We start from the raw sequence: 114444 nt of genomic DNA on the forward strand, positions 1-114444 counted from the left end.
TCCCAGCGTGCCAGTGCAAAGGCACGTGAGTGCAGATTAGGCATCTGCAGAAAGTCGGACAACAGAAAATATCCATCAAAACGCATGAACGGACTTGCATTGATGGCCAGCGTGCTGACCCATGTCGTAGTGGCCAGCAAAAAGGCCATGGACTTGGGGGCTCCTTCAGGTAACCAGACCCACGCCAGCAAGGCCCATGCGGCAATCATCAGCTCCGTTGCGATGCCAGCACCCGCGACCTTGAGGCGCTGATCACGCCGGGTCAATTTCCAGACCTCGTTGGTATCGGTGTACGCCACCGGCCAAAGCACCAGAAAGGCAACACCCATGGTCGGAACGCGGCATCCAAATCGCTTGGCCATCAAGCCATGCCCCAGTTCATGAAGCACCTTGACAAACCCTAGCGTCAATCCATAGGCCAGCAGCCCTTGCCAGGTCAGCGAATCAACCAGGGTGGCCGTGAACGTTCCCCAGGAGCGTGAAATGCCCCAGACCCCAGCAAACAGAGCCAGCAAGCTGACCCAGCCAAAGGTTCGGCTGAATAGAAACTCCAGCGAGGGCGCCCATCGTGTCAGCCAGCGATCAGGCCTGATCAGCGGGACCCGAAAAAAGAGGTAGTTATGAAGAAGCCATTGCATCCAGCTTGAGCGTCTGCCCTGCCACCGCTCAGCCATCGCATCGGCGCTATTGGGAGGAGGCTCCAACAGATCATTTCTCTGCGCAAACTGCAAGAGCGCATTCACGTCTTCCTCATGGAGCGTCAATGTCGTTTGAGCACAGACATCTTGCACAATCGCGTCAGCGACGCCCAGATGCCAACGCTTGAACACCTCAAAGCTGGCCCAGTCCAGCTGAAAGAAAAGGTTGCGTACGGGATCATGCAGGGTCCAGCTGGGCTGACCATCGGGCAGCACAGGACCGGGAAGCAAATCCAGCTCTTCACGCAAAGCAGGCCATGCGGTACTCATGTCGACTTACCAGGCAATGAACTGGCGCAGGACGGCCCAGGGCTTGCGCAGAACCCAGTAGGCCAAAGGCACCCAATCGCCTTGCAGCTTGGCGGTACCTTTGAGGCCTATACGAGCCTCCTCCTTGGCGAGCGACATGGACGCACGCACTCGATAGGCGTAGCTGCCATCTGGCCTGGCATTGGCGTCATACGCCATATACCGTAGCTTGCCCTCCAGCCCGGCCATGGGATTCGCTGCCAGATACAGCCTCACTGTGGCGCCCTGGGCCAATGGAATGGCATCGCCGATGGGAACCCAGGCCTCGATTTCCACTTCATCAGGCCGGGCAATACGCATCACCCGCTCGCCCGTCTGTACAGGTTTGCCAAGCCATTCGGTGGGCGAGTCAAACAAAACCATGCCATCTTCAGGTGCCAGTACCCGGCTGCGATCACGTTGGTCACTCAGATATTGCACCTCGGCACGCTTCTCTCCTATGCGCCCGACTAGCGCTGCAAGCTGTGCCTTGGAGCGAACGTCGCCCAAGGCCAGTTGGGCAGATTGTCGATATTCGGCTTCAGCGGTCAGCAGAGCTTGCCGGGCAACTTCCAATCGGCTGCTGATCTGCGCCTCATCCAGTCCAAACAAGCGCTCGCCTTTACGTACCATTTGATTGGGCTGGACATGGATCTGATCGATGACGCCATCCAAGGGTGCTCTCAACACCACAGGCTGGGCCGCTACCAGTTCACCCGGAGCAAGAACGCTCATATGCACAGGGACAGCACCAATCGCAACAAGCCCGCCAATGATCCAGACAGGCTTTCTCTGCCACCAGCTCCTGGCCGCAGTTATTGATACCGCAGGCTTTCGCCAGAACCTGGATTGGCTTGCCTGCAATGCAGAGTACGCATGGAACCAGATATGACACCATTCGGCGAGCAGCGGAAAACGCTGCTCTTCAATAGGCTGCGCCCCTGAAAGCAACAGCCCGCCGCAACAAACAGGTGTCTGGGCATCCTGCACAAGAGGCACCCATATCGCATAGGCGCCCAGCCATTCGTGCCAGGAACTGGCCAGCTCGGGAGGAAGCTGGGCCGGTTCAATGCGCCGCACCTGAACGGATGGCTGCGCCTGGAGAAACTGACCAACCCCGTGCAGCCACTGCGCATAAGGAGTGTTCCTGTCGGTCTCGACCACGCCGGACAGCGCCGTCACACCCTCCTTGTCCAGCCACAAGCATGCTTGACGGTAAGGCACGAGCAAACGGCTGTCGTTGACCAGCAAAAAGTGCAGTTCGGCGCTGCTGCGTGCAGCCCTGGCTCGATGCCCAAGCTCGAGCAGCAGCATTGCCGGGTTTGCGTTCTGAGGAGAAACGGCTGCATTCATCGCACAACCGCCTCATGGGCTGCACCCATCAATCCTTTAGCCATGGACATACATGGACATCCTTTTCCCCACCTGCTGATTCGCTGCATTTGCCATCTTCTCACTCAGCCCAGCCCGCCCTGCGGGTGCGCTGGACGTCGCCCTTGCATCGCCGATGACCACTTTGACAGTCCGCACCGACTCGTGCCCCTTTCCATCGCTGACCTTGATCTGCAGAACAAGCGTTGTGCTGAGGTCCTTGGGTGCGTTGATGGTTAGCTGACCGCTATGACGATCCAGGCGCACCCATCCGGGAAGCTCCTGCTTACCGGAGAAGCTGAACTGGAGCGACTCGATATCCCACGGGCTCTCCGACGCCAGGAGGACGGGCTTCAGATCCAGAGTGCTGCCTCCACTCGCGACCGAGAACTGCTCAGGTGCCGGATCAAATCCAGAGCGATTGGGTTCTGCTGGTGCGAAAAGCGACGCCCACATCCAGTCATTGACGCCTGCAATTGGCTGCGGAAGGCCATATTCAGACCAGCTATCTTGACGAGGCATCCCTGTGTCTCGAGATACGGAGCCGAGCATCATCGACGCAGGATGCAGAAAATCAGCATTCGGTTCTGGTACCTCGGAAGGTTGAAATGGAGCGAGACCAAGTCCATCAGAGGAATTACTCACAGCAAAGGCAAATGGAGCATGCACGGCAGGAGGTACCAGCGGTTCAACAACGCCGCTGAGTGAAGTTACCGAAGATGCATTGCCCGGCACGTCCCTTTGCTGAACCCAGAGGCTGAATGCCCCGAGACCAGGTAGTTGGAGGGAGTTCCCGCGGCCTTCAAGCCAGGAAACACCATTGTCCAAGGAGTACTGCCAGCTTCCTCCCGTTTCCAGACCAGAAATGAAGACCAAGCCCGTTGGCGAGACTTGCCGCCCATTCACCAGCGTGGCTTGATCCAGAGTAATTTCTGGCGCAACCGGATCAAGGGTATCGATGGCATAAGAGTTGGATATTGTGGTGCCGATGCCGCTGTTGCCTGCCGCATCCATATAGCCGGTGTTGTTCAGCGTGATCACATTGCTGACATCGGTGATGCTGGCTGTCGGCTTCAGGGTCGCCGTCCAGGTGACGCCGTCGCTGCTGCTGAGGTTGCTCAGACTGCCGTTCGCCACAGTGAAGTCACCAATATCCAGCCCCGTCACCGCTTCGCTGAAGGTAATGATGACCGTGGAACTCTCGCCCACCGCCAGCGCCGCGTCGTTCACCACAATGTTGGCTGTCGGGCGCTGGGTGTCGATGGCGTAGTTGTTCGAATCGGCGGTGCCGCTGCCGGCATTGCCGGCAGCGTCAGTCACCCCGGAATTGTCCAGGGTGATCAGGTTGCTGGCGTCAGTGATGTTGCTGGTCGGCGTGAACGTCGCCGTCCAGGTGATACCGCCGTCGCTGCTGCTGACGTTGCTCAGCGTGCCGTTGGCCACCGTCAGGTCGGCGTTGGTGAAGCCGGTGACCGCTTCACTAAAGGTGATAGTCACCAGCGAGGTTTCACCGATCCGGAGGTTGTTGTCGGCCACCACGATGGTCGCGGTCGGGCGCAGCGTATCGATGGCGTAGTTGTTCGAATCGGTGGTGCCGCTGCCAGCATTGCCGGCAGCGTCAGTCACCCCGGAATTGTCCAGGGTGATCAGGTTGCTGGCGTCACTGGTGTTGGCGGTCGGCGTGAAGGTCGCCGTCCAGGTGATACCGCCGTCACTGCTGCTGACGTTGCTCAGCGTGCCGTTAGCCACCGTCAGGTCGGCATTGGTGAAGCCGTTCACCGCTTCGCTGAAGGTGATGGTGACGGTGCTGGTCTCGCCGACTGCCAGGGCGGTATCCGCGACCGTGATGGTGGCAGTCGGGCGCAGGGTGTCGATGGCATAGCCGTTGGACACCGTGCTGCCCACTCCGGCATTGCCTGCCTTGTCTGTCACTCCTGCATTGTGCAGCGTGATCAGGTTGACCGTGCTCTCCAGGTTGGCCGTGGGCGTGAAGGTCGCAGTCCAGGTGACGCCGCCATCGCTGCTGCTGACGTTGCTCAGCGTGCCGTTGGCCACCGTCAGGTCGGCATTGGTGAAGCCGTTCACCGCTTCGCTGAAGGTGATGGTGACCAGGGTGCTCTCTCCGGCTTGCAGTGCTGCATCCGCTACGACGATGGTGGCCGTCGGTCGCAGGGTGTCGATGGCGTAGTTGTTCGAGTCGCTGGTTCCCACTCCCGCATTACCCGCCTTGTCTGTCACTCCGGTGTTGTTCAGTGTGATCCGGTTGACCGTGCTCTCCAGGTTGGCCGCGGGTGTGAAGGTCGCAGTCCAGGTGACGCCGCCATCGCTGCTGCTGACGTTGCTCAGCGTGCCGTTGGCCACCGTCAGGTCGGCATTGGTGAAGCCGTTCACCGCTTCGCTGAAGGTGATGGTGACCAGGGTGCTCTCTCCGGCTTGCAGTGCTGCATCCGCTATGACGATGGTGGCCGTAGGTCGCAGGGTGTCGATGGCAAAGTTGTTCGAGTCGGTTGTGCCGCTTCCCGTGTTACCCACCAGATCGGTGTAGCTGGCGTTGTTCAGGCCGATCATATTCGTGGCGTCGGTGATGCCGGCAGTCGGCGTCAGCGTCGCCGTCCAGGTCAAGCCGCCGTCGCTGGACATCAGATTGCTCAGACTGCCATTGGCAACTGTGAAGTCACCAACATCCAGCCCCGTCACCGCTTCGCTGAAGGTGATAGTGACCAAGGTGCTCTCTCCCGCTTGCAGTGCTGCATCCGCTACGACGATGGTGGCCGTCGGTCGCAGGGTGTCGACGGCGTAGTTGTTCGAGTCGGTGGTGCCCACTCCCGCATTGCCCGCCTTGTCTGTCACTCCAGCGTTGCTCAGCGTGATCCGGTTGACCGTGCTCTCCAGGTTGGCCGTGGGCGTGAAGGTGGCAGTCCAGGTGATACCGCCGTCGCTGCTCGTGACCGGGCTCAAGGTGCCGCCGCTGACGCTCAGGTCGGTATTGGTAAAGTCGTTCACCGCTTCACTGAAGGTGATGGTGACCGTGGTGGTCTCTCCGGCTTGCAGCGCTGCATCCGCTACGACGATGGTGGCCGTCGGTCGCAGGGTGTCGACGGCGTAGTTGTTGGAAATCGCGATACCGACCCCGGCATTGCCCGCATTGTCGGAAACCAGCGCGGTATCGAACACGATCAGGTTGGTCGGATCGGTAATCGCCGCAGTGGGCGTCAGGGTCGCGGTCCAGGTCTTACCGCCGTCACTGCTTGCCAGGTTGGACAGCACCCCGTTGGCGACGCTGAGGTCAGCCAGGCTGAAACCGCTTACCACCTCACTGAAGGCGATGGTCACCATCGTGGCCTGGCCGACGCCCAGATTGGGATTGGCCACGGTAATAGTCGCAGTCGGGCGCAGGGTATCGATCGAGTAGTTGTTGGACGTAGTGGTACCGGCACCGGTGTTGCCTGCAGCGCTCTCCACACCGCTGTTGCTGAGCGTGATGACGTTGGTGGAGTCGGCGATGTTTACCGACGGTGTGAAGGTCGCGATCCAAGTGACGCCACCGTCGCTGCTGCTTACGGCGCTCAGGGTACCGTTGCTCACCACCAGATCGGCATTGGTGAACCCACTGACCGCCTCGCTGAAGGTGATGGTCACCAGCGAAGTGGCGCCGACATTCAGTGCCGGGTTGGCCACCACGATGGTCGCCGTCGGGCGCACCGTGTCGATGGTGAAGTTCGCCGAGTTGGTCACGCTGACGCCGGCGTTGCCGGCTAGGTCGGTATAGCCGGTGTTGTTCAGGACGATGACGTTGCTGGTGTCGCGAACGTTGAGATTCGGGGTGTAGGTCGCCGTCCATGTGATCCCGCCATCGCTGGAACTGAGCGTGCCGAGCGTGCCGTTGGGCACGCTCAGGTCGGTGTTGTCGAGACCGGTCACCGCCTCGCTGAAAGTGATGGTCACGGTGGTGCTCTCGCCAGCCGACAACGTTGGATCGTTTATCACGATGGTCGCTGTAGGCCGGATGCTGTCCACTGCATAGGCATTCGAGTCGGTGGTGCCGGAACCCGCGTTACCTGCAATGTCTGTCACGCCGGTGTTATCCAGGCTGACATGGTTGTTGCCCGCGTCCACGCCCACCGCCGGCGTCAGGGTGGCAGTCCAGGTGATGTTGTCGCTGGTGGTCAGGTTGCTCAGGGTACCGTTGCCGGCCGTCAGGTCGGCCAGGCTGAAACCGGTCACCGCCTCGCTGAAGATGATGGTCACCTGCGAACTGCCGCCAATACCCAGTTGGTCTTTGGCCACCACGATGGTCGCGGTCGGCCGCTGGGTATCGATCACGTAGTTGTTGGAGGTGGTGAGACCCGTGCCGGTGTTGCCCGACGAGGCCGCGTTGACACCACTGTTGTCCAGGGTGATCAGGTTGGCCGCGTTGCTGATGTTGCCGGCCGGGGTGAAGGTGACGGTCCAGGTGACACCGCCGTCGGCGCTGCTCACCGCGCTCAGGGTGCCTCCCACCACCGTCAGGTCGGCGTTGGTAAAACCGCTCACCGCCTGGCTGAAGGTGATGGTCACCTGGGAGGTGTCGCCGATCTTCAGCGCCGGATTGGCCACCACGATGGTCGCGGTGGGGCGCACGGTGTCGATGCTGTAGTTGACCGAACTGGTGGTACCCGCGCCACTGTTGCCGGCGATGTCGAAGATCCCGGTATTGGCCAGGGTGATGACGTTGGTCCCACTGCTGATGTTGGCGTTCGGGGTGAAGGTCGCGGTCCAGGTGATGCCTCCGTCGCTGCTGCTCAGGTTGCTCAGGGTGCCGTTGCCGGCATTCAGATCGCCCAGGGTAAAGCCAGTCACCGCTTCGCTGAAGGTGATGGTCACCTGCGAGGTCTCGCCGGCGCGCAGGGTCGGGTCCGACACTACGATGACGGCCGTCGGGCGCTGGGTGTCGATCGCGTAGTTGCTCGACACGCTGGTGCCAGTCCCGGCGTTGCCAGCGGTGTCGGTGTAGCCAGTATTGCCCAGGGTGATGACGTTGCTGGCGCTGGTGATGTTCCCGGCCGGAGTGAAGGTGGCGGTCCAGGTGACACCACCGTCGCTGCTGCTCACCGCGCTCAGGGTACCGTTGCTCACCGTCAGGTCGCTGTTGGAGAAACTGGTCACCGCCTCGCTGAAGGTGATGGTCACCTGCGCGGTCTGGCCGATGATCAATGAGCTCTTGTCGATGGCCACGGTGGCGGTGGGTCGCACGCCATCGATGCCATAGTTGTTGGACGTGGTGGTGCCGCTACCGGCGTTGCCCGCCCCGTCGAGCACACCCGTGTTGTCGAGAATGACGTGGTTGCTGGCGCTGTTGATGCCCGCCGTCGGGGTGAAGGTGGCGGTCCAGGTGACGCCGCCGTCGCTGCTGCTCACCGCGCTCAGGGTACCGTTGCTCACCGTCAGGTCATCATTGGTAAAGTCGCTCACCGCTTCGCTGAAGGTGATGGTCACCAGCGACATCTGGCCGATGCCCATGTTCGGTTTGGCGAACACGATGGTCGCGGTCGGCCGCTGGGTGTCGACCGAGTAGGTGTTGGAGTTGGTGGTGCCGGTGCCGGCGTTGCCCACCAGGTCGTTGACCTCGAAGTTGCTCAGGGTGACGACATTGCCGCTGTGGGTGACGCCATTGGTCGGGGTCAGGGTCGCGGTCCAGGTGATGTTGTCGCTGGTGCTCAAGTTGCTCAGGGTGCCGTTGGTCGCCCACATGTCGGCCAGGCCGAAATTGGTCACCGCCTCGCTGAAGGTGATGGTTACCAGGCTGCTGCCACCGATATTCAACGAGTTGTTGCTGACCACGATCGTTGCGGTCGGCCGTTGGGTATCGACGGCGTAGAGGCTGGACAGGGCCACGCCGGCGCCTGTGTTGCCCGAGGCATCTGTGTAGAGGCTGTTGTCCAGAGAGACATAGTTGCCGTTGCTGGTATTGCCGGCGTCCGGCGTCAGGGTCGCGGTCCAGTGGATGTTGTCGCTGGTGCTCAGGTTGCTCAGGGTACCGTAGCGGGCCGTCAGGTCCGCCAGGCTGAAACCAGTCACCGCCTCGCTGAAGGTGATGGTCACCGTGGCGGTCTCACCCGCCGTCAGGCTGCTGTCGCTGAGCGAGATGCTGGCGGACGGCCGCACGCCATCGACCACCAGGGCCTTGTTGGCCCCCAGGGAACCGGCGGCGCCGGGGGCGGCCAAGGTGAGGATGGCATCCTGGCTGGCAGCGCCCTTGATAGTGCCGCCGTTGAGGGTCAGCGCCGTGGTGGCGGCATAGTCGAGATCGGCCGCAACGTCACCCGCCTGCACCGTGTAGCTGAAGGTCAGGGTATTGCTGCCCGAACCGGAAACGTAGTTGAGGGGCCGGTCGGTGGCACCGGTCTCCAGCAGCAGCTGGGGGGTACCAGTGACGCTGACATTGGCGTCGAAGGTCACCGTGATGGTGATGACGTCGCCGATGCCGTACTGGCCATTGCCGTTGCTGGAGGTCACACCGGTCACCCGCGGGAAGATGGGTGCCGTGAGGGTGACGTCGTTGCCGTTGCCGCCGATGTAGCTGGTGGTCAGCGCGGTGCCGTTGCCAGTGGCGGCCATGATGCCGCCCTCGGCAAGACCGCTGAAGGTGCCGGTCACGCCATCGGCGAGGTCATTGCTGATGATGGTGTAGGCGTCGCCTTCCGCCGACGCATAGCCGTGGGTGACGGCCAGGTTGGCGGCGCTCATGTCCACCGTACCGTTCACCACGACCTGGTCGTAGCCGGAGCCCGCGGTCAGGCCATTGATCTGCAGCGCCAGGGTGCTCCCGGCGGCCATGGAGAGGGGGCCATTGATGGTGAGGATGCCCGCCGCGTTACCGCCCGGGGCAAGCGTACCGCCGCTCAGCACCGTCACTGCGCCCAGGGCACCAGTACCGGCCAGGGTGCCGCCGTTGGACACGGTGGTGGCGCTGGCCGTGCTGCCGTTGACCGCCAGGGTGCCGGCGGAGACGGTGGTCGCGCCGGTGTGGGTCTCGGCACCGGTCAGCGTCAGGGTCGCGCTGCCGCTCTTGGTCAGTGTGCCGCCACCGGAAACCACACCGGACAGGGTGGTCGCCGCATCAGCCTGGATAGTCGCCCCACCCGACATAATCACGTTGTTGTCGATAGTGGTAGCGCCGCCAACGGCCAGCGTACCGCCGGCAAGGACCAGGTCGCCGCCACCGAGGTTGGCGTCGGACGCCACGCTCAAGGTGCCAGCGACCAGCGTGGTCGTGCCGGTGTAGGTGTTGTTGCCCGCCAGCACCACGTCGGTATGGTTGCCGCCGACCGAGTAGGCATTCACCGTCAGGTTGCGCGCGCCGCCGCTTTCGCTGATGACGCCGCTGAAGGTGATGTCGTCATCGCCCGTAGCCGGGGAACCGGTGCGCAGCGTGGCGTCGCCGAGCAGCACGATGTCGTTGCTGAAGGTACGGCCGCTGCCGGCCACGCCGAGCGTGGCACCAGCGGTCAGGTTGATCGTGCCGCTGCCCAGGGTGCTGTTGCCGATCGCGGCCACCAGGCCGGTACCGCCGCTTGAGGACAGGGTGAGATTGCCGCTCAGGCCGCTGGCGTTGCTCAGGTAGATCTGACTATCGCCAGCGTTGAGGTTGAACGCCCCACTGCCGCTCGTCAGGCCGCCAAGGCTGATCACCACGCCAGTGCCGCTGCCAGTGGCGTCGAGAGTGACCGTGCTGAGCACCTGAGTCGTGCGGTTGAGGGTGAAGGTGCTGTTGGAATTGACCGCCAGCGTACCGCCGGCGAGCTTGAGGATACCGCCGCCGATCTGGTCGGCCGAGGTGACCACCGTCGTGCCGTTGATCTGGCCGAAGGTCCAGTTGCTGGCGCTGTTGCCAATGTTGATCAGGTTGAGCGTGCCACTGCCGCTCTTGAAGAAGTCGCCGCTGCCGGTAATCAGGCCCGACAGCGTGGCTTCGATGCCGAAGCCGAGCTCGATTGCGCCCGAGCGACTGGTGATGTCGAACGCGTTGTCGATGGTCTGGCCGTTGCTGGTCACCGAGAAGGTGCCGCCATAGACGCTCACCAGACCGCTGCCGAGGTTGCTGTCGCTGCCGACGGCCAGGATGCCCTCACCGAGAACTGTAGTGCCCGTGTGCTGGCTGGTACCGCTCAGCGCCAGGGTGCCGAATATACCGGTCTTGCTCAGCGTGCCGCCGCCGGAGAACACACCCGAGGCGGTCCAGTCGACGTCGGCGTGGAGCGAGCCACCACCGGCACCGAAGACCATGTTGTTGTCGACCGTGACACCGCCAGTGGTGACATCGAAGGTGCCGCCGTTGAACTGCAGCTCACCGCTGCCGAGCGCATCGTCGGTGCCGACCGCCAGGGTGCCGCCATCAATGGCGATAGCCCCCGAGAAGCCGGCTTCGTTGCCGGTGCTGGCCAACGTCAGCGTGCCGGCGCCTGTCTTGGTCAGTGAGCCGCTGCCGGCCAGCGTGCTGGCGATCGTGGCGGTGTCGGTAAAACCGTTGCTGATGGTGAAACCACCACCCAGGGTAATGGTGCTGCCACCGATAGTAAGTCCATTGGCACCATCCAGATCGAGTGTGTCGCCCGCGCCTCCGGTGACGCCGCTGCCGAGGGTGATGGTGCTGTTATCAGCCAGTACCACTCGAATCGTGTCCGCGCCGCCCTGGGCCGCACCGCGAGCCAACGCTTCACGCAGGCTGAAGCCGTCCGCCGCGTCGCCGCCGGCGTCGTCGTTGCTCTGGTCGACGTAGATGGTGTTGCAGGTGAGCGTCACGTCGCTGTTGACTGTGCCGCCCAGGCTGTCGGTGAGCGCGAAACGGATGTTCGCGTCGCCGTAGGGCGTGGCGTTGTTGTAGCTGATATGGCGTACCACGTCCTGCACCAGCGCGGTGGACGCCGGAAAGCTGCTGCCGGTGAAGGTGATGGTCAGCACGCCGCCGGCGTAGTTGTAGGTCGCGAAGGTGAGACCGGCGAACTGCAGGTCGCCGCTGAAGGCGTTGCCACTGACACTGAAGTTGGCGTTGCTGAGGTCGAAACCGAACAGGTCGTTGGCGCTCGGGTCGGCGCTTCCGCCGGTATAGCGCTGCACCACCAGGCTGGCGCCGCTCCAGTTCGCCAAGTCGTCTTCGGCGTCGCTGACTACAGCGTTGCCGCCGGCGTCGAGCACCACCGTGGTGCCGGCGGTATAGGGCGTGCTGTCGCCGTCAAGACCAGTCACCACCGGCATGCTGTTGATCGGCGCTGTGAGGGTGAAGTCGTTGCCGTCGCCAGCGGCGTAGTTGGCGGTCAGCTGGATACTGTTGCCACCGGCAGTCAGGGTGCCGCCTTCGGCGAGGCCGCTGAAGCTACCGGTGACGGCATCCGCGAGATTGTTGGAAATGATGGTGTAGACGTCGCCGAGGCCGGGCGTGTAGCCATGGGTGGCGGAAAGGGTGGCGCCGGCAACGATCACCGCGCCATTCACCACTACTTGGTCGTACTGGGTGCCAGCTGTGGTGCCGTTGATCTCGACAGCCAGGACGCTGCCCGCGTTCATCTGCAGATTGCCGTTGATCGTCAGACTGCCCGCGCCGGCATTACCCGGGGAGAGCAAGCCACTGCTCTGCACCGTCACATTGCCGCCCAGGATACCGGTACCGGCCAGCGTGCCCCCGGCGGCCACTGTGGTGGCACTGGCAGTGCTGCCAGCTACGGACAGGGTGCCGGCGGACACAGTGGTCGTGCCGGCGTAGTTGTTGCTGCCCGAGAGTGTCAGTGCACCGCTGCCAGTCTTGGTCAGGGCGCCAGTACCGCCGATCGCGCTGCTCAGGCTGACGGCCAGGCCGGAGCCCACTGAGATGCTGCCGGCGCTCGCGCCCAACGAGATCGCATTGTCGATGGTTCCGGCGCTGGTGACCGACAGTGTGCCATCGTTCAGTTGCAGGGTTCCGCTGCCCAGATTGGCGTCGCCGGCGATCGAAACGGTGCCGCCGCTCAATACCTGCATCCCCCAACTCTGTCCGCTGTTGGTGCCGGACAACGTGAAGGTGCCGCCGCCATCCAGCGTCAGGGTGCCGGAACCGGTGATCGCGCCCGAGAAGGTGCTGCTGGTGCCGTTGATGCCGATCGTCAGCGCGGAGGTGCCGAGGGCCACCGTACCGGCACCGGACAAGGCGTCGATGGTCTCGTCGGCCGTGAGGGTCAGGGTCGCGCCGGACGCCACCGCCACCGACGTGTTGTCGTCCAGCGCGCCGCCGACGCGGTTGAGCGTCAGCCCGCCCGCCGGCACGTTGGTGGCGCCGGTGTAACTGTTGTTGCCGGTCAGCGTCAGCGTGCCGCTACCAGCCTTGGTGAGGCCGAACAGACCCGAGATAGCACCGGCGTAGGTGGTACTGGTGTTGTCGCCTCCGGTAGTCAGACCGGCGTTGAGTACCACGCTGCCTGTGCCAGCCAGGGAGCCGATGGTCTCGTCGCTGGAGAGGGTCAGCGTAGTGCCGGCCGATTGCGTCACGGCACTGTTGTTGCCGATCGCCGAACCGCCGCTGAGGTTCAGGCCGCCGGCGGACAAGCTGACGGCACCGCTGTGGGTATTACTGCCGCTAAGGGTCAGGGTGGAGGCACCGGATTTGGTCAGGGTGCCGCTGCCGCTGAGAACGCCGCTCAGGGCGGCATTGGCGCTGTTGTTGATGGTCGATGCCGCAGCAACGGCGATTGCGTTATCGATGGTAGTGGAGCCGGTGACGGCCAGAGTGCCGCCGCTCAACGTGACCTGACCGGACCCCAAGTGGTCGTCGTTGGCGATCGATAGCGTGCCGCCGGTGATGGTGGTGCCGCCTGTATGGCCTGCCTCGTTGCCGGTATTGGATAACGTCAGCGTGCCGCTGTCGGTCTTGTTCAGACTGAACGGCCCGCTCAGGGCGCCGGAGAGGGTCAGGGTGCTGCCAGAGGCAGCACTGATATCGGTACCGCCAGCGAGGGTGACGTTGCCACTCAAGGTGGAGGAGCCGGAAACGAGGTGAATGGCACCGTAATTGACGGAGGACACCGTCGTGCCGCTGCCACTTACCACGAAGCTCTCGGCGACGCTCAGGGCACCGTCGATACGCACCGTTGCGCCATTGCTGACAGTAGTCCCGCCCGCAGTGGTACCCAGTGCATTGGCATGGCTGACGAGCAGTGTGCCGCCCGTGACGTTAGTGGCACCGGTGTAGGTGTTGTTGCCGCTGAGCTGCAGGATCGACGGAGACGTCTTGGTCAGGCTGCCGCCGCCGGAAATCACGCCAGAGAAATTGGCGGTGTTGGCACCGCTGCCACCGGCAACGCTGATGGTGCCGCCGCCCGTACCCAAGGTAATGGCGTTGGTGAAGGTGGTGGACGCTCCCACCCCCGTCACGGTCATGGCCAGGGTGCCGCCGTCCAGGGTCAGGCTACCGCTCGACAGGCGCGAGCCGGTGTCGGTAGTGAGCGTTCCGCCCGTGACCGACACGGCCCCGGACCAACCGGCATTATTGCTGGTGGAGCCGAGTGTCAGGGTGCCAGCGCCGGACTTGGCCAGCGCGCCGGTCCCTGCGATGGTGCTGTTGACGGTTGCCGTGTCGCCGCTCCCATTCACAAAGCTCAGCGTAGTGCCGCCACCCAAGGTAATGGTGCTGCCATTGATGACCAGCCCCGAGGCCGAATCGGTGTTGAGGGTCAGGCTTTCGTTGATGGCCAGGTTTCCGGCCAGCGATACGGTATTGCTGAAAAAATTGGTGCCGAAAACAAGCGTCTGGCTACCCGTGGCGTCTTGAGCGGCAATCGCCACTGCCTCGCTGATGCTCACCCCGTTAGCCGCGTTGATCGTGGCGGTGTCGATGAGGTTGGTGATGTAGATGGTGTCGCTGGTGACCGTGGTATCAGCCGTGGCACTGGAGGTGCCGTCGCTCAGGGTGAAACGCACCGTAGCATCGCCGGCCGGGGTGTCGCTGCGGTAGGTGATTCGATGTGCCACGTCATTGACCAGTGCGGTGGTGGCTATTGCGCTGCTGCTGTTGAAGGTGACGGTCAGTACACCGCCAGTGTTGGTGTAGGTGGCGAATGTGTTGCCATTGAACTGCAGGTTGTTACCGCTGACAGTGAACAGCGCACCCGAGGTATTGAAGCCGAAGTCATCGCCGGGAACCGCGCCGCTGGGACGTTGCAGGGTCAGGCTCGCGCCGGCCCAGTTGCCATTGCCTCCGTTAAGTGCGCCGAATTCAGCATCCGCCAGCGTGGCGTTGCCGCCGGCGTCCAGCGTCACGCTACTGCCAACGCCAGCCCAGGCGACACTGTCGCCATTGACGTTGCCGAGGGTCGGCGCGGTATTGGCGGGAGAAGTCGTGAAGCTGAGGAAGTCCATGTTGGCTGGACTCCCCTCATTTACATCCGGCCCCAGAATTACATCGAGGAAACGGATCGTAAAGGACGTGATGTTCAGCAGGTTGGCAGGGATGACGATGGTCTGACCGGTCTGATTCGCGATCAGGACGCTGGTGACCTTGGCGGCCTCGTTGCCAGTGGGATAGATCTCGAACTGATAATCGCTGGCGTCGAGTGCCTGGACGGAGATGCTATCCAGATTGAACGGGCCGCCGCTGCTGCTGATGGTGAACTCGACGGGAGGCGTGTTGAAGGCATTCGAGTCCACATTGAGATAGATGCTAGTGGCAGTGGCCGCGAGATTTCCAGCGACCTGGTTATCCGAGTAGCTCCACTCGTCAGCATTATTGGCCAGCCAGGTCGAATTGAGTGAAACCGTGGCCAGCAGGCCGTCATAGCCGGGCGCCGCGTCCTGCCAGAGCGAAGCGGTCTCCAGGCTTCCCACCTGCGCCTCAAGCGACCAGTCCCCACCCTTGCTCAGGGCGCCGGTCGCATCACTGGAAGCCGCCACATCGGCTGCCGTGAGGCTGGCGATCTGCTGGATCAGGGTCTGGCCGGAACCCTTGGCCACATCGCAGCCGTAGATCAAGATATCGCCGTCCGCCTTCAGCGAATCACCGATGGCGGCCAGATCGTCCGCACGCTGCTGGACGCTGCCCGTGTCCAGCACCGACGTGCCGAGCAGCACCTGCCCTTCCGAGCCATGGCTGATGATATGGATGGCATCGATGCCACTGCGGCCGTCCAGGTAATCGGCAATCTGCTGCAGCCCATCCTTGTTCGCATCCAGCACGACGACTTCAGTGCCTGGTTTCAGGCCGCTGATGAGCTGCTCGTAATCCTTGATATTGCTGTCAACGAAGACCACTTCCTGGCGCTGTGTAGTCGCCGGCGAAGCCTCGGTCGCTCTGTGCGCTTCCGCGGTCAGCGCATGTCGCAGCGCAGTTGCCGTGTCCACCATATGCTCTGCGGCCGCAGTCGCCGCAGCATCTGTAGCCGCATGCGCCACATCCACCGCCGCAGCGCCGTCAAACATAAAGCGCTGCTCCAGTGCCAGCGGGCGCACGGCAGAGGCCGGCTGCAGGCGCTGGGCGGCATCGGTCTTCACTGCCTGCGCCGTCATGGCCTGTGTCAGACGGCTCCAGAATGAGCGAGATTTGCGGGTCATCAAAGTGTCCTTCCTGTATGAAGGTGGCATGGCGCTTGCCTGCCTTGCAGGTTCAGGCCGCCGGCTTGCCCTCTTCCCGGGAGCTGTCGGTCTCTTGCTATCGGACTATAAAAATATGAGCTTTTGGCGCCTTTCATATATAGACTTCAGCATTAAAGTAATCTGAAACCTTTGAATGGCATGCGCAATATGCTCTTGTATTTGAATGTCTAGGGCTTGCCAGTCTGGGGTGGTGCCAGCAGCACCTGCCCGCTCATTCCGGCGATCAGCTCGGTAAACTTTCCGTGAATGGCCGCATTGACTTTCACCGACTGGCTCACCGGGTCCACGCGCGCAGCCAGGCGCTGCACCTTGGCGGGATAGGTTTTGCCGGTCTCGTCAATGCGCACCTGGAATTCCGAGCCCGAATGCAGCCAGCTGAGCCAGCGCGAAGGCACCAGAAACTCCAGCTCCAGCGCGGAGTCGTCCAGAATGTCCAGCAGCGCCTGGCCCGGCTGCGCATATTGCTGCTCGCGGATCTTCTGCTCGGCCACGCGACCCGCATAGGGCGCGGTGATCTGGCATTTGCTCAGCAAGCTGCGGTTGGCGGCGACCTCGGCCCTGGCCTTGTTCCATTCGGCCTGAGAGACATCCAGCTCCACCTTGCCGACAGAGTTCAGCTCGGCCAGGCGCTGGTTGGCCTTCCAGGTCTTCTCGGTGGCATCCACCCCTGCCTGTGCCTTGTTCAACTGGGCTTGCGGCAGGCTGCAGTCAAACTGCACCAGCAACTGTCCCTGACGAAATGCGCCCCCCTCCACCACGGGCAGACGCTGTACCTTGGCACCGATCTCTGCTGCCAGAGTGGTGTAGCGGCGCGGTGAAAGCTGGGCACGGATCTCACGCTGGTCCAGCACACTGGGCAAGGGTGCCTGAGTCTTGGGAAGGCTCTGGACTGCCGAGCCGTGCTGGGCGTGGGCGGTGAGCGACAGGCACAACGCCAGACCCAGAATCAAGGGAGACATGCAAAACTTCATTGGAATTGGCCCGCGTCCCAGCTTTGCAGCGATTTGCCAACAGCCTGCGTGAGTTCGGGCAAGGGCATGCTGTCCGAGCCTTCGATCACGGGCTCCATGCCCAAGGTGGCTTGCAGGCGGGAGCTGGCGGCCTGCATATTGGATTGGGCCTGATACCGGCGCAGCACGGAAAGAATGGTCGTGGTCTGCTGGGAGACGCGCTCAAGCGCATTGAGCTTGTCGGCCTGCACCTGATTGTTCACATGCTCGGACAGGCGCTGGTCCACCGAGGCAATGGTCCGTGCTCTTTCATACTGGCGCACGGCGTTCGCAAATTGCAAACGCGCTACATGCAGCTGTGTCAATACCGCCATCTGGGTAGCCAGACGACGCTGATCGGCCAGTTGGACACCAGCATCGGCCAGCTGACGCTGTGCAGGCAGTGACAGCAGCCCCAGCAGATTGAAAGAGAGCTGCAGGCCCGCATCCTGCCAGCGGTCGTTGATCAGATAGCTGTCGCTGCTCTTGTTGATGCCGTAGTTGAAGGAAAGGCCGGGGAACATGCGCAGCATGACGCGCTTGGTCTCTTCGTTGGCGATACGGGCGTTGTAGAGGCTCTCGCGCAGATCCGGGTTCAGCAGCAGGGCCCGGTCCTCCAGCTTGTCCACCGGCTGCTCCAGCCAGCGCTGGGCATTCGAGGCCGCAGGCTCGATCACGCGCAGCGGCTGGTTCAGCTCTGCGGGCGAGACCCCCATCAAGGATGCCAGCTCGATGCGCGAGGAAGACAGCTCCTGCTGAATGGCCTCCAGCAGTCGGATGTTCTCCAGCAACTGGCGCTGATAGCGCAGCGGCTCCATGGGGGAGCGCAGTTTTTCCGCCTCGACCTTGCGCGAGTCTTCCAGGGCCTTGTCTGCATCCCGGCCTGCGGTATGCAGCGAAGACTCCAGGGCCTGGGAAGCAGCCACACGCCAGTAAGCGATACGTACATCCTGGATCAGCGTGTGTATGGCCTTGCGGCGACGCTCAGCCGCAATTTGGGCGCGATCCGCATGCTGACGAGCGGCGTAATAGCTTTGACCGAAGTCCAGCAGGCTCCATGAGAAGCTCAGCGAAGCCAAGGTCGACTCACGATCCGACGAGATATAGGGATGAGCCAGGGAAGGCGCGCCCGTGACCGAGTCCGTGCTGCGGCTGATCAGGTCCATGTCGCGGTAACGGTAGCCGGCCGAGGCCACCAGCTTGGGCAGCATGTCGAACTTGGCAACATTGGCCGTGCCCTGGGCCACTGCCTCTTCCATGCCACGCAGGCGCTGGGCTGCGTTGTATTTGATGGCTCTCGCAATGGCCTCTTCAAGACTCACCGCACCAGTCAGCGGAGCAACGTCCTTGCCGAGGCTTTGCCGATCGGCCTGGACCTGCGACTGAATTTCTTCTGTCGAGAGCGCCTGACTGCTCAGGTTGGCACAGCCAGTGAGCCAGATGGCAGAGCCCAACAAGGCCGTGAGCCGGACACGGCCACGAAAATTTGTCTCGGACCGGCAGTGAGCAATGGCGTTCATATTCGCAAGGGGATGGTGGCAAAGACGGTTTGACAAGAAGACTGGCCCAGATGGAATCTATGCACCAAACCTCAAAAAGTATGCAAAAGTCTTAATTGTCAAAAAATGTGTTCGCGATATTACTGATCAAAGGTGACAACCGCAATCACTGAAATCAGGTATCTCTTCTGCCAGAAGCACCATGCAGCCGCACTCATTTTTTGCCCCAATTGGTGCATTGAGTCCTTGGTGGAGACTGGTCAAGCGAGTCGGTTGTGGTGCAGTGTGTAGCTGCCTGAGGCTGCTTCCAAAGCCGCTTCCGGTTGGAGACAGCAAGGCGCTCATTCGGGTTTTCTCAGAGCCGACGGCGCATAGCTGCTATTGGAGATTTCAGCCCTGAGCTGTGAATTTCAGATCAACACCGTTCGCAAGCGCGCTTGCCAGGCATTCCGAGGCATTGGAAGACGCACAACAACGCCCACCAGGCACATCAAACTGCTCCAGCAAAGCCAGGCAGTTCAATCGCGGCAGCGACATCGTCAAGCTTGAGGGGTCTGGACGCCCAATGGAAATCGACCGCAACATCATGGGCGTGACGATTGCAATCGATGGCGCGGAAATGCCTCATGAGGGGTGCTGAAAACCCCGGCAGTCAATCCTGATCGCTGCCTTGCCTCAGGTCGTCCGCGACCGACGCGACAAAGCTGACGCAGAGCGTCAACACCATGAGCGCAAAACTGACAAGCAGCCACTTCATAGCGTCCTCGTGCAATTGATATTCGCAAACAGTATGCTCGCATTGATTGACAGCACTACATAGATGTTTACGCTAGGGCCAAGCACAAACCAAGCTCAAACCAAGCACCCGTCACCCGAGGCTCCATATGGGCTCAGGCCCTTTGCAAAGGAGTCACGAGAAGAGCCAAGGCCTGCTCGATGCAGGCGAACGAAGCCAGCTAAGCCAGCCGTCTGCAGGACGAGATCGGTTGCCAGACACCCAAACGATGCGACCGCCCATGTAGCGACACCTGCCGACTAGTGAAGCGAGAACACCGCCGCGGCATCAATCTCAAGTGGCCTGGAAAGCAAATACCCTTGAGCGCAATCCACTCCAAGCCTTTGCAGCATATCCAGCTCTTCCGCCCGTTCAACGCCCTCTGCAATCACCAGGCTTCCTATTTCATGCGCGAAGCTGATGAGGCCTCTGGCCAGTGCACGCCGTTTCTCATCTGTATCGATAGAGTGAGTAAGACTCATATCCAGCTTGATGACCTCGGGCTCGAGATTGAGGATATGCCGCATGCTGGAATAGCCTGCACCAGCATCGTCAACCGCCAGTTTCGCGCCCCGGCGACGGTAAGGCTCCAGCCCAATGGCAAGAGCCTTGTAATCCTTGACCGCAGCATGTTCTGTAATCTCCAGGACCAGACGTGAGAGATCATCAATGCCATCAAGTAGTTGATGGAATTTGCTGCTAAGCAGCAATTGTGGCGAGCAGTTGACACTTACGCTGCTGTTGGCGGGCAGCCGCTCCAGCGCTGGCAGCACCTTGGAAACAGCGCACAACTCCAGGTCAATGCCCAAACCGGCCTTGTCTGCCACATCGAACCAATAATCCGGCGCATGCCTGGGCTCGACATCAAAACGCGAAAGGCTTTCAAAGCCGCAGATGGCCTTGTCACGCAAACTGCAGATCGGCTGGAAAACCATCCTCGGATCACCGTGCGCCAACGCGGATCGGACCTCACCGACCAACCGTGCCTTGACCTGCTCCTCGGCAGCCTGCTCTTCGATACGGTCTGCCAGAATCTCTGCAAATGCGCGCAGCAATTGCATGTCGCGCTCCCCTAGTGTTGGGTTCGGGAGATAGCTGAAGCAGCAAAGCGTCCCATACACATGCCCATCCGTGAGACGGACGGGAACACTCAAATGAGACCCAATTGGAATTGCATGTGTTGCAGAAATGTGCTGAGCAGCCGGCACACAACTTGTGTCCGGAATGCATTCGGGCAGCTCGCCATGAACAACCTTCAGGCAGTATCCCTCCTGCATGGGAATGCTCTGGCCTTGATGGAGCGGCCCGCCCGAAACACTGTCCAAATGCTTGAGCACCCGTTCGGCCGCACCGAAGTGTGAGACAAAGGCGATATCCATTCCCAGATGCTTGCGAACCGCACGCAGTATGCGATCCACTCCTTCTGCGCACACACCTGATCTCATCAAATGATTGAGATGGCGATTCCCGTCAACCTCCAGATCGTTCATCTGCATGCCCCCTCTTACATACAGTCGACTCACACGGCTTTTGTCAATATTTAATCTGGAAAAGCATGCAATGTGAAGCGATGATCATCGATATCCAGCAAGTGTCTCAGCAGCTGCCGTGGCGAAAATGTCAATCAATCCACCAGTTTCGCCATCCACCTGGATTCCAGCTGCTGCTCCAGGAATGTTTCCGCGGTGAGTTTTTCTGTATGACGGCTTCGTGGCATATGTCGCCACCTGTTGTCCGCTTTGAAGCCTCCCCCGAATCCTCGCTCCACTCAAAAGTAGAGAGCCCACCCCAGGGAGGTCTACGCATGAAGAAATCCAGAGTTAGTGAAGCGCAGATCTGCTACTTGCCCAGGGCAGTCCATTCTTGCGAATCGGTCTGCATTTGCTGCATGTTCATCAGAACCAATATTCAAGCATGCCTGCTTAACGCCGGGGTAGTCTTGCCCGTACCAAGGACACGATGCGATTGCACCGCTCCCCATCGAAATTGAAGGCGTCGCTGAGCGCCATATCCAGATCCTGTGAAAGCCCTTCGCGAAGCATGCTTCGTGCACGGAAGAAGCGCGTGCGCACCGTGGCCTCTGGAATTTCCAGTATCTGCGACACCTCTTGCGCACTCATCTCTTCGACGCCGCGCAACATGAAAACCCTGCGGAAGTCATCGGGCAGCAGGTCAATGCGCGCCTCCATGATTCGACGCAACTCCGAACGCATGACGGTTCGATCGGGGCCGCGGTCCATATCGTCTTGCTGCCAACTGGTATCCATCTGCTGGGTCGATGCCATCGCGGACTCCAGCGGCACGATCTTCAACTGACGACGTCTGATCTGTCCAAGTGCTTCGTTGACGACAATGCGTACCAGCCATGTCGACAACTTGGCATCCGCCCTGAAATTCCCCAATGCCTGCCAAGCCTGCAAATAGGCCTGCTGCACGACATCTTCAGCATCCGTGTCACTTTTCAATATGGCTCGTGCGGTGCGGAACAACAAGCGATTGTGGCGTCGCATGATGGCCTCGAAAGCCACCTCATCGCCAGCTGCGGCTCTGAAAGCGAGCTCCAGATCCGAAGCATCAGCAACCGCAGGGCTGTGGTTCGAAGGTTGAGTGTGCGGCATGTACGCCTCCTTTGACCATTGGATGGTGTATCCGCGTCCAGCGTTCCCGTGTCGATCTGATTCTCGGCCCTGCTGCCAACAGGGGCGGAACGTGGTGACGCTCTGATCCATCCAATGGATGAGTGCTTGCCCTGGCCACCGGATTTCCGGTCTCCCAAAGCTGGCCTCGTCACCCACGAAGGAGTGCATCATGTCGTTTTTGCATATCGCTCATCCACAGGAGGCGCGCCGCCTCTTTCTTGGCCAATCCGGGCTGATGCTTTCAGGTGCCGCTGTTGCGCTACTAGCCGGCCGTGAAGCGCTGGCCGCCAAAACCGGCGATGGAAAAGCCCAGGACACTCAAATCCTGAACACCGCCCTGAGTGCAGAGCTGGAGGCCATCGCTGCTTATCAGTTGGGAGCCGAAAGCAAACTGCTACAACACTCGGTGCTGGATCTGGCCCTGACCTTCCAGGGCCATCACAAAGCGCATGCTGAACTACTTGCCAAGACGGTTGAAAAACTGGGTGGCAAGCCGGTAGTCCCCAAGACTGCTTACAACTTCCCAGCAAATCAGCTGAAATCACAGGAGGATGTGCTGCGCTTTGCGGCACGACTGGAGCAAGGGGCCGTCAGTGCTTATCTGGGAGCCGTTCCCTTGTTCGGCAATCGAGAGCTATCCAAGGCTGCGGCCAGCATTCTGGGTGATGAAGCCATGCACTGGGCAGTACTGCGCCAGGCAGTGGGCGAAGCACCGGTCCCCACGGCATTCGTATCATGAACACCGAACGGTGGCTGCTGCTTGGCATGCTGTCGTTCGCTGCGACAGTGCATGCAGCACCTGACAAACTTCCTGGCGAGCAGATATACGCTCGCTGTGCGGCCTGCCATGCGCTGGCATACGACCGAGCGGGACCGCATCATTGCGGCCTGTTGGGACGGCGTGCTGGCACGGTTCCCGGCTTTGCTTACTCGGATGCGATGAAGAATTCCGGCTTTATCTGGGACGAAAAAACACTCGATCGTTTCCTGACCCAGCCCATGAAGGTGCTACCAGGCACGACAATGACGTACGCTGGAATCCCTGACCCCAAGGAGCGTAGCGACTTGATTGCCTACCTCAAGCAAGCTAACGATTCACGAGAGTGTCATTCACTTCGAGCACTCCCGCATTGAACGCATATACCCTAGCTGCGCGTCGCAATCGGCCTGAAGCAGTTCACCAAGAAAATGCTCAGGCTGACTGCCTCAGGCGGTGGATTCAATGGGCCGATGCAATACCATGCCTCGCCTCCGGCGCGAGGAGTCGGCCCAACCGGAATACGCATCGAGGCAGGATGTGGATGACAGATCGCCGGCTGCATGTATTTGGGTCTAGCAGTCACAGCCGAAGGCATCGCTCACCTGGAATCCATCACCCTGCCCATCTTCCAAAGCGGACTTTTCTCATTCCGGGAGCCAATATGCCCGACGAGAATTCCCCGACGCTCTGTTTGCAGCGTTTGAGCTGCCACACAGGGCTCAGGCCGCTTCAAGGCTGGCGCCTTGACGGGAACACAGCCCCATCCTCCAAGCAGCAACTATCCGCATCCACCCTAAAAATACCCCCTAGTAGTCGTGATTCCAACGCAATCCAGGCGATCCGTCATTCATCAGGCGAATTCACTGGACTCGCCATCCCGGCAGCTGTACCGTCTTCTTTAGGTTCAGAAACTTGATTGAAGGCCGCCTTCCCCATGAGCAAATCCAAAGAGTCCACAGTCCATCGCATCGTGGATGCAAAGCAGTGGGAGCTCAATCGCGAAAAAGAGCGCATCACCTATCCTGCCAACCACGCCGGCCCGATTCAAATGGACTGGCGCAAGCGTGAGAACTACTCGGCCACCGACCTGAACTACCGGGGAAGAAGCAAAACCCCATAACAGCAGCTCGGTCTCCGATCTCCTGACGAACCCCGCCACTGTTGAACTGAGCGGGGTTCTGCTTTTTCGACAAGCACACGGCGACCAGCGCCAGCACCGCTGGCCCGCCAGAAGACAAGGCCTGGCTCCACCATCACCTAAACTGACCGATCTGCTGAGCCGCTGCCTCTCCAGCGAAAAGCAGGTTCGCCACTCCGACGGACAAAGCCTCTGGTGAAGCACAAAACCTGGCTGCAGAGGCCACTCAGCCTCGCAAGAGTCGTTTCTGCTGATTGATAACCCGACACAGGAATCGATACGGAGCGCTACCCGAACCGTAGGCCGACAGAGCAAGGGCCGCCCGTGTCCATGAACGCTCAGGAGAGCAAACCGCAATTCCTTGGAGCGATGAATGCTCCCACCATGGGAATAAAACATAAAAGCCGCTACAGCTTTACCAGCTGTAGCGGCTTATGTATTCTGGTGGGTCCTGCGAGATTCGAACTCGCGACCAACGGATTAAAAGCGGCGTGCTCGCTGTTTGCGAATTCCTGTGACGCTATGAAGACCAAGGCGCAAGGCCTGCACTCAGCGCATGGTTTACCGCCCATGTTGGCAAAATCTCCCGCACAAAAAAAGAGCCCCCTCGCACCTGATTTGGGTGTCGAGGGGGCTTTTTTGCGTTTGTTCAGCGCGGCCAAGATTCGGTGATCATTCTCGCATCATTTGCGTGGCCATCAGCTTGTCTTGCCATCCACTGATATTCCGCAGTGCACGCGCCGAGTAGCTCTCCTGCAGTTGAGGCGTACTCATCGACGGCGGCGCGGGAAGCGGCTGCGATACGGGCTGGCACGCCGGCGAGTTGCTTGCGCAGGCCGTCAGCAGCAGCGGCAGCAGCACCAGCATCAGCCTGCAAGCGCCCTGCCCGCTCCTGGGCAGATTTGATTGCTTCATCCTTGGTTTTCTCCATGCGTGAATAGGAAGCCAAAGCGGACGCGCCAGCACGCATCTTCTGCTCTGCATGCTCTTTTTTCAGGAGCGATATGCTAGCCTCTGCGCGCTGGGCATTGACCCACCAGCCGGCAGCAAAGGACAGCACCAGAAGCACGGCCACCACCAGGGTCTTGGCGCGGCCCGTCATCGAACATACTCCAGCGCCTGCTGATAGAGGCCGGGCCAGGTCTGGGAGTGCGGCTTGCCGGGGCGCCAGGTGCGCAGGTAGTATGACCAGGCATCGTTTGCTTTTCCAAGGGCCGGCAGTGGCCTGGGGTCGCTCAGCAGCAGCAGCCTGGCAAACCCTGCGCCGAGCACATCATCATGCTCAAGCCGGTTGTAGACAGCCACTGGCGTAGCATCCACTTCGCGGGCCGCGCACAGAGCGCGGGCCTTGGCCTGAGTCACCTCATGGTTCAGCACACCCTTTACTCCACCGCCTTGCTCAAACTGCCAGAAGCTGCGCGCCGGGCCGCCGATCTGGCGCCGATAGATGAACCGGCTTTCTTGCAGACCGATGGCCAGCAGCTCGACCAGCGCCTCTTGGGTGTTTTTCACTCCGATCAGGCTCAAGGCCGGCAGGATAGCGGTTTTGGTGATGTCGTCCAAGGTCATGCTGCACCCCCATCCTTCGGTGGCAGCCCCAGGCGCTTGCGTACCCACTCATTGAGCAGCGGCCCTAGGGCGAACTGATCCCATGCCCTGAATACCCAGTCGGCTGCCGTCATCGAGAACATGCCGACAACAAAGCCGCCGAGCCCCTCAGACAGGCCTGTCGCCTGAACAAAGTCAGGCGTCCCATAGTTGCTGGCCGCGATACCCAAGACCAGCATTGCCCCCTTACGAGGCCACGTTCCTTGCATCCACATAAGCGCTCCTGCGCTGCCGAGAATGCCAGGCACCTTTGGCAGCAGTTGGTCAGTCCAGTTGTTGTCCATATCCCTCTCTCATGGAAAAATCACACCGTCATTCCAGCCGGTGAATGCCATTGCAGGCGTAACACCAGACGGAAGCGTTGCGGTAAGAGTTCCGCGCTCAACCAACACTCCGCTCAGAGCTGCAACCTTTGAAAGATCCCATTCGGCATAGGGCGATACCGTCACGCCTTGAAGGAATGTGTATTCACGAGTTGCGCTTCCGCGAAGAGCGCCGATTACTACGGTGGATACACCTTCTGTAGGTGCTATGAGTTGGCCACCAAGAATCTTCAGACGTGATGGATTCGGAACTGTGGCTTCATTCAACGCGCAGTCGAGAAGATCGATAGACGTGATGTCGGGCCGCAAACAGCGCAAAGCAAGATTTCTGACCGCTGAGCAGTTGATGCTGAGAAATGCCCTGCTGGCGGGAGTAGAGGCAAACGCTGGATAACCTTGAACTCCCGAAGAGGTATTCGCCCGCATCGAAGCATCTACATCATTGATATTGACGCGCATCTCTCCCCGAGCATTCGTGATGAAGTTCATCCAGTCCAGCTTCAGACTGAAACGCCATCCTTCCGAGCTCTCAATGTTGGAGACAGACACAAGGTTAGGTGCCCGCACTTGATCGCCGTTTTGACGGATCTTGATTGCGACAGGAGTAATCTCCCCACCCGCCGCCGTCGACCCAGCCACACGCTGAAGGTTGCTGACAATCGAATCAGGAGGTTGGATTGCGGTGCTCGCCCCAATAGGTGAGGTCGCGCAATCAATCACAGGGAACGTCCCAAAGGAATTGCCCATGGATATCTCGAAGCCATCGACAATCCACGCTCCATCAAAATGGCCGCCATAGTCATCCCGAGTCGAAATCGCAGGGCACCCATAAAGCGTGGTGTTTGTGACCTTCACCACGCCACCGCCCCAGCCGATCTTCACCCCAATATCGTGCAGCGCGCATTCTTCAACGAAGATGTTGTGCCCTGAGCTGTGAGCATCCACTCTATTCAGGATGCAATCCTCAAAGTACAAGCCGTTCACATTGTTAGAGCCAATGGCGCCCCACCCGGTCAGGGCCTCCATGTTGTCCACATATATATCTGCCCCGCCATAGATAGCAAGACAATACGATCCGGTACTGGTGGTGACTGGCCTCCCGGTTGTCATGTACCCGTCAATCGTCACATCGGAAACGTCCAGAAGGCAGACTATTTCGCTCACGTTGTTGTATTGAGCGCCATCACCATCAAACAGCAAATCGAAGTTTTTGATGTGCGTGTTGCAACGCTCAATTTGGAACACTCTCTGGTTATTCCATGCACCCTCAACCAATCCAACATTGGAAATGGTGAGAGGTGTTTTTGACGTCTTTCTATAGCTGACAGTGATTGCAGATGCAAATGCTGAGCAGTTAGAGCTCAATGGGTGAGATACCTTGCTGGCACGATTTACCTTGAAAGCCTGCGTGTAATTCTGAGTTCCCGTCTTTGCGCGATCTGGGACTTGCAGGCCGCATTCAAGCTTTGCATACCCATGACCGTCGAATAATCCCCTTGTAGGAAATATTGCACCGCGTACCAGGTTTGATGCTAGAACAGGGCCAGTCACAGTTACCAGAGGGCAGTCCGGATCGCTGAATATAAATATGGTATTGAAACTATCAAAGCTCGGCGATGCTTCAACACCACCAAGGATTACCATCCGAGCGCTGAAAAAATCAACACTGGTGTATACGGGGATTCTTGCATTAGCCTGGATGCAAAATTTTGAAATTCCTGCGTAGCTGACAGGTACTCGCTTCAAATTCGCCAAAGCATGGGCTTTTCTTATTGCCTCCGTATCATCTCCAACGCCGTCCCAATTGCCGCCATAAATAAATGGACTGATAACTCCATTAGACAGAACTTCAGTAACGCTTCGAACTACTGCATCGGGAGCTTGCCGGAAATTTACGATCTCACCGCCATGCTCTGAAAACAAATCAAGTCGTAATTGTTGTGAAGAATCAGATGTCGGTAATGCTGTTATAGGCTGACCCATAGAGTCGAAGCTCAGCATTTTGTTCGCACGATTTAATGCAGGAGGTAGCTCTCTGGATTGCTCTGGGAATGGAAAGCGTAGCGCTGTTCCCAGCCTTGAAGAAACACTCTGCAAAACAAGCCATATGCGATCAAAATCACGATCAAGAACCGCTTCTTTCAAGTCGCCGTTAGTCTGGTAATCGGTGTCTCGGGCCAGCACCATCTGGCGAAAAAGCAGCACATCTGCGCCGGACGCAGGTGCTACAGCGAATGTGACTTGTCCGCCCTGTAGGGAGCCAACACCGGAAATCGTGTAGTCGGCTCCGTTTGCCTTGAGCACTCCATCCACAAAAACGGCAAGGTCGGTCGCGATCAGGATCTGGAACTGATAGGCAAAAACGGTGGTGACACCGTTGCCTGTGTATTCATTGAATGGGGTCTGGGATTCGACCGGCATTTAGGGGCCTCTCTGCGTGAGAGCGGCCCCACTGGCTGAAGCCGCTCAGGGCTCGAGCGCTGCTTCAAATACGCCCGTTGATGGGCGCCAATCGTCGTTTTGGTGCGGGTCTGCATTCCCGAACGATTTGCCAATGCGTACAGGCGTTGCCGTGATAGCGCCTGCTTCGGCATCGATCAGGTCATCAGGTTGCTGCTTCACAGCAGGGTTCCAGTCCTTCATTTCGTCCCATGCGTCGCCGTCGATCACCGAGATATGGGCCCAGAGCATGCCGCTGGTCAGCAGCGGCTCCATGGCTTCCAGAATGCGGGCGTTCTTGTTGGCCACGCTCTGCTCTTCCACGATGCCGCAACGCAGCCGCCTCTGCTTGAGGGCCATGCGCAAGAAGCTGGGCGCGAAGCCGCCGATGCCGTTTGTCTCTACCGTTACCTGATGGATGCGGTATTGCTCAATCAGGTCGCACAGCTGCATGACCTGGCCGCCGGTGATGCGCCGGCCATCCTCGCTGGTGGTGGCAATCTCGCCTTCGAGCTTTGCTGATCGGTGCCAGTAGTGCCGGCCCGCCGCGTCCTGCAGGTTGAACGCGAAGCCAGAGGTGTCGCTGTTGGTCTTGCCGCTACTGGGGTCCCAGCGCGCAGAGCAGGACACGATCTGCACCGCGCCCAGCCACATGGTCAGCACACGGTTCTGCATGACAAAGCGCGGCTCGCAGTCGTAGCCCTGCATCTTGGCTGGGTCTAAGCGCACCTCATGCACAGGCCGGCTATGCAGCTGGTACTGGCTGTCCCATTCGTTGATGGTGCGGGTCTTCTTGCGGCGCTTCTCCAACTCTTCACCGTCGAAGCGCTCTGGCCACGCCACACCCGCATAGCAGTCGACCAGGCCGCCAGGTGCTGCAGCGAACACCATCCGCTGGCCTTGCATCTGGTAATCCCGGCCAGCCACCAGCAGGCGGCACTGCTTGCCGATTCCAGAAAACACGTACTCCGGCACGAAGGGCAGATCATAGGCTGCGCGTTTGGCGTCCTCGATCCGATGCTCATGGCCAAACATGGGGATGGTCAAGCAGCTGGCGCCCATTGATTCAATCTCGTCGTAAAGGCTGTCGTGAGTGTGCGGGGTGCCGATGTACAGCTGCCGGCCACCGGGGACCAAGATGTGCACCTGCTCGCCAAGGCGATAGCGCATCTTCTCTCTCGCCTCGGGAGTCTGGATGTTCCGGGGGACTTCAACGTCATCGTTCTGGCACTCGTCCGCGCGCGCGCTGGTCACATTGGAAAGAATGCCCCGGGCCGACATGCTGGCGTTCCGTGGGTCCGTCGCGCCCTCCACCCACCATTCGCGCACACCGCCGTCGCGGAACATGCCCCGGGTCAAAGGATGATTGCGCAGCACGTTCTGCGTGTCGCGGCTGGTTTTCTCCGCCGTGCCGTCAGCCTCCGACTGGTGCAGGATGCGATAAGCCGGGTCGCGGTAATAGCGCCAAGCGTTGTACACGGCCAGGATGGTGGACTTTGAAAAGCCACGGTGCGCGCGCAGCACCCCCAGCGTCCACCCCTCTTGCAGCCAGTGACACACGCGCATGTGCACGGGCGGCACATCCCAGCCGCGATGCCGACCCCACATCACGTAGAAGGCCGGGAAGCTGATTTCACGGCTTGCCATGGACGCGCTTGTCGAACTGTTCTTTCTTGGCGGACTGCTGGGCCCGGTTCATCAGCTTGGCCGCTTCTGCCTCGGCCGCTGCGATCTCCGCATCCAGCGAGTCCTCGCCGGCGGTCACGGCCGCCGGGTCTTCCGGGCTCTCCGGGTTCGCGGTGCGCTGGCGAATCTGGCCCACCAGGCCGACGATGCGCTGCGCACAGGCCAAGGTGGCCACCGCATTTTTCTTCACCCAGTACAGGTCGCCGCGCGTCTGCTTGTCCATGGCCGAAACAGCCACGCCCGCGCCTGGCCATGCCTCCGGATCGCTTTCCTCAAGGAACCGGTCCACCAGCTCTTCACTGCGCTTTTGCAGCGCCTCGAATTGATCCTGCCGCATCATCGACCTCCAATAGCTTCAAAGTTTGGTGCGCGCGAAGGCGCCGTTTCTCCAGGCTCCCACCAGAATCCCTGCTCCCAGTCCTTGTAGGCCTTCTGCCGGATTCGGCCCATGTAGCCCGGGCTCAGGTTCTCCTGCACATCCTGCATGAAAGCGTGATCCATTGCAGCACGGGCGTACCAAAGATTCACATAAGGCAGATGGGATCTGGCAAAGCGCAGCGCCTCAGCGCCGGCGTGCGTTTCCTTGTCGGCCGCCCATTCGTCGTAGTTCCCTTTGGTCAGCTCGACCAATTCCGACAGGCTGCCGAAGGATGGGCCCAGCAGCGCCCGGCCGGTGGTGTCCAATGGACTGCGGTCTTCCGTGGTGTCACCCAGAAGGATGTCGCCCACAAAGCCAAGGCCGCCGCCCTGCGCCGCCGCGCGTGTCCAGAACTTCGGCTTGGTCATATCCACCGGGTCCTTGCCGGCAATGATCTGCTTGGTCTGGAATGCGATGGCGCCCAGGGCAACGCTGGTCAGAGCCATGCCCGATGCATAGGCCAGACGGTTGGCTGCCAACGGTGCGCCATCCAGGCCGCGATCGCCTTCCAGCATGCGGCGCCAGTGCCGGGTGATCATGGCGATGGGGAAGCTCTTGAACTGCATCACCAGCCGGGCCAGCTCACCCAGGCCCGTGCCCGTCTGCTTGCCGCCCCAGGTCTGAATCGCCTTGGTGGCTAGATCAGGGTTCATCACCGCATATTCGCTCTCATCGGTGATGAAGCCCAGAATTTTGCCCGTCACCTCATTGGCACGCGGGTTGCCGCCAGCAGCGATTGCTTCGGGCGTCAGCATCTTGGCGCCACGGTAGTCGGTCAGCTGCGCCTGGTTGACCACATCCCAGTCGGCCTCGGTGATCCCCTTGCGCCCCAGGTGCGAGCGATCCCATTCGGTCAGGTCAGCCCAGCGCGTTTCTGACAGTCGGCCCAGCCCTTGCATCATGGTCATGCTGAAGCCTCGGCGCAGGGTGTCCGTCCACCAGTTCATGAACGACAGCTTCATGGTGCTGTTTGCCAGCGCGCCGCTCCAGTTGTGGCGGATGTTCTCGCCGGCGAAGCGGTTCAGGTCGCTCATCATGGACTCGGCGATCATCCCGTGAGTATTGGCAAACTCCTTGGCCTCAGCCGATCCGGCCCGCGCTGTATTGCGCAGCAGGTCCCAGTACGGCAGCTTGTTGTAGCCGGTGGTCGTGATGATGGTTCCCAGGTCGGTAATGCTGGAGATCACCGCCCCGGCCAGCTTGCCCGCCGTCTGGATATTGCGAATGTCCTGGCTCACCTGTGCCAGCCGAGCACTCTCCGGCGAACCCGTCACACCGGTGACGATGTCCCAATAGGCCTGAGGGAAGTTGCCTGCCACGCGCTTGAGGCCACCGTCTGCCAACTTGGCTAAGTCGTTCTGCAGCTTGAACTGGGCGTTCGGATTGGGCCCGTACCGCTCCACCAGCCCGATATCGCGGGCCATGCCGCCCACATGCCCGCGCATGGCGTCGTACATGGTGCCCATGCCGAACTGCTCGTTGTAGGTCAGATAGGCCTGACCGTCTGCGAAGTGGATCTGTCGAGAGTCCGCCCGGCGGTTAGCGCGCGCTCCGCTTCCCTGAAACTGGCCGGGCACCAACTTGTTGAGGCCATCTGTGGAGATTGTCCCCCAGGCCGCGCGCAGGAAATCCAGCACCTCGCCATCGTTCATTCGGCTGCCATCGGCGCGTAGGTAGCGGCTGCGGTCCAGCAGGGGCAAGGTCTTTCCGGCCCAGTCGTCCATTCCGGCGGCGCGCACTCGGGCCGAGTCATGGGCCTGGGGCATGTAGCCATAGTCCAGCCGCCCCACATCACCTCCGGCGGCGTTGAAGCGCTGGCGCAAGTTCTCGATTGTGGTCAGCCATGCCTTTGCACCGGCCTGGGCCAGCTTGTTGCCTGTGTTGCCCTGGCCCTTGGCAAAGATCTCGGCAATCAGGTCGCTGGTCATCTGCGGGTTCTGAGCGTCGAAGAGGAACATCAGCGCCCGCCGGCCCAGGCTGGCATCTTGCCGGCTGGCCGTGGCCTCCACCAAATCCATGAGCTGGGACATGGCCTGGCGCTTGATGCCATCCGCATACAGGTTGGTGTTGTTGATGTCCTCCACCAGGGCATTGCTGCGGCCAGAGCTCAGGTTGGTCTGCAGGTCCTTTACACGCTGCTCTGTGGCGGCAGTGGCCACTATCTGACGCTGGGCGTTCTGCAGCTTGCGCCGGGCCTCGGCTTGCATCTCCTGCATGGCCAGTTGCGAGCCTTCCAGGACCTGCTGATCGTAGGGCTTGGCCATCCAGCCCTGAGGATCGTCACGGGCCAGCCTGCGCATGGCGGCAGACAGCCGATCCTCAATGCCTTGAATTTCCGATGGGGTCAGCTTCCGGCCGGCGGCCTGGGAAACTGCCGCGATACACTGCGGCTTCATAGCCATATGGAAACCTTTCTCTGGACCATCAAATTCCTGGGCGCGCTTGCGGCCCTGGTGTCTGTCGTACCCCTGGCCATTTGGGCCATGAGCGGTAGCTGGCGGCACGCCCTATTCGCGCTCAAGCAGTACCTGCTCATCATGGGCGGCTTTGTGGTGGTGGGCGTGGGCCTTGGCGTGCTGAGCATCATTGCGTCCTGATCGCACATTCAGCCGCCACCTGCAGCAGCGGCACATCCTGCAGCTCGTCGGCCATCTCCTGACGCAAGCGGGCCATCAGCTGGGATAGCGGCTCTGGCGCATCCATCCCCTCCAGCCTGATCGGCATGTCCGGTGCCAAGGCTTCAATGTCGGCCGCCCTGGCCTCCAGCCCTGCAACCTCGTTTTCTGCCTGCATGCCGCCGGCTGCCGGCTCTTGCCGGCCTGGTTCCGCTGGCTCAGCCCGGGCCGGTGCTGCTTCGGCGCGTGCGGCCGGGGCTGCTGCCTGCTCTGGTGCACGCGCAGCACGGCCAGCGCCGCCCTGCTCTGCCACCATGCCTGCAGCTTCTGCAATCGGGTTGCGGGCCGTGGGCGGCGCATCGATGGAGGCGCGGTCAGCTCGGATCACATTGAGCTGGCGGTCGAGCACGTTCAGAGCGTCAAAGGACTGCTGGGCCGCCGCGTTCTGGTCCAGGGCGCCCTCGATGCGCGCAATGCGAGCCGAGTACTCGTCGCGCAGGTCATTCAACTGGCGCTGCGCCTGAGCCTTGGCCTTCTTGAAGCTGATACCTTCGGCCTTCTGAAGGTCGCGGGCCAGCACGTTGACCGCCGGCAGGGATGTATCAGGCACCTGGGCGCGCAGACTATCCAGCTCCAAGCGCATCTCGCGCACGGCCCCAGGGTCTGCCCGACCTGCTGCATCGGCCAGCAACTCGATGCGCTGGCTCTCCATGCGGGCAATCATGTCGTCCATCACCCTAGTGCTGCGCAGTACTTCGACTGGCAGTAGGTCCGTCACGCTGGCGCGCGCGCCCAGACTCAGCTGGTCTGCGGCCCGGGCCATGGCATTCAAGTGTGCATTCGCCGCTTCGATGTCGCCGGCCCGGCCCAGGTTCCAGCTGTCTACCGCCTCTCGGATCTGCAGCACCCGGGCAGCGTCCACCACATCATCAGAGACTCGGCCCATGCCCTGCACCGCCTCGGCAACCTGCGTGCGTGCGGAAGGTGGTGCTTCACCGGCGCGGGCCGCCTCGGCTACTGCTGCACCTCGCACCCTGGCGCTGCGCATGGCCATAGCACCAAAGCCCAGCGGCAGCAACGTGGATAGGGTCAGGCCCACAGGGTCGAATGGATCGTACTGGTCGGCCAGCTTCGAATAATCGGCGCGCTGCAGGATCTCGCGCACTGCCGCCTGCTGCCCGATGTAGGCCACCGGGCCGCCGCCCAGAGCCAAGCCCACGGTCTGGCCAACCGTCTTTCCGGCCACCGGCAGCGCAAATGTGGCTGCCTGCACTGCCGCCGTCACGCCGCCCACCGCCGTGCGGGTGCCAACGTCCACGCCTTCCATGGCCAGGCGGTCGGACTGGGTGAAGCCCTCTTCAGCACCGGAGATGACAGCGCCTGCCACCGGGTTGCCAGTAACCAGCATTGCGCCCACGGCCTTGCCGCCAACCCGAAACAGCTCTGAGACAGCAACCTCTGCTGCATGGGTAGTCAGCGGATCCGGCAGCATCGATCGCCCAGCATCACGAACCACGCGACCGGCGGGGGACATATAGTCCGGTCCTTGCTCGAGCAGCTTGCGAGTGGCGTCCTGGGACTGGCGGCGCTCATCATCTGACTGGGTGGAGAACATGCCACCGGCACTGCCCTCGGTGGTGGCCAGCACTTGGCCGAAGGCTCCAAGGACATCAGCAGTGGAGGCAATGTTTTCACCAATGACGCCCACGCCAAGGCTCACGGGCGCGGTTTTGATGGCACCCCAGAGGCTGAAGCGTGGCGCCTGCCTGGGTGCCTGCCCAGGACGCTGGGACAAATCCGTCGCCTGGATATTGAAGTCTTCCTGGTATGCATCGAGAAGCGCCATTACTTGACCTCCACAAACACGGGCTGGCCGCGGCTATTGGTAACCAGGCCACCGCCGGCCTGTACGGTGTAGCGGCCATTGCCGCTGGTGATCAGCGCGGCCTTCGGCAGGTTCTTGACGAAATCGTCAGCCGACATGGGTGTCTGACCCACATAAACCTGACCGTCAGGCAGCTGCCCAGCCACCGCGCCGCTGTTCATCTGCTGCAGCTTCTTCTCGAACTCGTTCGCCGGCACACCATAGGGCAGCACGAACTTGCGGCCGTTGCGCTCTGCGACGCCACCAGTCGCAAGGGCTACCGCCCCCCTTATGGACATCTTCTGTCCATCCTGGGCCTCTTTCCCGTAGTAGGCCAAGATTGATGCCTCAATCAAAGTTTCCCGAGCTGGCCCTGAAACGGCATTGCCGATTTCAGCAGCAATCTGTGCTCGGACACCATCAATAGCTCTTGTGTCGTTCTTCACAGATTTGTCGGTTAGAGCTTGAGCGCCTCTCAGAATGATCTCGCTCGTGTATCGACCCTGCGTAGTCATGCTCCCGGCCATGCCAAGAGAGATGCCGAGCGCCTGATCCTTGGGCGCCATCTGGCGGCCGAGCGCCGAGGCCATGGCCGGGCCCACGGTGCTGGCCAGTTGTGCCAGCGCAGAAGACTTCTGCTCCACCGGCAATGCTTGAATCATCTTGGCGGCCTGCTCGGCTTCTGTCCTGAGCAGCGGCGAAACGGTCTGGCCGACAACACCGCTCACAATGCGCGCCTGCTCGGATCGCTGGGCCAGGCCTTGCAGCATCGTCGCCATGCTGCTGGTGTCCAGTGGGGCGATGGATGGGAGCACGCCGCGCTCCTGGGCGGCCAGAAGCGGGTCTTCACGGTAGTCTTTAACCGACTGCTGGTAGACCGAATCCATGCGGTTCACTTGCTTTTCAATGTCGGGGCTGGTGCCGGTCTGGTTCAGCTTCGCCCGGGTCTGCTGCAGGATCTGCTGCTGCACGGCCAGAGGTTGCGTTCCAAACGCGCTCATTTCAGGCGCCTGGCGCACCAATTCGGGTACAGCCTTGGCGAATGGTGTGCCGGCCACGGTCTGGGATAGCTGGGCAACATAGTCATGGCTGAGCGCCTTGCCGGTCATGACCAGCCCCTGGGCGGCTGTATAGGCAGCCTGCGCTCGGTCCAGCTGTGCCCGTGCCTGCGCTTCTGCCCGTGCTCGAGCGGCTTCCGCGCGCTGGATGTTGCTGGTCTTGAAGCCTTCAATCTGGGTGGTGAGCTGCAGCCGGCGCTCTGGGGTCAGGTCGGAAAACTCTTCACCGCTCAGCGCCTTGCTCACCTGGTCCAGGCTGCCATTGTTGTTGCGTGCGTCTTGCACCATCGTGGCAGCCTTGTTAAACCTGGTGGCCTCCCGCCAGTTCTGCTGCATGCGGCCGAGTTGCTGGGCATCCAGTCCGCTGAATGGTCCTTGCTGCTCGAAGGCTGTGGCCACCATGTTGTTGGCCTCCTGCGGATTTCGCAGATACATGCGGCCGGCGGTTTCCAGTGTCTGGTCCAGGCCGGCGCGCACGTCAGCCTGGTCACGCTCCATCACCGCCCTGCCAACACCACGGCCAAGATGTGACGCTCGGCTGTCCAGCCTGGCCTGAACCTGACCTCGCAGCGCCTCGGGCACATTGCCCATCACGCCGCTGATCAGGTCAGCGGACTGCTGCTGCCACCGCTGGGCGGCCTGGTCCTTGGCGATCTGGCCGCCCTTGATGCCCACGCCCATGGCATCGCTGGCTTCATCTAGCGAGGACATAGCCCGCTGCATGATCGTGTCGGCATTGGCCCTGTCTGCGGCCTCCTGCAACTGCTTGCGCTCACGCATCTGCTGCTGGTCAATTCGCTGCAGGTCCTGGCCGAAGCCGGCCACGGCCTGCCCGATGGCCTCGCCATTGGCCCCTGGCACCACCTCCGGTGCACGCTGCGGCCGTGCCGCCAGCTGACCAAACTCTTCCCCTGCTGGTATGCGTGCCATATGTCAGTCCCCCATGCCGCGTGTGCCGTTGAAATAGAACTGGCTGGCCGCGTCATTGCCGGGCAGCGTGACTTGCTGCGTGCCCTTCCAGCCCGTGTACGCCTGACCGCCTGCAGAAAGCAGAGAGCCGGCAAGAGAGTTGCCGGCCGACTTGGCGTAGCCCTTGGCCTGTTGGGCCAGTGAATCAGATTCGCGGCCCCCGCTGAGGATGGTCATCTGTGCATCCTGCTCAGCAGCACGGGCAATCTCACGGGTGTTGATCAGGCTGAACTCGTCCAGCGCTGTGTTGTTGCCGGCGATGGCCGCCCGCGCCGCGCCCACTTCGCGCCGGCCCTGGCGCCGGATCAGGTCAGCCTGCTGGTCGGCTGTGGCTGCGGTGTAGCCGGCCTGCTGGCCAGCGGCTACAGCCGCATCCGATCGCGCCTGATACTGGCTGATTCCGCTGAAGAGAGTACCGGCTGCACCAGCAACCGTGCCCCAGCCCCCTACCGCCGCAGCAGCACTGGATGCAGTGCTCGCTGCGGTCGCCAAAAATTCAAGTCCTGTGCACATGCTTTAAGCCTCCAGAATCACGCCGCAGCGCTTCATGCCAAGCCGCTCGAGCAGCTGGACGGTTTGATCGGTATGGACGCCGGTGGTCACGCCCTGCTGTATCAGCTTGGCGCCCAGGTCGCGGGCCCACTGGTGGTACTTGCGGGCTAGGCGTGCCGCTGCCGTGCCGCCGCGGTGCTCAGGCGCCAGGAACAGCGCCAGATCCGTGGTCATCAAGTCATCGCTGGCCCAGTGCTGGAAGGCTGTTGCCACCATGCCGCCGACCACCTCGCCTGCTTCTGTCTCCGTCACCCAGACAAAGCCCATGGGGGACTGGACCAGCGCGGCCAGCGTATGCCCCAGGCGCACAGGGGAAAAGGTGATACTGCTGAAACGCGGGCTCTCCGAGTGCATGAGCTCGCCCAGATTGATAAGGGCCGGCAGGTCATCGAGGGTTGCTTGTCGAATGCCCATGGTCACCCCGCGTTGATGGTGATGCCGCGAATCACGGCCAAGAGGAAGAACGGGTATGGCTGATCCTGCTTGATGGTGAGCAGTGACTCCTTGTCCCAGCCGCTCGCGGAAACCTCTTTAAGGCCTGTGAATGCCGGGACTGGACGGTCCAAGACCTGCGTGTCGAGCTTTCGGTAAGGTAGATCTTCTTCGGGGTTGTCGCCCGCCTGCACGGTGCCGCCCACGCTTGCCAGCAACCTGAGCTGAATGCTGTGCATGCTGGTGGCCTGCCCCTGGGCTGTGCCAGTGCCCGTTCCTACCTCTGGCGCTTCGAGTTGAATCGTCCCTGTGTATGGCAGCCCTACTGATACCTTGTTGGCGTTCCTGGTCAGTGTGATCGCGCCGCCCGATACCATCAGGTCTCGCTGCACGATGTCATCAGCCAGGACTGATACCGTCTTCCCTTCAAGGTGGGCGAGGCCTGTCCATGTGGCTTTGGCAACAGGGTCGGTCAGCACGGCACGGCAATCATGCGGCCCCAGCACTTGATCGTTGTCCACCCAGGCGCCGCCCCAATCCAGGCGCTCGATGTAGCGGACGGTGTTGCCGTTGATCTCTCGGCGCACTACAGCATAGGTTCGGTCTTCCGCACCCACAGGCACCGTGGCGATGCTTTCAATGAAGCCATCCGTGTGCAAAGGCGTGCACGCATAGACGTTCTGCTCGCTCGAGTAGGTCATAGCCAGCGCTGATCCGTCTTCGAGAATCAGGAAAAGAATCGACTCCGGCACCTTTTGGTAGGTCATGCCAACGATACCGGTCCGGAAAAGCTGCTCGCTAAAGATGCTGGCCTCGCTCGAGTCAAAGCCGCCGGCTGTCAGCGGGAACATGCGGCGCAGAACGCGTGCACCACCTTGCATGTACAGAACCTCAGTACCGATCTGTACGGGCCGCACCGGCGCGCTACCCCAGCGCGTGATCATTGGCAGCTGCATGTTTGTCTGAGTGATCGGCTTTTCCACGCCGCCCTTGCCTTCAAACTCAGCGTCTGCAGTCAGCACCAGCAGGGACGCGCCGCTGTGCAGGAACAGGATAGGGTTACGTTCGTTGCTGCTGACAGTCTTGTAAACAGCCGAGTCATCATTGGTGCCCGGCGTGAAGTTGAAGTACAGGCCGGACATGCTGCCCCAGAGGGACTGTGGATAGCGTGCAGTGTTGGCGAACCACAGGCGCTGCTCGTGGAATGTGCAGGTCGCCGGGTAGCCGTCGAACTGGTTCCAGATTGAACCGCGCAGAATCCAGGCATCTGCGGGCACAGCCAGATCGTTGGTAAGCACGGTCATGATGATGGACTGCGCCACGGTGGGGCTGTCCACACTGATGATCTTCACCGAGCCGCCGCTGAGCTCAACCCACTTCCCCACATCCTCAGCGCGCCAGCCGTCCGCGCCCAGCGTCAACGCCACCTGGGAGCCTATGGGCAGATCCTTTGCTCCAGTCGCTGGCGTGATGGTGGTTTGTGGCGTGCCCTCCAGGATCCAAGTGTTGGCAGCCGCAGACGATGCCGAGAAGGCCACATCGACCGTGGCCGTCGCGCTGGTGCTGCTGCCTACCGCCGTGATGGTTGCCGTTCCGCCGGCCCAGGTAATGGTGCGGCCCACATCGGATGCCAGGAAGAACGCACCGCCAGCTGTCATCGTCCTGCCTGCCCCGACTGTCGGGTCGCTGATGGTCATGGTCACGGCTGCTCGGTGGCCAATTTCGCCCAGGGCTCCGGGGTTGAAAGGCAAATCACCCAGCGTCCAGCGATTGTCTGAGTACCGAAGCAGGCGCTTTGGCACAAACGATGGGTGGCAGATGATCATGGTGTCCATGCTCTGCGCCACATCGATCTGCGAAAGCTGGTCCTCTGTGTATGGCGTGCTGACTACATAAGGACTACCACCATCCTGCACGAGAACATCACCCTTCCACACCCTCAGGTACAGATGCCCGAACTCGAGCATGTAGGAGCTGTCACGGGTAAAGATGAATGGGATCAGCCGGACGGCCTGGGCTTGGTTGCCTGCCCCACCCAGAAAGGCCAGAGGCGGTCGAATCGTCGCGCCACCATGGCGCACAACAATCATGTTGTCGCCCACCTTCATGCTGCTGTTGAACTTGTCGATGTCGGCCCGGCCCCGCAAACGTGGGCTGAGCACTCCGGCCGTGAAGTTCGTGGTGATGAGTTGCAGGCGCGGCATTAGAGTCGTGCCTCCAGAAAGGGGCTATTGCTGGAGAACTCTTCGGGAGGGTTCTCTTGCCCGTCCACCGACTTGGCACGCTTCCAGGCCACTTCGAATTCCTGAGCCTTCAGCTGAGCCAAGCTAGTGCTCTTGGTAATCGGGTAAGCCAGATCCTTGACCATGCGCTTGATCATGATGTCTGTCAGGTTTGCATCCCAAGCGCTTTCAGGCAGGTCAGCCAGATACCGGACATCCAGGACGGTGGCATTGGCCAGTATCTTCCGGTCTTCATATTCGAAGTCCACCTGGCACCGGTTCACGCTCACATCCAGCAAGCGCAGGAAATCACCCGGAACGGCGAACTGCTGGTTCCACCCGAAGGCAGGAGCCTGTGCCAGCGGGGCCAGCTGCACCCGGCGCACAAGGCAGTTCCAGGGATGGGCGCGCAGGACATCTCGGCGGGCCTGGGGGTATATGTTGGCGCAGCGGCGTGCGCGGTCTGTGTTCTCTGTCAATGACGCAATGGCCGAGTCCCCAAGCAGGAGCAGCGCATTCGTGCAGATTTCGATGTTGGTGGCCATTGCATCCTCTCAAAGCAAAACGGGGGCACACGGCCCCCGCTGTTTTCACATCGAACCAGGGCCCGGCCCGTGGTCAGTCGTACGTGATGTGGTCAATCTCCAGGCGGAACTGAGCGTTCGCCGTGGGGGCGGCACCTGCCAAGGTGGCATAGACCTCGACGTCCTGCACAGCGACGTACTCGACGCCAGCGGCCACCAGGGCGCCGTTGTTCAGGTCAACGCGGCCAGCAGCAGCCACATCTACCGCCGATGCAATGCCGGCTGCATTGATCACAGCCTTGGTTGCAAAGTCGCGGATGCCCACGCTCAGCGTCACACCGGCACCCATCGCAGCCATGGAGCCCTTGGACGAAGCCAGGAAGCGTGCCCCCTTCTGAATGCGGATGCCGCTGGCAATGGTGTCGTTCTGCGCCCAGGCTGCAACTGCAGGGCTGGTGATGATGAGCGTGCGCTTCTTGCCCACCGAGTTGGACAGAGCCTTGCTGTTCGCAGCGATCAGCGCGGCCTGACGGGAATTGATTTCAGCCATGGTCTGGTTCTCCTATTCGTTCAGGCCGATCACTGGAAGGCGATCTCGACCACCTTCTTTTCGTCTTCACGGCCTGCACCGTAAGACGCGCCCAGGGACACCTGCCAGGCATCCTTCTTGTCGCCTCGGCGGGTGACGTTGCCTTCCATGTAGCCTTCACCCCAGTGAACGCCGGAATTGCACCATGCGACGGCGTAATAGACGCCGCCGGTCAACTCGAGGTTGTTGTAGGGGATCCAGTTGAAGCCCATCCAGCGGCGGGATACATCGCCTTCCTGCAGCATCTTCACGGCCAAGAAGTCGGCGGATGTGAGCGTGGTGTCGCTCAGGATGTCCTCGAGCATCTCGTCGTTGTAGGTGATGTTGAGCACTTCACCGTTGTGGTTGTCCGCTTCGTTGCGGCGGAAGATCTTTCGCGCCTGGATCAGCTTGGCCTTGGTGAAGCCAGCGCCACCAGCAGCAATCTTTTGGTTGGTCGGCAGAACGATGCTAGAGCCGTCCTTGAGCAGCTGGGTACCGCGCAGAGCGCGATAGATGATGTCGTCCAGGCGGCGATTGCGCTTGGCCGTCAGGTTCTGCATGTAGTTGCCGCCGGTGACCGGGTTCACGAGCATCTTTGGAATGTCGTTGCGGTCCAGTGGCAGAGCTTCATAGAAGTCGGCCATGTTCACGACGCGGGCGGTGTGATCGGCCACCGACCAGTTGGTGTCACCGTGGCGCACAGTGTTCTCTTCGAGCAGAGAGCCGTCGTCGCCCAGCTTGTTGATAGTGAACGCTTCGCCTTCGATGGTGCCGCGCGAAGCAGCTGCAACGGACAGGCGGGAATCTTTTTGTGCGACTTCATGACGGATCGTGCGATCCCACTGAGTCACGAACCACTGAGGAATGGTGGGCATTTGGATACTCCAGTTGAATGAACGTGTCAGCCATTCAGGGTGTCCAGTTGCCTGGGCCTGCAATACGGCAGATCGGCCGGCTTGCTTGCCTTCTGCTCGGGCTGTTGCAGGGTGTCCGCTTGCCACGGCGGGCCTGTGTTGGCCCGGAGTGTCAAGCGGCGTTCAGTCTCAAATCCCGAACGATTAGGCGCTCTGCTGCTCGAAGAACTGGCGAACTTGGGCGCTCACAGCGGCATGCTGGGGGTGCTTGCGGTCGCGGTATGCCTCGGAGGCCATGAGGCTATCCACGTTGGTTGCAGCCGATGCGGTGCCCGTGCGGGGCGGGCGATCCTCGCGCATCTCCTTACCCAGCGCGGCCATGATCTTGATGAAGGCTGGGTTCGTTCCCAGGCCTGCCTGCACGGCTTCTTCGGCCAGGCCGGCGGGCAAACCATGCATCGCGCGCTGTGCGGCGTTCACTCCAGCGGTGTATTCGGTTTCGGTCCCCCACACTTGCTGCAGAGCAGAACGAGCCTGGTCAGCTGTCTTCTGGGCCGCACCGTTGAGCATTTCCGGCACCAGAGAGAAGTACTCTCCCATGACGAATTGATACTGCTCGACCGACAGTCCGGCCTTGTGTGCTCGCTCACGAAAGGCAGCGGACATGGTTTCGTCCATGGCCACATCCTTGTATTGCTCGGGGACGTCGAAGGTGTATTCGCTGGCATTGGCCGGCACGGCGGGAGGCTGACCCAGCTTCTGAGACAGCGCGCCATAGGCTTCGCCCAGCTTCTTGGCGCTGGCGGCCATGTCGATCTGACCATCAGCGCCATTGACGCGATGCTTCTCGGGCAGCCAGGCCATGTCGTCGGCGCCACCAGCAGCAGGCGCTGCGGCACTCGGGGCCGGTGCAGGTGCACCAGCAGACGCGCTCAACAGGGATTCGGCTGCGGCCGGGGCTGGTGCTGCGCCAGATGCAGGTGCGGGGGCGGCGGTGGTGGTGGTTGCGGCTTCAGACATAGTGCTCTCCTTCAAGTGATAAAGCCCGCTGTGCGCGGGCTGGGGTTGGTGGTTGCTTACGTTTCGTCGCCAGGACTGTCATCAATGCCGGCCACGCGGTTGACTCGAGTCACGATGTACTCGACGACCTCGCGCCGTGCGGCATCGCGGTAGGTCTGCAGCACGGCGTCGATGCCGCCCTCGCAGTGCACCTTCGCGCTGGCGGCGAAGCGCTTGTAGAGGTCTTCGAAGATCGCCTGGCCACGCCGGTCTTTCTCGAAGATGTCGTGGTACAGACCATCCAGCCGCTGTCGTTCGTCATCCTGGCTCATGCGCGTTCTTCCCATTCAAGTTCATAGAGCATCTGTGCCGCGTCGTTCACGTTGAGGCCTCCGTCCAGGATGCTGAACTTGAGGCCATACGTGCCAGCAGGCAGGCCGCGCTCACTCTGAGATTCACCAGCGTTCGTGGCATTGACGTTTGAAGAGGCGGCGCGGACCAGCATTCGGTCTGTTTCAGATCCGCCAGTGAACGTCCCGCCTGTCTCGAAAGTCGCCTTTGGAACGTAGAACGCTCCGTCATACATCGGGCGTTCAGACATGCGATTCACGCCGAATAGCGGCTGAGTAGTCCACGAGCCAGCGAATGAAACGCCGGTTAAGACCAGCATGCGGACTGCGCCTTGCGTGAGCGTCAGCTTCTGATTCCAGAGGATGAAATCGACAGGGCTTGTGAAGCGCGCATAGAAGGGAGTCGCGCCGCCCTGAGCCACAACAGTCTCCACATAAGAGCGGAACATGCGGCCGGCAAAGAATCCGGTCTGCCCAGGGTCAACGCGGATACGGGCAGCTGGGCCGCTACCGTCTGTGGCGTAGTCAGGAGCACCGAGCTCCCAGCCATTGGGGCCAAGTCGTGCGTTTGTCATGCTGCCCTCGCTACTCGTTGTGCCATTGCCCCCTGCATCTCGGCTTGGCCTTGGGCGGCCATGGCCTGCTGCTGGGCTTGGGCCTGGGCTTCCTGCCGCTGCTGGCGCATCTGCATCACCATGCGAGCATCGCGGATGAGGGTTTGCTTGATGCCGCGCAACTGGGCCTTCTCGCGCGCCGCCTCTTCCCAGTCGTAGACATCGAGGATGGATGGGTCTTGCAGCGCCTGCGCCTTGTTGGCTAGGTCTGCCTCGTAAACGTCCATGGCGCTGACGTCTTCCAACTTCTGGGCACGGGCCAAGGGCGACAGGTAGCGCACGGTGAAAGATCGGTTCAGCAAAGACTGGGGGGGCTGGCCCACTAGGGCGAAGCGGCTACGGATGTTGGCGCGCCACACGATGCCGAATGCACGCTCGATGAGAGGCTGCAGGAACTCGGCCTGGAAGCGGCCGAACATGGGGCCCATCATCTGGCGCAGGGTCTGCACGCGCACTTGCCATTCGTAGGCTGTCTTGGCCTGCCCTTCGACGGGCGGCAGCTGGTCGGCCATCAGGATCTTGCGCACCGTGGCCTGCATGCCTTCAACGGCGATGGCCCCAGCGTCTGGGTTTGCACCAGTTATCAGAGGCTTCACGCTCTCCACGCTGTTGGCCACGATGATCTTGCGCGGGCCCATCTTGATGTTGCGCGGGTTCAGGACGCCATCGTCTTCGGCGATCAGCATGGGGGCCTGGGTGGACTCCATGCCCATCAGCACCCACTTGAACACCTCGTTCAGGGTCTTGATGGTGGGCAGTGCATCGGCGACGGGGCCAGTCGCATAGGGAGAGTTCGGCAGGCGGTACCAGCGCGGCACCATGCACGGGAACTCTTGATAGCCGCCTTCGCGTAGCACGTGGTTGCTGTTGACTTCGAGATGGCAGGCCGAGAAAGGCATGTTCTTGCCGAAGCGCGCGCCCACGGCATAGACCTCGCGCGGCTCGATGGCCAGAAGCACGCACACCTTCTCGTCCAGCTTGTTTGTCTCGTACTTCTCGCGGGAGCTCTCCGAGATGTTGTCGAGGCCGTATTCGGCCACCAGCTGAGAAATGGTCATTTCAAACTGGCGGTATACGGTGTCCACGATGCCGGCAGCGCGGCTGGAAGCGATGCAGCACTGACCAATGGGCCAGGACTCGAAATAGAAGCCGCCCTCTTCTGCCTCGTCCATGTACATCACGAACCAGCCAGCGGTGAAGGCATCGAGCAGGCTGTCGAATGCTTCGCTGTCGAAGTTGGCCGCGTGGATGTTCTCCCACATGAACCGAGCCATGGTGTCCAGCCAGGCGCGTTCCTCGTCGGACTCGTGGCCCACATCCATGTCGAACCAGCGGCTGTTCGCAGGCACCATGCCGCCCATCAGAGTGGAAACACCAACCTTCAGGGACTCGGGCGCCGTGCTGTCGAAGATGCGCGCTTTTTGGCTCTGCGCATCGGTGGCGGAGATGATCACGCTGTCCAGGCCATCCCCGCGGGCCGGGTTGGTCCACTGGTAGCACTCGCGCCATGTGCCTACGCTGAGCTGCTTCTCAGCTATCAGGCTGGTGTTGCGTTGCTTGATTTTCTGGACGTCTACGGGCATCAGACCCCCAAAGTGGTGCGAGCAGAGTCGCTGCTCAGGAGAGAGTTCTCACGCAGAGCACGGCGCGCCATCTGCGTTTGGGCATTGGCGGCAGTGGCAGCCTTCTGCTCAGCCTCAGCCGTTTGCTTCTGGGCACGCGCTTCTGCATCGGCCTGGGCCTGCTTGGCTGAATCCGCAGCCGCAGAGGCTGGGTTGATGCCAACGACATCCAGGACTTTTCCGACAAGACCGCCGCACATGATCAGCTCTTCGCAAAGCCGTTGGCGTCGCGCTGCACAGCGACATCCTCAGGTAGAGGGCAGACATAACCAGCCGTGGACAGGACCGCGCGACCACCAGATTTGACCTGCTTCATGGCTTCGGCCTGGCTAGGCAGCTCGGCCTGAGCAGAAGGCGCGGCGGCTGCGGGGCGCAAGGCGGCCATGCCTGCGGCCACACCCTTGGCAATCTCTGCCTTGATGAAGGCGGCCAGGTCGGCGGGCATCTCGAAGGTAGGCGCGGTGTCAGAGGCGTCGAGCTCTGTGGAGCCGGTGCCAGAGTCGCCGTCACCAGGCGCGAAGGCTGGGCCTTCATTGGTTTCCGGTGTCTCGGGCGTCTGAACGCCGGGGGTTTTGATGGATGCTGCGCGGGTGGATGCTGTAGCCATTGCGGTACTCCTTGAAATACCGCGCAGTGTCAAGGTGTTGGCGGGTCAAGTTCCCGAACGAATCTGGTGTGCGCTGAACGTGGGCCGCTCCGTGGGCACATCTTCCCAGCCCTTGCCCATCACCTCGCACCAGATGCAGAGCAGCGATAGTCCGTCCATGAACTTGGGTTGAGTGCCCGGCGTGTTGCGCAGCGCCGCGAACCAGCTCTTGTGCTTGCCCATGCGGCCTGAGAGCCTGCCCATGCTCCAGCCGCTGCGGTTCAGGTCAGTGACCACTCTCCACCAGTCCACGTGCTTGGCTTCAACGATCATGACTGACCCTCCCGAAATGCGTGCGCGCGCGAAGTCGCGGGCATCTGCTGTGTTCTCCCGCGCCACAACCGCTCCTATTTCAATAGCGCAATGTAATGCTGCGGCGCTGGTACCATTGAATTTCAACGTCGAAACCCTTCCATGAACGATTCCATGCACTTCCACCGCTGATCAGGCGTCAGTGCTGGCCAGAGGATTGCTTGTGCGTGCTGGCCCCACAGAAACTCGTCTGTTGCCCTGTGCAGCTCCGAGAACTCGGTCTCGTCCATGCTGTCGAAGTCCAGGCTACGCGGGATGGCGTTGGGCTTGCCGTCCAGGCCGGGCACGAAGTCTGCATAGCCGGCGCCCATCGTCAGCCAGGCCCGGAGCTTGTCCAGCTCTGTGAAGGCCTCGGTGCGCTCAAGCAGCATCTGCAGCTTTTTGAAGAAGAACGCATGGTGCTTTGGATTGCGAGGCATGCGGAAGGTGAAAGCCATGGTGTCGCCGGGCTGCATGCTCACGACCGCCGCCCGGAACCGGGCATAGGCCCGCTGCCCTGCTGGGTCCATGCCACACAGCTTCCCGTCCTGGCCTTTGGTGATGACGAGGCGGCTCATTGCATAGCCCTCCAAACCACGGAACCGGCGAGAGCGACTCCGAGGAACCATAGAGCCAGCGCGACCCAGAAGCAGGCACGCCGGACGGACAAGTCCAGTTCTCCGAAGGTGGTGAAGAAGGCGAAGGCGCCTCCGCCGCAAAAGAGGCACAAGCAGACCATCAAGACTGTCATGGTCAGTACCCATCCATGCTGTTGGAGACCGAAGCGATTCCGAGCCAGATGCCGATGACCAGGCCGGCCAGGAATGCGGGGATAAGCCAGAGCCAGTTCATACGAACTCCACCTTTCCCCAGTGAGCCAGCAGCACCGCTTCGGCGCGGTTGTGGTCCTTCTGGCGCGTGAGGTTGCCGGCGGCTTCCGGGTGCAGCTTTCGGGCAGTTTCCAGAGCCTTGGTCTTCTCGGAGCCCAGGAGGAACAGCTTCTTCCACGACTGGGGCGCAACATGCTCTGTCGGGTAGCCTAGGCACTCCAGTACGCTCTCGATGGCGCCCAGGCTGCGCATCAGACTGCCTTGCGTCTGCACGGCGTTGTTGGCCCCACCCATGGTGTTCACCTTCTCCAGCACGGCCAGGGGCTTGCCTTCACCGGCTGGGCAGTGCTTGAGCAGCAGCTGGCAGAAGGCCTTGCCGTCTATCTTGCGCTTGACCAGCGCTTTCTCGCCGGCGCCAGGCACGGGCATGGTGGGAAGGTCGAAGATGGCCCGCACGCCATTGTGATCCATGACCGCACAAGCACCTGTCAAACCTGGGTCAATTCCAATGATGATCATGATTTGTTGCTCCTGTTTTTATTCGTTGATGGCTTACAGACCGAAGTCCTCCAACCCCAGCTCAGGCGGGCACATGGCCTGGCAGCGTTGGTCGAAAAATTCAAGGGCCCATTCCTTGGTGGCCACGTTCATGGCCATCTCTGTCAGAACTTCGAGGGTCATCTGAGGTGCTACATCCGGAAAGCGGCTCAAGCTGGTCGGCTTGTGGATGAACTCGAAGACCTCAATCAGATTGACGGGCTCGCTCTTGCTGTCGAGCACGCGAATGGCGAAGTGCACGCATTGCGCGCCACGGCTGACCATGGACACGCAGTTCATTGCCGCCAGCAAGTCCTCGTCCTGGCCTTCGGTCATGAGGATGCTGTTCAGGGCGCATGCCTCTTCCTGGGTCATAAAGCTGGCGTAGTTCATGCGAGAAGCTCCTGTTGCGTGGTGGTGTTGGCCAGCAGGTGCATGGCCTGCTCTGGCAGCGTGGAAATGCGGGTCTTGCCAGTGGGGCTGCCGTTTTTCAGCACCGCAATGGCACGCTCACGGTCGCCGACAAGAGCGGGCCTAGGCAAAGGAATGCCGCGGCTGGTGTAGTCGTGGTCTGGAGAGCGGTCGCCTGGCAGGCGGCGCTGATACTCGAACTGGCCGCTCTCGGTGTAGGCCCGGTGGGCTACCTGAAACCGGTGCTGCAGGTAGGACAGCTCTTTGACTTCGGTGCGGCACACCTTGGGCCAGCCGCCCAGGTCCTCGACCACGGCATGGATTGCGGGATCGTCAAACACCACGTCGGTGTAAGCCCCAACGGCGCCGATGGCCTCCAGCACCTTGCCCCAAGCCATGGCGGCACGGTCGGTGGTGGTGCCCTGCAGGACGCGGGCAATGTCGGCTACCTTCGGCGCAAATTGGCCATGCTCGGCATCTGTGCAGTGGCGCTGCATCGCCTTCTCGATTTGCTCCAGGTCGAAGGCTTGGCAGGCGTTCCACCACAGGTCCAGCACAAAGCGGCTGGCATCTTTGCCGTAGTAGGCCAAGACGTCGGTGATCAGCTGGGCAAACGATGATCGGTCGGACTGTCGCATCTCATGCTCCTTCTGCGGCCCAGGCGTCGGCCACGTTGCGGTTGCGCTGCTCCAGGGCTTCCTGGCGGTTTGGAGGGATCACGGTTGTGCGGCGGCCTGAAACCGGCGGCGGCAGTGCGGCGGCCAGCCACTCCAACGGCTGCAGGGGCTTGGCCTTTGCGCATTCGCGCAGCTTGTCGATCAAGGCTTCATCGCCATGGGCCTTGCGCAGGCCACCGAGGAAGGATCGGCCTTGCTTCTCCCCTGTCCCGGCGTTGACCAGCATGGAGAGCCCGTAGCCAAAAATGATTTCTGCGGGGTCAGTCAGCTTCGGCGGCTCGCCGCCCGTAGCGTTAGCTACGGAACTATTTATTGGTGTTGGTGTTGGTGTTGGTGTTGGTGGCAATGCGCTGGCATCCAAATCCGATGCCGTGGCATAAGAATCTGTATGCCGTGGCATTGCCGGCGCATCACCACTTGCATTGCCGTTGCCGTTTGCGGAATCGCCAGATTGATCGCCTCCGGCATTGCCAGCAGGCTTTTTCCAGCGCTTGTTGGCACGTTCCCGCTGCTTCTCCTGCTTGTCCAACATGGTTGCGATTTCGGCATCTGCACGGCGGTTGATCCAGCCTGCTTCCGTCAGTTCGAAGAACTCCTGCAGCACCACTTCAACAGCTTCACGCTGGCTTTCAGTTGTGGCCAGGACAAGGCGGCAGACAGCGCGCAGCTCAACAGGCAGCGGCTTCTCTGTGATGTAGTAGGTGTCCAGAAGACGGCGGTATGCCGCGTCCTCTTCCCAGCTCAGATGCCGGGTGGCGCTCAGGTAGTCGCCAATGTGGAATGGGTAGTAGTTCATGGCCGGCCGCCTTGAACAAATGCGTTACGGAAAAGTGATGAGAGGGCCATCAGCGCCTCCGAAATGGCAAAACCCGGCCCTGCTGCTGCTTGATGCGGTAGCGCTCGTCCAGGATCTGCTGTGCCAGCTTCGTGGCAGCTTGTTGACGGGTAAGCCCATGCTCTGCGGCGTAGGCATCGAGTGCAGCGGCTTCTCGTTCCGAAAGGTCGAGGGGCTGCCCGGTGGTGGGTGGAGCTGGCACTGTTTTTCATTCCGCGTTACGCAACCGTTGCTGAAATGACGCGCCAGCGTCACGAGTTTGTAGCTCGCATTTCTGTAGCAGCCGCTGCAGACTTGGAGCTATGGAAACGAGACAAACCCTCCAGAACCAGCTCGCGCAGAAACACCGATTTCTGCATGCCGTTGAACTCGGCCATTGCCTCGGCCAGCCTGTCCTCTGCATCGTTCAGGGACAGGTTCACACGGTTCTTGCGAATGTGGGCGGGGTCGGCGTACATGGCTCAGGCCTCTTGAGTAGTTGTGGTGGGGGAAACGGGGGCTTGCGATTCGAGGCGCTCATGGAGCGACTGCAATGCGCGGTAGTTCCGCGACATCACATCGGAGACATCTCCGCGTTCGATCTTGCTGACCGTGGGTTGAGGGATACCGGTCTCCGCTGCGATCTGCGCCTGGGTCAGGCCGTGCTTGCGGATGGCGAGGACGTAGTCTTTGGCTTCCATAAATATTCCTTTTCGACTATTTTGCATGAGCCTAAAAGAATATGCAAACACGATTAAATGTCTGCATGGATACATTGGCGAAAAGAATCAAGTTCGCGCGCAAGCACAGGGGCCTCACACAGGCCCAGCTGGCCGAGCTCTCCGGCATGAAGCAGTCGGATATTTCGAAGATCGAAAACGGGTCGATCCAGCGAACTACGGGGATCATTGGCCTGGCCAGCGCCCTACGCTGCGACCCGATCTGGCTGGACACCGGAGATGGGGGCCCTTGGAATGAAGAGAGCGCCAAGGGTCAGCCGGAGATGCGCGGCATGGTCCCTCTTATTTCCTTCGTTCAGGCCGGCGAATGGAATGACATAGCTGACCACCTGCAACCAGGTGACGCCCATGAATGGCTCTATTGCCCTGTGAAGCACAGCCCTGGCACGTTCGCGCTTGAGGTGGAAGGCGAAAGCATGTACGACCCCGGCGGCCGACACAGCTACAGCCACGGCGACATCATTTTTGTGGACCCCGCCAAGGACGCGAAGCATGGAGACAGGGTTGTTGTCCGGCTGGAAGACCAGAACAAGGCAACCTTCAAGCAGCTCATTGAAGAGGACAACCGCCGAGTGCTGAAAGCGCTGAACCCAGACTGGAAGCCCCGGTACATCGAAATCAACGGCCACGCCACTATCACCGGCGTCGTCATCGGCAAGTGGGTAAAGGAGTAGCACTATGGCGAAGATGCTGGGCAGGGTGAGCCTGCGCGTCCTTATCGGGGTTTTCATCGCGGCCGGCGGTTTCGCGGCCATGAAGGCATACGACCAAAGTCAGAAGCGACAACAGGCCCAGCTAAAGCAAGAGGCTCCATCTCCAGCCTCTACAGGGAGTTTGCTGGATGCCTATCAGAGCGACTTCGATAAACAGGCCAATGATCTGGCCCAGCGTCCCCAAAAGCCATGAGCTCAGGAAAGCATGTGAACCCCCGGTTGCTCACTGACGAAGAGTTGTTGAAAGTCGAAGTCCGTGGCGACATTAGCAAGCTAGGAACCTATGCCGCTGCATATTTGATCTTTTTCACTCCCTTCGCTGTTGTGAAGGCACTGATACACCTGATCGGCAACGCAACATGGTCAGACATCATCGTTTGGGGGGTACTCTCCGCCTTGGCGGCAGCGTCTTATTTCAAATACGCCTCCGACAAAGCTCTGCTCAAACATCAGATCGAGTGCCTGCATGAGAAGCAACGGCGAGGAATCCACTAGCTAACAGACACATCTGGAAGCCACCGCAAGGTGGTTTTTTTACGCCTCATGGAATTTAAATATTCCTTTACGCTTGACACCGAATATTCCTTTGCGAATAATTACACCCATCGCAGCACAAAGCAGTAACGCAAAAGTGCAGCGAAGGGACTCAGTCCCGGGGCGCCCGGATGCAAGCCTATCTCTCCGGTGAGGGTGGATCCCAAGAGCAGAAACAGCCAGCGGCATGGGTGTGCCGCGACTGGGCCTGAAAGGGCTCAGACCAGAGCGTCTTCATTGAGGGCGTTGCGGTTTGAGAAGGAGATATGGAAATGTGATCTTTGCCAGCATGCAGCCTGCATGTGCCTTCCCCCGCAGGGCTAAGCGGGGCCAAAAACAAAAGCGTCTTCATCCGAGGGCGCTTTTCTTTTTTCACAAGGAGCAACCATGGATTACGAAGACTACGACGACGAAGTTCCCGCATCTCAGGAGTCGAAAGGTGCTGTGAAGATCAGCGCGACAACGCTGGAATATGACACTCAGCGCATGTTCGACTCGATTGCCGCAAGGGCTACGGCATCAATCGTCAAGGCCTGCGGTGATGACATCCGCAAGGCAGTCAGTGAGTCAGTCCAGAAGCAAATCAGCGAGAAGGTTGGCGCGATCATTGACAAGCGGCTTGAAGAAGGAATTCAGAAGCACGACGAATGGGGTACCGCAGTCGGAACCCCAACCACTCTGACGGCCTTGATTGGCAAGGCAGGCGAGGACTACCTAGGCCAGCGGGTCAACGAGCGCGGGGAGACCAATAACTACAACTACAAGAGCACGCGCCTTGAGTTCATCGTCAAGAAGAACGTCGAGTCCGTCATCGACTACAAGATGCAGGGCGAAATCAAGAAGGCCGTGGAGCTTGCCGTTACTCAGGCCCAGTCCAAGGTGGCCGAAGCGGTTGCCAAGCTGATTAAGTAAACGCATCACCCCTGGCCTCCGTGCCAGGGCCATACGGCGTGACCACTCGAGCAGGTACGGCAGTTCAGGAATGGGCCTGGGCTGGCGGCAATTGAGAACTCGGCGCTTTGCGCCGTGGCGACAGTGGTCACGCCAGATGGCGCGGCATTTCTTTAACCCTTGCGCATTTGTCTAGCTGGACCCTCATCTGGCGAACCGCTGCGCCATCTCCTTTATCCCGCAGTAGCACAAGGAGTGCACCGGCTTCTTAAGCCGAAGGCGCGGCCTCGACGGAGGCTCGGATCGTTACCCGCCTGCGGAACCAGACTCCCCCTCACGCCGCCGTGAGCTTGCCACCTCAGGGTGGCTTTTTTATTCCTGGAGCTTGTCATGAACGCCCGACCTCCTATCTACCTCGGCCCCACGCCAAACCCTCATGCAGACGCCGAGCGCTGGAACGATGAGGAAGAAGCGGCCGACGCTCTGCACCAGACCGCTGCCGTTCAGGCGCCGGGCATCATTCTCAAGCAACTGAAGGCCATCAAGACACCGGCCGGCTGGTTCGAAAAGAAGCGATTCGCTATCTACAACTCTGCGCAAGACATCCTGCAGGGAGCGTTCAACGACTCCAACGACGATGTTTCGGACCGCTATGCCGAGTTCATGGTCGACGCGACGCCAGCAGCGCGCGAGAAGCTGCTCGAGGCCATGGCTGCCTGGTTCGCCAGCGTCTACGCCGTTGAAATCTACACCGACCACATGGAGGACCAGCAATGACACCCGCTCAACGAGTAGCCCAGCACGCAGCCCTTGCCGAGTTCTGCGCCCAGCAGGTGCTGGCCCAGATGGCAGAGCCGCTGTCCCCCGAGCAGATCCGCGCTGCTCTGGACCCTGAAACCGAAAACCAGTATGAGGCGATATGAGCTACTGCCGATACAGCTTGGCATGGCGTGGCCCCTGCAAAGCAGAATGCGAAGGCGACATCTGCGAGACACACGCCAAGGTCAAGTGCTGTGTCTGCGGAGAACAGGCCACCAACGAATGCAACCACACAGGCCAGTTCGTTTGCGGCGCGCCCATGTGTGACAACTGCGAAGAGTTCACCGACACCAGCAAGCCTGCAGGCGGTTGGGGCTTCATGAACCACATACACCGGAAGAAGGAGAAAGCATGATGCCCTCCCCCATCCAACTCCAGCGCCTCCCGCGCCGCAAGAAGCCCGCACCAACGCGGGCTTTGTTGTTTCTGGTGCTGCTGGCCTTGTTCGTGTGCGCCGGCCTGTCCGGCTGCAGCGCTCAGGCGGCTGACGCACCTGCTACCACGGCGGCCGCTGAACTAAAACAGGCTGCCCGCGATGCCTTCGCCTGCCCGGGGATGACAGCGGTATGGCTGGACGAAGTAACTGTTCAATGTTTGAAGGAAAAGCCATGAGTGAAGCAGATCACATCAAGGCGCCGTGGGTTGCAGAGCCGACAGGTCCATGGAGTGGATGGGATGGCTGGGAAGTCTTTGGCCCAGATCGTCAGCACATTGCAGACATCAATGGCAGCCAGAGAGAGCCAGACCGACAAGCTTATGCCCGCCTGATTTCCGCCGCGCCCGAGCTACTGCAGGTCGCTCAGGACTTCCAAGAGGCGCTCCAAGAGCTGGGGCTCTTCTGTGAATGCGGTGAATCTGATTGCAGAACGACGCGCCTGCGCGCCGCCATCGCCAAAGCCACACGTCAGCCCCATGAATGAAGCGCTCGCCCTCCTCTTCATCGCTCTCTCCTTCTTCGCCCTAGCCAGGAAGCCATGAGCAAAACAGACACCAAGCCCGGAACCGCCCGGGCTTTTCTTTTGTGGGTGGCCAGCAGCGCTGCCGCCCTTGTTGCCGCTATCACCCAAGTGAGGTATTCATGAGCAGTGCTCTAGTTACGTTGACCCAGAAGTTAGCCGCCACCCTGGACATGGGCGATGGTGCTGGACTGATTGAGACTCTCAAGGCCACGGCCTTCAAGGGCCAAGTTTCAGATGCCCAGATGACTGCCCTCATGGTGGTCGCCAACCAGTACGCCTTGAACCCTTGGACGAAGGAAATCTACGCCTTCCCCGACAAGAACAATGGCATCGTCCCCGTGGTCGGCGTGGATGGCTGGAGCCGAATCATCAACTCGCACCCGCAATTCGACGGTATCGAGTTTGAGCAGGATGACCAGTCCTGCACCTGCGTCATCTTCCGCAAGGATCGCAACCGCCCCATCAAGGTTACAGAGTGGATGGCCGAGTGCAAGCGCGGTACCGGACCCTGGCAATCCCACCCGAAGCGCATGCTGCGCCACAAGGCAATGATTCAGTGTGCACGCCTTGCCTTCGGGTACGGCGGCATCTACGACCAGGATGAAGCCGAGCGCATCGTGGAAGCCCAACCTATGGGCCAACGCCAACCCGTGGACATGGGACAGGCCGAAGTGGTGCTGCCGGAGTGGCCGGCCGACAAGTGGGCAGAGCGCCTGCCTCAGATCCTGAACGGCATCTCCCAGGGGAAGACCATCGAGAACGCCCTGGCATGGCTTGGCAGCAAGGGCAAAGTGACTCCCGAGCAAGAAAAGGAGTTGCGCGACAAGGTTGCGGAGCTCCAGCAGGCCGCCAGCACCAGCGCCGCGGCGCCTGATCCTGAAAAGCTCGCCTCTGACATCAAGGCCTGCACCGACCTGAACAAGCTGTACGACCTGGGCAACCAGATCGAAACCATTGCTGACCCGTCGCAGCAAGCCACCCTCACCGACATTTTTGATGCCCGCGTGGCAGAACTGGAGCAAGCATGACCATGCAACTCGTGAACCTTGTGCAAGGCAGCGCCGAATGGCATGCCCACCGCCGCAACCACTTCAACGCCAGCGACGCGCCGGCCATGATGGGTTGCAGCGCCTACAAGAAGCGCTCGGAGCTGATCAAGGAACTGGCCACGGGCATCGTGCCAGAGGTCGATGCGGCCACGCAGCGCCGCTTCAATGATGGGCACCAGTTCGAAGCCCTAGCCCGTCCACTGGCTGAGCAGATCATCGGCGAAGACCTCTCGCCTTGCGTCGGCACCCGTGGCAAGTACTCGGCCAGCTTCGACGGTCTGACTTTCATGAACGATGTGGGCTTCGAGCACAAGACGCTCAACACCGAGCTGCGCGAGCTGCTGGCGCGCGGCTGCGACGGCGCTGACCTGCCGCTGCAGTATCAGGTGCAGATGGAGCAGCAGGCCATGGTCTCCGGGGCCGATCGCATCCTATTCATGGCCAGCAAGTGGACGGCAGAAGGCCTGCCAGTGGAGGCGCTGCACTGCTGGTATGAGCCTAACGCTGAGCTGCGCGCCCAGATCATCGCTGGCTGGGAGCAGCTGGAGAAGGATGTGGCAGCCTACGTCACCGAGGAGGCGGCCCCAGAAGTTGTCGGGCAGTCTCCTGAAACACTGCCCGCGCTTCGCATCGAAGTGCAAGGTGCTGTCACGGCATCGAACCTGGATGCCTTCAAGGTCACAGCACTGTCCGCCATCCGTTCAGTCAACACTGAGCTGAAAACAGACCAGGACTTTGCTGATGCAGACAAGGCGGTCAAGTGGTGCGAAGAAGTTGAAAGCCGCCTGGACGCCGCCAAACAGCATGCCTTGGCCCAGACCGAGAGCATTGACCATCTGTTCCGAACCATTGATGAAATCAGCGAAGAGGCCCGACAGGTTCGCCTGAAGCTGTCCAAGCTGGTGAAGTCTGAGAAGGAGAAGCGAAAAGAGCAGATCGTGCTCGACGGCAAGAAGGATCTGGACCAGCACATTGGCTTGCTGGAACGGCGCCTGGAAGCCATCGACAACCGCCCTTTACGCTTCCCGGTGGTTCAAGCCGACTTTGCGGGCGCGGTGAAGGGACTCAAGTCGCTGGACAGCATGCGCGACAAGGTGGCCGTGGCCCTGACCAATGCCAAGCACGAAGCCAACCAACTGGCCGACCGCCTGGAAGCCAACCGCAAGCACCTGATACAAGAGGACGGCGACTGGATTGCTCTGTTTGCGGACTTCGCCACCGTGGGCACCAAGGCTGCCGAGGACTTCCAAGCCCTGGCCGCTCTGCGAATTGGCAACCACAAGCAGCAGGAGGCCGCCCGCTTGGAAGCCCAGCGCGAGCAGATCCGCAAGGAAGAAGCCGCAAAGCTGGAACGCGAAGCTGCAGCGGCAGAGCGCAAGCGCCTCGAAGAACAGGCCCAGCAGGAGAAAGCTGCTATTGCTCAGGCCCAGCAGGCCGGGGCCCTGTCCTCACCCGTGGCCGACGATCTGGCAGGCCTTGTGCAGGACAAGGCGGTGGAAGGCATGGCCGGCATCGACGCTAAGCAGGCGATCAGCACGGCCAAGGCCAGCGCGGCAGCAGCTGACACAAGCCCGGTCATGACGCTGGGCCAGATCAACACGCTGCTGGAGGCAGCCGGCCTGGGCAAGATTAGCGCCGCGACGCTGGAGCACCACGGCATTCCGTTCACCAAGGAGCGCGCCGCTGTGCAGATCACCGAGGCCAACACCAAGCGCCTAGCGCTGCTGCTGTCCCTGGGCTTCCGCAAGCTGGCAGACGATCTGCAGGCAGTCACCGCCTGATCGAAATCAATAGCAACCACCGAAAGCCTGCTCTAACCCAGCAGGCTTTTTCATTGAAAAGAGGATTCCATGGCCTTTGAACTGACCCAACCCACCAATGTCGTCATCACCAACGCCAATCCCCGCCGCGAGCTCCACGGCGAAGAGAAGGTGCGCGCCATCGATTTGGCATGCTCTCTGACCGGAGAGAACACGCTGCTCGACCTGATAGAGCCCGGCCTGCGTGCGCACCACTACTGCAACAAGGCGGCCAAGGACGGCCAGGACGAGATCCCCGGCCTGGATATCCCGCTGCCGAACCTGCGCCACCCCCAGTTGCCGCTGCTGTACCACTATGGCAAGGGCCTGAAGTTCCGCGGCTACCGCCTCACCCAAGACTGGGGCCTGGACGAATACCACGTCGACTTCACTGATGTGGTGGTGTCGAACCTGCAGTACGAGCTCTCCGAGGGCGGCAGCGTCACCATCAAATGGACCATCTCGTACAACGGCGAAGAGCTGCAGGACAACGAGCTGTTCGGTGAGCTCTCCGGCCTGGCCGCCGAAGGCGAGATCTCCATCAAGCTGCTGGCCCCTGCTGAACTGGTCCAGGCCAAGAAGGGCTACCGGGCTGGCAAGCCGGACACGCCCAGCACAGGTGGCAACCCAGATCAGCGCGACATCGAGGACGACGAAGGTGGCGAGAAGCAGCAGACTCCCGAGGATGCATTTGCTGCTGCTGTGATTGGAGAGGCCCAGTCATGAACGCATTCGACCAAGCCAAGCCGCGCCGCAAGGTGCACAAGACCGTGAAGAGCATCGACGTTGAGCTCATCACGATCAAGAACGATCCCTTCCCCGGCCAGCGCGCATGCCCAGAAGGCAAGTATGCAGAGCTGTTCGCCAAGATGAAGCCCGGGCAATGTCTGTCCTGCGAGCCTGATGAAGTTCAGCCCCTGGGCGCGGCCATGCGCAAGTGGATCGCCAGCCAGGGCAAGGCCGACAAGCTCGAGGTGCGCACCATGTCGCGCTTCCCGGGTGATAGCCGGGGCCGTGTCTGGCTCATCGCCAAGGAGGCCAAGCTCCGAAAAGTCGCCTGACCAACAACACCCCAGCCCGCCGCCGCGGGCTTTTCTCATTCTGGGAGCCACCCTCATGAAGCAACCTATCAAGATGACCCCTGGCGATGAACTGCACCTGACAGCACTCATGGCACCGTTCAGCCTGAACCTGGTCACCGGCCAGGACAGGCAGCACCTGCTGGGCTACGGCCGCGCCGCATTTGAGGCTGGCAAGGCCGGCCAGTGCCTGCACCAGATTAAAGAGCCAGCCGCAGCAGAACAAGCCGCATGGCATGCAGGCCTGGACGAAGGCCGGACCCAGGCAGCGCCCGCAGCCGTGGCAGTGCCTGATGAGCGCGAGGCGTTTGAGAAGTTCATTCAAAGCCCTATCCCGCGCGACTTTTACTCCAGGGTTTACGAAAACTGGGATGTAAATAACAAGTGGATCGGCTGGCAGGCTCACGCCGCGCTTGCCGCCACCCCGGCAGCCGTTCCAACCTACATCGAAGTGCGCGAATGTAGTGACTGCGGGCATATCGGCATCAACGATGCAGACGGCAGCAAGGCTGCGTGCAGCAAGTGCGATTGGCAAGGTGATAGCCCGGTAGAAGACAAATGCCCTGACTGCAACACAGTGGGCACGATGACAGCCGCATGCTCAAAGTGCGGCGCTCGCGCTTCGCTCTTGGCTGAAACGACTCTGAATGCCGAACCCATAGCCCTGACAGCAGCCGCGCCAATGGTGCTGCCAGAGCCTGATGCGGAAATTGCGGTGCTCATGAACCGCTCTGCGTGCCAGAAGTATCCGAACGACATCAATCTGCGTATTGCGCACAACGAAGGTTGGAATGCTGCCCGCGCCCTGCTGGCTACTGCTACCGGACTTCCCGCGCAGGCGGTGGAGATGCCTGATTTTGACTTGCGCACATCGAAAGGTGGGCGTGAGTTCGTAGCTTGGTACTTTGCCAATGTGTTGCAGCGCTATGACTATGAAAACTACATCACCAACAAGCTTGCCGCAGATTTCGCCTGCGATCTAGCTAAAGCCCTGAGCTCCACGCTAGCAGCACCCCAGGCGCAGGCAGACGCACGGGATGCGGAGCAAGAAGTGCTCATGGAGCACAGCGGATGCGGCAGCAATACGCAAGTCGATATGTTGACCGTCAGGCTGAACCCCGGCGACAAGGTAGTCATGCACAAAGGCCGCATTACGCAAGGTTTCGAGCGCGCCAACCGCGCCGCTATCGCGGCAGCAAAGGGGGAGCAGCAGTGAAGCGCAAACCAACTGGGTTCGTTGCCACCTGCCAATGCGGCGTGACCGTGGGCGCGCTGGACGCCAACCGAACCGACAGCAAAGACATGGGGCGCATCTTGGGGCAATGGCTGCACAGTGGCTGCACAGTCACGCCTCAATTTGCAGGAACGTGGTCTGCTCATTGCAAGCCATGTGAGTGCAATCAGCGCGCCGCCCAGGCAGCGCAAGGGGGTGAAGCGTGAGCGCCCTTCAAATTCAGCAAGAGCGTGAACGAGCCGACCTGCAAAACCACAAGGAGCGCGTCGAGTGGCTTAGCGCCCCATCTCCCAAGTGGTCGTGCGGGACTCCTGTGGATGGCTTCATGCAACGAACCTTGCTCACTCAAAGCAAGGATGCAATCAGGTTCTATGAGCCGCGCGTAGCACAACGCGCTATCGAGCTGGCCGCCCAGGCAGCAGCCAAGGAAGGAGCGCAGCATGGCTAAACGAATCGCGGGCAAACGCTGGTTTGAGGCCATGGGCCGGCGCGCGCGATCACAAGGCAAGGCCATGTGGCTTGGTCAAGACCGAGAGCAATGGCCGCTTTGGGCGAAGCATGCCTACACAGGCGGGTACATCGCCCAATGGATTGGAGACATCAAGACCATGCAGAAAGGCCAAGCATGAAAACGCTGACCCTCCCACTCAAGCGTGAGTACTTCGAGGCCATCCGCGACGGCACCAAGACCGAGGAATACCGGCTGTGCACGCAGTACTGGCAGAAGCGCCTGTATTCCCCATTCGGCAGCTATGACCAGATCGTGCTGACCCTTGGCTACCCAGCGCGCGATGACCACGCCCGGCGCATCGTGCGACCGTGGCGCGGCTTCACTATCAAGACCATCACCCACCCTCACTTCGGCCCCGACCCTGTAGAAGTCTATGCCATCAACGTTGAGGGAGACCAAGCATGAGCCGCCGAGCCCGCGACCGAGGCGACAAGCGCGACAGATGGCGCGAACCTATCAACCACCCCGAGCCCCGCTAATGCGGGGTTTTGCTTTTGGAGACCTAGATGCTTGATGCAAAAGCCGTTGCCGGGATGCTCGGACTTAGCGAGCGAACCGTCTATGAACTCGCAAAATCCGGGCGCCTGCACTGCTACCGATTCGGTAGCGCTGTGCGCTTTGAAGAATCTGACATAGAGGAATACAAAAAATCATGCCGATCCGTTTCGACTCCCGCAACCAGCGTTGGCGCTTTGAGTTCGACCAGGTTATTGCGGGCCAGCGGCAGCGGGCTAGCCGCCTTCTTCCAAAAGGCTACACCAAATCCGAGGCCCAAAAGTTCGACCTCGAAGAGACCAAGCGACTCCACTCGATTGCGACTGGTGTCAGCAAGCCTGAGCCACTGATTGAAGATGCGGTGCTGCTCTATTTGAAGTACCACGCACCAGCGCTCAAGAGCTATGAGAACATCGTGCGCGAGCTCAAGGCCTGCTACAGCGCCTACGCCGGTAAGCCATTCTCGGCGCTTCCGGCTATCGCCATCAGCTACCGGCCTGTAGGTGACGACAAGAAGCTGATGTCTGCGGCGACGGTGCGCAACCGGCTCTCCTACCTTCGGGCGGCTTGCCGCTATGCATGGAAGCACCATGGACTAGGAGACCGAAACCCAGCCGAACGCATCAGCATGCCGAAGGTGCGCAACGAGCGTCATGTCTACCTGGGCCGAGCCGAGTTCCTCAAGATCTGCTCGAAGATCAAGCCCGGCAAGGAAAGGGCGGCCATCCGCATTGCGTTCTACAGTGGCATGCGTGCGGCCGAAGTTGGCCTAGCCCAGGTTGCCTACGGCGGAGATGTGTTTGAGTTGGGAAGCCAGCACACCAAAAACGGGCAGCCCCGCGCTGTGCCAATTCACCCCCGAGTCGCCCACATCGTGCGCAACCCGGACCTGTGGCCAGTGAAGCCTACCAAGTGGACGGTCAGCAAGGTATTCAAGGCTGGCGCCAGGGCGGCTGGGTTCGGTCATGCCAGACTGCACGACTTGCGGCACAGCACGGCGAGCGAGATGATCAACGCCGGGGTTGATCTCTACACGGTTGGTGGGGTATTGGGGCACAAGTCGGCGGTTAGCACCAAGCGCTACAGCCACCTTGCGACCCAGACTCTTCAGACCGCTGTTGCGTTGGTTGGCAAAAAAATCCGCACACCAGCCAAAAGAAAGGCAGCTTGAATTTTATTCTTGCTGCTTAATTGATAGCAAAATAAAAAGGCCCCGTATTGCTACGGGGCCTTGTTATCTTTGGTGGGTCCTGCGAGATTCGAACTCGCGACCAACGGATTAAAAGTCCGCTGCTCTACCGACTGAGCTAAAGACCCTGCCACACATCAAAAGCAGTAGTTGCCTAATCAGTGGAATGACGTTATTGTAATCTATTTTTTCCGGCTCTTTGCCTAATTCTTGAATTAGTTGAATTAGCTTGGTTTGCGAGCCAACTGATCAAGTACCCAGCCTGCTGCGCACTGACCAAAGGTAGCTGTCACAGCCACGACCGAGCCATAGCCGTGGCAGTTGAGACTGCCATCACCGCCCTCGATTGAGCAAGATGCATCAGGTGGTGCGACAGCCTCGCGGCTGAACACACAAGTCACCCCCATGCGCTTGCCATCCTTGGGAGCGCCATGCTGCTTGCGCAGTCGGTAGCGCAGCTGTGACAGAAGCGGATCATGGGTTGTCGCACTCAGGTCTGCAATGTCCACCAAGTGGGCCATGCGCTTGCCACCTGCAGCACCAACGGAGATAAAGCACTGCCTGGTTTTGCGCGCATGCGCCGCCATTTCGGCCTTGGCCTTGATCTGATCGCAAGCATCTATCACCGCATCAACATCTGCCGGCAAGAGTTGCTGCCAGTTGTCTGGATCGACAAATTCATCGATGCAATTGACCTCGCAGGCTGGATTGATCTCGGCGATGCGATCACGCATGGCATCGATCTTGGCCTGACCGACAGTGCTGGTCAGCGCGTGGATCTGGCGATTGATATTGGACTCGGCCACATGGTCCATATCGATCAGAGTCAAGCGGCTCACGCCGCTGCGCGCCAGAGCCTCGGCCGTCCATGAACCGACTCCGCCCACACCAACCACCACCACATGGGCCGCACGAATCCGGGCTGCCCCCTGCACGCCGTAGAGGCGCTCCAAACCGCCAAAGCGGCGCTGCACATCTGCTTCTTCCATAGAAAAAACAGCGCCGGATCGGGGCGCTGTTTCCGCTTGAGGCTGAGAATATTCGGCCATTACTTGAGCGTCGCCAGCTTGGACTTGGCAATCCCTGCGGCTTCCGAGTTCGGATAGGCCTGCAGCAGCTCTTCCAGGGTCTTGCGAGCTGCCTTGGTGTCCTTGAGCTCCACCAGACAGTTGGCGATGGACAGGGCCGCTTCGGGTGCACGAGCATGCATGGGCGCATTGGTCATGACCGAACGGAAATTGGCGATGGCATTCTTGTAGTCGCGCGTGGCGTACTGCGAGTTGCCCAGCCAGAAGCGCACCGACGGCGTATAGCCGCTCTTGGGCCATTGGCGCAGGAAAGCGGCGAAGGCCTGACCGGCCTCGGGGAACTTGCCCGAACGGAACATGCCCAGAGCCTGCTCGAATTCCTGCTGCTCATTGCGATCGGCAGTGAACTCCACGCCGTCCACGGTCACGCTCACGGGCTCGAACTGGCGCAGGCGCTCGTCAAAGCCCTTGGCCAGATCTTTCTGACCACGCTGCAACTCCGCGGCGTCGCGTGTCAGTTGCTCGTTCTGACCTCGCAGCTTGGCCTGGTCCGACTTGAGCGACTCGATCTGCGACTGCAGATCCAGCAGGCTGCGGCGGGTCTGTTCCTGCGATTGCTGCAGGCTGTCAACGCGCTGGCGCAGTTCGATGATGGCGCGGCGCGCCTCGTCATCACCAAACAGGGCTGCATGGGCGCTGATGGCAGAGCCGGCCAGCAGGCCGGCCGCCACCATGCGAGGCAGCGTTGCGTGACGGAGAGTCAACAAGGCCTGCTTCATCATTAACGGTAGTTGATTTCAACGCGACGGTTTTGGGCGTAAGCGTCTTCGCTATGGCCTTCAGCAGCGGGCTTTTCCTTGCCGTAGCTCACCGCTTCAACCTGAGCGTCGTTCACGCCCAGCAGGCCCAGAGAACGGCGCACGGCTTCAGCGCGCTTTTGACCCAGGGCCAGGTTGTATTCACGGCCGCCGCGCTCGTCGGTATGGCCTTCCAGCTGCACCTTGGCTGCGGGGTTGGCCTTGATGAACTTGGCATGGGCTTCGATCTGGGGCTGTGCATCAGCCTTGACAGAGTAGCTGTCAAAGTCGAAGTAGACGATGCGGCTGACACCCTGAGGGCCTGCCTTGGAAGCGGCGGAACCGGTCAGGTCCACGCCCGACACGCCACTTTGGCCCTGGCCGCTTGCGCCAGCACCCTGGCTGGACAGCGAACCGTCAACGGGCTTGTCGTCCAGCTTGACGCCAGAGCTGCAACCTGCGACCAGCGCGGTCACAGCCAAAGCCAGGGAAAGACGTTTGATAGTCAACATGAGATTTCTCCGAACAGTCCACAACGGACTTCATCACTAGAAAGAAAGAGAGAAAGCAAACTTCAAATCAGTGTTTTTGGAACGGGCCCCAGTCGGGCTCACGTATGTCTCCACTTGCACCGGCCAGACGCGCCTTGATCTTGCCGTCCAGCGTTGTGGTCATGAGTGCTTCACGGCCGCCCTGAATGGTGGCGTAAACAATCAGACGGCTATTGGGCGCAAAACTCGGGCTTTCGTCCGCCGTGGTGTCCGTGACCGAGTTCACTGTGCCTGTCGCCAGATCCATGACCTGGAGCTTGAAACCACCGCCTACGCGGGAGATATAGGCCAGCCATTTGCCGTCGGGGCTGATGGCGGGCGAGATGTTGTAGTTGCCGGTGAAGGTCACTCGCTCGGCGCTGCCGCCCGAGGACGAGACCTTGTAGACCTGAGGTGCACCGCCACGATCGCTGACAAAGTAAATGGTGCGGCCGTCACTGGAGAAGCAGGGCTCGGTATCGATGCCGCTGCTTTGCATGAGACGACGGGGCTCACCGCCCTGGGCGCTGAGCAGATACAGCTGCGAGCCGCCGTCGCGGCTCAGCGTCACGGCCAGACGGCTGCCGTCTGGCGACCAGGCCGGAGCGCTGTTGGAGCCGCGGAAGTTGGCCAGCAGACGACGATGGCCGCTGGCTACATCATGCACATAGACCACGGGCTTGCGTGACTCGAAGGACACATAGGCCAGTTGCGTGCCGTTGGGCGCCCAGGCTGGGGAAATGATGGGCTCGGGACTGGACAGCGCGGACTGGGCATTCTCGCCGTCTGCATCGGCAATCCACAGGCGGTAATGGGCACCTGCCTTGGTCACGTAGGCAATGCGGGTGGAGAAAATGCCTTTCTCGCCCGTGAGCTTTTCATAGATGTAGTCGGCAATGCGGTGGGCCACGAGGCGCAGATCGCCGGTGGTGACTGCGAAGCCCTGACCACCCAGATCCTGGCCCTTGACCACATCCCAAAGGCGGAAGCGCACATCCCAGCGGCCATCCGCCAGACGCGTGATGCTGCCGGTCGCCAACGAATCGGCACCCTTCTGACGCCACTGGGCCACATCGGGGCGTGAGGTCTCGTCAAGCGCCAGGCCTGAGGCATCCACGCCGCGGAACTGTCCGCTGCGCTCCAGGTCGGCCTGGATGATGGCGGAAATCTTCTGTGGGGCCGAGCCCTCTCCCTTGAACTGGGCAATTGCGATCGGCAACTGTGTCAGGCCCACGCCTGTTACCTCAACCCTGAACTGGGCCAGTGCCGGAAGGGCCGGCGTGGCGGCTAACGTTGCCAGCATGGCTCTGCGGGAAGCGCGCGGCCCTGCCGCCCAGGTTGTCAGGGATGGAAGTCGGTCAATAGTCATTGGCAGCCATCAAAATTTCCGGAATTGCCCGGTACAAACACAAGCGCGAATGTTACACACACTGACGGATTCCTGATGTAAGAACGTGCTCAGTAGGGTGATCAAACGCAAGTGCCACAAAACTTTCAGATCGGGAGCATGCCAGAGTCTGCATGAGCGCAGAGGCAATCCCCTCGCCGATTCTGCCGCAGGCTTGCGCTTTATATTCAAACAGGCATAGTTGGTTACAACTTCATCCCAAATTTCATCTATTGAGATCCGTGCGGACTCCAAAAGCACAAGCCCTAAAATCACGCGCTTATGCAAGCCACACCGTCCCCATCGCCGAGCGAGACCGCCAAGGCCGTCCCTGCCCCAGCTCCCGCTCAAGCAGCCCCCGTCAATCCATCCGAGCTGCCGCTGATGCAGCGCCTCAAGCGCCTGACGCCTTATTTCTCGGGCCAGCGCTGGGCCTGGGGTCTGGCCATCCTGGCCACGCTGGTGGGGGCAGCCACCGAGCCCGCCATGCCGGCACTGCTCAAGCCCTTGCTTGACAGCGGCTTTACGGCTGGCTCGCTTGCGCTGTGGACGGTGCCGGTGTTTCTGATCGGCCTGTTCGTCATTCGCGGCCTGGCCCAGTTCACGGGCCAGTACGCTCTGGCACGCATCACCAATGACGGCATGCTGGGTCTGCGCCAGAAACTCTTCGAGCGTCTGCTGGCCGCCGACATGAGCCTGTTTTCCAGGCAATCGGCATCGGCGCTGTCCAACACCATCGTCTACGAGGTGCAGACCGGTGCCCAGCAGCTGGTGCAGGCCATGATGAGTATCTCCCGCGACGGCTTCACACTGATCGCCCTGCTTGGCTACCTGATCTATCTGAACTGGCAGCTCACGCTGATCGTGGCCTTCATGGTGCCGGGTGTGGCCTGGGTCATGAAGACGCTGTCGCGCCGCCTCTATCGCATCACCAAGTCCAGCCAGACGGCCACCGACGAGCTGGCCTATGTGGTGGAGGAGAACGTTCTGGCCCACCGCATGGTGCGCCTGCATGGTGCCCAGGCTTCGCAGCAGTCGCGCTTTGGCGAGTTGAGCCGGCAGCTGCGCGGCCTGAACACCAAGGCCACCATCGCCTCGGCCGCCATGACGCCGCTGACCCAGGTGCTGGCGGCGATTGCGCTGTCGGTGATTCTCTGCATCGCCCTGTGGCAAAGCCGCGAAGGCGGCGCCGCCATCGGCTCGGCCAGCGTGCAGGATGTGACCGTGGGCGGCTTTGCCGCCTTCATCTCGGCCATGCTGATGCTGATTGCGCCCATTCGCCGCATGGCCGATGTGGCCAACCCCATCACGCGCGGCGTGGCCGCACTGGAGCGTGGCCTGGCCCTGCTCGAAGGCTCCACCGACGAGCAAGGCGGCAGTTTCAAGCCCTCCGCCAAGGTCAGCGGCGCACTGCAGCTGAGCGATGTGAGCGTGCAGTTCGGCGCGGACAAGGCTCCGGCCCTCTCGCACCTGAGCCTGAACGTCAGGGCCGGCGAAGTCGTGGCCCTGGTCGGGCCGTCCGGTGCCGGCAAGACCACGCTAGTCAATCTGCTGCCCCGCTTTTTCTCGCCCACCAGCGGCCAGATCACTCTGGAAGGCGTGCCCGTGGCCGACTGGGACCTGAACACGCTGCGCCAGCAGTTCGCCATGGTGAGCCAGGACGTGGTCATGCTCAACGACAGCGTCGCGGCCAATGTGGCGCTGGGCAAGGATATAGACGAGGCCCGCGTCTGGTCCGCGCTGGAGGCGGCCAATCTGGGCGACTTCGTGCGCAATCTGCCTCAGGGCCTGCACACCCTGGTGGGCCACAATGCCAGCCAGCTCTCGGGCGGCCAGCGCCAGCGCCTGGCCATTGCGCGCGCGCTCTACAAGGACGCGCCCATCCTGATTCTGGACGAAGCCACCTCGGCACTGGACAACGAATCCGAGCGCCTGGTCCAGCAAGCCCTGAACCGGCTGATGCAGGGCCGCACCACGCTGGTGATCGCCCACCGCCTGTCCACCATCGTGCATGCGGACCGCGTGGTCGTCATGGAGCGCGGCCAGATCGCCGAGCAAGGCTCGCATGCACAGCTGATGGAGCTGGGCGGCCTCTATGCCCGCCTGCACAACCAGGTGCGCAGCTCGACCCCCGGAGAACCTCAAATTTAAGAGCTGCTACCGCATATAAATAAAGGACTTCAGAGTCAAATAACTCTGAAGTCCTTTTTCATTGGGCGCTAGCAGCTATCAAAATATTAATGACGGCGGTGAACTGCGCCCACTACCAGCTCCCGCGCGAGGGCTGGGTACGGCGCTCATGCTGCAGCGCCTTGCCCAGCAGATCGACCATGTACTGCCGGTCCACCAGCCTGGCGAAATCCGCTGCCGTCATATTGCGCTGGTTGCGCAGCGTGATGTCCGCGCCCTCCTGCAGCAGCAGCCTGACCACGGCTTCGCTGCTGTACTGGGCGGCCAGCATCAGCGGCGTGCTGCCGTTCGGTGAAGCGGCATCGATATAGGCGCTTTCCTCCAGCAGCAGCTTGATGATGTCCAGCGTCTGCGGCGTATCGGCAGAGGCCGCGTAATGCAGCGGCGTCCAGCCCTCGCGATTGACGTCGGCACCGCGCTTGATCAGCTCGCGCACAATGTCGAGATGGCCCTTGATGCAGGCCATCATCAGCGGCGTCTCATTCTGGCGCGAGGCCAGATTGACATCGATGCGCGGCGCCTTGAGCAGCACATCGAAGACTTTGAGCGAGTCCTGATGCAGGGCCGCCACCAGCCCCGGCCGCCCGCGCGAATCCAGGGTGTTGGCGTTGAAGCCGCGAAAGATCAGATTCACCATGGCACTGGAGTTGTCGCTGACCAGCGCCCGCGAATAGTCCTCGTAGTCATTGGCTCGTGCCAGTCCTGGCAGGCCAGCCACCCCGACGACAGCAGCACCGGCCCAGCGCAGGCTCTGGCGGCGGCTCAATGATGATGCAATCGATGGGGCAGCAAAAAGACTCATGCACTGGCTCCAGAGTTCGCTGACAAGGTCACGCCCTTGAACAGGCGGTCAAAGTTGGCACTGGTGGCGGCGGCCACCTCCTCGATGGAAATGCCGCGCACCTCGGCAATCTGCTTGGCCACAAAGGGCACATATGAAGGATTATTGGTCTTGCCGCGGTAGGGCACGGGCGCTAGATAAGGACTGTCGGTTTCTATCAACAGCCTGTCCAGCGGAACGAAGGCCGCCACGTCGCGCAGATGCTGGGCATTCTTGAAGGTCACGATGCCCGACAGGGAGATGTAGTAACCCATGTCCAGCCCGGCACGGGCCACTTCGGCGGTTTCGGTGAAACAGTGAAACACCCCGCCGGCCTGGGTGGCGGAATCCGCCTCGCCGCACTCGCGCAAAATGCCCAGGGTGTCGTCAGAGCTGCTGCGGGTATGGATGACCAGCGGCTTTTGCGTGATCTGCGCCGCCTTGATATGCGTGCGGAAACGCTCGCGCTGCCATTCCAGATCGGCAATCGTGCGACCGCCCTTGCGGTCTTCCATGCCGTAGTAATCGAGCCCGGTCTCGCCGATCGCCACCACGCGCGGCAGCGCAGCGCGCTCCACCAGGTCCTGCACGCTGGGCTCGGTCATGTCCTCGGTGTCGGGGTGCACGCCCACGGTGGCCCAGAAATTGTCGTAGTCCAGCGCCAGCTGGTGCACTTCGGGAAACTCTTCCATCGTCGTGCTGATGCACAGCGCGCGCGTGACCTTGGCAGCAGCCATGGCTTCGCGGATCTGCGCGATATTGGCGCTCAGCTCGGGGAAATTCAGGTGACAGTGGGAATCGGTAAACATAGAAATTGGACCGTTCCTGAGCGGCTGCGCCGCTTCCCCAGGGGACGACGCCATCGCTGCGAGACGGCTCTTGCTCGGCATCTCTGATGTGGGAGCGCGCCAGTGTTAAAAATCAGATTGTCTGGGTCGGCTTCTCGGAGCTCAGGGCCGTGCCCAGAATCTGCTCGATCTTGGCCTTGAGCTCGGCGGACTTGGCATCCTTGGGAAACTGGATGCCCACGCCCTGGGTGCGATTGCCGGAAGCTCGCTCGGGCGTCACCCAGGCCACACGGCCCGCGACCGGGTAGCGCTGCGGATCGTCGGGCAGGGTCAGCAGCACATAGACATCATCGCCCAGTCGGTAGTCACGCTGCGTGGGCACAAAAATCCCCCCTTCGGCGAACAACGGAATATAGGCGGCATACAGCGCTGCCTTTTCCTTGATCGCCAGCTGCATCACGCTGGGACGAGGGGTGGTAGTTGCGTTCATAGTGGATAGCAGAATTCTTGTGGCAGCCGGGCGGCTGTACCCGCGAGGTTAACACCCGGAAAAATTTTGACCAAACCCTTGCCTCATGACCTAGCGCACGGCTCTGGCGGCTTTGCCCGAGATCAGCACCGCCCGAGCCCTGGAGGCCAGGGCCTCCATCATCAACCCGGCATTGAAGGGGTGATCGGCCGTGCGCGCCGCCTGCACCAGCTCGCGTGACCATTCGGCCAGCAGCGCCATGGGCAGCGGCTTACCCGGCAGATCGGCGGGCGAGAAATACCGGGGCTCGCCGCCGCCGGCCAGGGCCATCAGGTCATGGCAGATTTTCTGCAGCGCCTGCACGGCATCCACGGGAGCAAAAGCCGCCAGCGCAGCCACATCTCCCTTGGCCAGCTGCCTTGGCAGTTGCGCCCAGGCTGCGGCCTTGCCCGCGTCCGCCGCCATGCGCAGCGCATCGCCGGGTCGGCCGCCGGCAGCCTGCAAGGCCGCAGCGGCATCCGACTCGTTAAGACCTTGCGCCTGCAGCCACTGCGCGGCCTCGGCCGCCGCAGGCCAGGTCATGGTGTGCGTCAGGCAGCGGCTGCGAATGGTGGGCAGCAGCTGGTGCGCTGCCTCGCTGGCCAGCACGAAGCGGGTGTCTCCGGGCGGCTCCTCCAGCGTCTTGAGCAGGGCGTTGGCGGTAATCGCATTCATTTGCTCGGCCGGGTAGACCAGCACGGCCTTGCCGCGTCCGCGCGCGCTGGTGCGCTGGCAGAACTCCACGGCATCGCGCATGGCTTCCACGCGGATTTCCTTGCTGGGCTTGCGCTTTTTGTCGTCGATGTCGGCCTGGGCCTTTTCCGGCAGCGGCCAGCCCAGCTCCATCATCTGCACCTCGGGCATGAGCACGCACAGATCGGCATGGGCACGCACCTCAATGGCATGGCAGCTGGCGCAGTGGCCGCAAGCGCCTTGCGCAGACGGCTGCTCGCAAAGCCAGGCGCGCACCAGCGACAGTCCCAGAGCGTACTGGCCCAGACCCGAAGGCCCTTGCAGCAGCCAGGCATGGCCACGCTGGGCCAGCAGGCGGCCACGCTGCGCGGCGATCCAGGGCGCTTCAGCGTCGACCGCACTCATGGCTTGCTGCCCACCATGATGGCCAGCCAGCCCTTGCGCACCACGGCCTGGGTGATCTGCTGCCACACGGCGTGGCGGCTGGCATGGGCATCGATGCGCACAAAGCGCTGAGGCGCAGTCCGGGCTCGCTCCGCATAGCCTTGGGCCACGCGGGCAAAGAACTCGCCGGGCTGGGCTTCGAAGCGGTCGGGAACACGGGCCGTGGCCAGGCGCTCGGCCGCCACTTCGGCAGGCAGGTCAAACCACAGCGTCATGTCGGGCTCGCGCATGAAGTCCGAGTCCGGACCGGCATGCAGCGCGGTACCGGTCTGAGCCATGCGCTCCAGAGCCGACAACTGCTCCCAGCTGAAGCCTCGGCCCGCGCCCTGGTAGGCGAAAGTGGCATCGGTGAAGCGGTCGCTGATGACCACCTCGCCACGCGCCAGCGCCGGCTCTATGACCTGCACCAGATGGTCGCGCCGGGCCGCGAAGGCGATCAGCGCCTCCGTCAGCGGGTCCATGGCGTCATGCAGCATCAGGGCGCGCAGCTTTTCGGCCAGCGGCGTGCCGCCGGGCTCGCGGGTCAGCGTGACCGCCCGGCCCTGATCGCGAAAAGCCTGGGCCAGTGCCTCGATATGCGAGGACTTGCCCGCGCCATCGATGCCCTCAAAACTGATGAACAGACCCTTGGGTAAAGCTGTACTCACTGATATTTCCTCTAGTGCGGCGCATGGCGGCACCAGTTGTTTGATTCGACACAGGGAACAGACCACGGCCTGCCGCCCTCAAGGATTGCTTATTGACCGCGTTGGTAGCGGTTGACGGCCCTATTGTGCTCGTCCAGCGAGGCGCTGAAATGGCTGGTGCCATCACCCTTGGCCACGAAGTACAGAGCCTTGGTCTGATCGGGCTGCACGGCCGCCATCAGCGCAGCCTTGCCGGGCATGGCGATCGGCGTGACGGGCAGGCCCGCACGGGTATAGGTGTTCCAGGGCGTGTCCTCCAGCAAATCACGCTTGCGCAGATTGCCGTCAAAGCTGGCCCCCACGCCATAGATGACCGAAGGATCGGTCTGCAGGCGCATGCCTATGCGCAGGCGGTTGGAGAAAACGCCGGCAATCTGCGCGCGGTCTGCGGCGCGGCCGGTTTCCTTTTCCACGATGCTGGCCAGGATCAGGGCTTCATCGGCGGATTTGAGCGGGGTATTGGCCGCCCGCATGGCCCAGGCATCGGCCAGACGGCGATCCATGGCATGCAGCGCACGGCGCAGCACGGCCATGTCCGAGCTGCCCTTGGCGTAGGTATAGGTGTCGGGGAAGAAGCGGCCTTCGGGCGGCACGCCCGCGCGCTCCAGTGCCGTCATCACAGCCTCGTCGCTGAGCCCTGCGCTGTCTTGCTTGAGGAATTCCTCACGCGCCAGCGCCGCACGCACCTGACGCCAGTTCCAGCCTTCGACAAGCGTCAGCGCACGCAGGCTTTCCTCGCCCCGCGCCAGCTTTTGCAGCAGCACATAGGGCGTGAGCCCCGTGCTCAGTTCGTAGTTGCCGGCCTTGATGGCGCGGTCCTTGCCAGAGAAGCGAAACCACGCATAGAGCAGGCGCGCATCGGTTTGCACCCCGGCCTTGACCACGTTTTGCGCCACGCCACGTGGCGTGGTGCCGGGCTCTATCTCCAACTCCAGACTGGGCTCAGACAATTGCAGCGGCTGGTTCAGCCACCACCAGGCGCCTCCCGCCGCCAGGGCAGCCAGAAGCAGCAAAAATATCAGTGCTCGAATAAGGGCACGCACAAGCTAGATCCATCAGTACACAGAGCGACGATCATAATTCAGCCATGACCCAGCCCAAGACGCTGCCCCTGAACGGCATTACCCCCATTTCCCACCTTGGTGTCATCCGCGCCGTTGGCGCCGACGCAGCCAGCTTTCTCCATGGCCAGTTGAGCAACGATTTCGCGCTGCTCAAGTTCGATCAGGCCCGCCTTGCGGCTTTTTGCACGGCCAAGGGCCGCATGCTGGCCAGCTTTATCGGCTTCAGGCTCAGCGCCGACGAAATCGTGCTGATCTGTGACCGCAGCCTGCTGGCCCCCACGCTCAAGCGCCTGTCCATGTTTGTGCTGCGCGCCCAGTGCAAGCTCAGCGATGCGACGGCTGACTTCGCCCTCTACGGTCTGGCCGGCCAGGCCGCCGAGCAGCTTGCCGGCAAGAATGTGGCCGCCTGGGCGCTCAAGCAGCAAGGCGATGCCCATGTGATCGCGCTCTACCCCGCTGCAGGCAACCAGCGTGCGCTGTGGATAGGCCCTGCGGGTCAGGCCCCAGAAGGGCAGTTGCTGAGCGAAGACCTCTGGCAATGGTCCGAAGTCCAGAGCGGCGTGGCCACACTATCGGCTCCCGTGGTCGATGCCTTCGTGCCCCAGATGCTGAACTACGAATCCCTGGGCGGCGTCAACTTCAAGAAGGGCTGCTACCCCGGCCAGGAAGTGGTGGCTCGCAGCCAGTTCCGCGGCACGCTCAAGCGCCGCGCCTATCTGGTTCATGCCGAGCAGGCTCTGAGCGTCGGCCAGGAAGTCTTCAGCGCCGAAGACCTCGAGCAGGCAACTGGCACCGTGGTGCAGGCAGCAGCAGCTGTGCAAGGCGGCTGGGATGCCATCGTCTCGATGCAGATTGCCTCTTCCAGCCGCGACGATTTGTTTGCCCATGCTGCGCTGGCCGAAGGCCAGAGCGCCGATGCGGGCAAGGGCATTGCGCTGCAGCCCCTGCCCCTGCCCTACGAGCTGCTGGCGGATATCTGAACGTCTCGGGCCCGCACTGCCGCAGGCCTGGCAGTGCGGGCCCGGCCACCGCTAAACTTTACTTGCACCCAGGTCATTATCTTTTCCTCAAAAAGATAACAGACCCCGAAGGCTGGCTCTGCGTTCGCATTGATTCCTCCCACTTGCTGGACGACAAAGTTCTGCCGTTCAGTCCAATCCCGATGCGGCCGGCATGGCGAATATCCCTGGCTTCCTGGTACTAGGTGGCGGCGTGCCCCTGAAGACCGGCAATGAAACCATTGGTGCGATTAGTGCGATTGGCGTGGCCGGTGCGCCTGGCGGCCATCTGGACGAAGCCTGCGCTCATAAGGCCATCACCGCGCTGAAGGATCAGCTGCAGCAATGCCGCCAGCACGCAGCGGAGAAAGGGCTGGGCTCGAGCCTGCGTGCGGCAAGGCCTGCGAAGCAGGCCGCCGCAGAGCGCTCCCGCCAGCGGGTGGCCCCCACCTTCAGCCGCCCGGTCACCTCTGTCCCGGACCTCGCCCGAACGGACTCAGAAGACCCCGTAGCGATAAGCCACATAGGCAGCCGCCGCCACCCCGATCAGACAGAGGACGGTCATGATTCTTGCCATGGGTGCTCCTTCGCATCAAGCATCAAATCGGGCTTGAACGCCTACAGATAAAGCGCTATAAGCTATCAAAAAAATGTATCAAAGCACTTTGCACATGGTGATGTGGGGAATGCCGGCCTCCTCATAAGGCTCGCCTACCGGCGTAAAGCCTGCGCGCAGATAGAAGGCTTCAGCATGGCGCTGCGCGTGCAGCACGATTTCCTTGTCACCGCGATCGCGCGCCGCATCCATCAGGCTCTCGAGCACCATGCGCCCCCAGCGGCCGCCGCGCACGCTGCGATCCACGGCCATGCGGCCGATACGCCCCACGCCCGGCGCATCGCTGACCAGCCGGCCCGTAGCCACGGGCTGGTTCAAGCCGTTGAACAAGACCACATGACGCGCCACAGGGTCGAGCTCGTCGATCTCGATCTCGCGCGGCACGCCCTGCTCGCGCACAAACACGGCCAGGCGCAGGCGCTCGGCGTCGCGCCCCAGATCGTTCCAGCTGCCCGAGCGCAGCGTGACGACCTCCTGCCCTGCTTCATAGGCCGTGAGCAGATCCCGCATGGCCTGGGGTACGGGCCTGGGGGTCTGCGTCGCCGCGTCGGCAAACACATAGACCAGCTCCACGGTGTTGAGCAGCTCCATGCCCCGGAAGATGCCTGCCTCGAACTGCAGCGAGGTATTGCCCTGTTTGACGCAGCGGATGCCGACATCCAGCACATCGCCCAAAGTGGCCGAGCCGTGATAGACCGTGCTGGCCTTTTTCACAAACAGCTCGCCGCCCAGCGATGCAAAGCCTGCCTCGTAAGGAATGGCCAGCTGGCGCCAGTAGTTGGTGATGGCCACATCGGCATACATCAGATAGTGGGCATTGAAGACGATCTTCTGCGCGTCCACTTCGGCCCAGCGCACCTCGATACGGGTAAAGCTGCGAAAGTCCTGTCGATTCATGGTTCTCACTCTGGTTTCAATTCAATCCAAACGCGCCGCGCAAGGCCTGCGCCATGTCACGGTGCGCCTGACGCGCCTCGGCAATCACGCGGCCCATCTTGACGAACTCATGGGTCACGCCCTTGTAGATTTCCAGATCCACAGGCACGCCTGCCATGCGCAACTTGTCAGCATATTCCACGCCCTCGTCCACAAGGGGATCGCACTCGGCCAGGCCGATCCAGGCGGGTGCGACATCGTCGACATCGGGAGCCAGCAAAGGAGCGAAGCGCCAATCCTCGCGATCCTGGCGTCTGGCGATATATTGCGCAAAAAACCAGGTGATGGAAGCTTCTTCAAGAACCAGTCCATGGGCAAAGCGGCGATGGGAGTCGGTATCCTGGTGCGCCGTGGTTCCCGGATAGATCAGCAGCTGCAAGGCAAGCTTGAGGCCGGCGTTGCGCGCTTCGATGGCACAGGCTGCCGCCAGCGTACCGCCGGCGCTGTCGCCGCCGACAGCCATGCGGCTGCCATCCGCCCCCAGGCTCGCCGCATGGGTTGCCAGCCACTGCAGCGCATCCCAGGCATCGTTATGTGCAACGGGGAACTGGAACTGCGGCGCCAGGCGGTAGTCCAGCGACACAACCATGCAACCCGCGAGGTGTGCGAGCTGGCGGCAAAGCTGGTCATGCGTGGCCACGCTGCCTACCGTAAAGCCGCCACCATGCAGATACAGCAGCGCAGGCAAGCCCGCAGCGGGGGCTTCATCGCGGGTCACAGGAGCATAGAGGCGGGCCGGCAGATTCGCTCCGTCGCGTGAGGGAATCTGCAGGTCCTCCACACGGGGCAAGGCCTGCTTGGGGATCTCAAGCACGCCGGCGCCAGCTTCATAAGCCGCCTTGGCAGCTTCCGCACCGAGCTGATGCATGGGAGTGCGCGCGGCCCGCTCCATGCGGCGCAGCACATCGCGCATGGATGGTGTCAGACTGGCTGGCAAAGCCGCAGAGGAATCGGACATGATCACGACGGTAAAAAACACAGGATGGCATTGTGCGTTGCAACTCCGAAGTCTGCAGGCCAATGCCGACAATTGTTGGTAATCGATACCGTCGCAGACGTTCCATGGAGCCAGCCCATGACAAGCAGCAGCACGGCGGCAGCCGCGGGATCCCGGTGAAGCAGGACCTGCGGCAGGAGCATCCAGACCGTCAGTCCATAGAGCAGGCCCGACATGCCGACATCGTCGCTCACCTGAGTCGAGGTGAACCACAACAGCAAAGAGACCAGAACGGCCAGAGAGCCCATGCAGGGCCTGTGTATCGCGGCTGCCCACTCCGCCCGCCAACACAGCGGCAAAAAAAGCACACGGCTCCTGCAATTCCTGCAAGTACTGCCTGAGAAGACGCATGAAGATGTCCTGTGCCAGATCCTAAGCATCCTGCACACAATGCACTCCCCGCTTCAGCCAGTTCAACTGCCATCCGTGGTGGTCGCAATAGAGCGTGTGCAGAAGAGAAGAAGAACTAGCTTGCGCACCAGGTAGGGCTCAGGGGAATACCGGTCTGCCCCGGCGATGAGTCGCCCACCGCTCCAGGAAGGGCCTTCAGGCGTCCGCCAGGCAGGCAATGGCCCAATGATGGGAAGAACTTCAGATGTCGCTTTTTAGGCCCTGTAAGCCGAATAACAAATAAATAACAATCATTCTCAATTACATCTATACTCGGCTTTACATTTCTTCGCACGCCAGCATGATTTCTTGACGCAAGCCAGCCAGCGAATCGACTGCATCGTTTGGTTGTCTGTCATGCTGAGCTCTCCGTATACCTGCTTTTCCTCATCAAGGGTGATTCACCCGCGCTTTGTCGTTGCAGCTCCTGTCTGCGGCAATCCTTGCCGCCCAGCTCCAGCGCATCAGGAGGCGGTATGAAAGCCACATCGCCCCTTATTCACTACCGCCTTGCGATTGCCTCGCGCAGTTTGGCTGCCGTCCTTGGAGGCTATGCGCTGGCCGCATTCAGTACTGCTGCCCTGAGTCTGCTGCTGAGTTCCCTGATGAGCCGCGTGGAGGCGGTGATGACCGCCACCTTGCTGTCCTGGGTCATCTACGCCATGGCTATTGCCTGGACCTTCTATGCACGCACGGCTTGGCTTGCCTGGGCCGGTGTACTCCTTCCTGCCCTAGCCCTAAGCGCAGCGCTGTATGGGCCATTGTGGTTGGGGGTGGAAGCATGACCGCCCCTCAAACCAAGACAAGCGCCAGAACCACGCGTCAGCCCGAGCAGGAGGGTTTTCGCCAGGCCATGTCCTGGCTGCACACCTGGTCGGGCCTGATTCTCGGCTGGCTTCTGTTTGCGATTTTCGTCACCGGCACGCTGAGCTTTTTCAAGAACGAATTCAATCTGTGGATGCGACCCGAGCTGCATGGCCTGCCACCGTCCGACAGCGACGTTGCGCAACGCGCCCAGGCGGCACTGCACGAGCACGCGCCGGGCGTCAGCAACTTCATCATGCGTCTGCCCGATGAACGTACGCCGGCCGTCAATGTACTGTGGCGCGACAAGCCCAACAGCCGCTTCGATACCTTGCTGCTGCACCCGCAAACCGGTGCCACACTGCAGGCCCGAGAGACCGCTGGCGGAGAATTTTTCTACCGCTTCCATTTCGAGCTTCGCACTGCTCACAAGGGCCGCTGGACGATCCAGGGCCGCTGGGTGGTGGGCGCGGCGACGCTGATGATGTTCATTGCCTTGCTGACCGGCGTGGTCACGCATCGCCGAATCTTCAAGGACTTCTTCACCTTTCGCCCGCGCAAGGGTGGACAGCGCGCCTGGCTGGACGCACACAACGTCTCGGGGGTGCTGGTGCTGCCGTTCTATCTGATGATTACGTTCAGCGGTCTGATGATTTTTCACGCCATGTACATGCCGGCCGGCATAGCCGCCGCCTACCCTGGCGCAAAAGGAACGGATTCGCAAAGCTATTTCTCCGAGTTGCAGGGCGATGTTCCCGGTGCGCGCAGCGCCAGGCGTGGCAGCAACGCACAGGCCGAACCCCTGCCCATGCTGGATCTGGGCCCCATGCTGAGCCAGGCCAGTCAGCTGTGGCGGGGCGGTCGTGTCGGCAGCATCACCGTGCGCAGCGACAGCCAGGGCCCGCTGGTGGAGATCACCCGCCACGACGGCGACAGGCTGCAATACGGACCAGCGCGGCTGCGTTTCGATGGCCGCACCGGCCAGCTGCAAACCCAGGTCGATCCGCAAAGCCCGGCCATCAAAACCTATGGCGTGCTCTACGGCCTGCATCTGGGACGTTTCGCCGACATCGGGATGCGCTGGGTGCTGTTTGGCTTTGGCGTCATGGGCTCGCTGATGATTGCCTCGGGCCTGATACTGTGGTCGGTCAAGCGCCGCGCCCAGGCCCTGCGCAAGACACCTGCCGCCCCCCTGCCCTTTGGCGAACGGCTGGTGGCAAGTTTCAATATCGGCCTCATGGGCGGTCTGCCGCTGGCGATCGCGGCCTATCTGCTGGCCAACCGGCTGCTGCCATTGGAGATGCCAGGCCGCCCCGATGCCGAACTGTCCTGCTTCTTCGGCACCTGGGCGCTGGCCTTGCTGCTGGGCCTGATCCGGCCCATGCGCCAAGGATGGGCACTGGTGCTGGGCATGGCCGCCACCGCATACCTGCTATTGCCTTTGGTCAATGCCTTGACCACTTCAACGCATCTGGGCATCAGCCTGCCGGCCATGGACTGGAGCTGGGCCGGCATGGACCTGAGTTTTGCGGCCATGGGGTTGATGCTTGCCGCCCTCACTCGACATCTGCTGCAACGCAAATCCCAGCCTGCAGTCAGACATGCGCTCCCCACCAAGGCTGCGGCAGCCCCGGGACGCCAGCCCGGCTCCCAAGGGATCCCTGGCGACAACACTGCGCAGGAGGCATAGCAATGCTGCTCGACTTTCTGTTGTGCTTTGCCGCCTGGACGGCTCTTGCCCTGGCCATGGACCGACACCATGAAGACGCTTGGCCGGATATCGATAGTGAAGCTCCCGCCGCAGTACTGCGCCGCCAGCGCCTGTTCCAAGCCGGATGGATCCTGCTGGCATTGTCACTGGGCATTGCTCTGGGCTTTCCGGGCGCAACCACCGCAGCCATGTCGGCCACCGTGTGGACGGCCGCTCTTTGCCTGACGGCTCTGGCCGCCACCAGCATGGCGACCTGGCAAGCGCAGCGCCTGCCTCTGTTTGGCTTGATGGCACTGGCACTGGGAATACTGGTTTTTACCTTCGACCGCCTCGGTCCTTGACGGACTGCCTTCAGAACCCACAGGGGCCACGAATCAGAGAGTCGCTGAGCATCAATGACTGAGAACCCAGGCAGCTATTGATGCAACAGGAATCCCGATCATGACCGGGCAAGGACATTGCATGCGCATCGCGATGCAGCAGCCGCCTCGGCCCTTGCATGGCTGGCCGTGACCAATCGATTGAACAAGAGGTGCAAGGAAAGAGCACAGGGCCATACAAGAGATCAACAGGCGCTCTTTTCTTGGAATTCAGACCGGTGCTTGAGTCTGGATATCGGGCAGAAGACCTTCACTCGTGCAGAGCAATTCATTCACCTATCCAGCATCCAAGGAGATTTTCATGCGCAATTTTTATCATCCCATTGCTCTCGCCACTCTGCTGCTTGCCAGTCTGGGCACAGCCCATGCTCATCAAGTCTGGCTGGAGAACGATGGCGGCCAGGCCCAGTTGTTTTTTGGCGAGTTCAATGACAACCTGCGCGAGACTTCGCCCGGTGCATTGGACAAATTTCTGGCCACACCCACGCTGGCCCAGCAAACAGCCAGCGGCACGCTGCAACTGAGCGGCCAGCGAAATGCCACGGGTTTCAGCTACAACGCGGCAAGCCAGGCCCAAACCCTTTTTGCCAGCGCCTCCTATCCCTTGATCGACCGCAGCAAGCGCAATGAACCAGCTTTGCTGTGGGTACCTGCGGCCCGCTGGGTAGCAACGCCGACACAGGCCGTAGCCGTCAATGCCCAGGCCCTGGATTTGGTGCCCACGGGCCAGCAGGGCCAATTCATGGTGAGCTTCAACGGTCAGGCCCTGCCCAAGGCCAAGGTGCAAATCGTCGCCCCCTCGGGCTGGTCGCGCGAGGCGCAAAGCGACGAGCAAGGCCGGGTCAACTTTGCCTTGCCCTGGAAGGGCCTGTACGTGGCCGAAGTGCATCACAGCGACAAGCAAGGCGGCGAAGCGCAAGGCAAGCGCTATGGCGAAGCCAGCTATGTGACCACGTTGAGCTTCAGCGTCGAGGACGGCATGCCATCCCCCGCCCTGCCGTCCGCCATCAAGCCCTGACGCAGAGCCTCTCATTCACTCCAGCAACCGCTCCAACCAACCCTGATGGTCATTGTCCGTGACCATCCATTTGACAGCAGCATCATGAACCACCCATTCCCCGGCGTACCCAGCCGACCATCGCTGACCTTGCTCAGCGCCCTGGCCTGCCTGAGCCTGGGCACTCAGGCACAGACCTCACTTCCCGCACCCAGCGCAGACGGCAGTGCCGAAGTCATGCTGGCCCCTGTTACCGTGCAAGACAGCCTGGCCGGCGAAACTGCCACAGGTCCGGTCAGCGGCTTTGTCGCCCGGCGTGCGATCTCGGCCACCAAGACAGATACACCCTTGATCGAAACGCCGCAATCGATCAGCGTGGTCACGCGCGACCAGTTCGAGGCCCAGGGCGTGACCACACTGCGCGAAACCACACGCTACACGGCTGGCATCAACTCCAGCTATTTCGACAACCGCGTGGACTCTTTCAAGGCGCGCGGCGGCGATGTCAGTCAGTACCAGGACGGGTTGCTGCGCACTTACGGCACCTACAACAACATCAAGGTCGAGCCCTACACGCTGGAGCGCGTGGAATTCCTGCGCGGCCCCTCCTCCGTGCTTTATGGCCAGGGCAGCGTGGGCGGTGTGCTCAACCTGACCAGCAAACGCCCCCAGGCCGAGCGCATGCGTGAGGTGCAGATACAGCTGGGCAGCCACGGCCGCAAACAGATTGCCAGCGACATGACGGGCGCCATGGACGACGAAGGAAAGTGGCTCTACCGACTGGTGGCCGTTGGCCGCGACAGCAACACCCAGGTCGATCATGTCAAGGACGACCGCGTGGTGATTGCGCCTTCGCTGACCTATCGTCCCAGCACCGATACTTCGCTGACGCTGCAAGCCTTGTACCAAAAGGACAAGAGCGGCTCCATCACCCAGTTCTTTCCCTGGCAGGGCACGCGCCTGCCCAGCCCCTATGGGCAGATTCCGACAAACACCTTTATCAGCGAACCGGGCTGGGACAAGTACGACTCCGAAAACAAGTCCTTTGGCTATCTGTTCAGCCTTCGTCTGAGCCCTCAATGGACACTGCGTCAGAACCTGCGCCGCACCATCAGCGAGGTGGACTACCGCACGCTCTACACCAGCTTTGCAGCCAACGCAGCCACGGGCCGTCCGGCACGTCCGGTGTTTGACGCCAACGGCCGCACCGTACAGCGCGATGCCGTATGGCAGATCAATGGCGGACGCATGCTGCTGGTCGACACGCAGCTCGAAGGCCTGCTGCAAACCGGTGAGGTTCAGCACCAGCTGCTTGCAGGCATGGACTGGCAGCGCAACACCAGCAACCAATCCAACTGGCGCGGGCCAGGCACGGCGCTGGATGTCTACAACCCCGTGTATGGCACGTTCACGCCGCCCTCGGCCTCCCGGCTGGTACGTGCGCCCAACGTGTCACAGCGCCAGCTCGGTTTCTATCTGCAGGACCAGTTGCGTTGGGGCCCCTGGACCGCGACAGTAGGCTTGCGTCACGACAAGGCCAAAACCGAGACCGAAGGTCGCCCGGCAGCGGCTGCCGACGACTCTGCCACAACCAAGCGCCTGGGTGTGACCTACCAGGCCGGTGGCGGCTGGGCTCCGTATGTCAGCTACACCGAGTCCTTCCAGCCACTGGGCGGCGTGGACTTCTACGGCACGCCGTTCAAGCCCCAGCGCGGCAAGCAGTTGGAAGCCGGCGTGAAATGGATTCCCGAGGGCAAAGGCATCTCTGGCTATGCCGCGGTTTACGGCCTGCGTGAACAGAATCGCAAGACCAATGACCCAGGCAACCCGCTCAACAGCCTGCAACTGGGCGAGGTCAAAACCCAGGGCTTTGAAGCCGAGCTGATCGCAAGCCTGGCCAAAAACTGGGACTGGACGCTGGCCTACGCCTATACCGACGCAAAAATCAGCCGCAGCAACGCTGGCGACCAGGGGCAGCGCGTGGCCTCGGTATCGCGCCATATGGCCTCCAGCTGGCTGATGCACCGATTTGCCGCTCAGGGTCGCGGAGGCTGGAGTCTCGGCGCCGGTCTGCGCTATATCGGACCACAGTGGAGCGGCACCTCTGCCATCGACACGCCCTCATCCCTGCTGGCAGACGCGATGGTGGCCTATGACGCCGGCGACTGGCGCCTTGCCCTGCATGCCAACAATATCGGCGACAAGGTGGTGATCACCCAATGCCTGTCGCGCGGCGACTGCTTCTACGGCGAACGCCGCAACTTTCTGCTGACTGCCACCTATCGTTACTGAACGGGCAGGCAATGCGAGCAATGCCCAGCCGCCACTATGGATCCGAGGCGAAGGCGTCAAAGACGCCTGCTCTTCAGTTTGTGAGGTCGGCTGGCAAGGCAGGCTGCGTTTGATTGAAGTGCCGCACGCAAGCGGCTGGAGAACCTCATTTCAGCGCAGCAAATTCGTTTCTGAGCGCCTTGGCGCTGCGCTGATAGGCGCGCGGTGGCAAACCGCACCAGCGCTTGAAGGCGCGGGCAAAAACACGCTCTGACTCGTAGCCGCAATCCTCGGCGATCTGGGCCAGTGGCAAACCCGATTCCAGTTGCTGGGCTGCATGGGCCATACGCTGCTGCTGCAGATAGGCCATGGGCGATTCTCCAACCAGCGCCTTGAATTTTTCGGCAAAGAGCGAGCGCGACATGGCAGCCTCCCTGGCCAGGGCCTGCAAGGTCCAGCCATGGCTGGGGCGGCCGTGGATGGCGGCCATGGCCCTGGCAATCTGCACATCGGCCAGGCCGCGCACCCAGCCTTGACCGCGCTGCTGCTGTGCGGCGAAATGGTTGCTGAGCACGTGGATCAGGACCAACTCACCCAGGCGCGCGGCTGCCAAACGCCAGCCGGCGCGTCGCGCCAGCGAGTCCTCTATCAGAGTCTGCAGCATGTTGCCCAGCATGGCCGGTGGAGCGGCCTGCGCTGCAGGTATGTGCAGCAGCGGCGGCAGCAGAGTCAATATGGAGTGCCTGCAGTAGGCCGATATCCAGAGCAGCACCGAATCAATGCGGGTCCGGGCCCCGCCTCCACCATGCTCGAACGTCAGAGGATTCTCGTCCTTCGGACCCTGGGCAAAGCGTTCGATCATGCGTGCGAACGGAACCGGTGCCAGCGCGAGGTCCGACGCAATTACGTGCGGACTGCCCAGCGGCAACACCACCAGATCGCCAGGCAAAACCAGCAACGGTGACTGGCCTTGTACTTGCAGCCAGTACGGCTGCCCCTGGGCGATGCGGATCATGGTCCCCGGCACTCCCTCGGACGCCAGCGCCCAAGGCTCACCCAATGAAAAGCTGGCCGTCACCGCGCGCTCGGCTCGACAGATGGCCAACACGTCGCTTAAATGGTCGCTGCTTTGTTTCATGGAGGATTCCGGACGATTTGTGTCATTTTATGGATGCTTTGCGCTTCACGTGACAGGCGGCCTTGTCGACACTGGCTGGCACCGTATGCGGGCTGCCTGCGCAGCCCGGAACGTGCAAACCATACCCATATCAAGGAGCAAGCATGTCCAAGACACGATTGAAAATAGGCATTGTGGGAGGCGGCATTGGTGGCCTGGCCGCCGCCAACGCGCTGCACCGCAGCGGACACGAGGTGACGGTGTTCGAGCAGAGCCGGCAATACCTGCGCGTGGGCGCCGACATCAATCTGACGCCCAATGCTGTGCGCGCACTAGACGGACTGGGCGATGCCATTGCGGCTGCCGTACGGGCTTCGGCAGCCCGCCCAACGCACCGTATCAGCCGCACCTGGGACAACGGCGAGGAAACATCGCGCCTGACCATGGGCAATGAGGCCGAGCGTCAATACGGCGCGCCACAACTCACCATCCATCGCGCCGATCTGCTGGCTGCGCTGGCCGATGCCTTTCCCCATGAGCAGGTGAAGTTCGCCAAACGCGTCAACCGGATTGTGCAAACCGATGCCGGTGTTGCCGTGGAATTTTCCGACGGCGCGCGAGTCGATGGACTGGATGCGCTGATAGGCTCGGATGGAATTCATTCGGTGGTGCGCACATCCCTGTTTGGCGCAGAGAGCCCGCACTTTACCGGTGTGGTGGCATTTCGCACCGTGGTGCCCACCGAGCGTGTGCGCCATGTTCCCGATATCGGGGCCTTCACCAAATGGTGGGGACCGACTCCGGACAGCCAGATCGTGACCTTTCCGCTCAATCAGGGCCGCGACACCTTCATCTTCGCCACCACGGCGCAGGAATCCTGGCATGAGGAATCCTGGACCACCGAGGGCAGCGTGACCGAACTGCGCAGCTTTTATGCCGGCTTTCATCCACATGCACGAGCCTTGCTGGATGCGTGTGACAGCGTGCTCAAGACGGCTTTGTATGAACGCGACCCGCTGCCGCACTGGTCGCAGGGACGAGTGTCGCTGCTCGGCGATGCCAGCCATCCCATGATGCCGTTCATGGCCCAGGGCGCCGGCATGGCTATCGAAGATGCCGTGGTGCTGGCCCGCAACCTTGATGCAGTGCAGGATGCCGAAGGCGTTGCGCAAGCCTTGCAGAACTACGAGGCCATGCGCAAGCAGCGCACCAGCCAGATCCAGATAGGCTCGCGAGGCAATAACTGGCTGCGTGCCGGAGGCAATGCCGACTGGGTCTATGGCTATGACGCGTGGCAAGTTGCTTTGACGGCCGAGCCGGTTGCCTGCTCTACCTAAACGACAGTACACCCCGGCAGTGTTGCCGTGCGCAGCGCCTTCGGGGGGTGATGGTGCGGTCTTGAACGGGCATCGTGGCGCTGTCGGCATCTGGCGAAAAGCCACGGTGCATGGCTGGCAGGCGCCCATGCCTTGCTTGGCCCATTGCATGAGCCTGCCTCTGCCCATGAGCAAGAAAACAGGCGTCTGCGGGAGCGCATCTTGCCATGGTGGATCCGGATCTCGCCAAGCGCTGCTGACTTGCGAGACATGTCAGAGGACGGTGACGAGCGGCCTCGGAAGCCAGGCGAGAAAGTATTGGCCTGTGACTTCCGGCCGCTGCTTTGGAAGTTGCGGACCCCGGCCCTCATTCTCAAATGGCGCATCAACCGGCGAAGCACATTTAATGTGCGGATGACCCCGCCTGCAGCATGCGGAAATTCGTGCGTCTATATGTGTTGCAACAGCATTCTGGCGGTTGTCCAACACAGGGACACAGGAACTATTCCAGACCTGCTTCATCCTCGCCGGACAAAGCGCCTGCTTTCTCGCAATGTGCACGCAAGCGCATCAGCGCGTTGTACATGGCATTGCGCTCATCTTCAGGCAATGCCCGAATGGCGGCAGCCTGGCTGGCACGCGCCAAGGGCATGACCTGTGCATGCAGGGCCTCGCCCTGTTCGGTGACCTGACAAAAAATCTTCTTGCGCGGCGTATTGCCTTCACCCTGCAGATCCACCAGGCCTTTGGCTTGCAGCCGCTTGAGAGCGCGGCTCACCAAGGCCTTGTCCGAGGTGGACTGAATGACCAGATCCGAGAAGGCCAACCGCTTCGAGTGAGCAATCAAGGCCAGCAAGCGCCACTCAGAGACCGTCAGATCGTGTTTCTCGGCATAGGGCACGGTAATCGTGCGCCGCAGAGCATTTCCCACCTGGCTCATCAAGGTGGTGATGAAGTCGTCCACCGTCAGTCCGTCGCCTTGCGCATTGAGCTGCGACCAGGGCGTTTCGCATGTTTTTTTGTTCATGCGCCATTGTTCCATCCAAATTAACAAATTCATATGTCAATAGTGAAAACGGCAATTTGATCGATCAACTATAAGCGTATAACTTCGTTTATTGTTTCTTTTGCGATTCAATGTTTCACTTATGAATCATTTGAGATCGCACGCCAGATTTATACCCACGGCCCAAGGAGAGGCGACCATGTCAGTTGATAGACGCCAGTTTTGCTTTACCGCTCTTGCCTGCGGCACGCTGCTTGCGCAGCCGGTGCTTGCCGAAGAAAGTTATCCGAGCAAGCCCATCACGGTGATCGTGTCCTACCCGCCGGGCGGGGATACCGATGCAATCGCCCGCCTCTTTGCCGACAAGCTCAGCCACAGGCTCAAGCAGACCGTGCTGATCGACAACCGCCCGGGTGCCGGCGGGGCGATAGGCAACGGCATGGTGGGGCGTGCACGCTCCGATGGCTACACATTGCTGTTCACTCCCAACCCCTTCACCACCGCCCCCCTGGTCATGAAGCTGTCGGGCGCTGCAGCCTACGACGTACTCAACGGCTACGAAGCCATCATCAACACCGCCACCCAGCCCCTGGTGCTGGTCACGAGCCCCAAGCTCGGTGTCAAAAACCTGCCCGAACTGATTGCCAGGGCCAAGAGTGGCGCCACCGTCTCCTATGCCAGCCCCGGCGCCGGCTCGCCCATGCACATCGCCGGCGAATGGCTGAACAACGCCGCTGGCGTCAAGTTGTCCCATGTTCCATACCGCGGCGTCGGCCCATCGGTAACCGATGTCGTGGCCGGCCATGTCGATACTGCCTGGGTCACTTTCGGGCCTGTGCGCCAGTATCTGGACTCCAGCAAGCTGGTGGCGCTGGCCATCGGCGATACCAGGCGCTCATCGCTGGCACCTGCCGTTCCGACATTGACCGAGCTGGGCTACAAGGATGTGGTGGTCAGCGCCTGGAACGGCTTCTTCGCGCCGAAAAAAACTCCGGCAGCGGTAATCAATCTGCTCAACGAGCACCTCAATGCCATTTTGCGTGAGCCCGAAGTCGTGGAAAAACTGGCTGTCTTCGGCGCCCTGCCTGCGGGCGGGTCGCCCAAGGTGCTCAGCGATCTCAATCAACGCGAGTACATGGTGATGGGCAAAGCCATCAAGGAACTCGGCATCGTGGCCGAGTGACGCCAATGAATCGTTCAGGCGCAATCCTGGGCGATTCCAACAGACCTCTATATGACTGAAGTGGCACAAGCCTCTGGTCCGCAGCGACCCCGGGCCTTCCGCTGCGAGGTACGGATATGACATCTGCTCTTTCATCTCGATCCACGCTGGGCATGGACACTCCACAGGTGACGGCCAAGGCAAAAGTGCTTGGCCGGGCCATCTACGCAGGAGATCTCAAACTTGCCGGCATGCTGCATGGCAAGGTTCTGCGCAGCCCTTACCCGCATGCGCGCATCGCTCGCATAGACACCACCGAGGCGCGCGCGCTGCCTGGCGTCAAGGCGGTTCTGACCGGCGAGGATGCGCCCGCCAATCTTTGGGGGGCGCATCACAAGGAGCGCGCCGTCCTGGCCAAAGGCGTGGTGCGTTATTGCGGCGAAGAGGTGGCAGCCGTGGCCGCTGTTTCCGAAGAGATCGCACGCGACGCGCTGGATCTGATTCGGGTGGAATACGAAGAACTGCCCGCCATTCTGACGCCCGAGGAAGCCATGGACGAGGAAGCCTTCGGCATCCATCCAGGGCGCAACAATGTGGCCCAGCATATCCAGTTCGAGCGCGGTGACGTGGAGGCAGGCTTTGCCGCTGCGGATCTGATTCACGAAGCCACCTACACCACGCATTCTCAATACCCCGGCTATATGGAGCCCATGGCCACGGTGGCCTCGCTGGACCCCGATGGCCGGCTTGTGCTCTATACCTCGACCCAGGCAGTGAATCTGGTGCGCATGCAGGTGGCCATGACCCTGGGTTTGCTCATTTCCCGCGTGCGCGTGATTCAGGCCGCTACCGGAGGTGGCTTCGGCGGCAAGATCGTGGAGGACGACAACCAGTTGCTTGCCGGCCTGCTGGCTCTGCATACCCGACGTCCGGTGCGGCTGGTCAACAACCGCCTGGAGGACTTCCAGGCCGCATGTGCCAGCGTGCCCGAGCGCATCACCCTCAAGCTGGGCATGCTCAAGGACGGCAGCATTGTCGCCAAGCAGGTTCGCATCATTGCCGAATGCGGTGCATATGCAGGCCTTGCCGGTGATGTGATGCACGTCAGTGCCATGCGCAGCGACAACATGCACCGCAATCCCAATGTGCGTTCTGAAGCGACGCTGTACTACACCAACAATCCGCCACGCGGCGCCTTCCGGGGCTTTGGCGGAACCCAGATGCAGTTTGCGCTCAACAGCCATATCCACACCATGGCGGAGAAACTGGGCCTGGACCCGGTGCAGGTGCACAAGCTCAACGCGCTCAAGGCCGGTGATGTCTCGATTCACGGCTGGCATATCGGCAGCACAGGACTGCTGGAGTGCATAGACATGGCAACCGAGGCCATAGGGTGGGCAAGCAAACGCCAACGCGTCAAGGCCAGTGGCATCAAGCGCCGCGGCGTGGGCATGGCAGCGGCCATGCATGTGAGCGGCAATCGCACCATAGGCAACTGGGATGGATCGACGCTGGTCATCAAGATCAATGAGGACGGTCGAGTCTTCCTCATCAGCGGTGAATGCGATATGGGCCAGGGAGCGAGCACCATGCTCAGCCAGATCGTGGCCCATGAACTGGACCTGCCTCTGGCCGATATTCATGTGCTTGCACCCGACACCGATGTCGCACCAGTGGCCGTGGGCACTCTGGCTTCACGCGTCACCATGTCGGGCGGCAACGCGGCCATCATCGCTGCGCGCAAGGCGCGGCAAGAGTTGCTGAGCCTGGCTGCCGAGCGCCTGGGTGCACCGCACGACGCGCTGACGCTGAAAGGCGGTGCCGTCTATGTGAGCGCGGAGCCTGAACGCCGCAGCACCGTGGCCGAGCTGGCGCGCCAGCATATCTGGCGCCATGGCGGCGGTGGCATCCAGGTCACGGGGACCTGGGACCCCAAGACCGTCATGCATGACGACAAGCTCTACGGCAATATCGCCGCTGCCTACTCCTACGCCGCCCAGGCCGTTGAAGTCGAAGTGGATATCGAAACCGGCCAGGTCAGCGTCATCGACAGCTATGTCGCCGACGACTGCGGCAAGGCGCTCAACCCCACTGCGATTCACGGCCAGACCAATGGCGCCACCGTTCAGGCCATAGGCTGGACGCTGTATGAGCAGTTGCACTACGAGGGCGGGCGCCTGGCGAACGGCAATTTCGCGGACTACAACATGGCCACCGCCGATGCGGTTCCCATGCTGCGCGGCGGCCTTGTGGAATCCAACGATCCCAACGGCCCCTATGGCGCCAAGGGTGCCAGCGAAACAGCCATCCTGCCCGGCGCGCCAGCCATAGCCAACGCCGTCTATGACGCGATTGGCGTGCGCATCACCGATCTGCCCATCACCCCGGAAAAAGTGCTGGCTGCATTGCGCGACAAGCAGCAGCAAGGAGCAAGCCATGCGTGAATTTGATTTTGCGGAGCCCCGCTCGGTTGCGGAGGCCAGCCAGATGCTTGCCGAGTACGGTGACGATGCACGCATCATCGCGGGCGGGTCTGCGCTGATGCTGGCCATGCGCCAACGCATGCTTGCGCCCATGCACCTGATCTCGGTGGCGAGGCTGCCCCGGCTGCATGGCATCGATTTCGATCCGTACCAAGGTCTGCGTATCGGGGCCATGAGCCGCCATATTGATGTGGCTCGCTCCGAGCTCGTGAAAGCGCATGCCCCGGTGCTGGCCCGGATGGCCGCCCAGGTGGCCAATCCACAGGTGCGCAACCAGGGCACGATTGGCGGCAATCTCTGTTATGCCGACCCATCCACGGACCCGCCCGGTTGTCTGATGGCCCTCGACGCCTCGGTCGTGCTGGGCAGCACACGCGGAGAACGCGTGTTGTCGATGGAAGAGTTCCTGGTCGACTACTACACCACGGCCATGGAGAGCGATGAGCTGCTGCTGGAAATCCGGGTGCCGCTGCAGGCCCCCGGCACCCAAGGGGAATACACGCGCTTTCTGCGCACGGCAGCAGAGCACCGCCCCCTGGTCAGCGTGGCCCTGGTCGTGCAAAGAGAGGGGCAGATATGTCACCAGGCACGTCTGGCTATTGGGGCATCCACTCCCATTCCCACCAGGCTGCGCCGTGCCGAAGACTGCTTGCGCGGCAAGACCGTGAATGCGCAGCTCGCTTCAGAGGTCGCAAGCATCGTGGCCGAGGACATCCAGCCGGTCTCCGACCTGCGCGGCAGCAGCGAGTTTCGCCGCGCCATGGTGCGCACGGTGACCCGCCGCACGGTGGCCACGCTGTTCGGAATCGATATCAATGAAGGAGTTGCCGCATGAGCACGCATCGCATCGAATGCCAGGTCAACGGCGAATCGCACAGCGCCGAAGTCGCATCACGGCGACTGCTATCGGATTTCCTGCGGGACGACCTGCACCTGACCGGCACCAAGCGGGGTTGCGAGACCGGCACCTGCGGCGCCTGCTCGGTGCTGCTGGACGGTGAAGTCATCAAATCCTGTCTGATGCTGGCCGTACAGGTTCAGGGGCGCAGCATCACCACCATCGAAGGGCTGGCCGCCAACGAGCAGCTGCACCCCCTGCAGAAGAACTTCATGCAGTGCGGCGGCCTGCAATGCGGCTACTGCACGCCGGGTTTCATCATGGCCTCCTGCGACCTGCTCAAGAACACGCCCCAGCCCAACTGCGAGGAAGTGCGCCACGGCCTCAACGGCAATCTCTGCCGTTGCACCGGCTACACCCAAATCGTCGAATCCGTGCTGCATGCAGCACAGGAGATGCATCATGGAAATTGAAAAAACCCTGACCGTTTCAGCCCCTCCCCAGCAGGTCTGGGATCTGCTCCTCAATCCCCAGATCATGGCCGGAGCCGTGCCCGGAATGAAGTCCATCGATGTCATCAGCCCCACGGAATACGTGGCGGAGATGCACCAGAAGATTTCCTTCATCAGCGCCAAGTTCAAGCTCAAGACCAAGATCGTCGAGCAGAAGGCTCCGGAATACATGCGCGTGGAAGGCACCGGCGAGGATGCCTCGGTGGCCAGTTCGCTCAAGCAGACCAGCGAAGTATTCCTGACGCCTGCTGCCAACGGCGGCACCGATTTACGGATCAAGGTCAATGTCGACGTGCTGGGCCGCCTGGGCGCCTTCGGCCTGTCGGTCATGAAAACCAAGGCCGACCGTCTCTGGGAAGAGTTTGGCAGCAATCTGGCTGCTCGCATCGAGGCTGGTGGCTTGATCGTTGATGCAGCACCACATTCCTCTGCCAGCCCCTCGACAGCGCCCACCATGCCTTCATTGGCCAAGCAAGCTGTCGCGAGCCCTGAGATCAAGCCTGTCGCCGCATCGACCGTCTCCTCTAGCGCAGTACCGCAGGGACAGATGGAGGCAGCCATCACAGCCTCGACACAGGACACATACAGCGAAGCCGGCTGGTGGGCCCGCATCTTCGGAGGTGCCCGCAATGCACGCCGCGCCGGCCAGGTCATACGCGTAGAAGTGCGTCAGATGGACAAGACGATCTGTGTCGAGTGGCCTGCCACAGCTGCATCCGAATGCCGGGAATGGCTCCGGTCTCTGCACAAGTAAGCACTGTTTTTGCTCCGACCAGCAAGGAGGCTCACGACTCAACAGCTCAATCACATCAAGCCACGCATGCAAAAAATACTGAACGACATTAAAAATTGGAGACATTCATGCTGAAGAAGGTAGCGAGCGCCATTGCGCTTCTGGGGGTGGGAGGATTGGCACATGCACAATCGTCCGTACAGATTTACGGCATCATGGACACGGCCGTCGAAACCATGAACAACGTGGGCGCAACCAAGTCCAGCCTCACACGCATGCCCAATCTGACGGGCAGCGTTCCATCGCGCCTGGGCTTTCGCGGCCGCGAGGATCTGGGAGGCGGATTGAGCGCATCCTTCACGCTGGAGATGGGTATCGGCCCCGACAGCGGAGCTCTCAACCAGGGCGGTCGTGGTTTCGGCCGCCAGTCCTTCGTCAGCCTCAACGGCCCCTGGGGATCGTTGGGGCTGGGCCGTCAATACACCATGCTGTTCTGGTCCGTACTCGACGCTGACGTGATCGGTCCGAGCCTGCACAGCATGGCCAGTCTGGACAACTACTTTCCCAATGCACGTGCCGACAATGCGATCTCCTACAAGGGCACGTTCTCGGGCCTGACGGTCGGCGCAACCTATAGCTTCGGCCGCGATGCCGTCAATGCGGGCCCCAGTCCCGGCGGTACCAACTGCGCGGGAGAAAGCAGCACCGACTCCAAGACCTGCCGCGAGTGGTCGGCCATGCTCAAGTACGACACCACGACATGGGGAGCGGCGCTGGCGCATGACGAGCTGCGCGGCGGCCCCGGTGCTTTCGCGGGGCTGACCAGCAGCGACAAAGTCGACAAGCGCACCATGCTCAACGGCTATGTGAAGCTTGGTGGCGCCAAGATTGGTGGTGGCTATATGCGTCGCAAGAATGACGGCTATATCGCATCGCCGCGCAACGACCTGTGGTTTGTGGGCGTGACCTACCCCATTGGGCAATGGAGCGTGGACGCCCAGTACAACCAGCTCAAGTACAAGGACAACGCGGACAAGGGTCAGCTGCTGGTACTGCGCGGTACCTACAACCTGTCCAAGCGCACTGCGGCCTATGCCTCGCTGGGCTATATGAAGAACAGCGGCAATGCGGCCTTTGGAGCAAGCATCGCTCAAGCTGGTGGAACGCCAATGCCTGGCGTCAACCAGACTGGCTTTGGCATGGGCTTGCGCCATACGCTCTAAAGCCGGTGCCAATACAGCGGGTGCGGGTAGCCTGGTGGCCTGCACCCGCTTTTCAGAAGAAGTGACAGTCCCCCAGGCGGGGCTCGTTCAACAACATAGACCGGACATGTCTACCAGCCCAAAGGCAGTCCAGGTCGGCATGAGAAGAAGCTGACAACAATGTCACCGCGCTGTCCCGCTTCTGTTGGGGTCGGATTTCTAAGATCCACACATCTCCTCCTTACCTTTATCAAGGCCTGGGAGATTGTGTTTCACCGACTTTCTTAGGAGCTCCCACCATGTCTCAACGTCGTCTCTCCATCGCGTCCGTATTTGCAAGCGCAGCAGCAGTAGCTGTACTAGCCATGCCGGGGATAGCTTCGGCAGCCTATGAACACCCAGCCAATAACGAGCAAGGCGTGACTGTTCACCCCGAACATTTCGTGAGCCAGAAGACGCGTGATCAAGTCAGGGCCGAAACTGCAGATGCGATGAAGAACGGTCGTCTGTCGTATGGAGAAAGCAACTTCCCCAACTTTGCACCCCCTGCAGGTCCCGGTAAAACACGCGAAGAAGTGATTAACGAATTGCTGCGCGAATCTCCAGCAGCTCGGGAAGCTCGTTTGCAGTCCATCGCTCGCTGAGACCTATAGAGGCCTTGTTAGGGCGCCGGTCTTCCTTGACCAGCATTGCGCGATGCGATGACCGGCATGCTTGATCTGGCCACCGGCAGCAACTGCCCCATGCTGCCGGCCGAGTGGCGATGATCAATGCTTGGATTGCCGGCATCACCCAATCCAAGCCTTTATCCGCCTCCTTCAATTGATCATCGCCGCCCCCTGAGCCGTTCTTGAAGACCAACCAACGGGGGCGGGCGAGCAGCAGACAGTGCCCGTCAATTGGCAAAGCGCAGTTCACATGTAGCTTCATCGCTCACAGAGAGCTTACGTGCGCAACCTTTGGCAAAGGTGCGCAGGCTGGAATTAGGGCTGCAGCCATCGCCACAGTTCTTTGTTAACGGATTGTCTTGCCATGAAGTTATGAAACATCAGTGCTTCAGGTTGGCATCGAAGGGGATGGCGTGATCGACTCTGCCCAGTCCCCTGTCCCCTGTCCCCTGTCCCCTGTCCCCTGTCCCCTGTCCCCTGGGAGACGATTTTTTCCAATCCCTAGGGTTTGCTGTCTTTGCGTGGCCGCATTCAGCTTCTAGGCTTCTAGATTGCCAAGACTCCCTTTTTACTGAGCAAACAGAACATGGCCTTCATCAATTACGTGACTCAGATCCAGTTTGACTTTGGCGCCGTTCAAATGCTGCGCCAGGAATGCGAGCGTGTCGGTATCAGCAAGCCACTGATCGTGACCGACCCAGGCGTCAAGGCGGCAGGAATCTTGCAAAAAGCCATAAATGCACTGGGTGGCCTGCCCCATGCAGTATTTGACCAGACTCCTTCCAACCCCACCGAAGCGGCGGTGCGCGCTGCAGCTGAAATCTACAGATCCCAGAACTGCGATGGATTGATCGCTGTGGGCGGAGGCAGTGCCATTGACTGCGCCAAAGGCGTGGCAATTGCAGCTACGCATGAAGGCCCGCTCTCGTACTACGCGACGATTGAGGGCGGCTCGCCTCGTATTACGGAGCGAGTTGCTCCGCTGATTGCCGTACCCACCACCAGCGGCACAGGCAGCGAGGTGGCGCGTGGAGCCATCATCATCGTGGACGACCATCGCAAACTGGGTTTTCACAGCTGGCATCTGGTGCCCAAGGCTGCCATCTGCGACCCTGAGCTCACCTTCGGCCTCCCCCCCATGCTGACGGCAGCAACCGGCATGGATGCCATAGCCCATTGCATGGAAACCTTTATGGCCTCGGCCTTCAATCCACCGGCTGACGGCATTGGCCTGGACGGGCTGACCCGGGGCTGGGCGCATATCGAGCGGGCCATGCTCAATGGCAACGACGCGGAAGCCCGCCGCCAATTGATGAGTGCAAGCATGCAAGGGGCCATGGCTTTTCAGAAAGGGCTGGGCTGCGTGCATAGCCTCAGTCACAGCCTGGGCGGCATCAACCCGCGCCTGCACCACGGCACGCTCAACGCCATGTTCCTGCCCGCAGTCGTGCGCTTCAATGCCGAAGCCGAAAGCGTTCAGCGCGAGGACCGCCTCAATCGCATGGCACATGCCATGGGTCTCAGCAGCGGAAGCGATATCCCCGACGCTATTCGAGATATGAATGCCCGCCTGAACCTGCCATCGGGTCTGGCGGCCATGGGCGTGGAGCGCGCGCAGTTTGATGCAATCATCAGCGGTGCACTCAAGGACCACTGCCACGCCACCAATCCACGGCTGGCATCCGCACAGGACTATGAGCAGATGCTCAGCACCTCGCTCTAACAGACTGCACACAGTGCTCAAGCCTCAACGACAGGGCCCGGCTTGAGCGCTTCGCGCACATCGTCCATCAATTGCCTCGCCATGCTGCTGAGCACCTCGAGCTCATCGTCGGACATGTTTCGAGGCTCGTCATCAAGTATGGAAAGGCAGCCCAGCACATTGCCTTTTTTGTCCACCAGAGGCACACCCGCGTAAAAGCGCAGCTTAAGGCTATGCACCACCGAGTCGCTTGCAAATCGGGGGTCTCGCGCCAAGTCTCCGACCACAATGGCCTCTTCTTCATACACGACATACGAGCACACCGAGCCATCACGAGGGACGCCTTGTTGAGCGCCCTCTTGCGCGGACAGCGGAAGCAGACTGCCCGGCGCAAAGACACGTTCAGCATCCACCCAGGAAACTTGAGCCCACTTGGTGTTGAAAGCGTTGACGGCCTTCTTGGCCGTATCGCGATATAGCGCTGTCAATGCCGGTGCCAGCACCCCGCTTTCATGCAGCATTTTGACGCGCTGCTCATCGTCATCGGGAATCGGGGCAGCAATCACACACTCGCCGGGATCTCCAACCTGCATGGCCTCTACCCACAGATGCAACTCACGCAGACTGGTAACGCAGGCCTGCGCTCCTGTCTGTCGAGCAAACTCGGGGTCAGCTGCCACGGCTGGAGCATTCCACAGGCACAGCACCACTCGTGCGCCCGGCCAATGGCGGCGAATGCGCCGCACAATGCGTCTCGCCATGCTTTGTGGCTGGTGATTGAAAATCGACAACACCAATAGATCCGATTGCTTTACGGCCTGAACCCACTCGCGATCCGCCAACAAGCCATTGGCGTCAAACTGCAAGGACTTCGAGTCCGGGGCAAGTGCCCATCCGGAGCAGCTAACCTCATGACCATGCAAACTCTCTGCATGGGCCACCATGGCTGCGCCCAGGGCATCCACCTCCCAGCGCACACCCGCGCAATGAATGCGCAGGCATCGACGCTGATCACCTTCACCGGGAGCCGCCTGGGCATGCTCGCCACTGCTTCTGAATGCATATTGGTCCTGCAACTCATCAAGCAAGGCTGCCATGCCATTGGACAGCCGCAAGCGATGTTCGGCCGTTGCCGACTCCAGATGCTGCTGGGTTGCAATACGCAGAGCAGGAATGGCAACCTCATCATAAAACCCGCTGACGGCACTGGCTCTGTCATCCTGGCTGGACTTCGAGAGCAGACGCTCCTCCACGGACTGTACGGCCATGCTGATGGCATCATCAGCGTCATCGGCCAGCAGACGCTGGTACAGCCGTTGCTGCGGCCCGAGAACAGGCTCGCTGCCCAGCAATACCTCCATGAATTTGAGCGAGGGGATGTAGCGCCCCAGCACCAACAGGCACACCGTCAAAGGTGTGGAAAGAATCAGGCCGATCGGCCCCCAAAGCGCTGTCCAGAAGGTTGCGGCAACAATGATTGACAAGGTCGACAAACCTGTACTTGAGCCATATAGCCACGGCTCGATCACATTGTTGCTGATCAGCTCCAGCAGCAGAATCAGGCCCAGAGTCATCAAAAACATATCCCAGCTGGGATCGACCGCAAAGGCCAGCGCCAGCGGAAATACCGCAGACATCATCGGGCCCACATAAGGCACAAATCGCATGATGGCGCCCAGCACCCCCCAGAGAATTGCCCCTGGCACACCAATGAGCAACAATCCCATGGCGAGTGGCACGCCATAGCTGACATTGACGATGAACTGCATGCGCAGATATTTGCCAATGCGCTGCGAGGCCTCATCCAGCGCATCGGTGGCCACATTGAGGTTGCCCCCCACCAGCCTAAGCAACCGATCCCTCAGCTCGTCCCTGTCAAGCAGAATCAATATGACAAACAGCAACACGATGCCTGCGGTCGTCACCGGCTCGGCAATACGCCCCAGCCACTGCAGCATCCGTGTAGTGGGCTTGGATTCGGGAGGCTGAACCTCCACTTTCTGCACCCGCGCCCTGGCGTTGTCCACGCTGGCAATCTCTTTCTCAACGGTGTTGTAGGTCTTGAAAACGCCATCCCAAGCGCTGGGCATGTTTGCGCTCTTGCGCAGGCTGCGCAATTTGTCGCGAATCGTCGATTGATAGGTCGGCAGATCGGCACTGAGTTGCTGCACCTGACTGCCCAGATACATGCCCAAGCCGCCGAGTGCTGCCAGAGAAAAAGCCACGACCACAATGGCCGAAGCCATTCGCGGCAGCCCCCAGCGCTTGAGCTTGCTGACAGCAGGGTCGAGCAAGAAGCCGAACAGCATTGCCAGGGCCAGAGGAATCAGCATGTCCCGCCCGAAATAGAGGGCAAGAATCACGATGGAAGCAATCATCAGCCCGATGAGCAAACGCAGGGCCGGCAGCATTTCCGCCAGATGCACAAGCCCCGGAGCCACGTTGGCCCTGGCTCGTCTGTCCATGCCCTCCCACAAACCGGGAGCTGGCTGCCGGCCCTCTCCGGCCGAACCCGCCTCTCGCGAGAAAGTCTCGATTTCGACCGGTGCCCCCGCATACGGCTTGGTTGGCGCAACCGCGCCAAAGTTGACCTCGGGGATTGCAGACGACTCATCGGACGGGGAATTCTCGTTTCGGTTCTCTGACATTGGCATCCTTGATGGACTGTTGTCTATGATTTTCTGAGACAAAGTGCGCTCATCCAGAATTCCAACTGGCTCTGCCCCCCTCTGCTGTCAGGCTTTGTCGTAATTTGCAAAAAAGCGCTATAGAGCCTCGACTCGACCCGGATCAGGTGCATGCAGCCACTGCGCAAACTCATCGGCCAGTTGCTGACTGGCCGCCGCCGCAGTATTCCAGGCCTTGGCGCGCGCATCATGGTCTGTGCCATAGCTCAGAAAATCGTGCCGATCCGGCAACTTGGCGTTTGGCAGGCAAGCCACCCAGGCGGGATCAGGGGCCAGCACAATCATCGAGTCCAGATACGAACTCGGTCCATGACGCCATTTCAGCCCCTTGTCCAACCATCCAGGAATCACCGCCTTCTGAAAATGAGGATATAGCACCACCCCATCGCCGTTACGAGAGGCCAGATAATCCAGATGCATGTGATAGTCGGTAATGCCGCCATCCCAGTAGGCACCCTTAGGAGCATCTGAAATGTCTTGCACGGCATCCAGCACGAAAGGGATGGAGCAACTGGCTCGCAAGGCATCCATGAAATTACTCTCCGTCAGCCGGGTCTGTGCAGACCGAATGTCCGCAACACCAAAGGGAAGAGCATGCGCAGCATCGCTTGCAGAAGAGGAAAAGATCACCCGCTCCAGCAAGCAGCCCAATGCCGACCGATGCAATGCATTGCCTGCAAACGCGGCCGCATAGCCCAATGGAGTGCGCCAGGGCGATGCACGTGACAGCAGGCCACGCCCGCGGGCGGCGATCACATGCAGCCTATAACGCGGATTCGCCAGAACCTCACTCACACGCCCCCCGTAAAAATCCTGCAGCGACTGCGCAAACCGCTCACTGACCAGCGACGACGGCGTGCGCCTCTGCCCTTCGGGGGGATCGAAGCGCTGTGCAATATAGTCACGCTCCAGTCGCTCAAAGGCTTCCACTGGTGCGTCCAGGCAAGCTGTCGCCATGCGCCAGGCACCGATGGAGGCACCAATCAGATCCACCGGCTGCGCGCTGGCCTGCAACCACTGTCCAAAGATGAAGCGATCCAGAGGTCCGAGAATCAAGCCCTTGGGACCGCCTGCAGCCGCCGGTATGACTCTGACCATATCCGGCTGCAAGCCCCGCCGCTCTATAGATTGCCGCGCCTTGAGACCGGCATAGATTCGCAATGCTCTTGTGGATGACGTCATGTGGGCATTGTGCTTGCAAGCCCCGTTGCTCGCGATCAGCTCGGCGACTTCACCAGTTGAGCGTGACCGAGGTACCGCCACCGGGTCGAGCGGAGATGCTCAGTTTCGCCCCCATGACAAGCGCTCTGCGGCGCATATTGACCCACCCCATGCCAGCAGATGTTAAGCCCGGGATTTGCCTGCCATCAGCCGGTCTGACGGGCCCCGCATCCTCAATGCTCAGGCGAGCATGCACAAAGGAGGCATCTGAAACATTTGAAGCACTTTTCCACTGTTCGTCGGCAGCCAGCGTGATCCAGAGTTCAGGCGCGTCAGTGTGCTGCAGCACATTGCTCACGGCCTCCTTCACCACTGCCATGATTTCCTCGGCCATGGCGCCGCATGGCAGACTGCCGGCATCGCCAGACATCTCCGGGTCCCAAACATCCCAGTGCAGATTCATGCCTCGATGATCCAGCACAGGTTGCAGCCTGTGCCTGAAACGTGCAAGAAGGACACCCAAGGGTTCGTTTCGGCTATCCATGGAATCAACAATCAGCCTTAGATCGAGCAGGCATTGTTCTGCGTTGCTGCGAATCGCCGGGTCCGTGCCGAGCCCTGTCAGGCTGATCAGCTGCACCAGTTGGCTGCCGACATCGTCATGCAATGCCTCCGCTATGCGCCTGCGCTCCAGCTGTACCTCTCTCGATGGACGTGCGCTTTTACGTCTGCGCCACAGCACGCTGCGATATGCCAGAGGCAACAGCCAGACGACAGCCGCCATGCTGCCCGCCGCGCCTAGCGCAGCAGTCCACCAGGGAGCTGAATTGAACACCGCTCCAGGCTGCAAAAGCCAGGGCAGCCACAGCAGCAGCTGAACACTCCACAGAAGCAGCTGCCAGACGTAGGACATGGTGAATGCGTTCGCAGATACTGGCGCCTAGAACCAGCCACGCAGGTAGGCGAAACGCACGGCTTGTGCTCGGGTGCGCACCTGGAGCTTGCGATAGATGTTCTTGATGTGCGTGTTGACCGTCATGGTGCTGATCTCCAACTGCACGCCGATCTCTGCACTGGTATTGCCACTGGCAACCATGCGCAAGACCTCGCATTCGCGGCTGGAGAGCCTGTCGGACATACCGGCCCCCGGCACGGCCCCGGTGGCCGGCCGCTTGTCATACCGCTGCAACAGCCGCCTGGCGAGACTGGGAGTGATGGATGCACCGCCATTGACGACCTGCAACACCGCTTGAGGATAGTTGCCAAACCAGGAGTTCTTGACCAGATAGCCGGTTGCTCCCAGCTCGAAGGCGTGCAACACCTGCTCCTCCGTCTCCACCACCGAAACCACAATGACCTCGGCCTGCGGGCGTTGGCTTTTCATCACCTCGATCAACTCAAGACCATCGTCAGCCCCCAGCTTCAGGTCCAGCAACATGACATCAAACTCATGTTGACGAATGGCTTTTCTTGCATCCTTGAGGTTGTCCGCCTGAGCAACCACCATGGTGCGTCGATCATTCATGATTTCCTGTGCGATCACCATGCGTAGATGCGCATCATCGTCCACCAACAGCACTCTGACGGGCTTGTCGGGCTGCCCCACCATATGATCGGGCCACATGGAAGGACTACCGAGCTCCACAGCCATGGGTCGGAGCATCAAGGCATCACCAGAGTTGTTTGCACCGTTCGGGTCCATTTCTCTCTCCTGGCCAGAGTTGCCTGCCGGGGACTCAGGATGGTGCTCAAGACACCATATAGATAAAAACTCCCCAGCGCGTCATTAGATAGTTTTTAGCAATTAAAACTGCAACTCAGCGTAAGAAAAAATGCAATTTGAGTAATCACGGTTTTCTGACGACACCTACTCAAAACCGCCGACTCCTCATCCCAGGCGCCCAGGAGCCCTAAAACTGAACATCCAGAGAGCCTGCCGCGTGCCAGTCGATGGATGCCTGACGCAGCACCATGTCGATGTCCATGCTCAGCGCCAGTCCAGTTTCAGCAGGGAAAGTCACAGCCAGCTGGCGCTCACCCCAGTTAAGCGCGCGGGTCGATGCCCGCCAGATGGCCAGATGCAGCACCCCCGTCAAAGGCTCGAATACAGGCTGCTCCATCGGCGCATGCATGAACTGAAAGGCATCGCTGATCTGCTCCGGAAAATTCCACTGTCGCGCCAGATGGGCCGTAATCTGGCCCGAGCAATAGCCCATCAGCTGCATTTCCACCTGGGGGCGCTTGGGATGCATGGGCTCCAGCAACTCGGAAAGTCGGAAGAAAGTGTCAGGGTCGGCAGCCTGCAGCAACAACTCTCCCAGGCCATGCAGCAGTCCCAACGCATAGGCCTGCGAGGCGTTGGCCTGAACCGACATTGCAAGCGCGCGCGCCATGCGTGCCGTGTCCAGGCTGTAGCGCCAGAAATTCGCCAGACTCCAGCCTGCCGAAACATGAGATGCGCTGACTGGAGCCGCCTTCTGCACCAATTGCCGCAACTGAACCGGCGCCAGCAGCACCAGTGCTTCGGGAATGTTGTGCACGCGCTGCCCCAGCAGATGCGCTGGCCCATTGGCCGCAGCCAGCAGACGAGCGGTCAGAACCGGATCGCTGGAAAACAATTGCACCAGGCTGCGCATGCCGGGCTCCGGCTTGCGCAGTTCACTCGACAGCAGCGCAACGACGCGCGGCTGGCTTGGCAGCAATACATGCTGCTCCAGCAACGTTGACAGGCTCAATGGTTTGACGCGGCTCATCTGGATCAAAGGCAGTGGCAAGGCTGTCGCCACCACGAAATGAACACGAGTGGGCCCATAGGAAGGTCAGAGCTTTTCATCTCTATTCAGTTGCACTGGCTGACCCATGACCAGCTGGCTGGCAAGCTTGCGTGTCAGGGGTTGTAACACGGAAAAGTGATCAGCCCCCTGAACCGAGACACAGTGCAGCTGATTCGATTTTCGTGCGGCGCACATATTGTCAAGACTGTTGATATTGCCGGGGCTCTTGCTGCCCTCGATGATCCACGTCGGGCTCTTTATGGCATGCAGCCAGTAGACGGGCGAACGCAAGCGCTTTTCATCCGCCGAGAGCGAGCCCCATTTCACGGGCCAGCCATAGCCGCCGATCTCGTCCACCGGACCAAAAGCGAACACCCCCTGAACGGGCAAGCCAGCCGTCGCCGTCAGCAAGGCCAGCGTGGCTCCGGTGCTGTGCCCACCGAGATAGATGCGTGCCGGATCGACATAAGGCAGCTGTGCAGCCTGCAGGATGGCTGCTGCCACGTCCTGCACTTCCCCCCAGAAATACTCACGCTGGCCGGGATTGTCATTGCCGCCGCGCAATGCGGGAAACAGCATCGCCATGCCAGCCTTGCGAAAAGCGCTGGCGCTTTGATCATTGGCGGCTGGCCCTTCGCTCCAGAAATCGTCCAGGCTATTGGTATCTCCCCCCGTCAGCCAGACCATCAAAGGCTGCTTCCTCCCATCTCTGGGATCCGGGGTGACAAAGGCATTGAGTTTCAGATCCCCGCTCCGATAGCTCATGGGAACAAACAGCTGAGAAGGCGGTGTCGGCATCGGCTGGATAGGCTTATGGGCCGCCGGCAACAAGGCTGTCGCAATCTGTGTTGTCTTGCCGGCGCGAGCCTGCATCAGGTTTTGCAGAGCGATTTCGCCAGAAGCGATCTGTTGATCCACCACCTGCTCGATCTGCACCTGCTCCGCGCGCTGGCTCTCGTGCTGCTTGCGAGCGGCAGCGTGACGCACTTTGGCCACCTCATGCTCTGCCATCGCTACACGCGTGATGCAGCGCCGCTGCTGATCTATGTTGATGCCCTCTTCCTGGGCCTTGTCAACCTGGGCAAGATTGAGCTTGACGGTATGACAAAAGTCATCGTTCTCTGGCGCCAGGGCTGGTGGCCAGACCAGGGGGGCAGGCTGCTGGGCATGGGCCTTATCTTTGATTCTGTCCAACGATATCCAGCCGCGCGATGCCATCTTGGCGCCGATAAAGACCACCAAGATTGCCACCCCTATGGCCGGCAGTATTACCCGCCCTCTCGCTTTGCGCATTGATGTGCTCCCACAAAAAAGGCCGCCTGTAATATGAATTAAGTGGCGGCCCGGTAGGAGATTATTTCTTTAATCCTTGCAACTTCGCAAAGGCTGATGCCATGGCGTTTTGCTCTGTGGGCTGGCTGCCACGCTGGGGTTGCGCATAGCCACCACGGTTGCCGGCGCCGTAACTGTTGCCACGACCAGCGCCTTCAAAGCGGTTGTCGCGCGGGCCATCGCGGCGCGCAGGCGCTGCGTCCAGCTTCATGGTCAGGCTGATGCGCTTGCGGTCCACATCGACTTCCAGCACCTTGACCTTGACGATCTGCCCGGTCTTTACCACTTCACGCGCATCTTCGATGAACTTGTGACTCATCTGGCTCACGTGCACCAGTCCGTCCTGATGCACGCCCAAGTCCACAAACGCGCCGAACTGGGCCACGTTGCTGACCGTGCCCTCCAGCGTCATGCCTTCCTTCAGATCCTTGATGTCTTCCACACCATCATTGAAGCGGGCGACGACAAAGTCGGGGCGCGGGTCGCGGCCGGGCTTCTCCAGCTCGCCAAGAATGTCCTTGATGGTCACAGCACCAAATTTGTCATTGGCAAACTGTTCAGGCTTCAAAGACTTGAGCACCTCGCCACGACCCATGATCTGGTCCACGGGTTTGCCGGTAGAGACAATGATCTGCTCCACCACGGGATAGGTTTCGGGGTGAACGCCTGTCATATCGAGCGGATTGTCGCCACCGCGAATGCGCAGAAAGCCTGCGGCCTGCTCGAAGGTCTTGGCCCCCAGACCGGCCACTTCCATCAGTTGCTTGCGGTTCTTGAACGAGCCATTGGCATCGCGCCAGCGCACGACCGACTTGGCGACCGAACCCGACAGGCCTGAGACGCGTGTCAGCAGCGGAGCCGAAGCAGTGTTCAAGTCCACACCCACGGAGTTCACGCAATCCTCGACCACGGCATCCAGCTGGCGCGCCAGCTCGCTCTGGTTCACATCGTGCTGGTACTGGCCCACGCCAATGCTCTTGGGGTCGATCTTGACCAGTTCGGCCAGCGGATCCTGCAGGCGGCGGGCAATCGATGCCGCACCACGCAGGCTCACATCGATGTCCGGCATTTCCTGCGCCGCAAACTCGCTGGCCGAATAGACCGAGGCACCTGCCTCGCTCACCACCACCTTGTCGATCTTCTTGTCGGCCTTGGAGGCTATCTTGATCAGGTCCGCCGCCAGCTTGTCCGTCTCGCGGCTGGCCGTGCCGTTGCCGATGGCAATCAGATTGATATCGTGCTTTTCCACCAGACGGGCGAGCACGGCCAAAGAACCATCCCAGTCGCGGCGCGGCTCGTGCGGGTAGATGGTGGTGGTGTCCACCAGCTTGCCGGTGCTGTCCACCACGGCCACCTTGACGCCGGTGCGAATGCCGGGGTCTAGGCCGATCACGGCACGCTGGCCGGCGGGCGCCGCCAGCAGCAGGTCGCGCAGATTGTCGCCAAACACCTTGATGGCCACCTTCTCGGCATCTTCGCGCAGGCGGCTGAACAGGTCGCGCTCGGTGGACAGGCTCAGCTTCACACGCCATGTCCAGGCGACGCATTTGCGAATCAGATCGTCAGCGGCGCGCTTGGCATGGCTCCAGCCCAGGTGCAGCGCGATCTTGCCTTCAGCAAGGCTGGGTTGGCCCGGTTCAGGCTCGACCGGTTGCACCAGCTTCGCTTCGAGAACCTCCAGTGCACGGCCACGGAACACGGCCAGGGCACGGTGCGAGGGCACGCGGCCAATGGGCTCGTCGTATTCGAAGTAGTCGCGAAACTTGGCGACCTCGGGGTCGTTTTCGTTCTTGCTCTCGACCTTCTTGGACTTGAGCAGGCCCTCATCCCACAGCCATTCGCGCAGCTTCTGCACCAGTGCCGGGTCTTCGGCCCAGCGCTCGGACAGGATGTCGCGTACGCCGTCCAGCACGGCAAAGGTGGTGCTGAAGTCGGGGCCGGGCTTGCCATCGTCCAGGGTCGTCGCTGGCTTGCAGAAAGCCTCGGCTTCCTTGTGCGGATCCAGTGTGGGGTCGGCAAACAGCTTGTCGGCCAGCGGCTCGATGCCGAACTCCTTGGCAATCTGGCCTTTGGTACGGCGCTTTTGCTTGAAGGGCAGGTAAATGTCCTCCAGCTCCTGCTTGGTCGGCGCACTGGCAATCGCCAGACGCAGCGCATCGGTCAGCTTGCCTTGCTCGTCAATGGCCTTGAGCACCGTCTCACGGCGGTCGTCCAGCTCACGCAGATAGGTCAGGCGCTCGTCCAGCGTGCGCAGTTGCGTATCGTCCAGACCGCCCGTAGCCTCCTTGCGGTAGCGGGCCACAAACGGAACCGTGGCGCCGCCATCGAGCAACTCCACAGCCGCGCTCACCTGCTGCGGCTTGACATTCAGTTCTTGAGCAATCTGACCAATGATTTTTTGCATTCGATATTCGCCCCACGGCGTTCAACACAGGAAGCCAATGAGTTTGCCATAGGCATGCCGCCAGACTGCCCTCGATATCCAGCATAAGTGCAAGCAAACCTTAAAAACTATGCTTTCCATAGCTGCTTTTCCTTGATGAGCATGCACGGAAGGCCAATTTCATTAAAATTATTGCGACATGCCCGATACCTTCCAGGACGATTTTTTTGCCGATGAGCTGCCTCCACCCGGAGACGGTACCGGTAAGGCTCGGACTGAAGAAGCGCCGCAGGCCGATGACACAGTTGAACGCAAACTCAGGCGCGGCGCTATTTCTCTGGCCCCTGCAGCTGCGCAGTACCAGGACCTGGCCGCGCAACTGCCTCCCCTGCTGCGCATGGGCGTCTCGACCTGGTCCTACCCGGGCTGGGAAGGCCTGATCTGGGACGGTGCCTACGACAGCAGCGTGCTGGCCAAAAAAGGTCTGACGGCCTATCACCAGCACCCACTGCTGCGCACCGTCTGCGTCGACCGCAGCTTCTGGCGACCGCTGACAGTCAGCCAGTACGCCGCATTTGCCGCGCAGGTCGATGACGACTTTCGCTTTGTCGTCAAATGCCCGGCCGGAATCACCGATGCCCAGGTACGCAGCGAGGAAGGCAAGCCGCGCGAAGCCAACCCGGCGTTTCTCGACCCTCACCTGGCCATAGAGCATTTTGTGGAGCCCACACTCGAAGGACTGGGCAGCAAGCTGGGCGTTCTGGTCTTTCAGCTCAGCCCCCTGCCGTGGAGTCTGCTCAGCCGCCCCGGCCTGCTGATGGACAAGCTCGGACTGCTGCTGTCCGCCGTAAGGCAGGCGCTACAAGCACATCCGCAAGTCGTCGTGGCCGTCGAGGTCAGAGACCCCGAGCTGCTGACCCCGGCGCTCCCCCAGACACTCAAGACCCATGGCGCAACCTATTGTCTGGGCCTGCACGGCAAGATGCCTACGATTGAAGAGCAGTTGCCCATGCTGCGTGCGCTGTGGCCCGGGCCACTGGTGTGCCGCTGGAACCTGAATCGCATCTTTGGCGCCTATGGCTATGCCGATGCCCAGAAGAAGCACCAGCCGTTCAACGAGATCCTCAGCGAAGATCGGCATACCCGCGAGCGGCTGGCCCGCACGATTGCCGGCATCACCGGTGCCGGTCAACCCGCTTTTGTGACTATCAGCAACGATGCCGAGGGATGTGCCCCCCGCTCGATAGCGCTGCTGGCGCAGGCGCTTGCGAGCCTTTCAGACTCAGGCTCCGACAAGCATCCGCGGCCGTCATCCTGAATTAATACTCGAATCCCCCTCAGACGCTTACTTTCAAAGCGCTGATGGCTATCAAAAACAAAGCCCGACAGGCCACAAACCTGCCGGGCTTTCTGAATGAGAACTTCAATCAGTCCTTCAGCCCCGCCAGCGGGTGCGAATGCGCAGGCCAGGGGCTGTCAAAGAACGCTTGCCACTCGGCATCGCTCACCTCTTCGATGCTGGCGGGATTCCAGCGCGGGCTGTGATCCTTGTCCACCGCCAGTGCGCGGATGCCCTCCACGGTCTCGCTGCGACCCGGACGCAGATAAAAGCAGTGGCGCACCATATCGCGCTCCATGCGCAGATCTTCGGCCAGATCCATCTGGCGCGCACGGCGGATTTGCTCGAGCACCACATGCAGCATCAGGGGCGAGCGCTTGCGCAGCGTGGCAGCCTCGGCCTGGGCCCATTCGCTGCCAGCCTGCAAGGCCTGCACAACCGCAGCCACCGTGGGCTGAGAAAAACAGGCATCGATTTCCGCGCGGTGAGCGGTTGTCTTGGGCTCGGTGCTCACAAAGCGGGAGCGCACCACGGCATTGAGCGCCTCCACATTGGCAAAATCCGTGGTCGCCAGGGTCTCCCACAGCTCTGCCTGCTGTTCGGCAGGAATGCAGCCATCGGCCAGACCAAAAGCCAGGGCATCGCCCGCGCCGATGGTGTCGCCGGTCAAGGCCAGCCATTCGCCCACGGCACCGGGGCAGCGCGAGAGGAAATAGCCCCCCCCCACATCGGGGAACAGGCCAATGGCCGTCTCGGGCATTGCCATCTTGGTGCGCTCGGTCACGATACGCAGCGAGCCGCCCTGGCTGATGCCCATGCCGCCGCCCATGACGATGCCATCCATGAAAGCGATATAGGGCTTGCCAAAGCTGTGAATCAGATGGTTGAGGGCATATTCCTCGGTGAAGAAATCTTCGAGCTGCGGATTGCCGCTGCTGCCGGCCGCGTGCAGGAAACGAATGTCGCCACCGGCGCAGAACGCCCCGAACACCCCTTCCTTGTTGCTGCCACGAATGGCCACGCCCAGAATCGAGTCGTCTTTTTGCCAGGCCAGCAAAGTACCCAGCAGATCGCGCACCATGCCCAGAGACAGCGCATTGAGCGCCTTGGGCCGGTTGAGCGTAATCATGCCCAGCTTGCCACGGACTTCGGCAATCACATCGGACATATCGGCGCTCGGGGTGGGGGTCATTGTCTTGCTCCTTGAATCAATTCCATGCTGGTCGCCAATCGGTCGCCAGGCCATGCGCACCGATTATGCGGTTTCACTCCACGCAAGCAGGGACAAGGACGTGACAAATACCGCCAGCATCGCAGCCACAAAGCCCGAGCGGTCTGCAATGCTGACTAATATGGGAGCCGTGCCAGGCTGCAGCTTCACCAGCTTCTGCGGCCCACCTTCTGCCTCATGAACGATCTGCCACCACCGCCCGAAACCCCTCGCGAAGAACCGCACCTGGAATCCAAGCAGCTTTCCGCGCCGCTGCGCTATCTGCTCATTGCCTTTGCGCTGGTTTGCGTGATATTGGGGCTGATAGGCGCCGTGGTTCCCGGCATGCCCACCACGGTATTCATATTGATGGCCGCCTGGGCGGCTGTGCGCAGCTCACCCAGACTGCATCGCTGGCTCTATGCTCACCGTGTGTTCGGCCCGCTGCTGCACAACTGGGACACTGGCGGCAAGGTCAGCCGCCGTGCCAAATGGACGGCAACCGTCAGCATGGGCGCCAGCAGCCTGCTGATTTTGTATTTCTCGTACAAGCCATGGCTCACGGCCATGACGCTGAGCATCATGGCCTGCGTATTGCTCTGGCTGTGGCTCAGGCCGGAGCCGTAGGTTTAGAGCAGCTCACAGCACCGTTCCACGAAGCGTGTGCAGGCAAATGCTGCCACCAATTCTTGGTTCTGGACAACACACGCTATCGGGTAGGAAAGACCAACAGCTAGGGCAAGTGTCTGCCCCCAAGAATGCCTGCTCTGGCCACGGCATCGGCCGTGTTCATCGACATGCAGGAGCCTCTCGCGCAGGGAGCTGGCGCGGAAGCAACCAGGCCGACCCGCGTGAGCCGGGCGACAGCGACACCAGCAATATCCCGATGACCTACACGCAGGTTCCGGCCAGGGGCTGGGAAGGTGACAGCACATCCGGGAAAAGTTGCGCGCCTGCGCCGATGAACATAAAACGCCAAGGCCGCACGATGATCAACATCAAGGGCAGCAGGAAACCGAGTCACCAACTGATCGACGTCAAGTGCTGCGCCTTCACGCGCTAGCGCAGCGCATCAGCGGCCGCCGCGGCATTGGCGGGCTGCGCTGGTGTGACGCCCCAAGCACAGCGATGCTCTCGCCATGCTTTTTCTCCGTATCTCATTGGCAGGCGCCAACGTAACAAAGAATGTCCTGATCCACAGGCAATCGACTCCAACTGCAAGCCCAGGGAGGGTTTAGCCCACAGAGTATTGCGGCCAATGACGGACGTGACTGCGACAACTAAGCTGCGTGATCGCCGCTACGAGCGAGCAGATGGGTAGGCTGCTGCATGAACACGCTCCTGACGCGACTCTTCAAGGTGCTCCATGAACGTGGTGCCTGTGTAGCGGGAGCGGAACAGGCCGGCGTCCACCAGGCGGGGCACCAACTGCTCCAGCACGCAATACAGGGACTCCACGGAGCCGCCGGGCGCGGCCAGAAAGCCGTCGATGGCGCCGGCGGCGCTCCATTCGGTGATCTGAGCGACGGCATCGTCCACCGTGCCGACCACCTGCCAGTGCGCGGCCGAGAGGATTTCCGGCCGCAGCAGCAGTTCGTCGATCCGCAGTGACTCGCGCTCGATCAGGCGCCTGAGCAGATTCGCATGCGTGCGGCTGGAAGGTGTCGCCACTGGCGCCGGCAGGTCGGCGCGGGTGATCGGACGGTCCGCGGGCCAGTCCGCCAGGTCCAGGCCGACCATGGCCTTGATCGATGCCAGCTTGCGGCCCCTGTCCACCCGGCCGTGCGTCTGCTGGAACATCTCCCGGGCCTGTTCGCGGGTGTCGGCCAGGTACAGGCTCAGGCCGGGCAGCAGGCGCACATCCTGCGCCTGGCGGCCATGGCGCTGGGCGCGCCGAGACAGGTCCCGGCGCAGCTCCAGCGCCGCGTCCAGGTCCGGCGTGGGGGCGAAAACAATGTCTGCCACCGATGCGGCAAAGTCGCGCCCTGTGCTGGACGCGCCCGCCTGCACCAGCGGAATGCGCGGGCCGCCGAAAGTCGGCAGGTTCAGCGGGCCGCGCACCTTCAGGTGCGGTCCCTCGTGGTCTATGGGGTGGACCAGCGAGGCATCGGCGTAGCGGCCGCTGTCCCGGTCAATCTTCAAGGCCTCGTTGGGGAAGCTGGCCCACAGCCGGCGCACAACGTCGGTGAACTCTGCGGCCCGCGCATAGCGTTCATCGGCATCGGGCATGGCCTGCAGCCCGAAGTTCTCGTGGCCCTGCAGGGCCGTGACGATGTTCCAGCCGGCGCGGCCGTTGCTGATCCAGTGCAGCGACTGGAGCTGGCGCGCCACTGCATAAGGCGGAAAAAAGGTGGTGGAGACCGTGGACACCAGGCCGATGCGCGAAGTCTCGCGCGCAAGCGCGGCCATCAGTACCGTGGGGTCCAGGCTGGCGAAGCCGGCGCCCGCCTCAAGGCCTTCCATGGGCAGGAAGCTCACGTCGGGCCGGAAGACGAAGTCCAGGTGCGCGGCCTCCGCGCGCCGGGCCAGGTCGAGCGCGAAGTCGCTGGAATACAGCCCTTCGATATTGCTGCCGGGTCGCCTCCAGGCGTCGCCGCTCAGCCAGGTGGGGGCCAGCGAAAGGCCGATATGCAGTGGTTTGCGCTTTGTCATGCTTGCATCCTTTCCCTCTTAGAACGTTCCGCGCACGCCCACGCCGATCATGCGTGGCGCCGTCATACTGGCCTCGATGCCGCCGATGCCGCGGTTTTGCTGCAGGTAAGTGGGTGCCCGCCTGTCGAAGACGTTCTTGATGTAGCCGTACAGTTGCACGTGCGCGTTGTACGCGTAGCTCATGCGCAGGTCGGTGATGGTGTTGGAGCCAACCACATAGGCACGGGTGTTGGCTGTATCGGAGTAGTAGCCGTCCAGGTGGCGCACCTGAGCCGAGACATTGAACCGGGGAGTGGCATCCCAGCTCACACCGACGCTGACGGTGTAGCCGGGCGAGCGGGCGAAGCGGTTGTGCTCGTAGCCGGGGTTGCTGCTCATCTCCTCGATCCTCGTGCGCAGCACGCCGGCGCCGGCCTTGATCCTCAGATTGTCCAGCGCGCGGTAGTCGGCGCCCAGTTCAAAGCCATAGGCATGGGCCTTCTCGGCGTTGATGGTGTAGGACTGAGCCACGCCCGGCGAGATCACCACCGGGATGTTGTACTGCGCGTCCCGCATGTCCATGTAGAACAGGTTGGTGTTGAGCATCAGCCTGTCGTTCAGCAGGCTCGCCCGGCTGAAGAGCTCGTAGTTCCAGACCGATTCCTTCTTGAAATAGGCCCATTGCCGGCTGGTGAGGTTCAGCGACACACCGCCCGGGTTGTAGCCCCGGCTGACCAGCGTGCCCACCGTCCAGCGCGGAGTGGCGGCATAGGCCAGCGACACCTTGGGCAGCAGGGCCGAGAACGTCTGCGTGTAGCCCAGCGCGCTGGGCGCCAGCACCGATGTGCCGTTGCGCACCACCTCGTCGCGCTGGTAGCGCAGCCCGCTGCTCAGGGTCCAGCGGTCGGCCAGGCGCCAGTTCAGCTCGCCGAAGAGGCCCAGGTTCTTCTTCGTGTCGTCGAAGGCGGACAGGCCGCGCAGCAGCAGGCTTTCGTCGGTGCTGGTACGGGCGTAATAGATGCCGCCAAAGCCGCTCAGGCGATCTTTCTCGTTGCCCACGAGGGCGCGGAATTCGTTGGAGAAATTATTCTGGCGGATATCGGCATCACCCTCGCCGGAAATGCCGGTGTAGCGCTGCACGGACGAGCGCGAATACTGGGCCTGGTTGACCAGCCGCATGCCGTTGCCCAGTTCGTAGCTCAGATCGAGAATGCCGGTATCGGTTTTTTGCTTCCAGCTGGGCATGGTCGTCGTCCAGTGCTTGAGCGCGCCGAACGGAGCTGAAGCGGCCTCCTGGGTCGGGCGGTTGCTGTCGTTGTGCGAGTAGGTGAATTTGGCCTCCAGGCCGGGAATGCTGTTTGGCAGCCACAGGAGTTTCAGGCGCGCGTTGAGCGCACGGAAATCCTGGTTGGCCTGGCCCTGCTGGAACCGCGGATTGTTGTAGTCGATGAAGGTGTCGCGCCCCGAGTAGTCCACGGCCAGCCGCGCGGCCAGCTCCTCGCCCACGGGGCCGGAGACGGCGATGGAGGCGCGGTGCGAGTTGTAGTTGCCGGCCTCCAGCTGGTAGGCCGCCTCGGGCTTGAAGCTCGGATCCTTGGTGTTGACGATGATGGCGCCGGCAATCGCATTCGCGCCCTGCGAGGTGGTCTGCGGGCCACGGAACACCTCGATGCTCTCCACATCCCAGACCGAGGTGGCACCGAAGAACATCTCGTTGTAGTTGAGGTAATGGCCATCGAGGTTGATGGTGGCGCGCGGTACCGTGCCGCCCCAGAAGACGTTCTGCCCGTTGTTGGGGCCCTGCGTGTCCTGTCCGCGGATGATGGGCGCACCCACCGTGTCGGTGTAGATCACGTTGGGCACGTCATGCAGCACCTCGTGAACCGAGGCATTGCCGCTCTCCTCCTTCTCGATGTCCTTGCCAGATTTGACCGACACGGAGGATGCCGTGTCCTTGAGTTCGCGTCTGACCTTTTCACCGCTGACCACGACCACATCAAGCGTGGCGGTTTCCCCCTCGCCTTCGGAGCCCGGCACACCCTGTGCAAAGACGCCGGCCGGCGCCATCAAGGTTGAGAGTACGACAGCGCCCGCCTGGGAGGGGAGCCTGCGATGCAAACACAGTTTCACGGCATCTTCCTTTAATGAGAATGATTCTTGTTTTTATGTTACAGCATGATGCATATAAATTCCACCATTAGGAATTCATTCCTACCTGCGGAAAAAAGAACAACACTGAAAAGATGTATGCGAACCGGGGGGGCCTTCCACCCGAAAGGAGCCGGTATCATCGAGACCAGCGGCGCCCGGGCGCCCACCTGCGATGCTCCAAGTACAGGCAAGGAAGCCGAGCCTTTGAAAACAACAACACCTCAGACAACCGCCGGGGAGAAGCGCTCCGGCACCATCCAGTCGGTCTCGATCGCCGCCCGCTTCCTCATGGTCCTGGCCAATGCCGAAAGCGAGCTGGCGCTTGGCGAGGTGGCAAGGCGCACTGGAACGGGGGGCTCCACGGCCCACCGCTACCTGCAAAGCCTGGTCAAGGAAGGTCTGGCAAGACAGGACCCGGCCAGCGGCCTCTACGACCTGGGCAGCGCGGCACTGAGCATCGGCATTGGCGCGCTCAAGCGCGTGGATGCGGTGGAAATTGCGGCGCAGCATATGAAGTCGCTGACACACCAGCACGCGCTCAGCGGCGGCGTGGCCATCTGGACCGACCGCGGGCCGACCCTGGTGCGCTGGTATCGAAGCGCCTACTTCTCTATCAATCCGCTGGCGCTTGGCGACATCCTTCCCATAGACAACACCGCCTGCGGTCTGGTGTTCCAGGCCTTCCTGCCCAAGGCCACCATCGACGCCGCGCGCCGCCAGCAACCCGCCCATTTCCGCGGCAAGCCACCGACCAAGGCCGTGCTCGATGAAGTGCGCGAGCGCTGCTGGTCCGAATTGACCAGCCACCTTCTGTCCAACGTCACGGGCCAGGCAGCCCCGGTGTTCGACGCACAGCATGAGATCGCCTGCGCGGTCACCACTGTCTCTGACCTGGGCCAGCTCAAGTCGCCCGACGACAGACATGCGCTGCTGCGCGAAGCCAGCCTGATCAACCAGGCTACAGGCGGACGAGCCTTTGGCTCAGACTCTCCCTAGAAACAACGCGCAAGAAGATACCCAGGCGCTTCAGCCTTGCATGGCATGCACCGCCTTGCGCCCCCTTGGCACCACCAGGGGAGTCCCGGTCACAGGGTCAGGAATGATCACCGATGACAGGCCGAACACCTCCTCAACCAATTGCTCGGTAAAGATCGCCCCGGGCTTGCCCTGTGCGGCGATGCGCCCGTCACGCATGGCGATCAGGTGTGAGGCGTAGCGGCAGGCCTGGTTGAGATCGTGCAGCACCGCAATCACGGTGCGGCCGGCCCGGTTGAGGTCCGCCAGCAACTCCAGCAACTCGATCTGGTGTGCAAT

General features: G+C 61.3%; 103 protein-coding genes, 2 tRNA genes and 1 pseudogene (2 of these 106 cut by a window edge). 44 read left to right on the forward strand and 62 right to left on the reverse strand.

Features of this window, described 5'->3' with window-relative positions; translation table 11 throughout:
• From AAIL66_RS10465 to AAIL66_RS10495, 7 genes are all read right to left on the reverse strand, one after another.
• Positions 1 to 968, reverse strand: the 5' end (the start) of a protein-coding gene (locus tag AAIL66_RS10465) for a site-2 protease family protein (protein ID WP_343496669.1). It extends 1144 nt beyond the left edge of the window; 968 of the gene's 2112 nt are visible here — the first part of the coding sequence; its start codon is at positions 966 to 968; its stop codon lies beyond the left edge, outside the window.
• 6 nt (positions 969 to 974) lie between these two features.
• Positions 975 to 2339 carry an HlyD family efflux transporter periplasmic adaptor subunit gene (locus tag AAIL66_RS10470; protein ID WP_343496670.1) on the reverse strand — a complete coding sequence of 455 codons (1365 nt, stop codon included), beginning with the start codon at positions 2337 to 2339 and terminating at the stop codon, positions 975 to 977.
• 36 nt (positions 2340 to 2375) lie between these two features.
• Positions 2376 to 15908, reverse strand: a complete 13533-nt coding sequence (locus AAIL66_RS10475) for an Ig-like domain-containing protein (RefSeq protein WP_343496671.1) — start codon at positions 15906 to 15908, stop codon at positions 2376 to 2378.
• A gap of 209 nt (positions 15909 to 16117) precedes the next feature.
• Positions 16118 to 16900 (reverse strand): efflux RND transporter periplasmic adaptor subunit, encoded by a 783-nt coding sequence (locus AAIL66_RS10480; RefSeq protein ID WP_034383832.1) that lies wholly within the window; start codon positions 16898 to 16900, stop codon positions 16118 to 16120.
• Between the two features lie 17 nt (positions 16901 to 16917).
• Positions 16918 to 18459: a TolC family protein gene (locus tag AAIL66_RS10485; protein WP_343496672.1), complete on the reverse strand. Its 1542-nt coding sequence runs from the start codon at positions 18457 to 18459 to the stop codon at positions 16918 to 16920.
• 1014 nt (positions 18460 to 19473) lie between these two features.
• On the reverse strand, positions 19474 to 20709 hold the full coding sequence (locus AAIL66_RS10490) for an EAL domain-containing protein (protein WP_343496673.1): 1236 nt from the start codon (positions 20707 to 20709) through the stop codon (positions 19474 to 19476).
• A gap of 426 nt (positions 20710 to 21135) precedes the next feature.
• Positions 21136 to 21831, reverse strand: coding sequence for an RNA polymerase sigma factor (locus tag AAIL66_RS10495; protein WP_343496674.1), 696 nt, complete (start codon positions 21829 to 21831; stop codon positions 21136 to 21138).
• A 190-nt stretch (positions 21832 to 22021) separates the two neighbouring features.
• On the opposite strand from AAIL66_RS10495, the gene AAIL66_RS10500 reads away from it, so the two are divergent.
• From AAIL66_RS10500 to AAIL66_RS10515, 4 genes are all read left to right on the forward strand, one after another.
• Entirely contained in the window at positions 22022 to 22591 is a 570-nt protein-coding gene (locus tag AAIL66_RS10500) for a ferritin-like domain-containing protein (protein ID WP_012837780.1), read from the forward strand.
• Entirely contained in the window at positions 22588 to 22986 is a 399-nt protein-coding gene (locus AAIL66_RS10505; RefSeq protein WP_343496675.1) for a cytochrome c family protein, read from the forward strand. The genes AAIL66_RS10500 and AAIL66_RS10505 overlap by 4 nt, the downstream gene beginning before the upstream one ends.
• Positions 22987 to 23546: 560 nt before the next feature.
• On the forward strand, positions 23547 to 23732 hold the full coding sequence (locus AAIL66_RS10510; protein ID WP_003070780.1) for a hypothetical protein: 186 nt from the start codon (positions 23547 to 23549) through the stop codon (positions 23730 to 23732).
• Positions 23733 to 24080: 348 nt separating this feature from the next.
• Complete coding sequence (locus AAIL66_RS10515; RefSeq protein WP_343496676.1) at positions 24081 to 24422, forward strand: hypothetical protein; 342 nt, start codon at positions 24081 to 24083, stop codon at positions 24420 to 24422.
• On the opposite strand, the gene AAIL66_RS10520 is transcribed toward AAIL66_RS10515, so the two are convergent.
• The 7 genes from AAIL66_RS10520 to AAIL66_RS10550 are packed head-to-tail and all read right to left on the reverse strand — an operon-like array spanning position 24400 to position 32626.
• On the reverse strand, positions 24400 to 24852 hold the full coding sequence (locus AAIL66_RS10520) for a hypothetical protein (protein WP_343496677.1): 453 nt from the start codon (positions 24850 to 24852) through the stop codon (positions 24400 to 24402). The two genes, AAIL66_RS10515 and AAIL66_RS10520, sit on opposite strands and share 23 nt — an antisense overlap.
• Positions 24849 to 25319, reverse strand: coding sequence for a hypothetical protein (locus AAIL66_RS10525; RefSeq protein ID WP_343496678.1), 471 nt, complete (start codon positions 25317 to 25319; stop codon positions 24849 to 24851). The genes AAIL66_RS10520 and AAIL66_RS10525 overlap by 4 nt, the downstream gene beginning before the upstream one ends.
• Positions 25316 to 25642 (reverse strand): hypothetical protein, encoded by a 327-nt coding sequence (locus tag AAIL66_RS10530; RefSeq protein ID WP_343496679.1) that lies wholly within the window; start codon positions 25640 to 25642, stop codon positions 25316 to 25318. Before AAIL66_RS10530 ends, AAIL66_RS10525 begins: the two co-directional genes overlap by 4 nt.
• A 9-nt stretch (positions 25643 to 25651) precedes the next feature.
• Positions 25652 to 28102, reverse strand: a complete 2451-nt coding sequence (locus AAIL66_RS10535) for a hypothetical protein (RefSeq protein ID WP_343496680.1) — start codon at positions 28100 to 28102, stop codon at positions 25652 to 25654.
• Between the two features lie 45 nt (positions 28103 to 28147).
• On the reverse strand, positions 28148 to 29767 hold the full coding sequence (gene terL / locus AAIL66_RS10540) for a phage terminase large subunit (protein ID WP_343496681.1): 1620 nt from the start codon (positions 29765 to 29767) through the stop codon (positions 28148 to 28150).
• Entirely contained in the window at positions 29754 to 30146 is a 393-nt protein-coding gene (locus AAIL66_RS10545; protein ID WP_343496682.1) for a hypothetical protein, read from the reverse strand. Before AAIL66_RS10545 ends, terL begins: the two co-directional genes overlap by 14 nt.
• Complete coding sequence (locus AAIL66_RS10550; RefSeq protein ID WP_343496683.1) at positions 30143 to 32626, reverse strand: hypothetical protein; 2484 nt, start codon at positions 32624 to 32626, stop codon at positions 30143 to 30145. The genes AAIL66_RS10545 and AAIL66_RS10550 overlap by 4 nt, the downstream gene beginning before the upstream one ends.
• Here AAIL66_RS10550 and AAIL66_RS10555 point away from each other — a divergent pair, their 5' ends adjacent.
• Positions 32627 to 32821: a hypothetical protein gene (locus tag AAIL66_RS10555; protein WP_034374291.1), complete on the forward strand. Its 195-nt coding sequence runs from the start codon at positions 32627 to 32629 to the stop codon at positions 32819 to 32821.
• Here the strand turns inward: AAIL66_RS10555 and AAIL66_RS10560 are convergent.
• From AAIL66_RS10560 to AAIL66_RS10650, 19 genes are all read right to left on the reverse strand, one after another.
• Positions 32808 to 34685: a hypothetical protein gene (locus tag AAIL66_RS10560; protein ID WP_343496684.1), complete on the reverse strand. Its 1878-nt coding sequence runs from the start codon at positions 34683 to 34685 to the stop codon at positions 32808 to 32810. The genes AAIL66_RS10555 and AAIL66_RS10560 overlap by 14 nt on opposite strands.
• Positions 34685 to 36691: a hypothetical protein gene (locus AAIL66_RS10565; RefSeq protein ID WP_343496685.1), complete on the reverse strand. Its 2007-nt coding sequence runs from the start codon at positions 36689 to 36691 to the stop codon at positions 34685 to 34687. Before AAIL66_RS10565 ends, AAIL66_RS10560 begins: the two co-directional genes overlap by 1 nt.
• Positions 36692 to 36694: 3 nt before the next feature.
• Positions 36695 to 37243 (reverse strand): hypothetical protein, encoded by a 549-nt coding sequence (locus AAIL66_RS10570; RefSeq protein WP_343496686.1) that lies wholly within the window; start codon positions 37241 to 37243, stop codon positions 36695 to 36697.
• 3 nt (positions 37244 to 37246) lie between these two features.
• Positions 37247 to 37696 carry a GNAT family protein gene (locus AAIL66_RS10575; protein WP_343496687.1) on the reverse strand — a complete coding sequence of 150 codons (450 nt, stop codon included), beginning with the start codon at positions 37694 to 37696 and terminating at the stop codon, positions 37247 to 37249.
• A gap of 2 nt (positions 37697 to 37698) precedes the next feature.
• A complete protein-coding gene (locus AAIL66_RS10580; RefSeq protein WP_343496688.1) occupies positions 37699 to 39918 on the reverse strand; it encodes a hypothetical protein in 2220 nt (739 codons plus the stop codon).
• On the reverse strand, positions 39918 to 40481 hold the full coding sequence (locus AAIL66_RS10585; RefSeq protein WP_343496689.1) for a hypothetical protein: 564 nt from the start codon (positions 40479 to 40481) through the stop codon (positions 39918 to 39920). Before AAIL66_RS10585 ends, AAIL66_RS10580 begins: the two co-directional genes overlap by 1 nt.
• A 73-nt stretch (positions 40482 to 40554) precedes the next feature.
• Positions 40555 to 41010: a hypothetical protein gene (locus tag AAIL66_RS10590; RefSeq protein ID WP_343496690.1), complete on the reverse strand. Its 456-nt coding sequence runs from the start codon at positions 41008 to 41010 to the stop codon at positions 40555 to 40557.
• Positions 41011 to 41039: 29 nt separating this feature from the next.
• On the reverse strand, positions 41040 to 41906 hold the full coding sequence (locus tag AAIL66_RS10595; protein ID WP_343496691.1) for a phage capsid protein: 867 nt from the start codon (positions 41904 to 41906) through the stop codon (positions 41040 to 41042).
• Positions 41907 to 42089: 183 nt separating this feature from the next.
• A complete protein-coding gene (locus AAIL66_RS10600; protein ID WP_343496692.1) occupies positions 42090 to 42905 on the reverse strand; it encodes a hypothetical protein in 816 nt (271 codons plus the stop codon).
• 56 nt (positions 42906 to 42961) lie between these two features.
• Positions 42962 to 43231: a hypothetical protein gene (locus AAIL66_RS10605; protein WP_343496693.1), complete on the reverse strand. Its 270-nt coding sequence runs from the start codon at positions 43229 to 43231 to the stop codon at positions 42962 to 42964.
• Positions 43213 to 43809 (reverse strand): hypothetical protein, encoded by a 597-nt coding sequence (locus AAIL66_RS10610; RefSeq protein ID WP_343496694.1) that lies wholly within the window; start codon positions 43807 to 43809, stop codon positions 43213 to 43215. The genes AAIL66_RS10605 and AAIL66_RS10610 overlap by 19 nt, the downstream gene beginning before the upstream one ends.
• Entirely contained in the window at positions 43806 to 45431 is a 1626-nt protein-coding gene (locus AAIL66_RS10615) for a portal protein (RefSeq protein ID WP_343496695.1), read from the reverse strand. Before AAIL66_RS10615 ends, AAIL66_RS10610 begins: the two co-directional genes overlap by 4 nt.
• 241 nt (positions 45432 to 45672) lie before the next feature.
• Positions 45673 to 46077 (reverse strand): hypothetical protein, encoded by a 405-nt coding sequence (locus AAIL66_RS10620; RefSeq protein ID WP_343496696.1) that lies wholly within the window; start codon positions 46075 to 46077, stop codon positions 45673 to 45675.
• Between the two features lie 45 nt (positions 46078 to 46122).
• Positions 46123 to 46389, reverse strand: coding sequence for a hypothetical protein (locus AAIL66_RS10625; protein ID WP_198529111.1), 267 nt, complete (start codon positions 46387 to 46389; stop codon positions 46123 to 46125).
• Positions 46390 to 46511: 122 nt separating this feature from the next.
• Positions 46512 to 46985 carry a DUF1367 family protein gene (locus AAIL66_RS10630; RefSeq protein ID WP_343496697.1) on the reverse strand — a complete coding sequence of 158 codons (474 nt, stop codon included), beginning with the start codon at positions 46983 to 46985 and terminating at the stop codon, positions 46512 to 46514.
• A 270-nt stretch (positions 46986 to 47255) separates the two neighbouring features.
• A complete protein-coding gene (locus AAIL66_RS10635) occupies positions 47256 to 47756 on the reverse strand; it encodes a hypothetical protein (RefSeq protein WP_343496698.1) in 501 nt (166 codons plus the stop codon).
• A 33-nt stretch (positions 47757 to 47789) separates the two neighbouring features.
• Positions 47790 to 48167 carry a hypothetical protein gene (locus AAIL66_RS10640; RefSeq protein ID WP_343496699.1) on the reverse strand — a complete coding sequence of 126 codons (378 nt, stop codon included), beginning with the start codon at positions 48165 to 48167 and terminating at the stop codon, positions 47790 to 47792.
• Positions 48164 to 48823 (reverse strand): DUF6475 domain-containing protein, encoded by a 660-nt coding sequence (locus tag AAIL66_RS10645; protein WP_343496700.1) that lies wholly within the window; start codon positions 48821 to 48823, stop codon positions 48164 to 48166. Before AAIL66_RS10645 ends, AAIL66_RS10640 begins: the two co-directional genes overlap by 4 nt.
• A gap of 1 nt (position 48824) precedes the next feature.
• On the reverse strand, positions 48825 to 49658 hold the full coding sequence (locus tag AAIL66_RS10650; RefSeq protein ID WP_343496701.1) for a YdaU family protein: 834 nt from the start codon (positions 49656 to 49658) through the stop codon (positions 48825 to 48827).
• Between AAIL66_RS10650 and AAIL66_RS10655 the strand changes: the two genes are divergently transcribed.
• Positions 49657 to 49938, forward strand: coding sequence for a hypothetical protein (locus AAIL66_RS10655; protein ID WP_343496702.1), 282 nt, complete (start codon positions 49657 to 49659; stop codon positions 49936 to 49938). The genes AAIL66_RS10650 and AAIL66_RS10655 overlap by 2 nt on opposite strands.
• 10 nt (positions 49939 to 49948) lie before the next feature.
• Here AAIL66_RS10655 and AAIL66_RS10660 read toward each other — a convergent pair whose 3' ends face one another.
• On the reverse strand, positions 49949 to 50155 hold the full coding sequence (locus AAIL66_RS10660; RefSeq protein WP_034383533.1) for a hypothetical protein: 207 nt from the start codon (positions 50153 to 50155) through the stop codon (positions 49949 to 49951).
• Between the two features lie 3 nt (positions 50156 to 50158).
• Positions 50159 to 50377, reverse strand: coding sequence for a helix-turn-helix transcriptional regulator (locus AAIL66_RS10665; protein WP_343496703.1), 219 nt, complete (start codon positions 50375 to 50377; stop codon positions 50159 to 50161).
• 41 nt (positions 50378 to 50418) lie between these two features.
• Here AAIL66_RS10665 and AAIL66_RS10670 point away from each other — a divergent pair, with 41 nt between their 5' ends.
• From AAIL66_RS10670 to AAIL66_RS10750, 17 genes are all read left to right on the forward strand, one after another.
• The gene (locus tag AAIL66_RS10670) at positions 50419 to 51090 is read left to right on the forward strand and encodes a S24 family peptidase (protein ID WP_343496704.1); all 672 of its coding nucleotides are present in this window, start codon (positions 50419 to 50421) and stop codon (positions 51088 to 51090) included.
• A gap of 4 nt (positions 51091 to 51094) precedes the next feature.
• The gene (locus AAIL66_RS10675) at positions 51095 to 51322 is read left to right on the forward strand and encodes a hypothetical protein (RefSeq protein ID WP_343496705.1); all 228 of its coding nucleotides are present in this window, start codon (positions 51095 to 51097) and stop codon (positions 51320 to 51322) included.
• Positions 51323 to 51336: 14 nt separating this feature from the next.
• Positions 51337 to 51624, forward strand: coding sequence for a hypothetical protein (locus AAIL66_RS10680; RefSeq protein WP_343496706.1), 288 nt, complete (start codon positions 51337 to 51339; stop codon positions 51622 to 51624).
• 426 nt (positions 51625 to 52050) lie between these two features.
• Complete coding sequence (locus tag AAIL66_RS10685) at positions 52051 to 52575, forward strand: hypothetical protein (RefSeq protein WP_343496707.1); 525 nt, start codon at positions 52051 to 52053, stop codon at positions 52573 to 52575.
• 216 nt (positions 52576 to 52791) lie between these two features.
• Positions 52792 to 52879: transfer RNA gene (locus AAIL66_RS10690), tRNA-Lys, on the forward strand.
• A gap of 65 nt (positions 52880 to 52944) precedes the next feature.
• Positions 52945 to 53331 (forward strand): hypothetical protein, encoded by a 387-nt coding sequence (locus tag AAIL66_RS10695; protein WP_343496708.1) that lies wholly within the window; start codon positions 52945 to 52947, stop codon positions 53329 to 53331.
• Positions 53328 to 53477, forward strand: coding sequence for a hypothetical protein (locus AAIL66_RS10700; protein ID WP_343496709.1), 150 nt, complete (start codon positions 53328 to 53330; stop codon positions 53475 to 53477). The genes AAIL66_RS10695 and AAIL66_RS10700 overlap by 4 nt, the downstream gene beginning before the upstream one ends.
• A 250-nt stretch (positions 53478 to 53727) precedes the next feature.
• Positions 53728 to 53985: a hypothetical protein gene (locus AAIL66_RS10705; protein WP_343496765.1), complete on the forward strand. Its 258-nt coding sequence runs from the start codon at positions 53728 to 53730 to the stop codon at positions 53983 to 53985.
• Positions 53982 to 54293, forward strand: a complete 312-nt coding sequence (locus tag AAIL66_RS10710) for a hypothetical protein (protein ID WP_343496710.1) — start codon at positions 53982 to 53984, stop codon at positions 54291 to 54293. Before AAIL66_RS10705 ends, AAIL66_RS10710 begins: the two co-directional genes overlap by 4 nt.
• Positions 54294 to 54451: 158 nt before the next feature.
• On the forward strand, positions 54452 to 55360 hold the full coding sequence (bet, locus tag AAIL66_RS10715; protein WP_343496711.1) for a phage recombination protein Bet: 909 nt from the start codon (positions 54452 to 54454) through the stop codon (positions 55358 to 55360).
• Entirely contained in the window at positions 55357 to 57162 is a 1806-nt protein-coding gene (locus AAIL66_RS10720) for a YqaJ viral recombinase family protein (protein WP_343496712.1), read from the forward strand. Before bet ends, AAIL66_RS10720 begins: the two co-directional genes overlap by 4 nt.
• Positions 57163 to 57231: 69 nt before the next feature.
• Positions 57232 to 57906 carry a hypothetical protein gene (locus AAIL66_RS10725; protein WP_343496713.1) on the forward strand — a complete coding sequence of 225 codons (675 nt, stop codon included), beginning with the start codon at positions 57232 to 57234 and terminating at the stop codon, positions 57904 to 57906.
• Positions 57903 to 58241, forward strand: coding sequence for a hypothetical protein (locus tag AAIL66_RS10730; protein WP_003061527.1), 339 nt, complete (start codon positions 57903 to 57905; stop codon positions 58239 to 58241). Before AAIL66_RS10725 ends, AAIL66_RS10730 begins: the two co-directional genes overlap by 4 nt.
• A gap of 109 nt (positions 58242 to 58350) precedes the next feature.
• Positions 58351 to 59475 carry a hypothetical protein gene (locus tag AAIL66_RS10735; protein WP_343496714.1) on the forward strand — a complete coding sequence of 375 codons (1125 nt, stop codon included), beginning with the start codon at positions 58351 to 58353 and terminating at the stop codon, positions 59473 to 59475.
• A gap of 343 nt (positions 59476 to 59818) precedes the next feature.
• Positions 59819 to 59941 (forward strand): hypothetical protein, encoded by a 123-nt coding sequence (locus tag AAIL66_RS10740; protein WP_343496715.1) that lies wholly within the window; start codon positions 59819 to 59821, stop codon positions 59939 to 59941.
• Between the two features lie 177 nt (positions 59942 to 60118).
• Entirely contained in the window at positions 60119 to 60409 is a 291-nt protein-coding gene (locus tag AAIL66_RS10745; protein WP_343496716.1) for an ASCH domain-containing protein, read from the forward strand.
• A gap of 247 nt (positions 60410 to 60656) precedes the next feature.
• Positions 60657 to 61670 (forward strand): site-specific integrase, encoded by a 1014-nt coding sequence (locus AAIL66_RS10750; protein ID WP_343496717.1) that lies wholly within the window; start codon positions 60657 to 60659, stop codon positions 61668 to 61670.
• 70 nt (positions 61671 to 61740) lie between these two features.
• On the opposite strand, the gene AAIL66_RS10755 is transcribed toward AAIL66_RS10750, so the two are convergent.
• The 5 genes from AAIL66_RS10755 to tolB all read right to left on the reverse strand — a co-directional run bounded on the left by AAIL66_RS10755 (position 61741) and on the right by tolB (position 65412).
• Positions 61741 to 61816 (reverse strand) — tRNA-Lys (locus AAIL66_RS10755).
• A 96-nt stretch (positions 61817 to 61912) separates the two neighbouring features.
• Complete coding sequence (locus tag AAIL66_RS10760) at positions 61913 to 62737, reverse strand: tRNA threonylcarbamoyladenosine dehydratase (protein ID WP_034356714.1); 825 nt, start codon at positions 62735 to 62737, stop codon at positions 61913 to 61915.
• Complete coding sequence (gene ybgF, locus AAIL66_RS10765) at positions 62737 to 63498, reverse strand: tol-pal system protein YbgF (protein ID WP_012837777.1); 762 nt, start codon at positions 63496 to 63498, stop codon at positions 62737 to 62739. The genes AAIL66_RS10760 and ybgF overlap by 1 nt, the downstream gene beginning before the upstream one ends.
• Complete coding sequence (gene pal, locus AAIL66_RS10770) at positions 63498 to 64025, reverse strand: peptidoglycan-associated lipoprotein Pal (protein ID WP_034356711.1); 528 nt, start codon at positions 64023 to 64025, stop codon at positions 63498 to 63500. The genes ybgF and pal overlap by 1 nt, the downstream gene beginning before the upstream one ends.
• Before the next feature lie 67 nt (positions 64026 to 64092).
• Positions 64093 to 65412, reverse strand: coding sequence for a Tol-Pal system beta propeller repeat protein TolB (tolB, locus tag AAIL66_RS10775; protein WP_034361226.1), 1320 nt, complete (start codon positions 65410 to 65412; stop codon positions 64093 to 64095).
• Positions 65413 to 65712: 300 nt separating this feature from the next.
• Here tolB and msbA point away from each other — a divergent pair, with 300 nt between their 5' ends.
• Positions 65713 to 67581: a lipid A export permease/ATP-binding protein MsbA gene (gene msbA, locus AAIL66_RS10780; RefSeq protein WP_343496718.1), complete on the forward strand. Its 1869-nt coding sequence runs from the start codon at positions 65713 to 65715 to the stop codon at positions 67579 to 67581.
• 112 nt (positions 67582 to 67693) lie between these two features.
• Here the strand turns inward: msbA and AAIL66_RS10785 are convergent, their stop codons facing one another.
• The 6 genes from AAIL66_RS10785 to mltG all read right to left on the reverse strand — a co-directional run bounded on the left by AAIL66_RS10785 (position 67694) and on the right by mltG (position 72602).
• Positions 67694 to 68422 (reverse strand): ankyrin repeat domain-containing protein, encoded by a 729-nt coding sequence (locus AAIL66_RS10785; RefSeq protein ID WP_034356706.1) that lies wholly within the window; start codon positions 68420 to 68422, stop codon positions 67694 to 67696.
• Positions 68419 to 69249 (reverse strand): TatD family hydrolase, encoded by an 831-nt coding sequence (locus tag AAIL66_RS10790; RefSeq protein ID WP_034356703.1) that lies wholly within the window; start codon positions 69247 to 69249, stop codon positions 68419 to 68421. Before AAIL66_RS10790 ends, AAIL66_RS10785 begins: the two co-directional genes overlap by 4 nt.
• A gap of 112 nt (positions 69250 to 69361) precedes the next feature.
• Positions 69362 to 69685, reverse strand: coding sequence for a PilZ domain-containing protein (locus AAIL66_RS10795; protein ID WP_012837773.1), 324 nt, complete (start codon positions 69683 to 69685; stop codon positions 69362 to 69364).
• Positions 69686 to 69808: 123 nt separating this feature from the next.
• A complete protein-coding gene (gene holB / locus AAIL66_RS10800; protein WP_253233118.1) occupies positions 69809 to 70834 on the reverse strand; it encodes a DNA polymerase III subunit delta' in 1026 nt (341 codons plus the stop codon).
• Positions 70831 to 71520 (reverse strand): dTMP kinase, encoded by a 690-nt coding sequence (gene tmk / locus AAIL66_RS10805; RefSeq protein WP_343496719.1) that lies wholly within the window; start codon positions 71518 to 71520, stop codon positions 70831 to 70833. Before tmk ends, holB begins: the two co-directional genes overlap by 4 nt.
• Positions 71521 to 71609: 89 nt before the next feature.
• Positions 71610 to 72602 carry an endolytic transglycosylase MltG gene (gene mltG / locus AAIL66_RS10810; RefSeq protein ID WP_034356694.1) on the reverse strand — a complete coding sequence of 331 codons (993 nt, stop codon included), beginning with the start codon at positions 72600 to 72602 and terminating at the stop codon, positions 71610 to 71612.
• A gap of 44 nt (positions 72603 to 72646) precedes the next feature.
• Between mltG and AAIL66_RS10815 the strand changes: the two genes are divergently transcribed.
• Both AAIL66_RS10815 and AAIL66_RS10820 read left to right on the forward strand, forming a co-directional pair.
• Entirely contained in the window at positions 72647 to 73603 is a 957-nt protein-coding gene (locus AAIL66_RS10815; RefSeq protein ID WP_343496720.1) for a folate-binding protein, read from the forward strand.
• A 163-nt stretch (positions 73604 to 73766) separates the two neighbouring features.
• A pseudogene (locus AAIL66_RS10820) lies at positions 73767 to 73964 on the forward strand (heme-binding protein); the annotation flags it as partial.
• Positions 73965 to 74276: 312 nt separating this feature from the next.
• Here AAIL66_RS10820 and AAIL66_RS10825 read toward each other — a convergent pair.
• The 3 genes from AAIL66_RS10825 to AAIL66_RS10835 are packed head-to-tail and all read right to left on the reverse strand — an operon-like array spanning position 74277 to position 76418.
• The gene (locus AAIL66_RS10825) at positions 74277 to 75134 is read right to left on the reverse strand and encodes a GNAT family N-acetyltransferase (protein ID WP_034356690.1); all 858 of its coding nucleotides are present in this window, start codon (positions 75132 to 75134) and stop codon (positions 74277 to 74279) included.
• Between the two features lie 16 nt (positions 75135 to 75150).
• A complete protein-coding gene (locus AAIL66_RS10830) occupies positions 75151 to 76131 on the reverse strand; it encodes an alpha/beta hydrolase (protein ID WP_343496721.1) in 981 nt (326 codons plus the stop codon).
• Between the two features lie 2 nt (positions 76132 to 76133).
• Positions 76134 to 76418: a hypothetical protein gene (locus AAIL66_RS10835; protein WP_343496722.1), complete on the reverse strand. Its 285-nt coding sequence runs from the start codon at positions 76416 to 76418 to the stop codon at positions 76134 to 76136.
• Between the two features lie 618 nt (positions 76419 to 77036).
• Here AAIL66_RS10835 and AAIL66_RS10840 point away from each other — a divergent pair.
• The 5 genes from AAIL66_RS10840 to AAIL66_RS10860 all read left to right on the forward strand — a co-directional run bounded on the left by AAIL66_RS10840 (position 77037) and on the right by AAIL66_RS10860 (position 82744).
• Complete coding sequence (locus AAIL66_RS10840; protein WP_034356687.1) at positions 77037 to 77345, forward strand: DUF3649 domain-containing protein; 309 nt, start codon at positions 77037 to 77039, stop codon at positions 77343 to 77345.
• Complete coding sequence (locus AAIL66_RS10845; protein WP_343496723.1) at positions 77342 to 79054, forward strand: PepSY-associated TM helix domain-containing protein; 1713 nt, start codon at positions 77342 to 77344, stop codon at positions 79052 to 79054. Before AAIL66_RS10840 ends, AAIL66_RS10845 begins: the two co-directional genes overlap by 4 nt.
• Before the next feature lie 2 nt (positions 79055 to 79056).
• Complete coding sequence (locus AAIL66_RS10850; RefSeq protein ID WP_343496724.1) at positions 79057 to 79416, forward strand: DUF3325 domain-containing protein; 360 nt, start codon at positions 79057 to 79059, stop codon at positions 79414 to 79416.
• 340 nt (positions 79417 to 79756) lie between these two features.
• Positions 79757 to 80473, forward strand: a complete 717-nt coding sequence (locus tag AAIL66_RS10855) for a TonB-dependent receptor (RefSeq protein WP_343496725.1) — start codon at positions 79757 to 79759, stop codon at positions 80471 to 80473.
• An 84-nt stretch (positions 80474 to 80557) separates the two neighbouring features.
• Complete coding sequence (locus tag AAIL66_RS10860; RefSeq protein WP_343496726.1) at positions 80558 to 82744, forward strand: TonB-dependent siderophore receptor; 2187 nt, start codon at positions 80558 to 80560, stop codon at positions 82742 to 82744.
• Positions 82745 to 82889: 145 nt separating this feature from the next.
• Here AAIL66_RS10860 and AAIL66_RS10865 read toward each other — a convergent pair whose 3' ends face one another.
• Positions 82890 to 83861, reverse strand: coding sequence for an AraC family transcriptional regulator (locus tag AAIL66_RS10865; RefSeq protein WP_343496727.1), 972 nt, complete (start codon positions 83859 to 83861; stop codon positions 82890 to 82892).
• A 143-nt stretch (positions 83862 to 84004) separates the two neighbouring features.
• Here AAIL66_RS10865 and AAIL66_RS10870 point away from each other — a divergent pair, with 143 nt between their 5' ends.
• On the forward strand, positions 84005 to 85177 hold the full coding sequence (locus tag AAIL66_RS10870; RefSeq protein ID WP_343496728.1) for an FAD-dependent monooxygenase: 1173 nt from the start codon (positions 84005 to 84007) through the stop codon (positions 85175 to 85177).
• 481 nt (positions 85178 to 85658) lie between these two features.
• Here the strand turns inward: AAIL66_RS10870 and AAIL66_RS10875 are convergent, their stop codons facing one another.
• Complete coding sequence (locus AAIL66_RS10875; protein WP_003061480.1) at positions 85659 to 86183, reverse strand: MarR family transcriptional regulator; 525 nt, start codon at positions 86181 to 86183, stop codon at positions 85659 to 85661.
• Positions 86184 to 86361: 178 nt separating this feature from the next.
• On the opposite strand from AAIL66_RS10875, the gene AAIL66_RS10880 reads away from it, so the two are divergent.
• The 8 genes from AAIL66_RS10880 to AAIL66_RS10915 all read left to right on the forward strand — a co-directional run bounded on the left by AAIL66_RS10880 (position 86362) and on the right by AAIL66_RS10915 (position 95483).
• Positions 86362 to 87345 (forward strand): tripartite tricarboxylate transporter substrate binding protein, encoded by a 984-nt coding sequence (locus tag AAIL66_RS10880; RefSeq protein WP_343496729.1) that lies wholly within the window; start codon positions 86362 to 86364, stop codon positions 87343 to 87345.
• 116 nt (positions 87346 to 87461) lie between these two features.
• Positions 87462 to 89768, forward strand: coding sequence for a xanthine dehydrogenase family protein molybdopterin-binding subunit (locus tag AAIL66_RS10885; protein WP_343496730.1), 2307 nt, complete (start codon positions 87462 to 87464; stop codon positions 89766 to 89768).
• Positions 89761 to 90642 carry a xanthine dehydrogenase family protein subunit M gene (locus AAIL66_RS10890; RefSeq protein WP_343496731.1) on the forward strand — a complete coding sequence of 294 codons (882 nt, stop codon included), beginning with the start codon at positions 89761 to 89763 and terminating at the stop codon, positions 90640 to 90642. The genes AAIL66_RS10885 and AAIL66_RS10890 overlap by 8 nt, the downstream gene beginning before the upstream one ends.
• Positions 90639 to 91118 carry a (2Fe-2S)-binding protein gene (locus AAIL66_RS10895; RefSeq protein ID WP_034356661.1) on the forward strand — a complete coding sequence of 160 codons (480 nt, stop codon included), beginning with the start codon at positions 90639 to 90641 and terminating at the stop codon, positions 91116 to 91118. The genes AAIL66_RS10890 and AAIL66_RS10895 overlap by 4 nt, the downstream gene beginning before the upstream one ends.
• Positions 91108 to 91911, forward strand: coding sequence for an SRPBCC family protein (locus AAIL66_RS10900; RefSeq protein WP_343496732.1), 804 nt, complete (start codon positions 91108 to 91110; stop codon positions 91909 to 91911). The genes AAIL66_RS10895 and AAIL66_RS10900 overlap by 11 nt, the downstream gene beginning before the upstream one ends.
• A 107-nt stretch (positions 91912 to 92018) precedes the next feature.
• Positions 92019 to 93113, forward strand: coding sequence for a porin (locus tag AAIL66_RS10905; RefSeq protein WP_343496733.1), 1095 nt, complete (start codon positions 92019 to 92021; stop codon positions 93111 to 93113).
• Between the two features lie 278 nt (positions 93114 to 93391).
• Entirely contained in the window at positions 93392 to 93736 is a 345-nt protein-coding gene (locus tag AAIL66_RS10910) for a DUF4148 domain-containing protein (protein ID WP_343496734.1), read from the forward strand.
• A gap of 610 nt (positions 93737 to 94346) precedes the next feature.
• Entirely contained in the window at positions 94347 to 95483 is a 1137-nt protein-coding gene (locus AAIL66_RS10915) for an iron-containing alcohol dehydrogenase (RefSeq protein ID WP_012837752.1), read from the forward strand.
• 17 nt (positions 95484 to 95500) lie between these two features.
• On the opposite strand, the gene AAIL66_RS10920 is transcribed toward AAIL66_RS10915, so the two are convergent.
• The 6 genes from AAIL66_RS10920 to AAIL66_RS10945 form a co-directional block, all read right to left on the reverse strand.
• Positions 95501 to 97927, reverse strand: a complete 2427-nt coding sequence (locus AAIL66_RS10920; protein ID WP_012837751.1) for an AI-2E family transporter — start codon at positions 97925 to 97927, stop codon at positions 95501 to 95503.
• 300 nt (positions 97928 to 98227) lie between these two features.
• Positions 98228 to 99247: a patatin-like phospholipase family protein gene (locus AAIL66_RS10925; protein ID WP_343496735.1), complete on the reverse strand. Its 1020-nt coding sequence runs from the start codon at positions 99245 to 99247 to the stop codon at positions 98228 to 98230.
• Between the two features lie 133 nt (positions 99248 to 99380).
• Positions 99381 to 99977 carry an ATP-binding protein gene (locus AAIL66_RS10930; protein ID WP_233425195.1) on the reverse strand — a complete coding sequence of 199 codons (597 nt, stop codon included), beginning with the start codon at positions 99975 to 99977 and terminating at the stop codon, positions 99381 to 99383.
• A gap of 273 nt (positions 99978 to 100250) precedes the next feature.
• Positions 100251 to 101012, reverse strand: a complete 762-nt coding sequence (locus AAIL66_RS10935; RefSeq protein ID WP_034395630.1) for a response regulator transcription factor — start codon at positions 101010 to 101012, stop codon at positions 100251 to 100253.
• Between the two features lie 208 nt (positions 101013 to 101220).
• Entirely contained in the window at positions 101221 to 102063 is an 843-nt protein-coding gene (locus tag AAIL66_RS10940) for an HDOD domain-containing protein (RefSeq protein WP_034395627.1), read from the reverse strand.
• Positions 102064 to 102129: 66 nt separating this feature from the next.
• Positions 102130 to 102915 carry a hypothetical protein gene (locus tag AAIL66_RS10945; RefSeq protein WP_343496736.1) on the reverse strand — a complete coding sequence of 262 codons (786 nt, stop codon included), beginning with the start codon at positions 102913 to 102915 and terminating at the stop codon, positions 102130 to 102132.
• On the opposite strand from AAIL66_RS10945, the gene AAIL66_RS10950 reads away from it, so the two are divergent.
• Positions 102898 to 103380, forward strand: a complete 483-nt coding sequence (locus AAIL66_RS10950) for a hypothetical protein (protein ID WP_343496737.1) — start codon at positions 102898 to 102900, stop codon at positions 103378 to 103380. The two genes, AAIL66_RS10945 and AAIL66_RS10950, sit on opposite strands and share 18 nt — an antisense overlap.
• A gap of 58 nt (positions 103381 to 103438) precedes the next feature.
• Here the strand turns inward: AAIL66_RS10950 and AAIL66_RS10955 are convergent, their stop codons facing one another.
• A complete protein-coding gene (locus AAIL66_RS10955; protein ID WP_343496738.1) occupies positions 103439 to 105820 on the reverse strand; it encodes a Tex family protein in 2382 nt (793 codons plus the stop codon).
• A 178-nt stretch (positions 105821 to 105998) separates the two neighbouring features.
• On the opposite strand from AAIL66_RS10955, the gene AAIL66_RS10960 reads away from it, so the two are divergent.
• A complete protein-coding gene (locus AAIL66_RS10960; RefSeq protein WP_343496739.1) occupies positions 105999 to 107117 on the forward strand; it encodes a DUF72 domain-containing protein in 1119 nt (372 codons plus the stop codon).
• Between the two features lie 109 nt (positions 107118 to 107226).
• Here the strand turns inward: AAIL66_RS10960 and AAIL66_RS10965 are convergent, their stop codons facing one another.
• Positions 107227 to 108330 carry an enoyl-CoA hydratase/isomerase family protein gene (locus AAIL66_RS10965; RefSeq protein WP_343496740.1) on the reverse strand — a complete coding sequence of 368 codons (1104 nt, stop codon included), beginning with the start codon at positions 108328 to 108330 and terminating at the stop codon, positions 107227 to 107229.
• A gap of 216 nt (positions 108331 to 108546) precedes the next feature.
• Here AAIL66_RS10965 and AAIL66_RS10970 point away from each other — a divergent pair, with 216 nt between their 5' ends.
• The gene (locus AAIL66_RS10970) at positions 108547 to 108975 is read left to right on the forward strand and encodes a YbaN family protein (protein ID WP_054075352.1); all 429 of its coding nucleotides are present in this window, start codon (positions 108547 to 108549) and stop codon (positions 108973 to 108975) included.
• Positions 108976 to 109647: 672 nt separating this feature from the next.
• Here the strand turns inward: AAIL66_RS10970 and AAIL66_RS10975 are convergent.
• Both AAIL66_RS10975 and AAIL66_RS10980 read right to left on the reverse strand, forming a co-directional pair.
• Positions 109648 to 111000: an NtaA/DmoA family FMN-dependent monooxygenase gene (locus AAIL66_RS10975; RefSeq protein ID WP_343496741.1), complete on the reverse strand. Its 1353-nt coding sequence runs from the start codon at positions 110998 to 111000 to the stop codon at positions 109648 to 109650.
• An 18-nt stretch (positions 111001 to 111018) separates the two neighbouring features.
• On the reverse strand, positions 111019 to 113109 hold the full coding sequence (locus AAIL66_RS10980) for a TonB-dependent receptor (protein ID WP_343496742.1): 2091 nt from the start codon (positions 113107 to 113109) through the stop codon (positions 111019 to 111021).
• Positions 113110 to 113334: 225 nt separating this feature from the next.
• On the opposite strand from AAIL66_RS10980, the gene AAIL66_RS10985 reads away from it, so the two are divergent.
• Positions 113335 to 114126, forward strand: coding sequence for an IclR family transcriptional regulator (locus tag AAIL66_RS10985; RefSeq protein WP_034406229.1), 792 nt, complete (start codon positions 113335 to 113337; stop codon positions 114124 to 114126).
• A 30-nt stretch (positions 114127 to 114156) separates the two neighbouring features.
• Here the strand turns inward: AAIL66_RS10985 and AAIL66_RS10990 are convergent, their stop codons facing one another.
• Positions 114157 to 114444 carry the end of an ABC transporter ATP-binding protein gene (locus AAIL66_RS10990; protein ID WP_343496743.1) on the reverse strand. It continues 516 nt past the right edge of the window, so the window shows 288 of its 804 coding nt (coding positions 517–804); its start codon lies beyond the right edge, outside the window; the stop codon is at positions 114157 to 114159.

The sequence above is a fragment of the Comamonas sp. F1-6 genome (assembly GCF_039581415.1).
GTDB classification, from domain to species: Bacteria; Pseudomonadota; Gammaproteobacteria; order Burkholderiales; family Burkholderiaceae_C; genus Comamonas; species Comamonas thiooxydans.

Coding starts and splice junctions, on each gene's coding strand:
- AAIL66_RS10470 (WP_343496670.1), bottom strand. CDS start 2,339: ATGAATGCAGCCGTTTCTCCTCAGAACGCAAACCCGGCAATGCTGCTG.
- AAIL66_RS10475 (WP_343496671.1), bottom strand. CDS start 15,908: ATGACCCGCAAATCTCGCTCATTCTGGAGCCGTCTGACACAGGCCATG.
- AAIL66_RS10485 (WP_343496672.1), bottom strand. CDS start 18,459: ATGAACGCCATTGCTCACTGCCGGTCCGAGACAAATTTTCGTGGCCGT.
- AAIL66_RS10490 (WP_343496673.1), bottom strand. CDS start 20,709: ATGCAGATGAACGATCTGGAGGTTGACGGGAATCGCCATCTCAATCAT.
- AAIL66_RS10495 (WP_343496674.1), bottom strand. CDS start 21,831: ATGCCGCACACTCAACCTTCGAACCACAGCCCTGCGGTTGCTGATGCT.
- AAIL66_RS10500 (WP_012837780.1), top strand. CDS start 22,022: ATGTCGTTTTTGCATATCGCTCATCCACAGGAGGCGCGCCGCCTCTTT.
- AAIL66_RS10505 (WP_343496675.1), top strand. CDS start 22,588: ATGAACACCGAACGGTGGCTGCTGCTTGGCATGCTGTCGTTCGCTGCG.
- AAIL66_RS10510 (WP_003070780.1), top strand. CDS start 23,547: ATGAGCAAATCCAAAGAGTCCACAGTCCATCGCATCGTGGATGCAAAG.
- AAIL66_RS10515 (WP_343496676.1), top strand. CDS start 24,081: ATGAACGCTCAGGAGAGCAAACCGCAATTCCTTGGAGCGATGAATGCT.
- AAIL66_RS10520 (WP_343496677.1), bottom strand. CDS start 24,852: ATGACGGGCCGCGCCAAGACCCTGGTGGTGGCCGTGCTTCTGGTGCTG.
- AAIL66_RS10525 (WP_343496678.1), bottom strand. CDS start 25,319: ATGACCTTGGACGACATCACCAAAACCGCTATCCTGCCGGCCTTGAGC.
- AAIL66_RS10530 (WP_343496679.1), bottom strand. CDS start 25,642: ATGGACAACAACTGGACTGACCAACTGCTGCCAAAGGTGCCTGGCATT.
- AAIL66_RS10535 (WP_343496680.1), bottom strand. CDS start 28,102: ATGCCGGTCGAATCCCAGACCCCATTCAATGAATACACAGGCAACGGT.
- terL (WP_343496681.1), bottom strand. CDS start 29,767: ATGGCAAGCCGTGAAATCAGCTTCCCGGCCTTCTACGTGATGTGGGGT.
- AAIL66_RS10545 (WP_343496682.1), bottom strand. CDS start 30,146: ATGATGCGGCAGGATCAATTCGAGGCGCTGCAAAAGCGCAGTGAAGAG.
- AAIL66_RS10550 (WP_343496683.1), bottom strand. CDS start 32,626: ATGGCTATGAAGCCGCAGTGTATCGCGGCAGTTTCCCAGGCCGCCGGC.
- AAIL66_RS10555 (WP_034374291.1), top strand. CDS start 32,627: ATGGAAACCTTTCTCTGGACCATCAAATTCCTGGGCGCGCTTGCGGCC.
- AAIL66_RS10560 (WP_343496684.1), bottom strand. CDS start 34,685: ATGGCGCTTCTCGATGCATACCAGGAAGACTTCAATATCCAGGCGACG.
- AAIL66_RS10565 (WP_343496685.1), bottom strand. CDS start 36,691: ATGGCACGCATACCAGCAGGGGAAGAGTTTGGTCAGCTGGCGGCACGG.
- AAIL66_RS10570 (WP_343496686.1), bottom strand. CDS start 37,243: ATGTGCACAGGACTTGAATTTTTGGCGACCGCAGCGAGCACTGCATCC.
- AAIL66_RS10575 (WP_343496687.1), bottom strand. CDS start 37,696: ATGGGCATTCGACAAGCAACCCTCGATGACCTGCCGGCCCTTATCAAT.
- AAIL66_RS10580 (WP_343496688.1), bottom strand. CDS start 39,918: ATGCCGCGCCTGCAACTCATCACCACGAACTTCACGGCCGGAGTGCTC.
- AAIL66_RS10585 (WP_343496689.1), bottom strand. CDS start 40,481: ATGGCCACCAACATCGAAATCTGCACGAATGCGCTGCTCCTGCTTGGG.
- AAIL66_RS10590 (WP_343496690.1), bottom strand. CDS start 41,010: ATGGCTGAAATCAATTCCCGTCAGGCCGCGCTGATCGCTGCGAACAGC.
- AAIL66_RS10595 (WP_343496691.1), bottom strand. CDS start 41,906: ATGCCCACCATTCCTCAGTGGTTCGTGACTCAGTGGGATCGCACGATC.
- AAIL66_RS10600 (WP_343496692.1), bottom strand. CDS start 42,905: ATGTCTGAAGCCGCAACCACCACCACCGCCGCCCCCGCACCTGCATCT.
- AAIL66_RS10605 (WP_343496693.1), bottom strand. CDS start 43,231: ATGGGAAGAACGCGCATGAGCCAGGATGACGAACGACAGCGGCTGGAT.
- AAIL66_RS10610 (WP_343496694.1), bottom strand. CDS start 43,809: ATGACAAACGCACGACTTGGCCCCAATGGCTGGGAGCTCGGTGCTCCT.
- AAIL66_RS10615 (WP_343496695.1), bottom strand. CDS start 45,431: ATGCCCGTAGACGTCCAGAAAATCAAGCAACGCAACACCAGCCTGATA.
- AAIL66_RS10620 (WP_343496696.1), bottom strand. CDS start 46,077: ATGGCTACAGCATCCACCCGCGCAGCATCCATCAAAACCCCCGGCGTT.
- AAIL66_RS10625 (WP_198529111.1), bottom strand. CDS start 46,389: ATGATCGTTGAAGCCAAGCACGTGGACTGGTGGAGAGTGGTCACTGAC.
- AAIL66_RS10630 (WP_343496697.1), bottom strand. CDS start 46,985: ATGAGCCGCCTCGTCATCACCAAAGGCCAGGACGGGAAGCTGTGTGGC.
- AAIL66_RS10635 (WP_343496698.1), bottom strand. CDS start 47,756: ATGATCATCATTGGAATTGACCCAGGTTTGACAGGTGCTTGTGCGGTC.
- AAIL66_RS10640 (WP_343496699.1), bottom strand. CDS start 48,167: ATGAACTACGCCAGCTTTATGACCCAGGAAGAGGCATGCGCCCTGAAC.
- AAIL66_RS10645 (WP_343496700.1), bottom strand. CDS start 48,823: ATGCGACAGTCCGACCGATCATCGTTTGCCCAGCTGATCACCGACGTC.
- AAIL66_RS10655 (WP_343496702.1), top strand. CDS start 49,657: ATGGCCGGCCGCCTTGAACAAATGCGTTACGGAAAAGTGATGAGAGGG.
- AAIL66_RS10650 (WP_343496701.1), bottom strand. CDS start 49,658: ATGAACTACTACCCATTCCACATTGGCGACTACCTGAGCGCCACCCGG.
- AAIL66_RS10660 (WP_034383533.1), bottom strand. CDS start 50,155: ATGTACGCCGACCCCGCCCACATTCGCAAGAACCGTGTGAACCTGTCC.
- AAIL66_RS10665 (WP_343496703.1), bottom strand. CDS start 50,377: ATGGAAGCCAAAGACTACGTCCTCGCCATCCGCAAGCACGGCCTGACC.
- AAIL66_RS10670 (WP_343496704.1), top strand. CDS start 50,419: ATGCAAACACGATTAAATGTCTGCATGGATACATTGGCGAAAAGAATC.
- AAIL66_RS10675 (WP_343496705.1), top strand. CDS start 51,095: ATGGCGAAGATGCTGGGCAGGGTGAGCCTGCGCGTCCTTATCGGGGTT.
- AAIL66_RS10685 (WP_343496707.1), top strand. CDS start 52,051: ATGGATTACGAAGACTACGACGACGAAGTTCCCGCATCTCAGGAGTCG.
- AAIL66_RS10695 (WP_343496708.1), top strand. CDS start 52,945: ATGAACGCCCGACCTCCTATCTACCTCGGCCCCACGCCAAACCCTCAT.
- AAIL66_RS10700 (WP_343496709.1), top strand. CDS start 53,328: ATGACACCCGCTCAACGAGTAGCCCAGCACGCAGCCCTTGCCGAGTTC.
- AAIL66_RS10705 (WP_343496765.1), top strand. CDS start 53,728: ATGCCCTCCCCCATCCAACTCCAGCGCCTCCCGCGCCGCAAGAAGCCC.
- AAIL66_RS10710 (WP_343496710.1), top strand. CDS start 53,982: ATGAGTGAAGCAGATCACATCAAGGCGCCGTGGGTTGCAGAGCCGACA.
- bet (WP_343496711.1), top strand. CDS start 54,452: ATGAGCAGTGCTCTAGTTACGTTGACCCAGAAGTTAGCCGCCACCCTG.
- AAIL66_RS10720 (WP_343496712.1), top strand. CDS start 55,357: ATGACCATGCAACTCGTGAACCTTGTGCAAGGCAGCGCCGAATGGCAT.
- AAIL66_RS10725 (WP_343496713.1), top strand. CDS start 57,232: ATGGCCTTTGAACTGACCCAACCCACCAATGTCGTCATCACCAACGCC.
- AAIL66_RS10730 (WP_003061527.1), top strand. CDS start 57,903: ATGAACGCATTCGACCAAGCCAAGCCGCGCCGCAAGGTGCACAAGACC.
- AAIL66_RS10735 (WP_343496714.1), top strand. CDS start 58,351: ATGGCACCGTTCAGCCTGAACCTGGTCACCGGCCAGGACAGGCAGCAC.
- AAIL66_RS10740 (WP_343496715.1), top strand. CDS start 59,819: ATGCAACGAACCTTGCTCACTCAAAGCAAGGATGCAATCAGGTTCTAT.
- AAIL66_RS10745 (WP_343496716.1), top strand. CDS start 60,119: ATGAAAACGCTGACCCTCCCACTCAAGCGTGAGTACTTCGAGGCCATC.
- AAIL66_RS10750 (WP_343496717.1), top strand. CDS start 60,657: ATGCCGATCCGTTTCGACTCCCGCAACCAGCGTTGGCGCTTTGAGTTC.
- AAIL66_RS10760 (WP_034356714.1), bottom strand. CDS start 62,737: ATGGCCGAATATTCTCAGCCTCAAGCGGAAACAGCGCCCCGATCCGGC.
- ybgF (WP_012837777.1), bottom strand. CDS start 63,498: ATGATGAAGCAGGCCTTGTTGACTCTCCGTCACGCAACGCTGCCTCGC.
- pal (WP_034356711.1), bottom strand. CDS start 64,025: ATGTTGACTATCAAACGTCTTTCCCTGGCTTTGGCTGTGACCGCGCTG.
- tolB (WP_034361226.1), bottom strand. CDS start 65,412: ATGACTATTGACCGACTTCCATCCCTGACAACCTGGGCGGCAGGGCCG.
- msbA (WP_343496718.1), top strand. CDS start 65,713: ATGCAAGCCACACCGTCCCCATCGCCGAGCGAGACCGCCAAGGCCGTC.
- AAIL66_RS10785 (WP_034356706.1), bottom strand. CDS start 68,422: ATGAGTCTTTTTGCTGCCCCATCGATTGCATCATCATTGAGCCGCCGC.
- AAIL66_RS10790 (WP_034356703.1), bottom strand. CDS start 69,249: ATGTTTACCGATTCCCACTGTCACCTGAATTTCCCCGAGCTGAGCGCC.
- AAIL66_RS10795 (WP_012837773.1), bottom strand. CDS start 69,685: ATGCAGCTGGCGATCAAGGAAAAGGCAGCGCTGTATGCCGCCTATATT.
- holB (WP_253233118.1), bottom strand. CDS start 70,834: ATGAGTGCGGTCGACGCTGAAGCGCCCTGGATCGCCGCGCAGCGTGGC.
- AAIL66_RS10815 (WP_343496720.1), top strand. CDS start 72,647: ATGACCCAGCCCAAGACGCTGCCCCTGAACGGCATTACCCCCATTTCC.
- AAIL66_RS10825 (WP_034356690.1), bottom strand. CDS start 75,134: ATGAATCGACAGGACTTTCGCAGCTTTACCCGTATCGAGGTGCGCTGG.
- AAIL66_RS10830 (WP_343496721.1), bottom strand. CDS start 76,131: ATGTCCGATTCCTCTGCGGCTTTGCCAGCCAGTCTGACACCATCCATG.
- AAIL66_RS10835 (WP_343496722.1), bottom strand. CDS start 76,418: ATGGGCTCTCTGGCCGTTCTGGTCTCTTTGCTGTTGTGGTTCACCTCG.
- AAIL66_RS10840 (WP_034356687.1), top strand. CDS start 77,037: ATGAAAGCCACATCGCCCCTTATTCACTACCGCCTTGCGATTGCCTCG.
- AAIL66_RS10845 (WP_343496723.1), top strand. CDS start 77,342: ATGACCGCCCCTCAAACCAAGACAAGCGCCAGAACCACGCGTCAGCCC.
- AAIL66_RS10850 (WP_343496724.1), top strand. CDS start 79,057: ATGCTGCTCGACTTTCTGTTGTGCTTTGCCGCCTGGACGGCTCTTGCC.
- AAIL66_RS10855 (WP_343496725.1), top strand. CDS start 79,757: ATGCGCAATTTTTATCATCCCATTGCTCTCGCCACTCTGCTGCTTGCC.
- AAIL66_RS10860 (WP_343496726.1), top strand. CDS start 80,558: ATGAACCACCCATTCCCCGGCGTACCCAGCCGACCATCGCTGACCTTG.
- AAIL66_RS10865 (WP_343496727.1), bottom strand. CDS start 83,861: ATGAAACAAAGCAGCGACCATTTAAGCGACGTGTTGGCCATCTGTCGA.
- AAIL66_RS10870 (WP_343496728.1), top strand. CDS start 84,005: ATGTCCAAGACACGATTGAAAATAGGCATTGTGGGAGGCGGCATTGGT.
- AAIL66_RS10875 (WP_003061480.1), bottom strand. CDS start 86,183: ATGAACAAAAAAACATGCGAAACGCCCTGGTCGCAGCTCAATGCGCAA.
- AAIL66_RS10880 (WP_343496729.1), top strand. CDS start 86,362: ATGTCAGTTGATAGACGCCAGTTTTGCTTTACCGCTCTTGCCTGCGGC.
- AAIL66_RS10885 (WP_343496730.1), top strand. CDS start 87,462: ATGACATCTGCTCTTTCATCTCGATCCACGCTGGGCATGGACACTCCA.
- AAIL66_RS10890 (WP_343496731.1), top strand. CDS start 89,761: ATGCGTGAATTTGATTTTGCGGAGCCCCGCTCGGTTGCGGAGGCCAGC.
- AAIL66_RS10895 (WP_034356661.1), top strand. CDS start 90,639: ATGAGCACGCATCGCATCGAATGCCAGGTCAACGGCGAATCGCACAGC.
- AAIL66_RS10900 (WP_343496732.1), top strand. CDS start 91,108: ATGGAAATTGAAAAAACCCTGACCGTTTCAGCCCCTCCCCAGCAGGTC.
- AAIL66_RS10905 (WP_343496733.1), top strand. CDS start 92,019: ATGCTGAAGAAGGTAGCGAGCGCCATTGCGCTTCTGGGGGTGGGAGGA.
- AAIL66_RS10910 (WP_343496734.1), top strand. CDS start 93,392: ATGTCTCAACGTCGTCTCTCCATCGCGTCCGTATTTGCAAGCGCAGCA.
- AAIL66_RS10915 (WP_012837752.1), top strand. CDS start 94,347: ATGGCCTTCATCAATTACGTGACTCAGATCCAGTTTGACTTTGGCGCC.
- AAIL66_RS10920 (WP_012837751.1), bottom strand. CDS start 97,927: ATGGACAGACGAGCCAGGGCCAACGTGGCTCCGGGGCTTGTGCATCTG.
- AAIL66_RS10925 (WP_343496735.1), bottom strand. CDS start 99,247: ATGGTCAGAGTCATACCGGCGGCTGCAGGCGGTCCCAAGGGCTTGATT.
- AAIL66_RS10935 (WP_034395630.1), bottom strand. CDS start 101,012: ATGGACCCGAACGGTGCAAACAACTCTGGTGATGCCTTGATGCTCCGA.
- AAIL66_RS10940 (WP_034395627.1), bottom strand. CDS start 102,063: ATGAGCCGCGTCAAACCATTGAGCCTGTCAACGTTGCTGGAGCAGCAT.
- AAIL66_RS10950 (WP_343496737.1), top strand. CDS start 102,898: ATGGGCCGCCGGCAACAAGGCTGTCGCAATCTGTGTTGTCTTGCCGGC.
- AAIL66_RS10955 (WP_343496738.1), bottom strand. CDS start 105,820: ATGCAAAAAATCATTGGTCAGATTGCTCAAGAACTGAATGTCAAGCCG.
- AAIL66_RS10960 (WP_343496739.1), top strand. CDS start 105,999: ATGCCCGATACCTTCCAGGACGATTTTTTTGCCGATGAGCTGCCTCCA.
- AAIL66_RS10965 (WP_343496740.1), bottom strand. CDS start 108,330: ATGACCCCCACCCCGAGCGCCGATATGTCCGATGTGATTGCCGAAGTC.
- AAIL66_RS10970 (WP_054075352.1), top strand. CDS start 108,547: ATGAACGATCTGCCACCACCGCCCGAAACCCCTCGCGAAGAACCGCAC.
- AAIL66_RS10975 (WP_343496741.1), bottom strand. CDS start 111,000: ATGACAAAGCGCAAACCACTGCATATCGGCCTTTCGCTGGCCCCCACC.